Origin of the sequence: Paenibacillus xylanilyticus (assembly GCF_047246825.1) — a bacterium.
GTDB classification, from domain to species: Bacteria; Bacillota; Bacilli; order Paenibacillales; family Paenibacillaceae; genus Paenibacillus; species Paenibacillus xylanilyticus_B.
In genome coordinates, this window is the sequence record NZ_JBFOLB010000005.1 from 57,672 (window position 1) to 173,014 (window position 115,343).

Genomic DNA, 115,343 nt, shown 5'->3' on the forward strand with positions numbered 1-115,343 from the left:
TAAACTCTTTTCTTAATTTCTGTTTTTCCCTACTCCGAATTTTGATAGAATTCATTCTCTTATCCATGTCTTTCTCCTCTACTAAGCTAACTGCTAAGTCGATAGTAATAACTAGAGATGTTCCAAAATTAATTCATGTTAGCAGATCCTGAATGGTGCTGCTGACATGAATTAATTGAGCTTTGTATGATTTTCACTAAATATTAAAAGTCCGCTGATAGCGTGGGGCTCCTCGATACTTATATTCATATACGACTACTTCTGGCCACATATTTGGATTAATGCTCCGTCCAAGCTCAATGGCCAACCCAGCTGGGCCACTGTACAATAAATGTATTAATTTATATTTTTTTTCACGGTGTAAGGCTTCAACTTTATCCTTAAAAAGCTCTTGAATTTGTTGAACCTGCTCCGAATAAAGTAATCGTTTTACATGAGGATTCTCAATCAAAATATCATACCGATCCTGGTTTTCTCCCAAAATTGCATGAACATCCTCATCAGTAATAGTATCACTAATTGAAATAGTTACAACCAACTCGCTAGAACCTTTATCTGTAATTGATGTAGTAGGCTTCAAATCTTCTAGCAAAGTTATGTCCGGTACTTTGTTAACCCAGTAGCCTGCTTCTCGATCATATTGGTATACTGTCAAAGGAACAGTGTCTGATAGTAGTTTCCCTAAATGAATTAAAAGGGGAATCGGCGAAATTGCATAAACTTCAGCTACATCGTACTTTCCTTTATTGATTCGAGTGACATACTTTTCGTAAAGCTTCTCATTATCGGCTTTACCTTGTTCCCACCCCTCAGGAGTGAAATTAGAGAACTCAACTTGATTTTCAATAGCTTCAAGCATGATATTAGGAGAATGTTCAGTTATGGGCAATGACGTAAGTGGTGGTCCGAGTCTTTTATGAACAATAGCAACACTCTTTTTCTTAACATCTGTCGAACTTCTTACCCATGCTTCATGTTTTCTTTTCATTTCAAACAATTTATCCGGTGGAAAGTGATCTTTATTGTGTTCATCATCGATTAATTTAGAATGTGTATAACACATTAGCATTAAGTTAGAAACGACCTCTAAATTGTCATCAGAGTATCCAAATTCTTTTGCAAACTCGTGTCTAGCTCCCCCTTTACTGTGACCAATGATATGTGCAATAATGCCGGCATTGGTAAGTTTCCCCTTTGTGTCTACAACTAATCTTTCTGGACACCCATCAAATGTGCAAATCCCTCCACTTATCATCCATAAATGATAAGTTTCGGCAGCAGAAAGTCTTTTTCTCTTCGTAGATTTTGGTTTATCCATTTCAACAACTCCAGTTATGTTAGTTCTGAATTTCGTTTCGACAATAAGATCCAATTCTAAGGAAGGTATTTTTACTAGCTTGTCGTTGTCCATACCATACAACTAGCTCTGTAGTACCTACAATGATAAAAAACAATCGATTTTGGCCTTGTATTGTTTTGTTTAATAATTTTCTCCATTCTCTCTTGTCGATCGTAGAAGGAGTTGGATCTTTCTCAGGGTGTGTATGCCATTCACCAAGATAGAAACATCTGCCTCCACTACTTTCCCAGATCTGATTAAAAAACTCCTGGTGCCCAGCAGCTTTTCTAATAAAACTGAACCTCGTTTGTACATCAGTTTCCATAGGTCGCGAAGCATGGTCTACTACTATATGAGAATTACAATCAAGTACTCTTCCAATTAAAATACCCCCGGATTCCGGGGAATTCTTATGATCTTGAGCAAAGGAAAATAGCATTTGTAGTATCTCATTAGTTAACTTAATCTTACGATTATCCGGTAAAGGTAAAGAAAATATAGCTTTTGACATCATTAATGTGACTCCTTTTTAGAACAGACAGGACAGTTAGGATCATGATAAAGAAATCTATTATCCATCAACGTTTCCTCTGACATCTCATATCTACTACTAGCTCGAAAGCCGCGTTCTATAAAGGAGGCTGAATCCCCTTTCCAAGATAATATTGGATTTCCACTTATCTGACCACGAGAAACTTGGTGAACCGTTCGTAGTACTTTATTAGCCGTCTCTTCGCTATCAAGAAAGCTATACGGAGTAAAGTAGGTGCCACATCCACCAAGTGATTTAGTAAATGACTGGCCGGGCTTCACAAAGGAGGATAAGTTTCTTATTGGTTCTTCATTACTAAGTGGTCGGAATAGGCATTGATAGCAGCCACGCTTCTCTTTATTTAGAGTCACAAGGACATGGCCGCCTATCCCCAGGGGCTCAACCCAAGAATATATAACTGGGGGGGAGTTATCTAGTTTGTGCATGTACCTATTAATTGACATTTCTACGTTTGGCGCACCAACACATACAATTACATAATTAACCGTGCTCCAATCAATTAGATTTTCAGCTAGTACTATATTTATTCTTTTAGGGATAGTAAGTACTTCTGTAAAAGGATATTTACGTTGGAATTCCTTTTTTAAGGCTTCCACTTTAAATTGAGGGGTTAGACTTTTAGGATCTTTGTTGTCAAAAACCTGGTCAAATCCAAGTTCATGTCTGTATATGTTCTCTACATCTAAATAGTCATGGTCGATAAGGGTTATCCTTTGAAATCCAGCCTTTGCTAATCCCGTTGCAACTATACTCCCTATAGCGCCAACGCCAACAACGACGGCGGTTTTGTTAGTGAAGCTCGGATCTCCGCCAGTCCTTTCAAGCAGAAATTCTTTTTGATGTCTGTAAATATTAAATGGAAATACCTCTATTTTTACTGGGGATTGTACAAAAGGATGTAATGATTGTTTCTTTTTACGAACCATTCCTTCTGGATAATTTAATGTCATCCCGAATATTGCTTTTTTATCTGTATCAATAGGTAACCCTAAGCAAAAATAGTCATAGTTACAGTTGCTTTTTGGGGTTCTACCTAGTAATTTCAGTAGAATATTTTTGTTTTTCGAGTCAATGTTATTCATGATAAAATCTTTTGAATTCTTAAAGCTCCAAAATTGCCCACGTTTTGGTGGTAAGGTGAAAGTTCCGTTTTTCAGAGGAATATAAATGCATCTTCTTTTAACTAACTCCTCCTCACCTAGGTGAAATGTTGTTTGCATATAGTGTTCTGCATTAATATTTTTCTCGCAAATAAAGTAAGTGATTTCATCTTTGGGCATCATATATATATCTAATTCTCGCACTGCCACGTTACTTTCATTGAGAAGTGTATGCGCTTCCCGAATACAGTTCTTTGCCCAGTATACTTCGAATTCCTCTAGATAATCATGATTTTCAGATGTCGTTTCTCCGGTTTCGAGAACAGAGATAACTTTTTTTAAACAATCTAAAACGACTTTACCAGGATACCGTTCATCAATGACTAAATTTTCGTTTTGTGTAAAACAGATAAATCCATCATTCTCAAGATGGGGTATACAACCAAATTGTTGCTGAGAATCATAGAAGTGAGGCAGTGAGGAAGGAAAATCAAAAGGTAAACCGACCACAAGAGTGGCCGGCCCCTCTAATATTTCTATTTGAATTCGAAAAGCATGTTTTATATTACGACGGTACTGTTCGAGGGACGTCTCGTGAATTAAAGTTATATCTTCTACAATAGGTTGGCCATGTCTTTTGATATAATCTACAGTACTTTCAAAGATGTTCACAACATATCCCTCTTCTCTCACGCTGACTCTGTTGACGGAATTATAGCTGGAATCGCAGCCCTTTGCCCAGGATCTTTAGAAGGCACAGGAAAATCATCTCCAAATTGTCTTCGAAGTATAGTTGCCCCATCTGCGCTATCGACCTCATCTCTCGCCTCTATAAGACACGCTAGCAGCTTATCTAACTTTTCTTTGAATACCTTAATTTGTTTCAGGGTCATTCTTTCAAGCAAATTAGGATAAGGAGCAACTGGTAAGTTTACTTCTACATATGGATACTGAACAACTTCATCCTCTTCAATCTCATACCTTGTGGAGAATGTTGAAAGAAACGTAGAAATAAGATGGATAAGAGCTTCACTGTCACGATATTTTTTTTCGCCAGAAAAAATGTCTACAACTTCTGTTTTAACCTGCATATTATGATAAACCATTGAGGTTAGAGCAATACCAGTAGGTTTACCATAAGTAGTGCCAGTAAACTGAACATCTTTCCAACGTTTAAGATAACGAACGATCCTACGAAATTGCTTTCTATCATCTTGGTCCGAATATTTCTCTCTGATCTCTTTAATTAAATCCTTGGGGTTTGATTCATCCCAGCTTTGATTTTCTACCGTACTTCCTAACTTACCTTTTGCTATATACACCTTGCCATCATTATTCTCTGATGCATATGTTGTTATATCAACATGATACCCAGCAGAATATGTAACAGTTACACAGGGATTTTTCATTACGACGTTATTTGTGTGACCAACGAGGGCATCATAGACCCATTTCTTTGCCTCAAGAGGATTCTTTACATCTTCCGTTGACATTTTAAAATAAAGCCCTAAGTCAATATCGTAATTTTTTCCGTCTAAAGGTTTAATACCAGTCTTCATCGCATAACTACCTTGGTTAAAGGTTGTATAGGAATTAGCAGCTACAGGCATTTTTTCTGATAGACGTTCAATAATGATATCTCGTTTTTCTTTAAGGATGGTAGACTCGTCACTTAATTTTATTGCATTATGAAAATCTTCGAATTGACTTTGGTTATGTGGCACAAATCCTCATCCTCTCATTTATAACTAATAGAGAAAGCTATATGGGTGAATTATGTTATTTCCTAACTCTTCGTAACCTTTAATTTTAAGATTCTTTTGTACCTAATCTTCAAAAGTTGGGGAAATTTCATTTTTTATGCTAATCCATCAGTTGGAAAATGTCAACATTTTTTCACGAACACCTGATCCTGTTGTGTCCTTATATTGTGTTATGGTTAACATTAAAATACTACATGTTGAATTCCATAACTTATTAATTTCCATATAGTTTTCGTCTTGGAAAGTGTTGAGATTTAGACTGAAGATCAGAATGTTCATTGCATCATTCATTCTTCCTTCCAGTCTGGTTTTATGTCATTCTACACTTACAGGTTTAAACTAAACGATTTTCATCTAGTAGTTTAGGCAGTAAGTATGAGTTATGGATATCAAAATTTACGAATTCATTTTTATCAATTTCTTCTTTTATTGTGATTTTAGTTTTGTACTTGTCTTCTAACTGAGGGTCATGGTCATTAACAAGCAACCTAGCTTCTCCCCCATTTGTTCAAACATTGTTAAGTCAATTGAACTAGGAAAAACCCGATATATATGTGCTTTATATGTGTGCGTACACTAGCTCAGTTGCTGTTTCCCGCTCTTCTTAGCTCCTTTTCCTCCAAAGAGGATGAAACTCAATAAAGCGGGTTTAAAACAAGCATACATAAACCCATTATTCTGCTGGAATTTGAGCCATAACTTCCAAGTTGAAGAACTCAATAAAATGTTCACCAAAGTCAGTGAGAACCACTTCGTAACCAGAGGTTTCTGTGCTGTACCATTTCGTCGTTTCCTTCTTAAAGGTCAAGCCCAGAGTTGTAAGGTGATTGTCTATATATGCTTTGTAACCTGTGTTCTCATTAAGTTTCTTCATTCCTTCTTTGTCTTCAGGGTCAGGAAGTGAAACTTCTAGCTTTGGAGTTTTCCAATGCTTCTTATAATGATCCGAATACGTTATTAACTTTTTCAACTCTTGTATTCTAAGTTCACGCAAAACGTCAAAGTATACAAGAATCTTACTTACCTCTGTTATTTCTTCATTGTAAGTGTATTCCAATCCATTAACCACTAAGTCAATTTTCTCTTCTTCATGTTCCGCAAGAAGTTCATCTAATACGATTGGAAATGCTTTATCTCGTATGAACTGGTTAAGGAGCTTATTATCATTTTCGTACATGGTAATTGAGAGTGCAGATAATCTTGTCTCTATTCCATTAACTCTTCTCTTTAAATTGGCCATTTTATATGCGCTATGGATTTTACCGATCAAAGGTAACGCATCAATAGATGAATCGATCAAGCTATGTACAGTACTGCCATCCTTGATGCCCAAAATTTTAATCAATCTGACCTTATCCGTTTCTTGCATATTATCCCTCCTAACGATTATATTCGACATTATACATCTAATCGGCAATCGGACTATGTTCTTGTCCATTCCGGCAATTGGTACAAGTTCTTGTCCTTGGCTCGGGACACGAACTTGTACCGATAAAATAAAAAAGCCGCTAAAATAGCGACTTCAATGGGACCATGTTCTTGTCCCTCGACAAATATGCTGTCGGAGGACATCTTTTCTTCATTGTCGTCTGTTGAAGATAGTTTTTAATTAAAGAGTACCTCCGCAACTGCGTCTCATCCCTTCTGCTATGTTATACCCATCTGATACGCACCTTATCATTCGACAAATTACTCGACTTCACCTGCATTCCGGAGCTGAGTTTGGCATTTTGATTAGCCGCTACCTCGGAACCATCGTTTATTTACCTATATGGATGATTACTGGGTAAGACCGTTTATTGTATTTTTTGTAGACTTGTTTTACGTAGTAATTTCGGTGTCGCTCCATAATTTTTTTTAAACATTCGACTAAAATACCCAACGTTTTCAAAACCTACATGTGATGCAATTTCGGTAACATTTTTTTCTGAATTCAAGAGTAATTCTTTTGCTTTTGATAATCGATACTGTATTAAGTACTCAACTGGTGTGATATCGGCACCTAGTTTGAAGCAACGCAATGCCTCACTTTTACTTACTTTCGCTGCATCTGCAATATCGGTAAGGTGAATTTTCCTTTCATAATTTTTAAAAATAAAATCTAACATCAGTTGCAGTCGGGTTTGAAGAATATAAGAAGTTGAAGAATGCGGTAAAGTTTTACAAGATTCCTGATGCAAGTAAAGTGTTCGCCATATGGAAGACATTAATATCTGAAGATCAAGTTCTTTTGTCATATTCTTAGAATTCATTAATTCAAACACCTTGTTTAATGAATGAAGAATTTCGTCTTGCCATTTCACTTTTTTATTTAAGAAAAGTCCTGAAATCGTGGAGAACGTTATGGGTTGCACAAATTTCTGAAAGACAAGATGATTTCCACCTGATATGAATTCCGGAGAAAAAACGATATTCGGAACCAACGCCCTTTCTATGGCTTCATAACCATGAATTACTCGAGTATTGACGAAAACCCCATCCCCTGCTTCAAGCGTTCGTTTGTTCCCACCTATCCAATAATCAACTTTCCCTTCTTGAATGAGAGCAAACTCTAACTCAGGATGCCAATGACGGTTAATGGTTTGATTATGAAAATATAACGTATCGTCTAGATAATATTGAATGGGGAAATTGATTGATCCGTGAGTGGTAACTTCCCTGTATTGTTCGTTAGTTAATACGGCCCCCTGCAATCCAAACACCTCCTGAAATTCGGCGATATTGTACTACAATTTCACTTTATACTGCAAGTATGTAGCGAAAAATAGAGATAAATTAATAAAAAGGGTTTAGAGAAACAATAATTCTAATTATGAATGAAACGGAGGCTGTAACAAGGTCAAGGTATATCAGTAACCAATATCAGAATCAAAAAATACTAAAGATGAGGTACTCTTGTGAAACAAACTAATAATAAAACAATAATTCTTAATATTAACAAGTGGAAAATTTCTTTATTTATTTTCTTTGCTCTGTCTGGAATGGCTTTTTCTTCGTGGACTTCGAGAACACCTGAGGTAAGAGATATTCTTCATGCATCTACTTCAATGATGGGCTGGATCATTTTTGGAATTGCGGCGGGCGCAATTGTTGGTCTTGTCTCTGCAAGTTCGGTGATCCGTCATATAGGAGCACGAAAAGCAATTGCCTTAAGCGTTATCATTTTGTCCTTAGGATTGCTTATAGCGGGTTTTAGTATTCTATTGGCTATAAAGCTACTTGTTTTCTCAGGTCTTGTTATTTTCGGGCTTGGTTATGGAATTATAGATGTAGCTCAAAATGTGGAGGGAGCAGCACTGGAGCGAAGTACCAATAAAACATTACTTCCTGCTCTTCACGCATCATTTAGTGGAGGCACTCTTTTAGGAGTAGGCTTAGGGTCACTAGCCATAGCGGCGAAAGTTCCTGTCTTTATACACTTTATAATCATCGCTTTTGTACTTATCTTGTTTGGAGTTATCTGCATAAAGTATTTACCGACAGCGACAGGAAAAGTAGACTTAACAACTGATTATTCAGTAAGTTCTCCACAAACCAAGGTTAGCATCTTCAAAGAATTAAGACTATTTTACATTGGTGTTATTGTTATGGGGATGGCTTTGGCAGAAGGTACGGCAAATGATTGGTTACCCATTTTATTTGTGGATGCTTACCAGGTGACTCATGTTACAGGTACGATTGTATATGGCATTTTTTTATTAGCTATGCTAATTGGCCGTATGTCCGGTGGCTTCTTACTAGACCGCTTTGGCCGAGTTCCAATATTGGTATCAGCTGCAATCTTAGCCGTATTGGGATTAGCTGTTGTGATACTTAATATTAATTTCTACTTTGCTGCAGCTGGAGTTTTTTTATGGGGAATCGGTGCATCTTTAGGATTTCCGGTAGGTTTGTCCGCTGCTGGGGATAATCCCAATGGTGCAACAGAGAGAGTTGCTTTCGTTTCCACATTAGGTTATTTAGCTTTTTTGGTTGGGCCCCCTTTCATTGGACTTTTAGGTGAATCAGTAGGGCTGCTCTATGCCCTACTTGTAGTAATAATTGCTGTATTGATCGCTGGATTCTTCTCCCCAGCTGCCAAGAAAATTGAAACTAAAGCCTCTTAAAAGTTAATATCTTAAATAATTATCTAGATAAAGACAATAAAAAACTTCATAAAAGTGGTGACCTTTTCCCGGAATTCACTTGGGAAAAGGTCGCCGCTTTTGGCTTATGAAACGAAATTCTTTGTCTTTGTTAAGGCCTCATTAATCTTAATACATTTGAAACTAGTTACAGAAATTTTTTGATTATGAAATAACATTCACAATCTCATCTATGAGCTGTTTACAAGTTTTAATTTCTTTGATTCCTCCTGCCGATGGAGAGATAGAAATTGTGCCAATCTCCAGATTTCCGTCGAGTAATCCCGTTTTAAATCCGTTTTTGATATAAGTTCCAGCTTCATCGTGTTTTCCTTCTTTAATAAGTTGAAAGGCTTTCTTACCTCCAATTGTAGGGATGGTTCGTTCATTAGCTCCTTCAAGTCTGAGAAATTCATCACTAGTAACTTGAAGAATTGCTTGCTTGGCCGCATCACTGGCAGGATTCTCATGAGTCGCTACAAAACGAGTGCCCATGTATACTCCTTCTGCGCCTAAATCCATCACAGCTTTTACCCCTCTGCCATCGATAACTCCTCCTGCCGCAATAACGGGGATCTTCAAGGAATCTGTCGCTTGAGGGACAAGCGTAAACAGGCTAATTTCATACTGGCTAATGTGCCCCCCTGCTTCATTACCAGTTACAATAAGGGCATCTACTCCTGCAGTCTCAGCTTCAATTAAATTTTGAACTGTTGGGTTAATTGGGCGGTAAATTACTGTGAAACCGTGTTTTTTTAATTTTTCTATTTCGTTTCGGTGCATTATAACTCCGATTACTACAACTATCTTTACGTTCTCTTCAACTAAAACATCAAACAACGCGTTAGTGAATGAACTTGTACCATTAGCATCGAAGGGTAAAATGTAATTGACTGCAAACGGTCTATCCGTCAACTCCCTTACTTTCCTGATCTCACTTCGTACGTTCTCTACAAATTCATCTAAACTCCTCGCGGAGTTGTTTTGTCCAGCGTTGGGCCCAAGGACTCCCATTCCTCCAGCATTCGAGACTGCAGCAACAAATTTAGCCGAGGTAACCCAGCTCATAGCTGCAGATATAATGGGATACTTGATCCCCAGTAATTTGGTTACTCTATTCATAAAAAAACTCCTTTCATACCAATCCAAGATAATTACCACTAGCTCCCTACATACCATCGTTGAGTTAGTAATCGATGTTTCATATAATAAACACATCACTTTAACATAGGAAGTAGGCAAAAAAATGTGACCTAGTCACTTTTTTAGTACTAATGGAGAGAAAGGAAGATATACTATGGGCCGCATCTGTAAGGATGGTATCAACTCTGATTTAATCAATGGAGACTCAATTGTATATGGAATAATTCATACCCAACATGTACTTTCAGGAAGATGGAAGCTTATGATTCTTTGGCTTCTCTCAACACAAAAGCGACGTTTTGGGGAGATTAAGTCCATATTCACTGACATTTCACAAGGCTCCTTAACTAAACAACTAAGGGAATTAGAGAAAGATGGGTTTATTGAGCGCCATGTTTTCTCAGAGATTCCGCCCAGAGTGGAATATTCATTAACCGAAAAAGGAATAGATTTTCTTCCTATATTAAAAAGTGTAGAACAATTCGGGGAAAAGCATGGGCGAGATTCTCTTAACAAAAAACAATCTGATGATTTGACCTAACCTACCACCGTTAAGTAACAGCCTAGTAAGCACTATAAAATCAATAGGACGTATAAATTTTCGGTTACGAAAACACCAAAGAAATTCACTATCTCACTATTTAAATTGGCGACTTTCTTAAACTTTAAGATGTCCTCCCCGTTGTCTTCTTTTACGATTACAATGGGTACATTTTAACTTGAGGTTGGAAAATCGGAAATAACGTTACTGGAAAAAATCGCTAAAGTGATGAGTGGTAAAACTAAATCCGCCACTATGTAGTTAAAAAGTCTACCAACAGTTTTAGTAAACTAATGGTAGACCCTAGCTTATAATTGGCTTTGATCGGTTCAAATGATTTTCAAGTCCAACACTAACTAGTGATTCAATCTATAATAGAGATCATTCCAGCGGATTTCATTCTCCAAGGAATCCAAAGTGGTCGAAGTGTTGATAACTAGGCATTCAATTCCTGCCATGCGCGCCCAATCTTTAAGCTGCTCGCTCGTTACATGGAAAGAGAATCCAAAGTGATGTGCGCCCCCTGCAAGAATCCAAGCCTCTGCCGCTTTAGTCAATGACGGTTCGGGTTTCCAGAGCAAGCTGGCTACGGGAAGGTGAGGCATGCGTTTTTCATTCTGTACCGCATTCACTTCATTAACGATCAAACGGAAACGGTCACCCATGTCCACCACGGTTGCGTTAACCCCTTTGCCGCTTGCTCCATTAAAGATCAGACGGGCGGGGTCACCCTTACCGCCTACAAATAGAGGGTGCACTTCAATTCTCGGTCTGTCTGCTGCTAGTGTCGGGCATATTTCCAGCATATGTGAACCCAGTACCATCTCGTTACCTTTTTGCAAATGATACGTGTAATCTTCCATGAAAGAAGTACCTTTGTTATCGGCCATCATTTTCATCATCCGTACCAAGGCTGCCGTTTTCCAATCTCCTTCCCCGCCAAATCCATAACCTGCTGCCATTAGACGCTGTGCCGCCAACCCGGGCAACTGTTTTAAACCATGCAGATCCTGAAAGCTGGTCACAAACGCAGTATAACCACCTTCATTCAGGAATTCAGTCAGAGCAATTTCCATTCTTGCCTGTTCACGGATTGCCTCTCGTTCAGCTCCTTCAATACGACCGTTATCGGTGAAATCATACAATTCGGTATATTCATCCATCAGTTCCCTTACCTTGGCTTCACTCACTTCTTTAACGCGTTCGGCTAAATCACCCGCTGGATATCCGTTAATAGTCCACCCGAATTTTATTTGTCCTTCGACTTTGTCCCCTTCAGTCACAGCCACATAGCGCATGTTATCACCGAATCTGGCGATTTTCATAGTTTGACTCTCGGTGTAACCAGCGGAGGTCTTCATCCATGCACCAATTCTTGTGCGTACCTCTTCATCTTTCCAATGCCCTGCAATAATTTTTCTTGCCGTTCCGAGGCGTGCGCCAATAAAACCAAACTCCCGGTCGCCATGCGCCGCTTGATTCAAGTTCATAAACTCCATGTCGATGCTGTCCCAAGGAATGTCCACATTATACTGGGTATGCAGATGAAGCAACGGCTTGCGCAATTGATTCAATCCAGAGATCCACATTTTAGCTGGTGAGAAGGTATGCATCCATGTTAGGATGCCCGCACAGTTTTCACTGGAGTTTGCCTCAAGACAAACACGGCGAATCGCTTCAGGAGTAGTGACTACTTCTTTGAATTGAATGGAGTATGGAAGGTTAGCCTCATGATTCAATTCAGCAATCATTTTTTTGGAGTTACTCTCTACTTTGGACAATACATCATCTCCGTACAAACCTTGACTTCCTGTCACGAACCAAAATACATAAGGTTTAGCATGCAACATATCGTTATCCTCCACTTAGTTAGATTTAAAATTTAATTCAATTTCATATTGAACGGTTTCTCCTGGCTGAAGCATCCTTAACGAATCGGTCTTGCGCTCCTCCGCTCTACCTTTGGTCCAGCAATTGGACGGTTCTATTCCCAGTACATGCTCACCAGCACCTGGCATTCTCCACTGTACCAATCTGGGTAACGTTACTGGATCCCACTTCAATTCCACGGTGAGGCCCTGTGAAGTAGAATTAAAATCGTTTACAGGGAATGAAGGACTAATAATCTGGACACTGATCTTCTCTTGCTGCTCTAATGGTTCATGGTAGTAAACTTGTTCCGCAAAATGAGGATCTGGGGCCTGCCACTCGTGTAACCTGGACATATCCATTCCTGCATCACGAAGGGTAGATTTACTTTCCGGCAATACAATGATCGTATCTTCCATTAGCAGAGGAAAACCGAAGTTAAAATGATATAGCATCATGTGCGGCACTGGTTTGAAACTTACATTTTCGACCGTATCCATAATCTTCAGACGGTTCTCTCCGAGCCTGCTTTGGATTGTCCGAGTTAGTCGTAGTGTATGGCCGAAAATCGATGTTTCCTCCAATACTCCGCGAGTGAACATCTCATAATCGCTTCCATGCCATTCTGCGTGATAGGAAGTTTGACGGGCTGGAGTGTGATGAATTTGTCCGTGCAAGCCAAATGTTCCATACTCATCCTGTCCCGATGCTCCTACCTGTGATAAACCACAAGTCATCAGCAAACCGCCTGAAGCTGTGCGGAGCCAGTTATTTCCTTCTGCGTCATAGTAAGAAGAATGGGGATTTCCATTGCTTGCAGACCAGCTAACCGGGATACCACAAAATTCAGCTAACGAGATATCCATCCCTTTGCTGGGGTTAACCCAATAGGAGAGTCCGGCGCCCGTACGCACTTGAAACGCTTCTTGACCTGCCTCCGGTCCTTCCTTCATCACAAAACGCTGTACTCCTCCAAGTTGATCTATTCTGCCAACCCTTGACTCCAATTCACGCCGGGTCCATTCCTTGCCATAAAGTCTTACCATCACTGTAGCTCCTTCAAATTTTGGTTGGTCAAGTTCTAGGCTTTTCCCGCACTCCCGAAAATTCTCATTGTTCGTACAATATCCTCCTGAATGGCCTCCATGGCCCATTTAGAAAGATCATGATAGTAACTTTTTTTGTTTTGATCGCTATTTGCATTCAATTTCGACTGAATTGTATTGGCAACCTCAAATGCCATGTTTGAATAGTAGTTAAGCTTGCGAATTCCGCATTGAATGGATTTCACATAGGCTGCCTCATCCAGTCCGGATCCTCCATGCATCACCAGCGGCATGCCGGTTATATCCTTAATTAACTGCAGACGGTTAAAGTCCAGGACAGGTTCTTTGGTGTAGACGCCGTGTGCGGTTCCATAAGCGACGGCCAGAGCATCAATATTTGCATTTTCTATAAATGTCTTGGCTTCCTTTGGATTGGTGTAGATATCATCCGGATCATACTCTTCCTCTTCTTCCTCATCCCCGCCGCCCTCGGGGCGAAGTATCTTGCCAAGCTCGGCTTCAACGGAAACACCGAGAGCTTTCGCAATTTTGCTGATCTCATTCGTCTGTCTAATATTCTCTTCAAGCTGCAAATGTGCACCGTCAAACATGATAGAGGAAAAGCCAAGTTTCATCGCACGGATCAAAATCTCATGATCTTGCCCATGATCAAGATGCACAGCAACTGGAACCTTGGCTTTTCTCGCGGCTTCTAGCATAATCGGAGCAATAACCTCAAGCGGCACAAGGGGAATATGAACTTCAGCGAAGGAAAGAATTACCGGCGATTGTGAATCTTCGGCGGCAGCAATGATGCCCCGGATCAATTCCAGATTATTAACATTGTAGGCACCAACGGCGTAATTCTTGGCTTCAGCATCTTTCATCAGCTCATTTAGCGTAACTAAAGGCATTCTTATACATCTCCTGTCTACTTTTCGTTCAGTCAGAAATCTACCTTTCCATGGGTTCGTTTGACATTACTTCGTTAACCGCTTGATACAAGCGTTTATATTTGGCGTAATTCTCGTCATATTGCTTCCGATTTTTTGCTTGAGGATGAAATGTTTTATTCACTTTCACCAAACGTCGTGTAGCTTCCTCATAAGAAGAGAACTCACCAAGCGCTACTCCGCAAAGGATGATGGTGCCTAATATTCCAGCTTCATCTATATCAAGTGCAACGATCGTTTTATTCATAATGTCTGCTTTGATTTGTAACCACAGATCTGACTTGGCCCCGCCACCACAAGCTCGTAATTTATCAATCCGGATTCCCGCTTGTTCCAGGCATTCTATATTTTGCCTCATCTCATAGGTAACGCCTTCCATTAAAGCTCTAAATAAATCTGACTTCGTAGTGTTGAAATCAATCCCTAGTACAGCTCCTACTGCCAAAGGGTTCATATACGGAGTGCCTGATCCTGCGAAGTGCGGCAGCACCAGAATATTGGTGGGACTGTCACTAACGTTCTCACTCATAATGTCATATACACTTCGTCCCGTTAGATCCGCTTCCATTTTCTCTTCATAGCCAAACTGATCTCTATACCATTTGAGTAAAGAACCCCCCGTAAAATTAAAAGCGTAGGTTGCATATTTTCCTTTGATAAATGGAACCAGAGCTAGATTGCTGGATGCCATATCCTGTTGATTTATCGTCTCTTTACTAAAAACCGGTGTGATACACTCTACTGTTCCAATTCCATCAACAGCCGAGCCTTCTTCTGTTATCCCCGCTCCTATAGCAGCGCACACCTGATCATGCCCGCCTAATACCAGTTTGAAATCAGAAGGTAACCCGAAGTTTTGTGCTGCCTCCAGCGAAATCTGACCGACTACTGTTCCCAGAGCTGCAATCTCCGGAAATATCCTTTTGTGTAAGCCAGCCACCTCTATAATATGTTCATCCCACTGGAGCCTACGGACATCAAATGCCATTGTTCTGGAGGCCAAAGAATAATCCAGAATAGGGCCGGCACCCAGCTTGTAAAGAATATAGGAGCCAAAAGGAAGAAACGTATGAATCTTTGCATAAATATCCGGCTGCTCCTCCCGGTACCACATCAATTTAGAGAGCGTATACATTGAATGAGGCTTCAAGCCTGTTTTATGGATAATTTCATCCGCTTCTATTTTTTTGATAAACGCTTTTAATTGCTCATTTCCCCTGCTGTCGATATAAAGCAAGCTGTTCCCAAGCTCTCTGCCTTCCTTGTCGATGAGAACTGCAGCTTCTCCAAAGGAAGAAATTGAAATACCAGCGAGATGAGTACTCCGTTTGTTATACTCTCTTATTACAGAATGCATTATGGATTGAACTGCTTCCCAAACAATCTGAGGATTCAATTCAAAATAACCGCTTATCGGCGACTCCATACTGTATTCCTCATACGCTTGAGCCATCACATTACCATCAGAATTCGTAATTATGCACTTCGCTCCTGTCGACCCAATGTCCAATCCAATTAAATCCATTTCAGCCCTCCTTCGCCTCCCTACTACTCTATTTTAGAGAGGGAACAGATTGACTTCTTGCTATAACTTGCTGAACCATGTATTAAAAATTGTTTATTCTACCATTACCAGCCGACACAAGGCGGGAACACCCACGCAGTTACTTGACAAGCTTCATTGGGGATCTACATGTAAATGGCTATGCGGGCTATCATAAGTTGCAGCTGAAGAGAACGCAGCGGGGGAATTACCTACAGCTTGAATCAGTGGGAAAACAGGGAAACTTACAGTATTCATGAAAGAAGGACGGCTGGAAATCGACACAACGTAAAATAACCCACATCCTGGTAAATAGGTGTGGGTTATTTTACGCTTATTTTGATATTTGCACATCCTGCCAGTTGGCATTATTTAGAATCTCCGCATTTTTCCCAAGAAATGCCTTACCTGCTTCTTCATCTCCCTGCAGGTGGTACATCATCCATGCTGTCAAATATCCATCAGAGTGTACCAGCATATCTTCATGGTCAGCGTTCACCGCCCTAGCCCGGACTTTCAAAACATTATCGGTAATCAAATCGTAGTTTTTAGTAAGGGAAGATAGCGGTGCTACTCCTATTCCGTTATCCTCTCCTGTATCATTTTTGAGAGTGCCGGCTGTCATAAAATAGGGGATGGTGATTTTACTTACATCGTAGTTCCACCCCAATGCCTTCGAAAGTTCAACATTTGCAGCGCTTCCTGTAAAAATTGTTTTATAGTAATGGCCGTTTTTTTGAGCTGTTACGGCGTTGATGGCTCCAACACCACCTTGAGAATATCCTGCTATGCCAATATTATTAATGTCTATTTTCCCAAAGAATATATCATCGGCATCTGAATTTAGTTCAAGCATCAAGTCAAGGCTTTCTGCGTTAAACTTACCACTACTAGACATACGGTCTTCATTCCCCACAACTATAAATCCCCATGTCGCAAGGTGCTTAAAAAAGGGTTCGTATCTAGATGCATTCATACCACTAGCATTTGCAATCACAATCAGAGGATAAGGATGGTTGGTATTTGTTAATTCAGTCGGATACCAAATTTTAGACTGAACGCCTTCTTTATCTCTTGAATTATATTCAACAGTAGAAACATCATACGTTCCCATTTTGATATATTTTTGTTCTATTACACTTTCAGTCTTGTAACCATCAGAATATCCTTCATCTAAAAGTGGCTGCGTCGATTTCCATTTACCATAGAGCGTCATGCCAACCACCACTAGCACTAATATTCCCAAGAGGATTAACAAAACTTTCCCTAACATTTTCAATAATCTCCCTGCTTTTTTCATAAACTTCTCCTTATCTGCTTTTCATGTAGGTATAAAATTTCTGAAGACTATCAATATTCTTTTTCTAATAATTCAATTCCATAATTATGGACATCACCATTTACTGCATCTAATATCCAATCGCTTATGCTTTTGTTGCCATTTAATTTATCAAAAACATTGCTTGAAATGATTGTGTGTTGTGTCAGGTTTATCTCCTTATCATAAGACAGACCATCCCAGATGTAGATTCCCACGCCCGGTATATTGTCTTGAAGCCCTTCAACCATTGATTTCAGATTTGACTGAAAAACATCACCACTTTTATCGGTTGCCGACATTTCTCCGTGATCAAGGTAAGCTTGCCACTTTGCCAGCTCCCCATCCCGTACAGAACTATCAAATAATATTTTTACGCTATCTCCACGTTTGTCATATAATGCCGTCAGGCTGTCAAGCACGATATTGTCCGTATTGAGACGTTCAGAAATTGTTTTTGGGGATTTCCAGACATTCTCAGATATATCCTGCCAATCATCTGTGAGCAGCAAAGAACTGTCAACAGCAACTGTAACATTTGAGGTTGATGGATAATAATCAATAACATCATCTGCAAGTAGCGATGTTCCAAATCCCCCAGCAGAAAATCCAGTAACAAGGAGTGTATCCGGCGTGCCAGTATACTTTACTGCCTCCTTCATGAAAAGAGAAAAATTAGTATAGCCATAATGATATAACGTTTTTGAGTTCCCCTTGTCATCCGAATAGGCATATTCACCTGTTCCTGAATGAAAATCGCCTGTACTGTATGGAAGAACAAGGATTGTCCAATCTTTAAATGGGTTATCTTCTGTATCACTTGCAATTCCCATCTTAGCGACGAAATCTTGGTTTTTTACCACATCTGCATAAAAGTCTTTTGGATGCGCTGCAGTGTATTCATTTATACTTGCTCCACCACCAAAGAAATAAACCATAACCTTGTTTTCACTTCCTAAACGAATGAAACCATTCCATTCGCTCCCATCAGACGATTTTGCTTCTTCCGGCGTAATAGCATACCACTCTCCTACTTCCGGGCTTCCCTTCAATTCAGGAAAGCTGATGAGAACGGAGTTTTTTAGCATAACAAAAACTACAATAGCCAAAACCACAATCAATAAAAAAATGCCTATCATTATATTCCGCAGAATATTCCGTTTCTTTCCATTCGACTTTTCCATACATTACTCCCTTGACAAATTGAATTATTTATTGTAGTCTTCTTTCGATGTGACAATTGTATCAACTTAATTGACTGATCGTCAATGCAACCACCAAAAATGAGACAAAAGCAAAGGAATGTATCATCATTAATAATCAACAGAAGAACCGATATGTAAAAGAACAGATTACGACTACACTCATTCAGCTTATGCAGAAACGTACTTTGTCTGACATTTCCATCAGCGAAATAACAATGACTGCTGAGGTTGGCAGAGCATCCTTCTATCGTAATTTCACTGATAAAACAGATGTCCTCAGACAGCACATTATGTATCTGACACAAAAATGGGGAGCTGAATTTGAAAGTAACCCCAACTCCAATCCGCAAAACCTTTTTGGCAGTCTGTTTCAGCACTATAAGGACAACGACAATTTCTATCTGCTTTTGTACCGTAACCATCTGACAGAATTGATTCTTGATACCATTTTGGATATCTGCGGCCCCAAGGGTGAATCATCAAACATAGATGCCTATAGAAAGTCTTTCTTTGCCTATGGACTATATGGCTGGATTGTAGAGTGGATGATGCGGGGCATGCAAGAATCTGCTGATGAGATGAATACTTTACTTACAACTGCATTGCAATAGGCTCAAGAAATGACATAAGCCTGTGTTGCGTTCTATGGTGTGGCTTGCTTGAGTTTGAAGACGAGTCCGAGTAATACTGCTAAAATAAAGACCAACCTACAAAGTGAACTTTGGAAGTTGGTCTTACGATTTACTTCAATAAATTAAGTGCCTGTTTAATATCTTCATCAACATATTTGTGATCTTGAACTTTGTCATCGTTCTTCAATTCCAGCTTCCCATGCTTGGACTCTATTCTAAGCTGTTTTGGTGTCATTCCATATTGCTCCTTGAAGCTGGAAGCGAAAATCTGGGAATTAGCAAACCCATTCATCATTGCAACGTCAATTACTCTTTCATTGGTGTGCAAGAGCATTTCATAAGCCTTTCTTAACCGTACATATTTTAAATAGGATTGAAAACTCATCCCCATCTTATTTTTGAAGAAATGAGAGAAATAATACTTACTTAGATACTCATGATTGGATATTTCCTCCAAAGTTATCTTCCTGTTATAGTTTAGATCGATATAATCTAGGATTCGTTCTAACCTTTTCAGATTGTCATTTGATTTTTCCAGATTTTCTTCATCAATCATATTTATTTCAAATTCTCTGATAAGACTGAGGATAATTTGCTGTAGGATAATGGAAATTTCAATAATAAATCCTGTCTCTTTAGTATGAAATACTCGTAAAATATTTATTAAAAAACTTTTTAATGTAGCATATTTGTCCAGTGATTTTAGATCCGTAACACTATTACAAATAAACTCCATTTTCTCAATTTGGGGATGAAGATTCTGGAACATATTCATATCCATTTGTATGATCACGGCTAAATTTTGATAATCCGTACCCGTAAAGGAATGGACATTATTCGAGTTAATCAAGATTAGATCGCCTTTTTGCATACAATAGTCATGGGTTTCCACATGAACTTGGAGATCGCCTTTAACTAACATGATAATTTCCAACTCTTGATGCCAATGTAAAGGAACAGTTTCTATTCGACAAACGTACATTTTGATGGACAGGTTATCTGTATATTTGATTAATTCTTTTTTGTATAAGTACTTCATTTCTCTCATCCCCTAAATAGCTTTTTCGGGAATATCTGTCGTCAAACCTGATGAATGTTATTTTATTTGGCTTAAACGTTCATCCATTTGATCCAAAATATGTGTAGGCAATGAATAGAACGCTGCCAAATCCCGGAGGGAGGAATTACCGATTGAAGCGCCCAAATCATCCGGATTGACTTTAACCTGTTCAGACATCATTGTCCGTATGAGCGGTGCAGCCTCATCGTGGTGCAAAAGTTCAATTAGTGGAGTTTTCGTGCTAAATATCCTCAAATAACTCTTGGTCGGAGAATAGCTGATCGAATAGCTTCCACTGAATAATTCCAATAGGACCTCTTCCTCAAGTTGTTCTCCGGTTATGTCAGTAAACTCCCAGGTAACACCGTTAATTTCTAAATCCTTTAAATGGGCATGGGGTAATCGTATACGGGCAGATGCATTGAAAGGAATATCAAAAGTAAAATCAAGCCTTCCTTCCTTATCAATCTCCCATCCGCTACAATAGGTGCCCGATGCGGTTTCAACTGTTGCTTTCACCCACTTCAGCCGGTTATCCGGTTGCGGGACGAGCTCCACGCGCTGGAAACCCGGGGCCTCCTCAACGGGATTAATTCCCGCCATGCAACGATACATCCATTCTACGATTGCGCCGTAAGCATAATGGTTTAAGGAATTCATGCCTGTACCGCTAATCGTTCCGTCTGGTAGAACTGAATTCCACCGTTCCCAAATGGTCGTTGCACCCAGCTTCACGGCATAAAGCCAACTCGGGTAGTCGTCATTAAGCAGTAAAGTATAAGCAAGATCATTACATCCATGATTTGTCAGTACATGATTTAAGTAAGGTGTTCCGACAAACCCTGTTTTCAGGTGATTACGGTCAGCTTTTAAACGCTTCCGTAGAGCCTCAACCACTTTGTCGATATAGTCTTTTGGAACCAAATCCATAAACAGCGCAACAGCGTATGCAGTTTGTGTATCGATCGCCAACCGGCCTGTTATAGTAAAAAATTCCTCCTGAATTGCAACTTTAATTTCCTTTGAAATACGCTCATAGTATGCCGCTTCTGCTTCCTGCCCTAATACCTTCGCTGCTTTGGCCACAATGTTTGTTGAATAACAGTAGTAAGCAGAGGCGATGAAATCCTTATCGGTTCCGCCGAAAGGAGAATCCGGATTGCTGCTGTCTAGGGAAAGCCAATCTCCAAAATGGAACCCTACCGTCCATAGTCTACGTCCCCCTGAGTCCGTATCTTTTTTTATAATGTAGTCGGCCCATCCTTTCATGCTTTCAAACTGCTGCTGAAGAATGGTCACATCTCCGTAATGTAGATATACATTCCATGGAATAATTACGGACGCATCTCCCCAAGCGCTGGAACCACCCACACGAATATTAGCAGCAGGAACAACCACCGGAACCTCCCCTTGGCGTTCCTCCTGTTCACTTCCAAGGTCAAAGCAATACTTGTTGAAAAAAGCATAGGAATCCATATTAAAACAGGCGGTACCAGAGAATACCTGAGCGTCCCCCGTCCAGCCCATTCGTTCATCCCGCTGAGGGCAATCTGTTGGAACATCCAGGAAGTTCCCCTTTTGTCCCCACTTTGCATTCTGAAACAAGCGGTTGATCAGAGAATTGTCGGTCTCAAAATGCCCTGTATCATCAAGGTCCGAATAAAGAACACATCCAGTAAAATCCTCAGAATTCAATTGTCCGATCCAGCCTTCAACCTTTACATATCTGAATCCATAGTAGGTGAAGTAAGGACGAACGATCGTTTCCCGTCCATCTGCCGTAAATTGATGTTCCGCCAATGCGGTGCGCAAATTATCTCGGTAGAAATTTCCTTCCTGTAGCACTTCGCCGTATTGTAACCGAATGATACTTCCTTTGGGAGCGTTGGTCCGATATTCGATCCAGCCTACCATGTTCTGCCCCATATCCAAGACCGTCTCGCCCGCAGGAGTATGAATCACTTCGAGAGGCTTCCTTTTCTCCTTGATCACTACAGGAAGACTAAGCCTGGCCTTGAGTCGATCATAGCCAAGTTCAACTTCTCTAACGGGATAGTTTTCAGAGGCTTGAAAAGTTGCATCATAAATTTCACCGTCGTATAAATTTCCCGATATAATTTGACTTTGTTCCGCAGTCCATGAGTCATTGGAAACAATGATCTCAGTTGAGCCGTCCCTGTATGTCACAACCATTTCATATAGAAGAGCAAACGTATTACCGTAGATCTCGCTCGAATGGCCGTCAAAACCAAAACGCCCTTTGTATAAGCCATTTCCAAGCCTTACCGATATCTCATTCTGACCTGTTTGCAGAAGTTCGGTCACATCATATGTTTGATATTGCAGCCATTTATGATAATTATTGAAGTTAGGTGTCAGAAATTCGTTTCCGGCTTTTAGACCGTTAATATATATTTCGTAAAGCCCCAGTCCACATACATAGACTCGAGCCGAAGCAACGGGGCCTTTCAGCAGTAACGATTTTTTTAAAATCGGATGAATGGTCTTATTGAATTTTGGAGTGATCCATGTCCCTTTCCACGCTTCGTTCAGCTTGGCTGTCTCAAACCACGCAGTCTCACTTGTGGCGTGTTCTCCATTATCCGCCCATACCTCCACACGCCAAAAATAGCGGCATCGCGGTATCAATTCTAGCGGAAGCTCAAAGGCAAGACTGTTGATATCCTTCCTTGACCCGCTGTCAAATATGACATTTTGGAATTCATCGTCAAGCGCCACGACATACCGGGCTGCCACTTGCTTCTGGCCTTTCGTATCGGTTACAGTGTATGAAAATCTCGGTCTGCCTAAATCAAAGCCCAATGGATTCACCACACGGTTGGTTTTTAAATGAATAATTTTCATGAGAACCTCTCAGAATTAGTTTTTTTAAAATCCATCACACACATCACTTACCTAATTATAGATTGGCGCATTTAGGCGACGATATAGAGGAATACAAGCATACATATCGTATTCTTAATATGATTGGGTCAGCATAGCTAAAACAAAAAATGCTGCCGTCAATGGGTAATGGCAATTGAAACCGTCAACCTTGTATTCTTTTTAACGCTTCTATAAAAACTGTTTTCTGATCCTTAAGAAAACTGTAAAGGTTATTAAATCGTATGACAAAAAAACAGTTCCCCATCCGAATCATCTGGCGATCCAGGATGGGGAACTGTTTTTGCTTATCGCTTACACTACAGGTATTTCAATCGTTACGCTTTCTGATTTCTCAGTGGAAATAATCAGCGTAGCAGTTCCTTTTTCCACACCAGCCCGAACGACGACCTGCATTCGACCGTTGTAAGTCTCATGCATCGAATCGAAATAGTTCTCTTCCGTTCTCGCTCTTCCCGTTCCACTGCCTTGAATGACGGCTGGTCCCTCTATGGCAACTGAAACTTTCCGCTGCACCGCCGTATTAAGGATTCCGCTGGCATCAACAAGTTCAATGTTAACGTAGCAAAGATCGTTTGACCCTGCACGCAGATCTTCGCGCTCCTTGGTCACTTTCAGTTGCGGTGCTCCGGCCGACTTCAGGTTGTAACGTCCGACTTCCTTGCCTCCGATGTAAGCAACAGCTTCAACTTCCCCTGGCTCAAATGTGGTATCCCACTTGCAGTAAAATTTCTTGAAATCGTCTCCAACCGTCTTCCTGCCTTGAGATTTACCATTGATAAATAGTTCTGCTTCCTCAGCATCCGAGTATACCTCAACTACGACTCCTTTGCCCTCCCAACCGGGCCATGTCCAGCTGCTTATGGAATCCGTCCAGCCCCATAGGCTCAATTTTGCATCTCGACCATAGTACTCAGGTTTCTGCACGGCAATGTAGGGCTTGTAACCGCGTCCACCCCACACAATCTCACGCCAATAGGAAATCGGAAGCCGGTGACCCGTAATATCGAAATCCCCGGTCTGGGCGGTAATCCATGGATATGGAGCATAGACAATGATGCCTGGGTCTCCTTCATAACTGACTTTGCCGATGCCAACCTCACCCAGGTAATCCCAAGCGGTCCACGAAAAGTCTCCCAATACAAATCCGTTATTTTTCACAATTTCCCATATATGGTCCAGTGCTGCCGGATGTGACTCTGCGCCAACAAAGGTTTTATTGTTGGACTTCTCGTGTTCAATGAGGTACCGTTCAGGTGAATAATTGTAACCTTCGATGTCTAGCACTCCCAGTGCTTCCTCGATCATGTCTTGAATGATGTTACTTGATGAAAATTGACCCATAAGCGGTCCCATCGCTTGCATAACCTGATTAATCTCACCGCTATCCAGCGAACTGCTTAATTCAGAGAATCCTTGGTCAACTGCGATTTCTTTGATCCTTCCCAAGGTGGTCATGATTGGATTCACGCCATTGGTGATGTAACGGGTGTCATCCAGTGAACGAATCTTCTCAATAATTTTTCGGCCCAGAATGTTACCATGTCGAGAACCAATTTCCGCAAGTTCATTACCGATCGAATACATGATAATACTAGGATGGTTGTAATCCTTGCCAATCATGCGTTCCACGTCCTGTTCCCAATGCTCTATAAACGTTGTGGCGTAGTCATAATCGATTTTGCCGTGCGTCCAACAGTCGGTCAATTCATCCATCACAAGCATACCGTGCTTATCGCAAGCATCCAACAGCGTTCTGCCCATCGGGTGGTGGGCAGCGCGTATTGCATTGTAACCTGCTTCTTTTAGCTTACGAATCCGGCGTTCTTCGGCGTCTTTGAAGGCAGCGGTGCCAATGACTCCGTTATCATGGTGAATGCATCCTCCCTTTAACTTCAACGTCCTACCATTGATGCGCAGGCCATGAACGCTGTCCAGCTGCAGCTTGCGTATACCAAAAGTCGTGATGTCTTCGTCCACAACCTTGTCGTTCAACTTTATGACTGTAGTACAAGTGTACAGATTCGGGTTATCCGTGTCCCAGAGTTTAGGAGACGACAGTGTTATTCTCTGCCAGGCCGATATCTCACCTCGGGATGCTACTGAGAATTTCGTCGCCTCCTCGCTTACTACTTTTTCTTCAGCGTCCTTGATTGTGGTGATTGCATAACCGGTGTGCAGTCCCAGATTCTCATTTTTGATCGCGATCTCAATTTGGAGTACGGCCAGATCCGGTTCTGCATCTACTGTTGTAATCCGAACGCCGTCCATGGCAATATAAATCGGTTCCGCTTTCATTAGTTTGACATTACGGTAAATCCCTGAGCCGGTATACCAACGGCTATTGGGTTGGGAGCCGTTCTTCACCACAAGCTTCACTTCGTTCTCTTGTCCGTAGCGAAGAAAATCGTTGATCTGCACATAGAAATTCGTGTACCCGTAATCATTTTTACCTGCCAGATCACCGTTAACATAAACGAAAGTATTCATGTAAACGCCTTCAAATTCTAGAAAGACAACTTTCCCCTGATCCTCTTTTGGTAAAATGAGTTTCTTGACATACTCATAATTTCCGCCTTGAAAATATGCTCCTCCTGAACCGGCAGGGTTATCTGCGGAGCGCTCCGTCAAGATCATCGCATCATGGGGCAAATCCACATGCTGTAAATTTTTCTTAATACCCTTCGTAGAAGCTTCAATGATGCTTATATTATTTCCAAATGTCCAATCTTTGTTAAAATCCAGCTTTAACACTCGCTTCTCCTCCATTTCAATGAGAAAACTGCATCAAACTTAATTACTAAATCTGAATTTATTATAGGCATCCCCTAGAATAGATTAATATAACGGAAATGAAACTCTGATAGCGCAATTTTAACTATTTCTAGTCAAGCCTCTGCCTTGTGATTTGCTTATCTAGTACTAAGTGTTTTACCGACTTTTGTCACCACAAAAAACACCCTAAGGTGTTTTTCGGTTTAGTCAGATTAATTAAATGAATTAATTTCAGTTTAGAGATCTAGTTTTGACCGATCCTCCAGCGGCAGATACCGCAACTTTGCATCTACCATATTTTTATTTAAGAGAATTTATACCTTCCATCGTTTGTTACTTCAAACTTATTTCTCTTAATTTTGTAAGTAGAAGAAATATAAAGAATATCAGATTTTCAATACCATTGATCCGTCAGCACCAAAGCTTAAAGGTAGCGTCCGGAAACAAAGTATCTGGTGCGCTTTTCAGAAGGAGGTCCTCACTGAAATACTCTGAGCCTACTGCAACCAGATACGTGAGTGCAAGTCCGCCCTTGAACAGCAGAGTGACCATAGCGTACGCTGCTTCTATAGCGAACTCCAAATGTTGTTCTTATTTATGTAAACAGGATTAAAAAACTCCCGAGGACTCGTAGAGAGCGCCTCGGGAGACGGAATTGTGCTTCTAAAGGCATTACGCTGTCTTTGGCTAATAGGTCATTTATTAAATATACTTTGGAGCAACTCAATTTTATATTTTTCACCCGCTTCGTTATTTTCGATATCAGCTACACTAACAGTCTCGCCGTTTTCATCCTTCTTCTCTACTGTATATCCGTGATTAGTATCGAAGTATTTAATATTTGTATAAATGCCTTCCTTCTCCAATATCTTTGCATATCGTTCGCCCTGCAAATGAAGCGGGTCTTGCTTTCCAATAATAAAATAAGCAGGGGGAAGCTTCTTGAGTTCTTCCGCTGAAGCATAGGGAGGAGATACAATTGGGTCATCAGTGGGAACATCAGGAAAGAAGGTATCATGGAGCTGTCCAATAAACCCACTAAAAATTCCTAAATCATCCTCTTTGGGTGCTGTAAAGTCAAGAAAGGGCATTTCAAGGAGTTGCGCAGCAACTTTAATGTTTTCTCTTGAAAGAAGCAGCGCAGCACCGGCAGTAATGTGTCCCCCAGCACTTCCTCCGCTAATGACAATATTGTCAGGTTGAACTTTCAAGGATTCTGCATTTTCCTGCAGCCATTTTACCGTATCAGCCATTTCTTCCTGTTGGTAAGGGAATGGCTCTGTTTGAAGCAATCTGTAGTTAAGATTGACAACGATGCAGTTAGCTGAGTCTGCGATCTTTTTATTAAATTCATCTCCATCGATTGCATCAAAGCTGATCCACGCACCACCATGCGCATAGACAAACACCGGAAGATCTTCCGTACGTCCTTCTGGTTCATACCAGATGGCTTCTACTGGATCCTTACCATCTCGTTCAATAACTATTCTCTTACCCAAAGTATCCTTTTCATTCGCTTCTTTTCTGATTGTAATAGCGTTTTCCCTTATTTTCATAACGCCGAGCTTACTCACTTTCGTTCCGCCTGCGGTATTAAGCCAATAATACGCTAAAGCACCGATGCCCGCGATTGCAATAAACGCGATAAGGATAGCAACTCGGTAACGCTTGAAAAAGCTTTTTTTTTCTGAAGTATGTTCTGGAATTCCATTATTTTCACTCATGTAATAACCTCTCTTATTTTGTGAATTGACGATAACACTTATGCTTAGCTTGCAGTTCATTAACTCTCGCTTCAATCACTTTTAATTCATAGACAATCCTCCTAACCCTTTTAGTTTGATTTTTTCAATAAGGTGTTTCCGTATCTTTGTTCTTTCATATTTTATTAGTGGAACCTAAACTGAAAATAAACTGATGTAAAAGGGTGCAATTGATTCACAACTCATAGGTATAAGTAAGACGCGGAAGGCATAGGGGGATTAAGTCACCCTGACAAAAGGCAGTTCCCTTTTGAATTCAAGATAAAATCAGGATGGGCAACTGCCTCATTCATAAGTTAGCTCTTTAGTTTTAACGTCCATATTCCTTGTCATCTTTGTAAGCGACAGCTTCAAGCGTACCCGTCTATGAGATCCAATGCTACAGGATGCGGTAGCTACTTATTGCCATGTAACTCCGAAAAAATTCTATCGAGCACTCAACCGGACAGGTCCAAGAAGACCACTCGGTTCATGCTGTGCTACCCGGGAACAGAAATCCGTAATCTCTTTTGAAAGCGTATTGGTTACTTCAACAGAAATGGTATTTTCTCCTGATTGAATAAGCTTACTTACGTCAAAACGGTAGGGTGCGCTGATCCGGACACCAGCGGATGTGCCGTTTATGAACACTTCCGCTGTTTCAAATACTTTCCCAAGATCAAGAATAAGTTGTTTTCCGTTAAGCCCATCGTAGTTCAAAAATGTTTCATATCGGAACGTCCCTGAGAAGTCGGGTAGAAGACTAGGTACACTTAGATCGGTCAACTTTTGATGCTCGGCCCATGGGGTAAAGTGAGGATATTGTTCTGAGATTGCTGTCGAGATAGACCACAATGATTCAATGAGAATCTCCTCACCATCTCTTTTCAAGTCCGGCGCTGTCTCGAATAGTTCAAAGCAATCGCTTGATAGCACAACAATCGCCTCAAATGGGGACAGCTCGAGCGAGATTCGGGTAGAATCACCTTCCTGAACACTGCACGTATGGATAACCTTATTGGAATAAGCATCATAGAAGACAAGCGAACCCTTAACCGGTAGAATCACTTCCGTACATATATCCTGAATGGGGTGTTCATTGAAAAACATAAAAACATCCATATCCTGATGCCGTACATGATAGTATCGCAGAAACGGGTAGCTGGCGTCCGTGAGGATATCTGTAAACCCGGAGCTTTTTAACTTTTGTGCCAAATCTTCAAGAGCAACTACTTTTACATGTTTGCATCGTTTTAATTGCTCTACAAGTTCCCCTTTCCCACCCTCGCTCGTTCTTGCTGGTAGCCCGCCCACAAAGAAAACCGGCAAACCTTTCTCCGTTAATTCAATAAACCGCAGCAATACTTCACTCGGAAGTGCTTCACTGTAAGGAACGATTAAACAGTCATAAGTTTCGTTCGCCAACTTCAGTTTTTCGTTTTGAACTGCTGCATCCGTAATGATCGAGTCACACGGCACCACATCGCAGTCAATCTGCGCACGCATCAGTTCCTTTACCGGTTTATGAAAGTACATATATTGTCCTGACCATTCTGCCTCAGCATGGTACAAAACAGCCGCCGATGCGATGTGCAATCCGCCGGTCAGGAGATGGGACATGCGATTAGTATAATAATTTAAATGTTTGTAATAGCGATACTGCGGATTTTTCCCTCGCGCATACATATGCGGAGGACAATCCGGATCAGGGAATTCCTTTGGAGAGAACGCATGGGGGACGAAGTAATTGACCCCACGCACGAGCATGTGGTCAGTCATCCACTTCATCAGCTTCAAACCTTCGGCCCAACCGTAAGCACCAAATACTTCAGCCATGGTTCTGCCTTGCTTTTTCGGATCGAGATGGGCCAGCGATGCCGCCATCTTGGCAAGACCATAGTTGAAGAACTCGTTGTCGGCTTCACCGGCAACCCATGCCGACGGGATTTCATCAAAACCGGGATTAAGCTGCCATAGGACGACATCAAGTCCCGACATGTCCTGCCCGCCCAGCGCTCTGAAAAAATGCCCGCTGCCGACACCCAAACGTGCGTGTGTATTGTTGTCTTCGATTACATGACCAATATATTCGATTTTCCGTTCTCTACACCAATCACCGATTTGGGCGGTGAAGTGTTCGGCATATAACATGCTTACTAAGTTCATATAACAATAGCGGGTCTTCGAAGTTGCCTCCTTGCCGCCATCTTGCCACAGTAAGGGTAAGAGTGTTTTATAGTCAGAACCCAGTTCTTGCTCAAGCAACCTTCCCATCTCAGGGCACCATGGCAAGTCTGCCTTGTCTTGCCCAACGGTAATTTCATAATTGGTAATGATTGCATTCTTCCCACTGTAGAAGCCCGGCTCATCCGAAAAGAACCCTGCAAAGGTATTCCCGAAGTATTCCTGGTAACGTGAGTAAAAGGCTTCATACACGGTATCGATCAAGATTTTGGTTGAATCCTTTACAAGCGGATTCAAGTAATCACGCTTGGAGGGGTCTCCTCCGATGGCATTCTCAAAAACCGTAAATATTCTCCAGTATCCTTCGGGTACATCCCAATACAATCTGCCGTTCACCACCCGTGAAGTCAAATCAATAGCCTCGTCCAATAATTCGCCTGTAACAGAGTTCCGCTGAACCGCAATGATAGTCAGGTTGGACGAGGCGGCTTCATAAAATCCGGGAAGATTGGGAACGGCCACAGCAAATGAGGAGCCGTTCTTCGGTCCTAGAGCATCAATATGAAGTTTGGATAGAAAAACGCGGCGCAATTCTTCCGGCGCATCCTTTAACCGGCCGGCAGCATGACCTGTTGGAAAGTGATCGTCATCGAGAACCCACACCCGCATTCCGCGTGACTTGGCTTCTTCTATGATCACATCCATGTCTCTCCACCAGTTCGGTCCAAGAAAGTCGGGGTGCGGACGTGCTTCTACACAAACCGCACCAATGCCCGATTCGTGAATCCTTGCCATTTCTTCCCGAAGCACCTCTTCGTCTTCCCCATGCTGCCAAAAAAACGGCAAGATATAATTAGCTTCTCTTTCGGATAGAACATCATTTAATTTATGTGGCACTTCAGGATCCTTCCCTTCTGTCTTTAACTCATTTGATTTGAAATCTGATGCAAATAGGTATCCATCTCGTTTTGTTCTTTTTCTGAAAATCGCAGGAGTGCAAGTTTTACTGTTTTACAGACAGAACTTACTTGACAGACAATCTACTGAATTACCTCCCACAAAAATTTCAAATTCTCCTTCTTCAATAACATAGTTCATACTCTTGTCATAGTAGCCCATTGCCTGATAGGGCACTAGAAAGACGACTTCGCTTTCCTCTCCTGCCTGCAATGGAATCTTCGTAAAATCGATCAGCTGCTTTACAGGCCGGACACGCTTCGCCACGATATCGCGAATATAGCATTGAATAATCTCAGTTCCTTCGCGATCTCCGCTATTCCTTACCTTAACGGACACTCTGATTCCTTCCTGCTCTTTTCTCACCTGCAAATCCGAATATACGAATGTTGTATAGCTTAAGCCATATCCGAACGGATAAACCGGCGCAAGCGGTGTGTCTAAATATTTTGAAGTGAATTTACTCTTTCCTCCCGGGCGACCGGTACTAATATGTGCATAGTATACTGGGCATTGCCCGCTGGAATAAGGGAAGGTTGTGGTTAATTTAGCGGATGGATTTTTTATCCCGAACAGTATATTTAGAATGGCATTTCCCGCTTCTACACCCGGATGCCATGCCTCGACAATTGCATGTACGTTGTCCGCTACCCATGGAATTGCCAGAGGCCTTCCATTAAACAGAACGGCAATCACCGGTTTTCCTGTTTCTATTAATCTCTTCAATAAATCGATCTGTTCTGTGGGCAGCTCAATAGAAGCACGGCTGGCCGCCTCACCACTCTGATTTTTGAATTCTCCAATGGCAGCGACATAAACATCGCAATCTTCAGAGATCACTGTATCTTCAGCCATGTAAATAAAGTTAATCCCTTGAGCTTTACAAGCATCGACAAGGCTTACACAGTCTTCCCCGTCTGCCTTGATGGCCCAGGCTCCTGTCATTTCCTCCCGGTTATTGGCCAGCTCACCCACTAAACCGAGTTTTACTCCATTTTTTAAAGGCAGTACATTTTCGTTTTTCAGCAGAACGATGGATTTCTCGGCAGCCTCTCTTGCCAGTGAACGGTAGGCTGGCTTCAATATAGCAGCTTTCTCACGTGCTTCCGAAGTACGGTACGGTCGATCAAATAATCCCAGCTCAAACTTAATCCGCAGGATATTAGCAACAGCTCGATCCAACACTTGTTCTTCCACGTCACCGTTAGCAATCAGTTCGGCCAGCGTTTCGCTGTAAGCATTCGAGGTCATATCCATGTCAAGTCCGGCTTCAATGGCCTGCTTAGCTGCATCTGCTAGGTTCTCTGCAATTCCATGAGTGACACATTCTGCAATAGCATTCGCATCGCTAATGGTCATTCCGTCAAATCCCCAATTACCTCGAAGAATATCCGTAAGGAGCCATGAATTCACCGTGCATGGCATTCCATTAATATCATTAAAAGCGGGCATGACCGCTCTTGCTCCGGCTTTGATACAAGCCTCGAATGGCGGAAGATATTCTTCGAATAAACGCTGCATCGACATATCCACCCGGTTGTAATCTTTCCCCGCCTCCGCTGCACCATAACCGGTAAAATGTTTAACGCAGGCTACCATCGCCTCTTCCTTTGTCAAATCATCCCCTTGAAATCCTTTTACTTTTGCAGCACCGTAAATGGATGACAGTAAAACATCTTCTCCTGCCCCTTCACTGATACGGCCCCATCTGGCATCCTTTGCTACATCCACCATTGGAGCGAATGTCATATGGACACCGCCGGCCGTCGCTTCTTCTGCCGAGACCCTTGCTGTTTTTTTCCATAATTCAGGCTCCCACGCGCAGCTTTCTGCAAGCGGAATTGGTGTTACGGTGCGATACCCATGAATCACATCGTATCCGAACAAAAGTGGAATACCTAGACGCGTTTCAGTTACAGCTATTTTTTGCAGCTCATTAGCCTTTTTCGCATCATTTAGTCCATTATAAGAACCGATTTTACCTGCTCTTAAGTCTTCCTCATGAAAATCCTGTTTAGCTGTACTCATCATGTTCTGGAAATCAGCTTTGCTGATTCTTCCGTCAAACACCATATTCACCACTTCTTCAAAACTTACATCGAATGCTCCTACCAAAGAGGGGCCACACTGTTGAAGTTGCCCAACCTTTTCTTCTATGGTCATTTTAAGTAATAAGGATTGAATTTCATCTTCATAATTCTTCTTCAATTTGATTCCTCCGGAAAATATAAATTGAGTTTAGCTACCGGTCATTACTACATATACATTGAATTTTTCAGATTATTTATAAATAAAGACCATGCGTCCGTTTCCATCGCTTCCAGTACTGCTGATTTCTTTTTTTTCTTCATATGAACTTTGGCCCTCCCATTCCTGAATGTACTTACTCCTTCACAGCACCAATGACGATACCTTTTGCAAAGAATTTTTGGAGGAATGGATAGATCAGCAAGATCGGCAAAGCTCCGATGAAGATTTGTGCAGAATTCAGGGACACGGCATTGAATTTCGCGGCCTCTTCTGCATTCTTGATATCAATATTCGGCATGGATATGGCAGCTTTCAAAAACGTACTCAGCGGCACGTTCTCCGGCTTCATATAGATTTGACCGGATAACCATTCATTCCATTCCCCTACTACGGTGAACAGACCCACGGTCGCCATGACGGGCAGCGATAAGGGCACTATCACTCTCAGATACACTTTCCAGTGCCCGGCACCGTCGATAAAAGCGGCTTCTTCCAGCTCTTTCGGCAATGCCTTGAAAAAATTCATAATCAGGATGATGTTAAAGACATTGACCATCGTCGGCAGGATCAACGCCCATATCGAGTTATACAGACCGATTTTGGTCACTACCAAATACGTCGGGATCATTCCCCCGTTAAACAGCAAGGCTACAATAAAAAATCCGACAAACCATCTGTAACCTGCAATCCCGTTTCGTCCTCCGCCTTTGGAGAGCACATAGGCTGCCATACTGGTCACCAGCAGTCCCAGCGTGACACTTAACAAGGTCCGCTCTACCGAGATCCAGAGGGAACGAAGTAACTGGGTATCTTCCAGTGCCTTGCTGTAGCAACCCAAGTTAAAACCAATCGGCCAGAACGTCACTTTATTGGCGGATACGGCTGCACTGGAACTTAAAGATACAGACAACACATGCAGAAAGGGCAGGATGCACATCACGGCCAGCATGATCATGACCAGATTGTTGATGAGTTGAAATGTACTGAATTTGGCTGTTGTACGCATAGGTCCACTCCTTAGAAAATCTTGTAACCTGCAACTTTGTAAGCGATCCGGTATCCCACTAGAATCAGGATCAGACCCACCACGGACTTGAATAATCCGATGGCTGTACCGAAACTGTAGTTCCCACCGATCAAGCCAATGCGGTACACAAAGGTATCGATGATATCGCCGCTTTCGTAGACCAGCGGATTGTACAAGTTGAAGATCTGGTCAAAGCCTGCATTGAGCACGCCGCCCAGAGAGATCGTCAGCATGACACAGATGGTGGGGATCAGACTTGGGAGGGTGATATTCAACATTTGTTTCAGTTTGCCCGCTCCGTCGATTTGAGCGGCTTCATATAGAGCTGGATTAATGCCCACCAGAGCCGCCAGATAAATGATGGACCCGTAGCCGAATTCTTTCCATGCGTCCGTCAATAGCACAATGGGCACAAACCAGTGGTTGCTCCCCAGGAAGAACACAGGCTCCTGCCCCAAGGCTTTGAGCAGCTGGTTCACCAATCCATACTCCGGATTCAGCAGCTGGATGAAAATGCCCCCGAGCACCACCCAGGAAATGAAGTGAGGCAGAAACACAAAGGTCTGAACCGATGTGCGCAGAAATTTATGTTTCACTTCATTGATCAATAGCGCAAACCCAAGCGTACTGATCATGCCGATGACTAATTTGAGGAACGAAATTTTCAGTGTGTTCCAAATAACTTGGATGCTGTCGGGATACTCAAATAAAAACTTGAATTGGTCTAACCCGACCCAGGGAGATTTGGAGATCCCCAGATAAGGCTTATAATCCTGAAAGGCCATTAAGAGGCCACTCATGGGTACATAGACAAAAATCGCCGTCAGTACCACCGCAGGCAGGATCATCAAATATAATCCCCAACTACCTTTTGTTCTGGATAATTTCATTTTTTTTGCCGGTACAGCAGTATTCATGCCCATGATCTAAATCCTCCCAGCTGATTCTTATAATCCATGTTCATTTTCATTATAATTTCTGCCATTTCGGCTTGATATAAAGCAATGCAAATACCAATAACGCATTCTAAATATTGAATATGCAGAATGCTATTTAAAGGAGTAGCAGGCTCTAATCTGCGCCAATGACGCTATCTTTTAAAATCATAAAATTGCAATTTAAAACAGAATGAACAACAAAAGCTGACGTCGACTATGTGTCAGCGTCAGCCATAAAGGTTATTCCTGCTTTTTAACTTAATCCATTACGTTGAAGTAGATTTCTGCATTTTCAATTGATTTAGCATGGAATGCTTCAGCCTCTTCTGGATCATCATCTAAACCATGAATTGATTTAGGGAACGTGAATAAATCATTTTGGATAGATTTCTTATCTAGATGTTCTTTTAGAATTTTCCCATGTTTTGGATTTACTGCGGTATCTCTCTTAGAGTACCCCATCACCGTTGGGACTCCACCATACGTTTCTACGTAATACACTGGCGACATGGCTTGTATATGTTTTTCCTTTTCTTCTTCTGTCAGCTCCGGATTATTTGCTGCACCGGTCAATTTTAGTGTAATCCCTGAACCCATCAATGCTGCATGCGCCTCGTGATCCTCCCAGTCTTTATCTCCTCCGAAAGCTGAAAAATGCATATCTACTGGACCTACCAGATTTACTACAAATTTTACTGGCAAAATCTCTTCTGTTTCAAAATACGGCATATCTGTTCCTCTTGAGTATGCATAAAGCAGAGCAAGATTTCCTCCAGCTGATCCACCGTACGTAGCCATTTGAGTTATATTCCAATTATTTTCGTCAGATAGTGCTTTTAACTTTTTAACACTATTGTGAATATCATTCAACATATCAAAAACTGTCGTCTCTGTTTTTTGAGTTTCGGGATTAATGTAGGTATTATGCATATTAATGGCAATGGATATATATCCTTTGGAAGCATACATCCGAGCAGTACTCTGCGTGGATTCTTTCCCTCCAGATACCCATCCACCACCATAAAGAAGGAGGAACGCTCCATTTTTCTTACTCGTATCCAAATTATCAGGTATATACACATCCATTTGATTTCGTATATCTGACGGATTAGAACCATACGAAACATTCCTCATCACAGTATAAGCAGCTTCGTTCTCATCCGAAGGAATATCTCCTACTTGTCCGGAAGAAAAAAATACTTCATTAGCCAATATGGATTGTCTATATATTGAGTCAACTTCCATATTGTAGACATATGTCGATCCATCCCCTATATCGATGAGCCCTTTTTCATGATCAACCGAGTAGTCCAGCACCTTATTGGCCGTTTGTTTCATCATGTATTTGAACACGTCATTTTCTGCCAACGCATGATAAACTTTATCGGTAATTTTATGAGCAACTCTTACTTTTCCATTGGGATAGAACGTTAAACTGGCAATTTCATAAACCTCATATACTTTCTGAATATTATCTAATGTCTCTTTGCTGTTATCTGATAAAGATTTATAAAGACTAATTGCTAAACCTCCCAGTTCAACTGACTGGTTCATATCAAGCGTTTTAGAAAATGCTTCTGCAAAAAATCTATCTTCATTTACAGTAAACAGATTTTTTCTCATCTTCTTTTGGATGTATCCGTAATCCGATACATCCTCCCCCCTTGTCTAATTTTTGTAAAAGCAGATGTTCTTGCAACGATACGATAACTTATCTGGAGGACTCCCCGATTGTTGCTTCTTAATTTCTATAAAAAGCGAGGTTACCGTATCCAAGCCCATCTTATTCGAAAAGTATTCCGTTCTTATATCATAGATCTGAAGCATATTGGCTCCTCTCGATTACTCATGTGTTGATTTCGTCAAGAACCTTATGAATCGCTTGATAAGGATCTTCTTTCCAGCCCGATTCTTCATCGAATAGCATGGTCTTTTTGTCTTCTACGGTAAATGCCGGCCAATCCAACTTTTCTGTTGCCGGGGAACCGGTACGGGCGAAGGAGGCCAAGGCGTGCGCCATTGACTTTGAAAGTCTTTCGGCTTCTTTATGATAGACGGCACGGAAAATCAACGGTAAATCAGCTGTGTGCCAAGCGCAAGCCAGCGCCCCCATTCCTGGCATCGGAGAATCATAGGTCGTCATATAATGCCAAACCGGCGCAACCTTTTGCTCTGCCTTAGCCATGGCATTCTTATAAGCACCGCCACCAAGGAAATGACACATGGAAATAATTTGTACCAAGATTTTCCATGGTTGTTTCCGGTCTTCACATGCATCGCGAAAGGTTCGAATCACCGCATCCACATTATCTTCCGACAGGCCTTTTATCCTTTGAACCTCAGCAAAGCTCTGCTTAAGCAACTCTATTCTTACCTCTTCCCAGGTCATCATGGGATCCCTTACTTCCATAGCCAGTTCTTCCTCGGAAGCACCCACCAGAAGCGGCACTTCCGCTGAACAATCAAATGTTTGATAAACGCGATCCGGATTGAAGGGAATGTGTACACCGTCGGGTGTTGGATAAAACGGAGTGCTTTCTTCCTGCACCAATCTCATTCCGCGAATGGTACCTATCAAGGTTTCTGCCGGTACTTCCAGAAGCTTTCGCCAATTCTTTTTAGCAATGCCAAGCTGCTTCAACACCTTCAGCGTTTCAGCCGTACCCTGTTCTTTTGTTTTGGCTCCGATCTGAATCGATCCGCTAACGATGATTGCCTTTGAGTAAAGCCCTTTGGCAGCAGGCATCGACATCAGATGCCCGATTTTTATTCCGCCACCGGATTCGCCGATCAATGTAACATTTGACGGGTCGCCACTGAACTTTTCGATATTACTTCGTATCCACTGCAGGGCCATAACCAAGTCTAGCTGTCCTGCTATTCCGGACTCCGCGTATTCCTCATCAAATTCTCCAAGATACAATCCTCCGAACAGATTCAATCTATGATTAACTGTCACGATAATGATATCTTCCTCGTCCGCCAATCGGTCGCAGATTGCCGCCGTTACCGCTCCCGAGCCGGACATATAACCGCCACCATGAATATACACCATAACTGGCCGTTTTCTCTCATCAATTCCGGGAGTTACCACGTTGAGAACCAAGCAGTTCTCATCGCAATATTCTTCACGCTTGTCATAAGGAGTCCCGCCGGAAAAGTGTTTACCGTATTCCAACAGCACTTGTCTCACTGCATCAGGCAACGTATCCAGCGAGTTCTGTTCCTGCATTGCGATCGGACCAAACCGGGTACAGTCTCGTATTCCGTCCCACCTCGTAGCTGGTCGCGGTGCTTTAAAACGGTACTCTCCATCACAGCGATCACCGTAAGGAATTCCTAAAAAAACGCCGTTTCCATTTCGATTAAACCCCATGATTTTTCCGGTATTAATCTCTATGACCGGGTTAACTTCAGTTACCTGTGACCAACTTTGTTCTACAGGTTTCATATCCTATATCCTCCTGTCATTTGCTGAGAATAACCTTCGTATAGAAACCGAATCGTTTTTCTTTGAACTGTCAATTCAGGTACTTAAGAGCAGGTTTTGGCAAATTGCTGATGATATGTTTCTCTTTACTATAATGAGCGAGCTGATTGGGATCACCCGATTTGTATACAGCCATGCTCGGATAGGCATATACAGGTCTCTCATACTCGTATTCATCCAAAATAAAGCCGTTCACTATCGAACCATCTTTGAAGGCAACAGGCAGCAACCGTTCCGGAGCGATTCCTTCTTCGACCCAAGCAGAAAGCGCAGTTAGCGCATCATGTTCTCTATCCTTGGGCGTTGCCCGGATTCCGATTCCAATATCCTGAACACCTGGACCATCGAAGACATGGGCAAGCCCCGGGATGATGAAATACCGGAAGAACGATTGTGTATTTTCTAGGCCGTTCTGTGCTTCGATCACCCGCTCGTAGTACTGCAGGGAGTCCGTGTACGGGATAATCGGATCGGCCGTGCCGTGAAGCATGATAATTTTTCCGCCCGCGTTCTTATAATCCTGCAAGTCTGCGCTATTTGCATTTAGAATTGGGGCCAACTGTTCGTCAACAAAATCCACATCGCGATTAAAATCAAACTTCGCGAAGTCATAGTCTTTGCCAAAAATCCAGCGGAATAGGTAAAGAAAACCTTTAGCAAACTCATCCTTATCACTTTGAGCGGAAAGGCCCAAAGGAAAACGCTCACTGCCCGGTACAACAACCGGAGCAAAAATCCGTTCTCCCGTTACAGGGTTTACAGGACCGTTATAGATGATTTGCATTGCACGGATCTGTTCATCATTCAATAGCTTACCGTCTTTAAAAATATCCGTATTAACGGTTATCCGATCAGGCTGTGCAAAAAAATGGTCTCCTGGAATGCATCCGCCTTCAGCGCCGTAATGCACAAGGATTTGCTCCGTAACAGTTGCAGCCTGTTGTTCGTCAAACCCTGCATCCGGATTCTGCGTTAGGGCAAGCCAATTCCATATGAAAGCAATGTGTAAATGGGTACGATTATTGGCTGGTGCCATCACTAGAATCCCATTGTAATCTTCAGGATACCGTTGTGCCTCCATTAATCCTTGCTGACCACCAGTGGAGCCTCCTGTAAAGTAAGAAAATTTAGGCGCTCTGCCGTAAAATGCTTGAATGATTTCCTTTGCAACAACGGTCATAAGGTGCGTTGCCCGGTAACCGAAGTCAACCCACCTTTCCGGCTTACCGATAAGCATGTCCGGGTCCGGGGCGGTTCCCATATCTGTATTGGCTGTAGCATATCCTCGACGGATTCCATTAATCAAAGACAATCGGTTCATGGTGCCTGCGTGGCCCCCGTTTCCAGTCCCCAAGAAGTTACTGTTCCAATTGGTGAGCGGCATCCATACTTCGATCAGAATATTCGATTCGCCTTCCGGACTCATTCGTACGCAGACGCGACAGTGCTCCGGAAGCGGTTCCAATGGAAAGCCCAGACCAAAATCAGGCACGCCAGCTGTCACAAACTCGATTTGCGTAATTTCTCCATTTGTAATTTTCAGGGATTTCAGTTTTCCTCTTGCCTCATCTTCAGTACACATGTTGGTGCCCCTTTCGTCTTTTCTTGAAAAGTACAGAAGAACGAGCTGCTTATCCCATGCCAAATTAACCTCGAGTCCACGCTTGACTTAGGATAAACAGATCTCAACATCCATCTCCAGCATTTGCAGACCCTCTAGCCTGCCAAAAGTCGCGCTACTGACTGCCATCGATGATAGAGAATGTCCTCGCAGCAGGTCACAACGCGACGAGCAGGGAAATAACCGATTAAATTGGAAGCCAGGGCTGTAGCACCAAAGGCACCTGGAATGTAGCCTGTAATCAATTAGTCTAATTATAAGTTGGCGCTTCCCAAGGATGATATAAAGGAATTTAAATATGAATATCGCATTTTAAAGTTGAAAGAATAACTGGCGGAAAATGCAGGCAGTCCATTTTTGGTGAAATCAACAAGTATGTAAAAAGAGGTTCTTGATCTGCTCGAGAACCTCTCTACTTATTACTTAACCGAATCGTACCATTCATTGACTTCGTTTGTAATGGTATCTCCGCCCGAAGACTTCCACTTCTCTACAAATTTATCAAACGCATCAATCGAAGACTCTCCATAAATGATCTTCGAGAATGTCTCCATTTGCATTTTTTGCAACAGCTCATTTCTGGACGACATAGTTGGCGTTACCGGTCCCTTGTAATGTTCCTTTACGCGCGAAGATTCTCCATCCATGGACAGAAGCATCGCATCGTACACGATTCTTTGTAATGGATTCGTGTCATCTGCAATCCCAAGAGCTTGCATAAAAGTTTGATCTTTCTTTGTGAGTTCTTCTTTCTTTGCTACTTTTACTATTATTTCCTTCATCTTTGATGAAACATCCGGCATGCCCCCAAAAATGTAACTGTTCGAATCAATCTTTCCACCGGGAATTTGCTTCTCGTCGGTCACAATCTTTCCATCTTTGACAACATACTGATAGCCCTCTTGAAATCCTTTAAAATATTCAAGCGGGTTATCGGATTCGTAGACAGCATACATCGAGTTCATATAATGAAAGAAAGCTTGAAGCGCTTCATCCGAAATATCTTTATTAATCATAATTCCGCCGGACATCGTAAAATAGGTGTGCAAAGCTGGACCATTGACCCCATTAGGCAGCGGATATGGTTTAAACATCGCCGTAGGGTTGGTCGCAAGCAACATGGAACCAGGATATTGGATGAAGAAAGAGGGAGCTGCAACAATTCCAACCTTATTGGATGTGACCGCGGTGACAATTGTATTTGGGTCATGTAAGGCAATATCGCTCGCAAAATACCCTTTATCCTTCCACTCTTTCATCTTCATTAAGCCCTGTTTGACCCCCGGTAAAATCGAACCATTTTGAAGCTTGCCGTCTTCTCCTGGATACCATCTTTCCGGCATGGCCCCGTAAAGTCCAAAGATCCAGGACCCGTCTCCAAGGAGACTACTGGTCATCCTATCCTTCATGGCAAAATCCAGGGCATATGTATCCTTCTGCCCATTACCGTCGGGATCCTGATTGACGAAAGCATCCATGACCGTTTCCAACTCTTCAATTGAAGTAGGTGCTTTCAACTTGAGATTGTCCAGCCAGTCCTGACGGATCCATAAAACGTTGTTTGCTTGCCCATAATCTGTACCAGTTCCAGGAATCGCCATCTTTTTGCCGTCTCGAGTGACCGGTAACCAGGGATCCTTTATATCGGCTAACGCCTGTTTCCAAGTTGGGGAGGCGTATTTCTCGAATACTTCTTCCACTTCCATAAACTTGCCCGAATCGATGAGAAGATTGGTGTTATCGGGATTAGCCGAGCTTATAATATCCGGCAATTCGTCGTTCGCGGATAGCATGAGTTTCAATTTTGTATTATACGAACCATCCGTACCGCCTCCTGTCCATAAAGCTTTAATCTTTACGCCAAACTTGTCTTCGACCCAGCGGGTGAACACATTGTCCGTAACGGATTCCCCTTCTCTATATTTATAGCCCGGATTTTCTCCCATAACTGTGGTAAACGACGCTGTTGGCTCAATCTTGCCATTCACGATATTCAGCTTCTTCGTTGTTTCCAGATTTGCCTTTCCCTTCTCGGCCTCGCCGTTGTTATTGACATTGCTGCAACCGATTAGCGCAGTAGTAAGTAAACCAACAGAAAGAACGGTAGCTAACCATTTCATATTCATTCAACCCCCCTATTTTTTTGGTTACGCTTTCATTATAGAAACATGATGTCACCTATGAAATAACGAATAAGCAACATCCGATATCTTAATCCAAACAACAACTTGGAAGCACCAGAACTGGTATTGCTTTTGTATAATAGTTTAAACTACGAAGGGCCAAACAGCGGGATTATGTAAGGAGCAAAATATCGGTTATTTTTTATCCCTACTGATCCTTCTGCCAATGCTCGCAATGCTTTTGTGACGTAGTATCGGATTTCTTCGTAATTTACTTTTAAATATCGTGTTCACCCTTGGGAGAGTCCGCCCGCTATAAATAAATAATGAGTGTCCTTATTTGCCCACTGATAGCGCCATAATCGTCGTATTACGGTTAAAATACCTATCTCATTTTATATTTAATTGAGACAGAATGAGAACAAACAAAAAAAAGCTGACGTCGTCTGTGCGTCAACGTCAGCCATAAATGTCCTATTTTTCTGCAAATTCTCATACTTTATCTCGTTTCCTTGTAAACCATTATTACAATTGAATTATTCAAATCTACCCTTCTAGTAGGTCTAGACCAGCATTGTACACGTTACCATTCACGGCACTCCACAGCCAATCTCGCAGGCTTGTGCCATGTTTGACCGGTCGATAAAATTCGGGGTCGTGAATTAGGGTATGAACTGTACCCATAGATTCCGGGTTCATTTCCCCAATTGGGTTGTCGAACAGGAAAATTCCGATGCCGGGGATTTCAGACTTCAAGGTATCCACCATCTCCTTGAGATCCTTCTCGAATTGCAGACATTGTTCCCGCTTCACTTCTAAGGTGCCGTGATCAATATAGTGTTGATACATAGCAAAAGCTACATCTCTAATGGAGTTGATATAAAGATATCGAACGGTATTACCCTTCTCGGCATAGAGGTTACGCATCCATTCAAGACAGATATTTGGACCCTGGAGAGGCTCCCATATCCGTTTGCTTGCCTGCCAGTTGTTCTGTGCTATTGTCCTCCATTGATCATTAAGTAACAAAGCACTATCAGGGCAGCAGGTTACATCGCTGCACTCCGGAAAATAACCCATGACATCCGAAGCTAAGGCTGCAACACCGAAAGCACCCCCACTTGTTCCCGTAATCAAAAGTTTTGTCGGAGCAGACAGATGCTTCGTCGCTTGCTCCATAAGCCCACTGTAATTGGAGTACCCATGATGGTGCAGCACAGCAGGTGAGCCGTCCGTTGTTGTATAATGAAAATCACCATTTCCCACATGAAAATCCCCTGTAGCGTAGCTGACGAAGATGCAACTCCAGTTTCGAAAAGGATTATCCTGTGTGTCATCAAAGATACCGCGATTAAGTGCCATATCCATATATGGCAATGATTTGTCGTCAAAATAAAAGGTTTCTCCTTGCACACCTAACCTGGATGGCCGGGCAGCCGTGTAGGCATTTATCGATACACCTCCGCCTAAAAAAAAGACGATGAGACCAGGCTCCGTTCCTTTACGCATGTAGCCCCAGTAAGGTGAACCCCCTGCACAAATAGCTCCCGGAACCGGGACTCTGTACCACTGTCCGGAAACCGGCACTCCCTCCAACACAGGTAACTGATGTTCTTCAAGATATTTTTTATATCCCTCAACATTATCCAACATATGATTCTCTCCTTTAAAGTCTTATACATTCCATTCTTACAACGGTTAACTCTGTCGTGAGTGACCCTATAATAAGAAAGACAGCCATCTCAATCTAATCTTCATTCCTTCTCTAATCTGGTAACGCTTTCAAATAAGGCAACCATTTAATTTACTTCATTAAAATGTGGTTCATTAATGTTCTCTTACCATTTATTTCTCATTTGCCACAGCAAGCTCTTGAATATCTAAGTTTGTTTTTTTTCCATACTGTAAAAAGTCAAATCCTGCTTTCTTGAACTCCTCAACAATAATGTCTGCGTGTTTTATTTTCTGCTCTTCACTCTTGGCTTTCATTACAAAATGTGTGTAATCTCCCTTACTCGGATTCCACTTGACTAAACCTTTTCCATTGGGAGATCCTGTTTTACTGAAATTGATTAAGTAGGAGGATGCTATTTTTCCTACGTTATAATCCTTCTTCTGCCAGAAGGCTTTTCTAAAATCAGAAAAGTAATTCAGGAAATAAGGGATTTCAGACCCGTGAAATGCCCCTAAATTTACAGGTCCAGGCATAATGTGATTGAACTCTAGAACATATGTCTTTCCTTTTGAACCTCCCTTTTCCCTTGCAATAGCAACACCGTTTAATACCGTTGCCAGCACTTCACCTTCGGTCGCTTCGGGAACAGGAACCATAAATGAAGTAAACAAACCGTCACCTCTCATACTTTCATCAGTCCCGTTAATATCATTCCAAACTACTCCAGTTATTAAATCTATATCTTTTGACATGCCGGATTCCAGAGCTTCTCTGAAATTTTTGGTAACATAAGTTCCGTCAATACAAGGTGCTGCGAATAAACCTAAATTATATACTTCTTCGGTCGACATATTTCTGAGGGTTTCCAAGCCTCCTGCATTCTCTACAATTCGATCACCATTCAACTTTCTATCACTCAATTTAGGGTACGTATTGATGATATCGAGAGGATAACTCATGCTGAAAGCGTGCTTGAATAACCCTTTGGCTTTAGGGGATACCAATAATGTGTTTACCAGATTCGCTCCAGCGGAGCCCCCCATAATTGTTACATTATTCGGATCTCCGCCGAACGCACTAATATTGTCATTTACCCATTCCAATCCTTTCACCACATCCATCAGTCCGTAGTTTCCGCTAGAGTTCTCAGGATCTTCTTCAACTAAATCGGAGGACGCAAACCATCCAAATACACCCAAACGATAATTGACACTTACAAATATAACATCTTGTGATGCAAGATGTTCTCCGTCTATAATTTCGATGTCCGACCCGCCTCCGACCCAACCTCCTCCGTGAATGTAAAATACAACCGGCATATTTGCCTTTATTCCCGTTTTGCTGTTAGTCCATATATTTAGAGTCAAGCAATCCTCGGATACTTTGTCTGAAACCATATATTCAGGATAATTTGTGTAATCTTCTTTATTTATTTTTTGCATACATGAAAATCCATATTCTCTCGTCTCTTTTACACCAGACCATGCTTTTACATCCTGTGGAGCCCGCCATCTGTTTTCTCCAACAGGAGGCGCAGCATAAGGGATTCCTTTATATATTGCCACTGAACTATCATTTGGGGAAAGATAACCTCTAATTTTGCCGCCAGTGACATGTTTTGTAATCTTGTCAGGTTTGAGAGTATTATTTTCCTCCCCTTTTATAATTCTCTTGTAATTAAGATCTCGGATTGATTGCTCTTGATTGTCGTTTGTGACTGCCAGTGCGTTGTTGGGTACAAAAACAGACAGAATCAACATTGCGCTTAAGATAACTACTATCACCTTTTTCACGAGCATTACCCCTCTCTCGGATTACCTTAATCAAACAACATTCCACCGTGGTTAATACAATCCATGCGCAAAATGGGCTGCGCGGTCGTGATTCACCCTACAACAAGAACGACTACCATTTTGATCTCAACATTCCTCCCTTTATTTTTGACAGATTTTTCTTACGAGGAACTCGTAACCAACCATGAAAAACAATGTATACATGCTAAAAAAAGGTGTGTTATCACCCCTCACGATTGAGTTAACTTCATTATAATTTGATGCATCTGACCTCCGAAATAAAGGAATACAAACATAGGTATCTCATTCTAAGTGTTCTAATTATAGATTGTAATTACCAACGAAAATTAAAGCTGGCCATGAACCTTATGGACATCCAGTACAGTGTGCATTTATATCTTTAATGGGAAGTTTACATCTAGATTTCTAAGAGTACTTATTCGATTGCATCAAGCTTTCTAATAAAAAAAAGGCTCCTGAGCAATCTTTAAATTGCCACGGAGCCTTTCGATTTAATTTTCATTCCATCACAATTCAATTTTGCTTTTCAACGTTCCAACCCTATATTTAGAACACTTCCATTCACGGCATTCCACAGCCAATCACGAAGACTGACACCATCTTTGACGGGCTGAAAAAACTCGGGAGTGTGAAGAAAGGTATGCTGTGTACCCAGGAGCTCCGGATCAAGCCCCGTATCGGGGTTATCCAGCAGGAAGACACCAATGCCAGGGATTTCGCTCTTCAGCACATCGACCATATTCCTGAGATCCTTTTCGAATTGTAGACTTTGTTCCCTTGTAAGCTCCATAGTGCCGTGATCCAAAAAATGTTGGTACCTTGCCAGAGCACTATCCCTAATGGAGCAAATAAAGAGGTACCTTACGCCGTCACCCTTCTCAGCATAAAGGGCGCGAAGCCAGTCAAGGCAAATATTTGGCCCGTGCAGCGGTTTCCATATCCGTTCATTTGCCTGCCAGACATGCTGAGCAACTGCCTGCCACTCGTTATAGAGCAACAATGAGCTATCCGGACAGCAGGTCACATCCCGGCACTCCGGGAAATAATCCATGACATCCGCAGCCAAAGCCGAAGCACCGAAAGCGCCTGCACTGCCGCCGGTGATCAGCAGTTTCGTGGGAGCTGATATAAATTGAAGCGCCTGCTCCATAAGCCCCCGATAATTGCGATAGCCATGATGATGCAGCACAGCAGGCGAACCGTCTATTGCTGTATAAGGGTAGTCGCCATTCCCCACATGGAAATCACCTGTTGTATAGCTTACCAAGATGCAGCTCCAGTTCCGAAAGGGATTATCTTGGGAAGGGTCAAAAAGGCCTTGCTTTACGAATGCATCGATGTACGGCAACGCTTTGCCGTCAAAATAAAATGTCTCCGAAATCTCATTTAACTTATTGGGACGTGCCGCCATATATGCATTCAGCGATACACCTCCACCGGAGAAATAAACGATAAGGCCCGGCTCTGTTCCTTTCCGCAGAAATCCCCAGTAAGGCAAGCCATCTGCACTAATTGCTCCGGGAACCGGGAGCCTATACCATTGTCCGGCTTCAGGCTTTCCCTCTAATATCGGGAAGTGCTTCGGCAAATATCCTCTTAACTCTTCGTCATTATCAAACATATGACAGCGCTCCTTATTAGATTAATAGTCGGTTTTTGATCTCACCCAGTGCATCCGCAAGATCCGGTCTTGCAGTCATTACTGTACGAAGCGTATCGGCAAATTCCTCAGGATGAAGCTCGCCAAACTCCGACAGCTCCTCAAGAATCTCCTGACAGTTCATAGCAACCGAACCATAAACGGTATCGTCGATGCCAGCCTGTCCGGGAATCAGGAAGCCTTTTCCCGCATACCGCTCAGCCATGAGCGCCAGTTTTCCGGCGGTCAGCCAGTTTGTTTCTCTGGACGACTTCTGAAGCTGAGCCTGTATATAGGCGGTCGCGTCAATGGAACCAAGATCCATTTTTTTATAATGCCCACCCTCTGCTTCGACATTGCCTTCATCGAATACGAGTATGTTGAAGCGTTTGCTGAGATCGAAGGAGAGCTTGAAATTTTCTCCTGATGTTTGCGGGGGCGGACAAAGATTCTCAAATAAATCACCTGCAGGAAGCATTTCAGCCATTGATCGCTGCAGCTCTTCTTCGAGCGGGAACTCTGACATACGGATACGGAATCCGTCGGGAAGGGACTTGTCAAGCTCGGCATATGTGAATCGTTTGGTCAGTTGATCAATGGGTACCAGCAAGTCAGAGGTAAAATGAGAAAATAATACCGGACCGGTAAAACATCTTGCCATGCAGGATGGAGATAAAGCCTTCCAAATCTCGCCGTGTGAATTCTCCTGGATCTTTGCCAGAATTGGAGCGAACTGTCCGAATATCGCACCGATTATAGGCACTGGAATTACTTCCAGACAGCGAATGAAGTCTTTTCGTTCGTCTGCGGTTAGCGTTTCAAGAATCTCCTTGTTATGTTCGTTTGCTGACTGAAGATACTTCATGTTAAATAATATATTGGTAATTCCGCTAAAGGAAACAGAGCAGCAGATACCAAGATGCAGAACAGACAACATCTGCGTCATATAACCGCCGGCGCTTCCCCCACTGACAACGATCCGTGTCCGGTCCATGTCGGGCTGCTTCCTGACGGCTGATAATGCGGCGCTGTTGAAAATCAGGTCGTCATCGATTAGATTCCCATTATATTCAGACTGAAAATCAATCGGTGTCGATACAGCCCAGCCTTTCCTCAAATAAAGGTTCAACGTTGCGTCATTTTCGGGCATTTCATAATGCGCGATGAACACCAGCGGTTTCGGAGTCGGCCCAGTTTCCGGAACATAAATACGAAGGGGACGCCGGCGCACAGTGCCGTTTTTTGAAATGAAAGGAATTTCAATATCCCGTTTTTCAACGGAGAAAGGCAGGTCCTGTTCTTTTACATTTGCTTCCGATAATAGTGCCATCATTTTTCGGATATCACGTTTCATGCATGTTCCTCCTTCGCTCCATGATTAATCATAATCTTCAATCCGCCATTCGTCTTTCCAGTCCAGATAAGCCATCTTCCCGTCGAACCGGAACGGTAGCCAAACATAATCTGCTTTATGTGTATTCTCATTCACATTATAAGAGGAACCGATAAACGTAACTGGTTCATCTTGGCGGTCTGGATTAAAATACCGGTCATAGGCGTCAGCCAGAACGTCATATGAAATCATGCCTTCTTCATCAGTAATCCAGCGGTCAGCCAAGGCGATATACAGATCTTTCTTCTTCGGATGCTTGAATACCGAAGAGATCTGGGAACAGAAGGAAGTATTTGAGGGATCATTCACATGCGGATTACCCAGAATTTCGAATGGGCCGTGGAAGGACCGTGAACATGCAACTTCTGAAGGATTCGGATTATAGCTTGTCGTACCTGAGGTCACCAAATAATGCAAGTTTCTTCTTGTAAAATATGCCGGGGCCTCGCGGACGTAAGGCGGATAAAAATTGGGGAAATGAGTTGAATAAAATCCCGTTACACCTGTATAATCCGCGGTCAAATCAGCACAAATCAATTCACTGTGAACCCGTTCGAAGTAATAATACGCTTTCCCGTCCCGTGCAACTGCCAGGTCGAAATCACCGGCACTCATATTTAAAGGGCGGAACTTGGTTTTAATCATCATATAAGGCCCTAGTAATTGATCTGCGGACATGATGGTCAGAGTCTGGGTGCTATCCTTTTCCATAATCTTGAGGAAGCAAATATATTTCCCGGTATTCTTGTTGAAAATAATGTGTGGACGATCCATATAACTGGCTGGATGAAGAGAAGAAGCAGGATCATTTTCCACTGGGGGAATAATCAACCCCTCATCTTGCCAATTGTAAAGGTCCTTGGACGAATAACAACGGACTCCCCAGTGCCAGATTCCGCTGCCCGGTGTTGTCTTCTCCTTATTCTCACCGTACCAATAGAACGTATCATTCTCGTAAAAGATAGAACCTGCGTGAGCTTGAATTCGTTTGCCTTCCGTATCCAGCCAGATTTGCCCCGGTCTAATTGATGTTTGCATAGATAATTTGGATCCTTTCTTGGTAATAGATTTTAGTCATGTGTTGACAAATTCTATACTTTCCTCACAGCTTAATTATAGGTTCCTGTATTTAGCTGTTGATATATAGGAATCCAAACATAAATATCTCATTTCTAATCTAAGACGGAATTCCAGTCTATAGACATTGCCAGCCGACTAACAGATTCATATAATGAGGTTACCTCAAGCAGAAATGGGAGATTAGCAACCAACCGGAGGAATAAAATTATGTACCAACTACTTATTGTTGATGATGAGACCTCTGTCGTAGATAGTCTGGCTATGACTGTACAATGGAAAGATTATGGAATAGAAGAGGTACATTGTGCATACTCTGCGCAAGAAGCACTGCACATTGCGGCCAAGTATTCGATTGACATTATGATTACGGACATTCAGATGCCAGAAATGTCCGGATTGGAGTTAATCGAAGTGATGCAGCATTATTCACGCAAAATCCGCTGTATCATCCTTTCGGGACATGACGAGTTTGAATACGCCAAAAAAGCCTTAGCTTTTCAGACACAGGATTACTTGCTTAAGCCAGTCGATTATAATGAGTTAATTAACTCGGTTAAGAAAGCAATTCATAATGTTGAAGAGGAATGGAAGGAAGTCATATCCTTCCAGCGTATTAAGCAAACCCTAGAGGCTAATCTCCCACTGATGCGGTCACAGCTGCTTAACGACCTGCTTAAGAACAAGATCATCCGCCATGAAGTTTTGGATGAGAGACTTGCTCTGGTAGGCGTTCCCTTTCGGTTCGATGACCCCTATATGATGATGGTTGTTCGCATGGAGGAGGACTTCTCGGGGTACGACCTCCAATCCTTATCACTCCTTGAATATGCCGTTACCAATATTGCAGATGAAGTGTTCCAAAAATTGTTCACTTTATGGCACTGCGTCACCGAGCAGGGATACTTAGTTTTTCTCATCAAAGGCAACCAGTCAGACGATTTGCACTTGGTGGATTCATTTGCAGTGAAGCTGCAGAACCATGTCCAAAAATTCCTGAAGGGCTCGCTCTCGATCTGCCTAAGCAACATCGCCAAGTTTCCAGACGACCTGCAAAACTTATATTTGGACGCAATAAACGCCATTAACCGGAATATTGGAAATAATAAAAGTTTCTTCCTAACCATTAATGAAAAAAGTGAGCAGCCTCAGAGCTCCATCGTCAAAAAATTATATGCTCCGCCTGCACTTTCAACACTGCTGGATTCAGGCAGCTGGGACGAGGCGATTGCCAAGATTGATGAATTGCTCATTGTTGGCAGTAGTGCAGACGAACAATCTTACGATCTTTCACAGGATCAATTATTTACAGTGCTGCTTTATCTCTCATCCTCATTCACCATCTGTTTCCAGCCGAATGGATCCAGCTTATATGATCAGATGGGACCAGAATTCGATTTGTTGCTCCGCAAGAAGGGGCATCTCTCAAGACAACGAATTTACGACTGGGCAAGTAAAATTATAATTGCATTAAAGGCTAAGACGTCGACCCAAATGGAGAATGCACAACAGCAGGTTGCCACCAAAGTCCGAACATTTATTCATGAACATTTGTCTGAGGGGATTTCATTGCAAATCATTGCCGACCATGTGGGTCTGCATCCGGTGTATCTCTCCAAGATTTACAAGACTGTTATGAATGAAACGATTGGTGATTATATTTATCATTTCCGAATGGAAAGAGCGGTTCATCTCCTGCGAAATACGGACTTGAAAATATCTGAAATCAGCGACCAGCTGGGCTTTCAGGCAACCCCTCATTTCATCAAAATCTTCAAGGAACATTTCGGCAAGACGCCGCAGGATTATCGGAACCGGTAAAACTTATTTATCGATCACACGACAAAAGGCTCCCAGGTAATTGATTACTGGAAGCCTTTTTTGCTAAATTTTACCCAGTTACTAAATTTGACCGCCGGGGACTGATAGTGCCTGCTGAATACGTTCCTCCAAAGAGCTGGTCATAATGATTCTAAACTCCTTGATTTCCATTCCACTTTGACCAAAAACGAACTTAAAGTGTGTGGTTTTTTGCAAAATCGGCTGCCGGATATCAACCGTGTAGGTTTTCCATTCAGAATCTGCACCTGTCAGCGTTATTGTTTGCAAGATTTCAGCATCATGGAAAATGCTCACTGGAATTTGGGCAAGTTCACTGTTCTCAGCGGTGGCGCGGCACGTTAACTCGACCCGGTATACACCGCGTTCCTTCAGGTCAGCTCGTATAAAAGTACTCCGTCCCCGAGAGATATCAAATATCTCTCCTGACACAACAGACTCCTTTTCTACTGGTACCGAAAGTATATCCAAGACCACATCGCCTTCCTCTTCCCTGAAAGCGGCCAGTGCCTTGTCCAGCTCTGTTTCCATTCCAATCATCCGGTTAAAGGCTGTTGTTCCCATCAAATAGTTGCAAATGTTCATTGCTGAGCGCTGATATTCACCCCGTGTCACGGTTCCCATCCGCAGGGCTTCTGCGGAGTTATCCCCTCTGGTGTTCTGCTGGGAGTCACTTACTACCATGAACAAATCGTTCTGTGCCCGTATCATTGCTGCCACATTCTGGACACTTCCCTCTTCTCCTTCGTCATTTCCCTTTGCCCACCAATCGGTCATTACAATCCCTCTGAAGCCCCACTCCCCCCGCAGGATTGTAGTTGTAAGATCATAGTTGCTGGCAGACCAAAACCCATTGATCGGGTTATACGAGGTCATAACTGATATCGCATTGCCCTCTTTGACCGCCATTTCAAACCCGCGCAGATAAATCTCCCGCAGGGCCCTTTCCGATACCACAGCCTCCACCGTGTTGCGGTGCGCCTCCTGACTATTGCAAGCAAAATGTTTAATGGTACCCGTCACATCATATGGATTCATACCATGTAGTTGTGCAACCACCATCCGACCCGTCAGGAACGGGTCCTCACTGAAATATTCAAAATTCCGGCCATTGAGAGGATTGCGATGGATGTTCATTCCGGGTCCAAGCAGAGTGTCTACATGGTTTTTCCGAAGTTCCAAACCTGCGTACGCATACAGTTCTGTCAGCAATGCTTCATTAAAAGTACAGCCCAGGCAGGTTCCATTGGGCATGGAAAATGCTGTATTTCCACAGTCCATACGTATACCACTTGGACCATCTGCTGAGCAAGCAAGAGGGATTCCGAAAGCTTCCAACCTCTTTGTCACACCGCCAAATGCGCCGGCTGTGCCCGGTGTAACCTTTGGACTGCTCATGCCTTCACCGCGCACAATACAGCATAAATCTTCATCCGAAAGCTGAGCAATATAATCTTCCATGCTGACCATATTCGATTTGACATCTGTAAGCTTATATCCTTTATCTCCAGTGTAAGGAATTTCATCTGGAAGAGTTTTCGCGCGGCGCGCCTTTGGTTCTATAGTCCTTAATGGAACCGGTTCATAAATTAGACTTTCGTCAGAGGCACAACGCATTCGCTCGAATGCAACATCCGGTGCCATGGCCTCCTGTAATTGTTCCAATACCTGCAGCTTGTCTATGGCAATGCTGCCGCAGGATTTCGCATCTCTCACATGATCCCCCACATGGAAGATGTAGCTCCCAGCTTCCATTACCCAAGCCGATCTGCACCCTGTGATGCCGGAATCATCATAGGATGCTATTGCTTTAAAAGCAATTTTGATTTCAATGAATTGTTTCCCACCCGGAAGCAGTTCTTTGGTTTTCGCAAACCCAGCGAGCACGCGGGCTGGTTTACCCAGTTTGCCTTGCGGAGCTTCACAGTAAACCTGAACGACCTGTTTCCCTGGTCTATCTCCGGTATTGGTAACAGTAACATAAATCCGGACACCATCGTTCAAACGCTCTATCCGTTCTGTCCGTGTTTCAAATGTGGTGTAGGACAGGCCGAAGCCAAATGGATACAGGACACGGTCTTTGGCAAAAGTCTCAAAGTAGCGGTATCCAACATAGATATCCTCCTGGTACAAGTTGCGTATTGAACCCCCATGATTCGCCGTGGACGGATAATCCTCAATGTCTCTTGCTATGGTGTCTGTCATTCGTCCGCTCGGACTTATCCTTCCGGTCAAAACATCGAGAACACCATTGCCGCCCTCCTGTCCACCTTGCCAAACATACAGCACAGCCGAAGGTTTATAAATCTCCACCCATTTCATATCTATAATATTGCCCACATTTAACAACACCACGGTCCGTTCAAATTCTTTACAAACCCTTTCTAACATAGCTTCCTCTGCTTCTGTCAGTAAATAGCTTCCAGCTTCAGGTTTGTTATCCTGGTCTTCCCCAGCTGTGCGGCCAAGGACTATGATTGCAACTTCTGACTCCTTAGCTGCTTGCTTAACCCGATCAGCATCAAGGAACATTTCTTCCTGGAACCACGGTTCCTTACCCCAACCAGCACCTTTATCAAACGGATGTTCCTGTAACCAATCAAGATAAGACTGCTTGACCGCCTGATTGATCTCATAGCCGTCTTTACTTTCCAAAGCCTCTGCAATGCCAACAACATATTTGGTATTGACCAACCCCCCGGATCCGGTACCGCTTTTGTAATAGTTAAACTGTGAACGGCCAAACAGAGCGACCTTACTCCCTGGTGCAAGCGGCAAAACATTGCAATCATTTTTCAGCAGTACAACACCTTCTGCTGCGGCCTGCCGCGCTTTTGCAGCGTAGCGCTGCAAGTCAAAGTTTGTCTCATTCATCCCTTGCACCCCCCTATCACATCTTGGTCAGTTCGTTCACAATTTCAATTGCACACGCTTCTCCTGCCGGAAAATGACCGAAGTAAGCCAGTGAATCGTGATTAGTTCCACTGTAGCGGCAAGCTTTAACAGGAACTCCGGCTTTTTTCAATTGGCCTGCATAATGTTCCGCTTCCAGCCGCAGGCCATCCAGCTCGGCAGTAACGACCAGCGCAGGCGGCAGCCCGCTAAGATCATCCGCCAACATGGGAGAAAAGTATATATTACTTAGCGGTTCTTTGCCCATATAGTTTTGGGCCATTAAGCGCAAGGCCCAATCCGTGGCGCGATCCGTTTGTTTTCCAAAAAAGGATTCTCCCCCTTCAGTAACAGGAAACTGATCTATAGACCAAATAAATCCATCGGGATGGTCATCTGTCCACAAAAGTGGCGGATTAATTAAAATTTGAAGAGCGATGAGCTCATTCCGCCCTTCGTGTTTAGCCCGCAGTGTCAACCCAGCCGTCAGGTTCGCTCCGGCGCTGCCGCCGCCAACTGCTATTCGCTTCGGATCAATACGAAACTGCTGTGCATGATCATAGATGTATTTAATGACTTCATAACATTCATTAAAGGCTTCCGGGAAACGGTGTTCTGGCGCAAGCGAGTAATCGAAATCAAATATGACCGCGTCCGATTTTTCTGCAATGTACTTCAACATGTTATCTCTCCCTTGGGGAGAACCGGTAAACCACCCACCACCGTGAAAATGAATGTAGCATGGATGAGCCTTTTGAGTGTCCATATTTGTCCTCTGATAGCGCCATAAGCGATTGGTGTTGCGGTAAAATACCCGGTCCTCATATGTAACCTCAATTTCTCCTTCGCAGAGGTTGATGCTGTCTTCGTTATCAGCGTTCAAGTTAACTTTTTCTTGTAAATGACGCAGGACCAACATCAGTTGAGCCGGGTCTTCCTCACCGGAAATTAATTTCCCGATATCTACACCTGTTAATGCTGCAATGTCTACACCAGGTGAATCACCCTTTTCATCCAGCTTGTTTTTCCGCTTCAATATTTCCATTAACCAGGGATCAAGCTTGCCCTCAGGATAGTCTGCACCCTTGCAAACCTTCACCTCTGCACCGTTGACGATTGCAATACCTTCGCCTGCCAAAGTTCTAGTGACTGCTTCTTTGCTATAACTCATTCTTCATCTCTCTCCTTTAAAGATAAATGTCTTTTAATTAAGATTGTCTTACTCCTTCACTGCACCAATGACGATACCTTTTGCAAAGAATTTTTGGAGGAACGGATAGATCAGCAAGATCGGTAAAGCTCCGATGAAGATTTGCGCAGAATTCAGGGATAGGGCATTAAATTTCGCGGCCTCTTCTGCATTCTTGATATCGATATTCGGCATGGATATGGCAGCTTTCAAAAACGTACTCAGCGGCACGTTCTCCGGCTTCATATAAATTTGACCAGATAACCATTCATTCCATTCCCCTACCACGGTGAACAGACCCACGGTCGCCATGACGGGCAGCGATAAGGGCATCATTACTCTCAGATACACTTTCCAGTGCCCGGCACCGTCGATATAAGCGGCTTCTTCCAGCTCTTTCGGCAATGCCTTGAAAAAATTCATAATCAGGATGATGTTGAAGACATTGACCATCGTCGGCAGGATCAGCGCCCATATCGAGTTATACAGACCGATTTTGGTCACTACCAAATACGTCGGGATCATCCCCCCGTTAAACAGCAAGGCTACAATAAAAAATCCGACAAACCATTTGTAGCCTGCAATCCCGTTTCGTCCTCCGCCTTTGGAGAGCACATAGGCTGCCATACTGGTCACCAGCAACCCCAGCGTGACACTTAACAAGGTCCGCTCCACCGAGATCCAGAGGGAACGAAGTAATTGGGTATCTTCCAGTGCCTTGCTGTAGGAACCCAAGTTCAAACCAATCGGCCAGAACGTCACTTGATTAGCGGATACGGCTGCACTGGAACTTAAAGAAACAGACAACACATGCAGAAAGGGCAGGATGCACACCGCGGCCAGCATGATCATGACCAGATTGTTGATGAGTTGAAATGCACTGAATTTGGCTGTTGTACGCATAGGTCCACTCCTTAGAAAATCTTGTAACCTGCAACTTTGTAAGCGATCCGGTATCCCACTAGAATCAGGATCAGACCCACCACGGACTTGAATAATCCGATGGCTGTACCGAAACTGTAGTTCCCACCGATCAAGCCAATGCGGTACACAAAGGTATCGATGATATCGCCGCTTTCGTAGACCAGCGGATTGTACAAGTTGAAGATCTGGTCAAAGCCTGCATTGAGCACGCCGCCCAGAGAGATCGTCAGCATGACACAGATGGTGGGGATTAGACTTGGGAGGGTGATATTCAACATTTGTTTCAGTTTGCCCGCTCCGTCGATTTGAGCGGCTTCATATAGAGCCGGATTAATACCCACCAGAGCCGCCAGATAAATGATGGACCCGTAGCCGAATTCTTTCCATGCGTCCGTCAAGAGCACAATGGGCACAAACCAGTGGTTGCTCCCCAGGAAGAACACAGGCTCCTGCCCCAAGGCTTGGAGCAGCTGGTTCACCAATCCATACTCCGGATTCAGCAGCTGGATGAAAATGCCGCCGAGGACCACCCAAGAAATGAAGTGAGGCAGAAACACAAAGGTCTGAACCGATGTGCGCAGAAATTTATGTTTCACTTCATTGATCAACAGTGCAAACCCAAGCGTACTGATCATGCCGATGACTAATTTGAGGAACGAAATTTTCAGTGTGTTCCAAATGACTTGGATGCTGTCGGGATACTCAAACAAAAACTTGAATTGGTCTAACCCGACCCAGGGAGATTTGGAGATCCCCAGATAAGGCTTATAATCCTGAAAGGCCATTAAGAGACCACTCATGGGTACATAGACAAAAATCGCGGTCAGTACCACCGCAGGCAGGATCATCAGGTATAATCCCCAGCTACCTTTTGTTCTGGATAATTTCATTTTTTTTGCCGGTACAGCAGGTACAGCAGTATTCATGCCCATGATCTAAATCCTCCCAGCTAATTCTTATCATCTATCTTCATTATAATTTCAGCCATTTCGGCTTGATATAAAGCAATGCAAATACCAATAACGCATTCTAAATATTAAAATTGTCAAAGATCTGCAACTCAAAAAATAGGGGGCTTGATGCAGTTACCTGCATCAAGCCCCCTATTAATCAACATTTATTTGACAGAATCATACCATTCATTTACTTCGCTTGTAATGGTATCTCCACCCATAGATTTCCACTTCTCTACAAATTGATCAAACGTATTCACAGCAGCTTCACCGTAAATGATTTTCGTGAAGGCCTCCATCTGCATTTTTTGCAGTAACTCGTTTCGGGACGACATCGTGGAGGTCGTAGGCCCCATATAATATTGCTTCACATTCGCCGAAGCTTGCTTCTTACTTACCAGGTATGCATCGTAGACCGATCTTTGTATTGGGGTGATACCAGCATTCGTCCCTGTACTGATCATCAAGGCACGGTCTTCGTCCGTTAGCTCTTCTCGGTTGGCGATTTTATCAAACAGTTCTTTATTACGTTTTGGACTTACACCCGAAGTTATAAAGACATAAACACTCGTGTCAATCTTTCCACCTGGAATTTCTTTTTCCTCTGTTACAATTTTTCCGTCTTTGACGATATAATCATATCCTTCCTGATATCCTCGGAAGTAGAACGGGTCCCCTGATTCAGAACCCTCATACATCGAGTTTATATAATGAAAAAAGGCTTGCAGCGCTTCATCTGAAATATCCTTGTTAATTAACGTTGCTCCCACGAGATTCAAATTGGTGCGCATATTTTGTCCGTCAACCCCTACAGGAAGCGGATACGGAACATATAGTGCATTTGGATGGCTTGCTTGCAGAAGGGAACCTGGATATCCCATAAAAAATGCAGGAGCAGCAACAATGCCAACCTTATCCGATGTGACCGCTTGCACAATCGTATTCGTATCATGTAAGGCGATATCGCTGGCAATATACCCTTTGCTCTTCCACTCGTTCAGCTTTGCCAACCCTTGCTTGACCCCAGGTTGAGTAGATCCATATTGGAGCTTTCCGTCTTCTCCCGGATACCATCTTTCCGGTACCGCTCCGAATAGCCCGAAGATCCAGGAGGCATCTCCAATGGCTGCTCCGCTCAACCTTTCCTTCATGGCAAAATCTAGGGCAAACGTGTCCTTGATTCCATTACCATTTGGGTCCTGGTAGACGAACGCATCCATCACGGTTTCCAGTTCACCTATTGTAGTAGGTGCTTTCAAATTCAGCTTGTCCAACCAATCTTGGCGAATCCATAACACCGATTGTGCTTGCCCAAAATCTTCATCTGCGGAGGGAATTGCCATTTTTTTACCATCTCGAATGAACGGAAGCCAAGCATCTTCCTTTTCCGCTACTGCAGCTTTGTAAGCCGGGGATGCGTATTTTTCGAAAACGTCGCCCACATCCATAAACTTGCCTGAATCCATCAAAAGATTAAAATTATTTGGATCGCCTACATTAACGATATCCGGCATTTTTTCTCCTGAGGAAAGCATTAGTTTCATTTTTGTGGTAAAAGAACCGTCCGTAGCTCCGCCCGTCCACAAGGTTTTAATTTTCACCCCAAGCTTGTTCTCCACCCAACGGGTAAACGTATTGTCTGAAATCGATTCCCCATCTCTAAACTTAACGACTGGATTATCCATCCTAATTGTAGTAAACGTAGCGGTCGGTTCAATTTTTCCGTTCACAATATTCAACTTTTTGGTTTCTTTGTTGATCTTGTCACTCTCACTGACCTGATTATTGGTATTGCTGCAACCGAGCACTCCTATTGTCAGCATTACAGTAGCAAGTGCAACGGTCAGCACTCTGGTTTTCATGGTCATACAGACCCCCCCTGATGATGTTTTTGAATACGTCTTTAATTATAGAAATATGCATCCAGCCGTTAAATAACTTATTCTCAACATTCCATATCTCATTCTAAACAGATCTGGTGTAGTAATATAAACATAGATATCGCATTTCAAAGATTTATTCTGTTCTCGAACGATACGCATTGCCAGGCATCGCACGAATTCTTATAATGGGGTTACCTCTTTGTAAAGGATTGTTGTCATGTTAAAGCAATACCGAACCTTTCTCAGTGTGGTAATTATTATTTTACTTTCAACAATAGTAGTCTTGATGATGTATTCTTACACCGTGGAGACCAGTTTAAGTACAGTGAAAAAGGATATACAAACGAATAATCTGAACCGATTGCGTATCCTGGTTAATTCTTTAGATTTCAATGTTGAGCAGCTTAACATGCTGTCTGTTGCTCTAAATGCGGAATCTAAAGTGGGATTGCTTAAATCTGTGGACATGATGGATAATTACGAACAGGATCAGCTCATACTGGATCTCTCGGAAAAAATGAAACTCCAGAGTTTTACACAGGGTTGGAATGTTCAAATTGACATTTTCTCTACTCTGCTGAATAAATGGGTGGGTTCGTCTCAAAACCAGACACCCCCTCCAGTTGACATGGTAGAAGGGCGATGGGTATTGGAATCTCCTCAAAAGTTATTTTCTATGTACAGGAAATACGAACAAAATGTGGTCCGAGTTACATTTCCGAAAGCTAATTTGGAAAATATGCTGGACTCAGCCAAATTAGAGAATAATGATCCTTTTTTCTATTACTCTGATTCCATCTTCATTTCAAACCGTACCTTACATACCAATCTGGTCCAAGAACTGGTCTCCAAAATGTCATTAAAAATGCAGGATACAAATGAAGGAACAGAGTTAATATCAGTCGGCAATATGGATTATATGGTCAGTTTTTTGAAAGCGCAGACATTAGGTTGGTACATGGTGGATTATGTACCTCTGGACAAAGCTCTTCAACCCATTGTAAAGACGCAATTCTTTTTTTACATCACCTGTATTCTGTTATTTTTGTCCGGAATACTAACCCTGATATTTTTCTATAGGAAAGTGCAAGTCCCGATTCTTACATTGTTGAAAGGTGTTCGTCAACTTCAAAAAGGAGACTTCTCGCACCGGATTAGCAGAACGTCCAATACCGAGTTTGCTATTCTATATCACAATTTTAATAATATGGCACAGCAAATCGAGGATTTGATTGAAAATGTATACAAAGAAAAAATCATTTCAAGAGAAGCATTGGTTAAACAACTCCAGGCGCAAATTAACCCACATTTTTTGTACAATTGTCTGTTCTTTATCAACAATATGAACCGTATGGGAAATGACGAAGCAGTGAATGCGATGACTCAGAATCTGGCTGAATATTTCCGTTACACAACCCGGATCAACGATCCGCTAACCACACTTGAGAAAGAAATTGGTGTTGTCCGTAATTATCTTAATATCCAGAGTTTACGTATCAACCGCCTGCATGCGCAAATTAATATTCCGGACTCTATGATGTCCCTGATTGTTCCCAAGCTGCTTATTCAACCCTTGGTAGAGAACAGCATAATTCACGGAATTGAAAAAAAGCAAAGTGCCAGTATCATACACATATCAGGAAGTGATGATGGAGATCGGTATTCTCTGGTAGTAGAAGACGACGGGAAAGGAATGACTCCGGAAGAGATTTGGAGCCTACTGCACCGCATTGAACAACCACTGGATGATACGATGGGCTGTGCGTTATGGAACATACGACAACGAATGCTTATTCAGCTTGGCTCCCAAGCGAGCTTAAATATCACCCAGAGTCAACACGGCGGAATCCGCATGGAGCTGATCTGGGATAAAAGCAGCGAAATGGAAGAATAAAGATCTCATTTCAACGAAGTCTTCTAAGAAATCATTGTCTTGAACAAGCTTAAGATAGCTATATAAATTGAAACTAACCAAAAACACAAAGTTATCAACTTGTTTTGATATTAAACGAAGTTCCCGGAAGGGGGGGTGACTTTTTTTGGCATCACTATTCTTTTTCAAAGAATATAAGGGAAAAGGCAAGTAGACGATCTGGAATGTTTGGTGATCCAGATCGTCTACTGCCTTTCTATCTTCGAATCGCATGCTGTAAAACTTTGCTCATAGGGGAACCCCTTTAACGTTTCCAACTGCTTGGTAGCGTTTAGGTCCTTAAGATTCCTCCATATTTAAAAGCTCCAGACCCACATCGTAAATGTTTCCATTCACACCACTCCATATCCAGTCTCTAAGACTTATACCTTGTATGACAGAAAGAGGAAAATTGAAGTCTAGAATCCTCGTATGCTGAGTACCTGGAATTTCCGGATCTATCCCTGCTGCCGGACTGTCGGTCAGGAAAAGGCCAATGCCGGGGATTTCTGCCTTCAGCACATCGATCATCCCCTTAAGATCTTTCTCAAATTGCAGACACTGCTCCCGAGTCAGCTCTAGTGTATCGTAATCAATATAGTGTTGATACTGGGCCAACAAAGCATCCCGAATGGAGCAAGTATAAAGATATTTTATATTATTGCCCTTCTCGGCGTAGAGGTTGCGCATCCAGTCAAGACAGATATCGGGGCTATGCAAGGATTGCCATATCCGTTCCTCCGCCTGCCATACGTTCTGAGCGACTGCCTGCCATTGATCGTAGAGGAGTAATGAACTGTCCGGACAGCATGTCACATCATGGCAATCCGGAAAATAACTCGTGACATCCGAAGCCAACGCCGAAGCACCGAAGGCACCTGCACTCGCGCCGGTAATCAACAGCTTTGCCTGTGGAGATAGGTATTTGACCGCCTGATCCATTAACCCCCGATAGTTACGGTAACCATGATGGTGAAGCACAGCAGGAGATCCGTCGGGGGATGTATAGTGGTAATCTCCATTCCCTACATGAAAATCACCCGTAGAATAGCTGACAAAGATATGGCTCCAATTCCGAAATGGATTATCCGGTTCATCATTGAATATACCGATGTCCAAGATCAGGTCGTTGAAAGGCATGGTATCTTCGGCAGAGTAAAAGGTCTCCCCTTTTACACCTAAACGGTTAGGCCTAGCCGCAGTATACTCGTTAATGGATACTCCGCCACCAGAAAAGCAGACAATAAGGTTCGGTTCAGTACCTTTACGCAGGTAGCCCCAGTAAGGCGACCCTCCTGCGCAAACCGCGTTAAGAACTGGAATCCTATACCATTGTCCCTCCTCTGGTTCTCCATCTAAAACAGGGGCTTGACGTTCTTTGGCTAACTTAATCCATTCTTCTAAACTTTTTGTCATGATACCCACACTCCTGAGAATTGTTAAAGGAACACACATACTGACAGATTTGTCATGCCTCTTGATACTTGAGGACGACCTTGATTAGATCAACCAGGTTCTTTTGCACCCGTGTCCGCGGCAGTTCCCCAGACCTCAGGGCAGCTTCGATTGGGGTGACTAGAGTATCATCGGGATTTCCCGGTGCAAGCCAGCATACTCCGGCGGCCAGTGGAGCTGCCATTCCTTCATCACCATAGCCGTTCCAATCTGTCATGACATAACCCGTAAAGCCAAATTCCTCCCGCAGAATGCCGCGGAGCAGCTCCTCATCATTTGAACAATAAACACCATTTGCCGCGTTGTAACCAGTCATCACCGTGTCCGGCTTGTTTACTTCAAAAGCGGTTTCAAATGCTGCCAGATACAACTCCCGTGCAGTGCGTTCACTCATAATACTGTGGTTGGTGTTGCGCATGGTCTCTGCGTTGTTAGCAAAGAAATGTTTCATGCAGCTGGAGACACCGGATTCTTCGAAGCCACGGCTTTCCTGGCCAGCCATACGACCAGCGAGGAACGGATCTTCACTGAAGTACTCCGTATGCCGTCCGCAAAGTGGATTCCGCTGCAGATTGAGAGCCGGAGCCAGCAGACAGTGCAGGTTCATGTCTTTGGCTTCACGGGCAATGGCTTTACCCTCAGCATAAGATAGCTCCTCGTTGAAGCTGGCGCATACCGTAGTGGAGACGGGGAAGCCAATGTTGACCTCAAACATGTTGAGACCATTGTTTCCGTCTGCGAAAAAATAGTCCGGGATCTCATATTTATCCAAGGCTTTTTCATTAAAAAGAGTTCCCGCATACCCGTTGTCCTCAATGCCCCATCCAGTGTGTCCGCCTACACTCATCCGGGCTAACTCATAGTCGGTCATCTGGGCCACGAACTGTTCCACCAGCGCAGGATTCTTCACCAGATCTGGAAAGCGGATTAGACGGTCTGTGGTATGTTCAAGGGGAACATCATCGTTGCCAACAGCGGTACGGCTGTTTTTAAAAGGAAGCTTTCCCTCGCACTCCTCCGCAGTATAAGCTTTGGTCATTTCACCTTGAGGATAGGTCCCAGCAAGGTCCTTGGCGGACAGCTCCTTGACCAGGAATGGAGGTGCCACCCTATTCTTTACCTGAGCTACAACGATCTTGTCGGCAACGTCCACGGACCAGACCTTTTTCGCCCTATTGGGCGCACCTCCAAGAAGAAAGCTAATTTTTCCCGGTTCGATGATCCATGCTGCCTCAGCTTCGCTGTAGGATTTCAAACGCTTATCGCTGACCTCCAGAGATAAAATCTGGACCTCGCCGGGGAGCAATTCCTTAGTCTTGGCGAAGGCCACCAGACGCTTGTCCGGTTGCTCCAGTTCTCCGCCGTCAAAGTGAGCATAGAGCAAAACGACTTCCTTACCCGCTCTGGTTCCGGTATTTCTGACTTCAACGTCCATCTGCGTACTACATACATCCGTTTTGACGACTGACTTCAGCTCGGTATCAAAGGTCGTATAACTAAGACCATGACCAAACAGGTAGGCTGCAGGTTTTTGGAAGGTATCGAAGTAGCGGTACCCGACATACAGCCCTTCTTCATATACTGTGGCTGCGTATTGAAATGGGGCTTTTCCGGATTTATTGGCGATCTGATCCTTGGTCAGAAAGTTAGGAGCACTTGGATAATCGTCATAGTCGTAGGCCCAGGTGTTGGGCAGCTTGCCGGAGGGATTGACGGTGCCTTCAAGAATTTCGGCCAGGGCGCGACCGCCAGCCATGCCGGAAAGCCCAGTCAGCAGAACGGCATTCACACCATATTCCTCAATCCATGTAGTTTCAATAGGATGGGCCACATTCAGAATGGCAACCGTTTTATCAAAAGCAGTGGTGACTCTCTGAATTAGCCCCCGCTCTTCATCGGTCAGGTAATATCCACCCTTGTCCTTCGGAGCGTCATGGGCTTCACTGCTGCCGCGGGTGATAAATACAACAGCGGTGCCGCTGCGGTCCTTGGCGCGTGCAACCACATCCTCCGGCGGAAAGACATTCTTCTCTTCGGTATAAAATTCATACAGCTCCTGGTTAAGCTCTAGAGATGAGTACTTCTCAATGCCCTCCTTAACTCGGATGCCATAACGGGGATTAATTTTACCAGCACCCAGACAGCCCAGTCGGAAGACCACGGCGGCAGCGCCAAAGACGTTCACATAGCTACCTGATGACAGGGGAAGCGTATTATCATTTTTCAGCAATACTGCGCCTTCACGGGCTGCCTGCAGCACGATGGCGTCGTGCTCCGGATATTTGACCCCGGGCTCGATCCGGGGCAGAGTCTTCAGATTGAAGATGAACTCCGGAATCTCGAGACCATCGGTGTCATAGGCACCCGCATAACGAACCTTATATTCCTTGTTGTATTCCAACAGGTATTTCCGGACAATGATACCTACCAGTTGACCAAACATCGCCGTAGGCTTTTCGATCAATGGGGCTTCCGTGGCCTTGCCATCGATATAGACCATTCCGGGCTGCTGGGGATCGATGTGCTTGGAAGATTTGATACAGAAGCAGCCAGAATAGACTAAGGAGATCATAGACTCCCGGCGATCCATTTCGTCAAGATTGTACACAGGCTTTTGGAGAAAAGACATAGCTGCCTGGTTGTCGTCATGCAATCCAGCAAGTAACTCAAATGTTCCGTCGTTTGGCATAAAATTCCCTCTTTTCTTAGTCATGGTGCATCCGGCTTTCGCCGGACTATGATTTAAAAGTGCATCATTAGTGCTCTCCTGTGCGCTTTGCAACTTAATTATAGGTTCTCGTAATTAGTCGATGATATAAAGGAATATAAACATACATATCGCATTTCAAGTTCTTTGCATGCATGAGCCGCTCATTGCCTTGGTCTAAGGCATTCTATCCAAAGTAATGTAATCCGTTGTTAATTTTCTCTTTTTGGATCATTGATTACAGTAAGCAGTTTAGGATAACTAACTAAGTAACTGAATATCAACGATTGTCAAACAAACGATTCGTTGCTCATTTCTTTTAGTATAAAGGTCGCGGCGGTAGTCTATTATGTATATAATTTTATATTTATTTATTGATTGCCATACATTTCGTGCTGTTGACTGTCGTTATAATGAACTGTTCGACCAGCAGATCATATAACGAAAAAATGGATAAATTCTGAAGCCAAATATCCATGGAACCGGAAGCTGAAGCGTTGTTCTGCCTCCGGTTATCCCTCCAACACCGATAACTGGGTGCTATAAAAAGAAATCTGTATATTTCCCACTATGCACGAGCGATTTTCAGTACTCTTTTCGACAAAAATCTATTTCAGTTCACTGTAAATCAGGCACATTGGAGAATTGCTTGAGTGCTGCATCTATCTGTTCAATGGCGTTTTCCGGCTGGCCAATCATTGTCATCAGATCCCGAAGCTTGATCATCTTAAAAAACGGGGTCATATTCGACCCTTTTCCGGTTTTCTGTGCTACAATCGCGTCCAGAACCTCAATGACCTCTGCAAGCAGCTGTTGCACTGCTACCGGCTGCTTCCGCAAATGCGCCATGGTACAGTCTGCAGACAGCATTTCGTCCCAGTCTCCGCTGACTCTACCGGTATAAGCAGGGGCACTGAGGCCCTCCGGTTGCAGCGTGCCGAATACATCTGCCAGCCACTCGATGCTGTCCTGTACCCAATGGGAAACACGACTGCAGTTTTTATTGGGATTCAGATAGCTTTCGCCGGTACTAAATCCATGCATACCATAAGAGTAGATGTGAGACTCAAACATGATGCCGTTAGCAAGCAGCGCCTTCTCAAAGTCCACCGTGTCCTGAACAGGCACGATATTGTCATTTCGGGTAGCAAACAAGAAAACCGAACAAGTATCTTTGTCGACATCATTAATCGGCGAAGGCATACCTGGTTGGCACATATCGGCCGTTTCCTGCGACAAAGCCGCATAGCCAAGGATCGCCGCATTAGGTCTGTGTTTTCCTTTAGTAGCTGCACAAGCGGCCAGATGTCCACCGGCCGAAAACCCGAGAACCGCAATTTTGTCCGTCTGCACATGCCATTCATCCGCCTTGTTCAGGATTAGATCCATGGCCTGCTCGTAATCATTCAGTGGATTAGGCCAATCTTTGTGCTCCCCTGTTGAATAACGGAGAATGAAGGCCTGAAACCCAGCCTTCAGATAAGGAGCAGCGACAACCTCTGCTTCCCGGTCGGAGCAGAAGCTGTATCCACCGCCTGGCAGAATCAGAATGGCGGGGCGTTTCTCCAGCTTGCCGAATTCACCGCCCACGTTTTGTATCCAAGCCGAAAACTTCACATTTCTTGTTTCATTTAAAATTATTTCATGTGTCTTCATATGTTCTCAGACTCCCTTTTCTATAATAATAGATGGTCGTGTCTTGACCCCCGCCAGTCTAAGTACTATATGGATAATACGTGCGGCACTGCCCTGGACTTCATCCCGCGTCAATGTGACAGCTTTGTTGGTACCGGCAAGGGCCGTCAGCACATCCGTGTGATCCGCTTCGCCGCCGGGCATCATCACATCGTTGCCAGCCTTAATGCTCTTTGCTGCCGTGGCATAAGGATACTTTTTTATCCCATGCTGAACACCGTTAACGACCCAGTCTGACATGACTATGCCGTCAAAGCCCCATTCCTCGCGCAAAATACCGGTGATAATGTCCTTACGCTCTGAGGTGTGCACCCCGTTAAGCAGATTGTAGGAGGTCATCAAGGCGTAGGGCTGCGATTCTTCAATACAGATTTTGAACCCGCGCAGATAAATGTCCCGTAGGGCTCGCTCGCTGACGACACTGTTGGAGCGGAAACGGTTGGTTTCCTGATTGTTAGCTACGTAATGCTTGATAGTTACGCCACATCCGGGATGACTCTGCACACCACGCGTAATGGCTGCGGCCACTCTGCCGCTGATGAGCGGATCTTCGGAGAAGTATTCATAATTCCGGCCGCACAGCGGGCTACGATGAATATTAAATGCAGGGGCAAGCCACAGATGCACACCGAATCGCTCCATCTCATCACCTACGATATCGCCGCAAGCCCAGCAGAAATCCAGATTCCAGCTTTGAGCCAGAGCCGTGCCGATTGGCAGCGCGGTACAATACTGGTCAAAAATCCTGCCGCTGCGCTCCACTCCTCCCGATTTCTGAAATCCAAGAGTCGCCATCACCTTATCATCCATAAAGTCAACAAGCGTCGGTGTAATGGATTCTCCCACGGCGTAAACACCCAACTCATCAACACCGTACTGGCGGCTGAGCCGCAGACCGGCTGGTCCGTCTGACATGACCAAAAAAGGAAGGCCCTTTTCTTTTAGCCGCGTAGTGGTCTCACCGGCCGCGCCGACCACCGTGAAGGCTGCGTTGCCGATAACGCTGCCGCTTTCATTGCCGGAGCGGTAATTCCCTACACAGAGCCAGGCCAATTCACTGTCTGACAGACCTTCGACCATATTGCTTACAGCAGAGTCGATTTCCGGTATCGCAGGATTCACCCCTGCAACAAAGTCATCGGCACTAAGAATCAATACCGGAGCATTGGCTCTTTTATCGGATTCCCCGGCATAAGTCCATTGCTGAGCTTCCGGCTTCCAGTCCTCGAAATCCGGCGTGCCGCCTGCGTGGGATAGCTGCCGCGTAATTACCTCCTGGTTCATGCGAACGATGCCGCAAATGCGGGTGTCCCGGCTGCTATTGCCCACACGCAGCAGATAATCTCCTGCTTCAAGCACATCAACCGTCCGCTCTGTGTCGTAAGAAGTGAGTTCTTCCATTGCAAAGCTCAGCATTAATTGTTGTCCCTGTCCTGCGTCTAACTCTTCGGTCTTGGCAAATGCTGCGAGCGTCTGGAACGGTTGATCCAGATTCCCGGAGGGAACCGAGACGTACAACTGAACAACTTCCTTGCCAGAAGTAGAGCCCACGTTTTTCACAGTTACGTTCACGTTGACACGGGTACCATCCAGTGAGGCAACAGACTCAACAATACTGAATTTTGTATAGCTAAGGCCGAAACCGAAGGGGAACAGCGGAGTTTGGGATACACTGTCAAAATAGCGGTAACCGACATAGATTCCTTCTCGGTAGCGGGTATCGTCCTCGAGGCCAAAGTCTCCGATTGGGGAATAATCTTCCCAGGCCGCCCAAGTGGTCGTCAGCTTGCCGGAAGGACAGCTTTTGCCCAGAAGCACGTCAGCTAATGCATCGCCGGTGACCACACCAAGCTGGGACAAAATCAGGATGTTCGGTACTTCCATTACCGGGGTAAGGTCAACCACACCGCCAACATTCAGGACCAGCATGAACTGTTTGTAGGTATTGGCAATTGCCCTAATGTCGCGGATTTCGGTTTCTGTCAGCAACAGGTCACCGCCTACGACATTACGGTCAGATCCTTCTCCCGAATTACGAGAAAGCACGTAGATCGCAGTATCGCCCGCTCCTTCAATCGGCAGTTCATATTCCGGTTCAGGCATCACCGCGCCCATTCCCAGCATGATCGCTGGAACGCCGGTGGCTTGAGCTTTGAACTTGATGCCAGCGACAAACTCCTGATGAGCCAGCTCCTGCACACGATCGTAACGATCCATCCAGTCCTTGGTGGTGATTGTAAACCCAGCATTCTCCAAGCCTTGCTCTACTGTGACATAGAACCGAGAGTTCACGTCACCTGAGCCGGTACCGCCTTTGATCGTCTGGCGTGAGCCACTGCCGTACAGAGCGATCTCGCCGTTTTTGCTAAGTGGGAAATCGCCATTTGCCTTCAACAGAACCATACATTCTGATGCATGACGCCGCAAGGTCTCAATATGCTCCAATTCATAGGGATATAACTCCAATATCATCGTTCTCCTTTATTTGGTGATCTGTTTAACTTTGTCACTATATACTGCTAATTTAGGCTGAAGCACACCACTCAATGATCAGGAATCATTTATGGTGGCTACACTCTTAATTATAGGTGAGCGCATTTTGACGAATATATAGAGGAATTCAATCATATGTATCGCATTCTTAATGTGACTTAAGTGATTGGCTCAACCCAGTAGCCTATTACGAATATGAGGAGAATACAGCTGGAAATGTCAAATGCAAAAAAACAGCTGACGCCGGAATTGTCCGGTTACCAGCTGTTTTTACGTTAAATACATCCAGTTTATCTATAGAAGACTACGCTAAATTTACTGCCTCTTCCCTGCTCGCTTTGTACGATAATATCGCCATTGCACAGTTCTATTATACGTTTTACAAGAGGAAGTCCAAGCCCGTATCCTTTTTTAGCATGAGAAGAATCACCCTGAAAGAACTTGTCAAACAGATGAGCTTGCGTATGTTCATCCATGCCTAATCCGTGATCCTGAATACTAAAATGAATCTTATCATTAACTATGACAAGGGTGATTTCAATCAAACCATCTGTGTTGGAAAATTTAATTGCATTATCTAAAAGATTGATCCAAATCTGCTGTATCATTTCTTCATTGCCACTGTAAACCACTTCGTCTAATTTCAAATTAATGGTTATGGCCTTAACTGACCACTTAGGTTCCATTAATATAATGGTTCTTCTGATCTGCTCGTCCAACCTAAACAGATTTTTATCCATTAGAATTTCAAGATTCTCATATTTCGCCAAAGTAAGCACATTAGTGGAGAGCGTAGCTAAACGCTCGGATTCTTTAATGATAATGTCAAGATATTCTTGTCTTTCTTCCTCAGATAAAGGATTCTCCTTTAGAACTTTGGCAAAACCACGAACCGAAACAATAGGTGTTTTAAATTCATGGGAAAAGTTGTTGATAAAATCACTTCTCAGTGTCTCAATACCTGCCAGTTCTTTCGTCATTTTATTGAAGCTCTCCGACAATTCTTCCAACTCTCCGATACCTTTCAAATTGACCTTAACGTTAAAATCACCAGCTGCAACCCTGTGGATGGAGTCAATGACCTTGCGTATGGGATTTAATGCTTTTTTGCTGAGAAAGGCAGTAAGTGAAGTTCCTATCAATACGCATAGGCCAAAAAGAAAAAGAATGGAGAGCAGACGTTCCCCGAATCCTTGATTCGGGGACGGAGCAAGTGAAATAACACCGAGATACTGAAGGAGAATGCTACTGCCAATTAGCAGTAGAAATGTAGCGACCAACACACCGAAAACAAACATTACTAACGTAATAGTAAGACTTATTCGTTTGCGAAAAAAATCTTTCATTTGGCTTGGAGCACCGCCTTATAACCGAGTCCTCTAACCGCGATAATCTCAAACTCATTCCATTCTCTGAAACGGTTCCGCAAACGATTAATATGAACTGTAAGTGTGTGGTCATCTGTTGAAGATTCCATACCCCAGATTTCATCCATTAGCTGTAAACGCGTGAATATCATGTTTGGATATGAAAGTAATTTAAATAACAGGTGAAATTCCTTCGCTGGAAGGACGTTAACTTCATCTGCGCGTGATACTGCCAGCTTATCGTAGTCGAGTACAACGTTCCCGATGGTTAGCTTTTGTTCACTGGCAATCCGCGCTCTTCGAAGGAGCGCTTTAATCCGGAGAACGAGCTCCTCTTCATCTACTGGTTTTATCATATAATCATCAGTACCAGCAATAAATCCTTGCCTCTTATCTTTCGGCTCCTGTTTGGCTGTAACCATCAGAATCGGGAGGTGTTCCGAGAATATCCGAAGTTGCCGTGTCAATTCATAGCCGTCCATATTCGGCATCATTAAATCAAGCACCACTAAATCAATATGCTGACTCTCAATAATCTCAAGTGCTTGTATCCCGTCTTCGGCCCAGTATGTTTTAAATCCTCTCGTTTGCAAAATCACACACATTAACTTTCTGGTACTTTCGTCATCCTCTACCACTAATATATTTAACATAGAAATATCTCCTTCTATTACTAATATGATGTCTCATTTTACCGTTGAAAAGTAAATTGAACATAAACAACATCGTCCAAATCAGTTGATTTTCAGTTTATTTTATACAGTTATACTTAGGGCATGCAAAAGATGGTTCAAGTGTATCACAAATAATCATGATTTTAGACGCACAGAATATGCCTCAAAAAAACATCTGCTAACAAGTAACAGGAGGAATCAGCATGAAAAATCCAATTGATAACGTATCAGACGAAATGAACGGAAAGATGCTTAAACCTAAAAAAACTAAAAGGAAGAAATTACTTAAGATAACCGGCATAACTTTACTCGCTATAGTTGTTCTATTTGGCTCTTTGTTTCTGTATGTTAGTTTTCGTCCAGGAATTATAGTTGGCGGCATACAGAAATTAATGTATGGGGATTCACCAATTAATTCTTTTGAACCTTTGCAGGAACCTATTAAAACAACGAAGGAAAATGGAGTGCATTATGTAAGTGACTTGAGATATGCTGATGAATATCCAAATAGTTTTCTGGATATATCTTATCCAGATGACGATATGACCATAGATCGACCAACCCTTATTTATTTCCACGGTGGAGGATATTTTGCAGGCTCAAAATCAATGGGAGATCCATTGGCAGCGAATAACGATTCAAATTATCTATATGATAGGCTTGTATTAGAAGGATATAATTTGGTGAACGTAGATTATGCACTAGTTCCAGATCACCATTTTCCTGTACCAGTCATTCAAATGAATCAGGCAGTCAATTATCTAGTTGGCCATGCCAAAGAATTAGGACTCAATATGCATAATGTTGTTATCATGGGAGGTTCTGCTGGGGCAATTATGACAGCACAGTATGGTGCCATCTTATCTAATCCTGACTATGCAGAAACTTTTAACTTCGCAGAATCGCCAAAATTAACTACAGATGATGTTAAAGCACTTGTTGTTGATGATGCACCACTTGATATTCCCTCTTTTGATAATTTTTCAATTAAAGTACTTGTATCAAATTATTTAGATGATTCTGTGTTCTTTAATAATAAAGAGAAAGCGAATCAGTATAATGCAATTAACTATATTAACAGCGATTATCCAGCGACATTTCTTACGGCTGGGACTGATGATGGATTCCCTAAGGATATGCAGCATATGTCTGATAAACTGACAGAAGCTGGAGTTGATAATCTTTACTTTTATCCAGACATTAATAAATACGGAAAAACAAAACATGGTTATATGTCAAACTTGAAGAACGATCCTAAAGCTGCGAAGGATAGCTATGAAGCGATGGTGGAATTTATAAACAAATACACCAATAGTAAATGAGTCTGAAATATTTAAAGATCAAATCCAGCAAAACATTTTGACTTTGATGAATAAAAATTAATATTAAACTAAAAGTCCAGCAGAATTATTGCTGGACTTTGTTATAGATACAGGGCTATATGATTTCAATAATGAAACTAAACAACCGTTCCCTGATGGAGGATCAGGAAACGGTCTTAGAGCAAAATCACCCTTGTGTTAAGATCGTTCAAGTGCTGCTTAAGCCACCTGCTCAAATTCCCACAATTAATGCAGTATTGTAGTAAACCTTATTTTTCTCTAAGTTCAATCGAAGAGTCTACCGTATGATTTGTGTTTGAGGGCATCATTAGCATTTTAAAGTTTATATCCATTAAAATAATTTCATGAGACTCACTAATTAACTGGCAGACTTACCGATAGTGAATTGGTATTATTAAACATCTTTATATACTGAGTGAGTATCCCAACTTTAATGGACTTCGTAATAATAAGAGTAAGAATGACTATTCCAACGATGAGCAAGCAAACTTTCAGGATTTTCAACATACACTCCTCCCCTATAGAGTTAGCAGCTTAATTCAAATCAGCTAACATCTTCAACAGATAACAAAGAAGAATTCAAGAAATCCTTTTGAATAGAATAACATCAATACGGCATATCACTATTCAATACGTGACGCTTTATCCGTATCTAATACCAACTGTTCGCCACTTCCCTTTAACCACTGCATCGGTTCAACAGATACATATTACTTCATATAGATAAACTGAAAATCAACGAATCGAAATACTTGGAAGAGCACGTTTTGCTGATATAATCCAGACTTTCAGCCTCACGTACATGAGGATGGCCCTTAGAATGTAGTTACCTCTTAATTTCTTTTGTACTCTAGGAAAGTAGGGAACTTCATGTCAAATTCCAGTCTGGTAGGGAACTTTATGTCACTAAAAATTGACACAAAGTTCCCTACCAAAAATTAAAAACTCCTTATTTTATAAGGGTTTCTTGGTTGGCAACTTTATGTTGTTCTACATCTTTAAGCAAGTAAATATTATATCAGAATATATTCTGTTTTTTTGTAAATGTTAGGAGTGGTAGATTCTGAATGCTCCATCCTCTGAGGTGAGGTTTTTTATGGACGCGCCATCACATTTTTATTCAAGTAATTCTTGGGCCGAGTCTCACCTAAATTGATTACCTTCAATTAAAATCAATTTAATATATTTCGAGTTCGGAGCATTGTTATGCTCCCGGCCGTTAAAAAAAGCAGTTGATATCGATAGTCAGCTGCTTTCTTGGGGATATTTAAACTGTCGTTTCCCGTTAATTTTATAGTTCATTTAAAACCTTGATGATTTTCCATAGTTTGTGGCAAGCGGTCTTCAGCACCATCGGTTGACGCCAGTAAAAACCATCGCCTTCGTATTCCAATTAGTGTTTTTAGGAATAATCAGTGTGCGCCCTTCATGAATTGGACAGTTTAATGAGATCATGTGTTTTCAACGAAGATTAACGGTTCCGATTAGTTGTATTATCAACATTTTACGTAACTATTTTCTGCATTATTATGATTCCGCTATAAGCTCCTTTATCATTGATTCAAAATGCTCCCAATAAAACCCTTTCCCATAGGTCCACCCGCTTGAACGGAGTTTCTCGCCTAAATAAATTTATGATATTTTATGTAAATAAGTAGAATTAATTTACTTTTTTTCGAAAAAGTATATACAAATACCGCTAAATATTACATAAAATAAGTATCTATGAAATAAATAGGTTATAATCCAAATATTTAAATTAAAGTGATATGGAGGAACTTTTCTGTGAAATTTAAAAAAACCATTGCATTTGCTCTAGCTGCGGGAATTTTGATGGGAGCTTTATCTGTTCCAGTAACAGTTATGGCTAGTCCAGCTCCTGTGAAAACCGTTTCTGTTTCCAGTTCCACACTAAATGGAAGTAGTATTTCAACAATACCTTCCAACAAACTCTCAAACACAGTTATTGTGACTCCAACTGCTCAAAAGAACGGAGATGTAAACACTCAAAATCTCATTTCTAACGTTATAAAAAAAGCTATACCCTCTGCATTACGTTACGGTGGAGATTATTTAGGTAAACTTCTTTCAAAGCTCAGCCCTTCAGCGGGTAACTATGTCACAAAATATTCTGGCAAGATCGCTGACTTCTTAGACTCTAATACAAATTGGCAAGAAAATATTATTGCAACCGGCCTTGTAGGTATCGGGGTTCCACCAGCAGAAGCGTATGAAATTACAAAATACATCGTGTGGTTAGCGGGACTCTAAAACTAAAAATGAGTAAAAATATACTTTACTTCTGATGAAGTAAAGTATATTTTTATTTAAATAAGGAATTACCACTAAAAAATGGGATATGAATGGGAGGGATTATGAATTCAACACATTGGCTTGTCATATGCATACTGCTTATTATTCTGTTACTGGGGCTAAATTTGATAATCAATTACATGAGTCGTAAAGATAAGGAAACCCCACCTTCTATTATGGTGAAGATATGGCTAATTCCTTTACTAGCTTCTTTGATCATCTTGCCGATGGTTATTTTCACAACATTGTATGGTTTGTATTTCTATAATTTCGGAAAAGTGAGTAACTTTATAAATTTCAACCAAATAGGAGATATCATTGTTTTTTCTGTACTTATCATTATTGGATTTCTAATTTTTGAAACCCTGGTCCATCCCATTATTGTTACTATTTTAAATTACGGATTGAAGAAACAGGTTTCTATTTATACTCGGAGTGCTATTACGCTTATTACGGATAGCTTCATAATTTACATTTTAGCTTCTAGCTTTAATGGCATATATATTTTAGATTATTGGTCTGCTCTCTCTATAGCCGTTTTTTATCATATTATCGACTGGGGATTAGTACTGATCTTTAAAGTTGTAAAAAAATAAAACAAAACAATACAAATGACCTAGATGTCTAATGAATTATCTCCCGAGGAAATACTTTTCATATATATATTTATGTTCTCCCTACTGGCTAGTTACATGATATTTAGAGACTACATAATCTCTTCCTCCGTATCATTGGAACGCAGAAGAAGACTAACCGATCAAAAAAGTGGTTAGTCTTCTTCAATGATTTTATTATTAAGTACATTTGTCTCTGTAACAGAAGACATCCTTTGAAGTTCCGGTTCACCGCAACTAACCTACCATAAGCTTTGAATCTCTCTCTATTTGAATATGAAAGTTTTGCATCATATGATGTAGGAAACCAGTTTTCTTCAGGTGGGGGTGCTTATTTGAACAAGAATACTAAATGGGGCCTGTTAGTCTTCGTTCTTACTGTTTAATGATTTAATAACGATTAGATAAACGCCTAATCGACAATGAGAACATGTTCTTGTCCTCAGTAGCTAGTTCTAGTGCCAATATTTCTTTTTTTTAATACGTATCCGTTTATTTTTATCGAGCTGTTTATTCCATAAAAAATTGAAAACTGTGCTACAGTATGCTGAGATTTAAATCACATCGTTTTCTATTTTGATGCTCATCTAATCGGCAATCGGACTATGTTCTTGTCCTCAACCAATAGTTCCATTACCGATATTTCGTATTTTTAATACCTAAACACTTGTGTTTACCTTTTAAGCGTATCAGTTGTCCCATAACAATTTGAATATTTTCATGTATTAAGGTGCTTAATGAGGTTTTAAGTACATATGGTCATTGTTTAGAGATATATCTAATCGGAAATAGGAACATGTTCTTGTCCCTCTCGGCAATCGGTAGAAGTTCTTGTCCTCAACTGACAGTTTCAGTCTGATATTTCGCTTTTTTAATGTCTAGCCGATCGTGTTTAACCTCTCAGCGTGTCAGTTTTCCTTAAACAATTTGAACATTGTTATGTATCATGGTACTTAATGAAGTTTGAAGTGCATGTGCTTAATGTTTAGATATACACCTAATCGGCAATCGGACTATGTTCTTGTCCATTCCGGTAATCGGTACAAGTTCTTGTCCCTCGACACAAAATGATCCTCCAATCAAAGAAGCAACGTGACTAACATAACCTCTTTCTTCATGGATATCCCACATCTTCCTCAGATCTGAAACCCCTGCCAAACTTATTACGCTTTGTATAGGTACAAGGAGAGTAATACCGATCTCGTCCGTTTGAACATTGTTAATTCGGGATGCCAACCAAAGAGCCAAGTGTCCCCCTGCTGAATGCCCAAGGATAATCACTTGAGAAAGATCGAGCTGAAAGCGTTCCTCAAGCTGGGTCAGGTGATTTACAGCTTCTATAACATCATTAAATGTTCCTGTCCAACCTCCGCCATCTTCTCCGACTCTACGATACTCAATATTCCAAGTAGCATATCCTCGACGAGTCAAATCTTCATCAAGTGGGTCATTTTCTTCAAGTCCATATTTCGATTGCCAAAAACCACCATGAATCGTAACAATTACTGGAATACGTCCAGACAACTTTGGCACACGCAATACACCGAATTGGGATGGGTGATCACCATATGGTATATGAATAACTTCTGTCATGTAAGAGCCCCTTTCATTATATAATTAATATATTTTCTTCGAGACCATGCTGCTTCTTTACTTCAATAAGAACCACAACTTTTCCTTTTTGAATTATGGTACTCGTTAGCTTTGTAAGTCTTTATATTATGTTGAACTATCCTGCCCTTTAGCTTAATAAATGCATCAATCCAGCAACTGCAAACGAGCAAACACCTGCTAAAGCAAACCATGTAGCAACTTTCTTCTTTATTTCACGGTCTTCCTTAGACTCTGAATAAAAATTACCTCTTTGTTGGTAACCAGTCGTCCATGCTCCAATGCAAAGTCCAGAAACAAAAAGGAGAATGATCCCTAGAAAAATAAAAAAATTCATATTTCATCTTCCTTCCCAATCGCCCTAGTTTTTAATAAAACGTTTATTACAGGGAAAGGTTGCAAGCGAAGAAGTGAAGTTCTATTTACATTAATCTGCCCGTTGGCTTAATGAAATACGGTAAAATACCGATTAGATATACGCCTAATCGGTAATCGGACTATGTTCTTGTCCATTCCGGCAATCGGTACAAGTTCTTGTCCTTGGCTCGGGACACGAACTTGTACCGATAAAATAAAAAAGCCGCTAAAATAGCGACTTCAATGGGACTATGTTCTTGTCCCTCGACATTTCAAAATATAAACAACGTTTTACTTTTAAACAATGTCATATCATAATAGAGGTATGTAGGATAAAGAGTACGTACTTCCTTTGAGATTCCCATCTTCCAGATAAAATCCCAGGTTGTTTAGTCATCACCATATTTCTCAACATGAAATGCCAATATTTCTTCATGCATCTTTAGGTTATTCTCTAGAGCCTTCTTTACGCCGAACTTAAAACTTAACAAAAAATCATCCAGTTTGTAGGCACTTATCCATTCCTTTAATCATTGAACTAACCTGCCCATTAGTTTAATGATTAAGAACAAAATAGCGATTAGATAAACACCTAATCGGCTTAAGAACATCTTCTTGTCCACACGGTAATCGGTTCAAGTTCTTGTCTTTTTTACAACTACTACGATCTAGGCAATGTGTTCGTCCCTTGTTACAAGGGTATATTCCCCTTTCCATTAAGGCTATAGTTCCGGTTGAAATACTTTTGAGCATTGAAGCTGGTCTCTTGATCGTTATCCAGTCATTAGTGCGTTAATTACTCAATAGAGACCACCACTTCCACTTAGATAGTTTCTAACCGGAAATGGGAACATGTTCTTGTCCATTTCGGCAATCGGTAGAAGTTCTTGTCCTCAGCAGCTATTTTCAGTCCATATTTCGCCTTATTAATACCTAGCAACCGTTTTTAACCTCTCATCTTGTCAGTTGTCTTATAACATTGTGAACATTTTCATGTATTATGGCACTTAATAAAGCTTTAAGTGCATGTTATCAATGATTAGATATTCATCTAATCGATAATCGGACTATGTTCTTGTCCATTCCGGCAATCGGTACAAGTTCTTGTCCTTGGCTCGAGACAAGAACTTGTACCGATAAAATAAAAAAGCCGCTAAAATAGCGACTTCAATGGGACCAAGTTCTTGTCCCTCGACATCATCATCATTTGACCTTGAACGAACTATCCTACATGTTAGTTGAAAAACAAAAGCAGACGTTTCTACGTTAGCTTAACCTTGGAAGTATAATTTGATGATATTCAAATAACTTCTTTACACCTTAGGGTAATAAGACCTGCTACCCGAAAAAGCGTACTAATCTGGACTCGGTGCATAATCGGGAAGTACACAAATTAACTTGAGTTGGAAAAGACCGTTTCGACTGCACGATTCAGGCGCTCATCTGTCCTCCGAGGTCGGGCGGTTTGCCAAGCAATTGCAGAACCTGTGTGGCCTATCAATGCTCTATGATATTGATATTATGGATCTCTACGGACGAAGACTTCATTTGGGACTACAATCAAGCCTAAAGACCTGAACATGAGCCTGTCTTCCTTCATACCTTCTTTTCTCTTCTTGTGAATGCTATAATACTTGTATCAATTACCAAATATCGTATATAAGGAGGCTATCCGTTCATGAACGCGAACCAAATTCTCGAAACGTTGCCGCATCGCTATCCATTCCTGCTTGTCGATCGAATTGAATCGGTTGAGGAAGCTCAAAAGGCGATCGGGATCAAGAATGTCAGTATCAACGAACCGTTTTTCCGAGGGCATTTCCCAGGATTTCCGGTGATGCCAGGGGTGCTGATCATCGAGACAATGGCACAGGTTGGAGGCGTCGCGATGTTGAGCGTGCCGGACTTCAAAGGCAAGATCGCCTTACTCGCCGGGATTGACGATGCTCGCTTCCGCCGCCAAGTCTTTCCGGGCGACCAACTGCGCATCGAAGTCTCGATCACGAAACTCAAAGGCGTCATCGGCAAAGGACAGGCCGTTGCTTATGTTGATGGCGAACTGGCCGCTGAAGCACAGCTGACCTTTGCAATCAAAAAAGACTAATTTTGAAGACAAAAAAAGGGATTCTCACGACCAGCGTGAGAATCCCTTTTTTTGCGTTATGAGGTTGTACCGATGAGACTGCGATGTTCGTAGGCAAACGTTTCAAGGAACGTCGGATCCAGGCTGAATGCGGAGTAGAGCTCTTGGCAGAAGGTACGGATCGACGCAGCTGCCTTTGGTTCCGAGAGCAGCATCATGTGGTTGGACGAGTCGATGTCGAACAGGTGGAAATCGTCGATCTGACGTTCAAATTCAGTCCAATAATCCCCTTGGTCGAATACGGGGCTCGTCTTGACTTTGAAGTACGGTTCCAGCGCCCCGAGGAACGAGCCGCTTTTGTTGCGGAAGAAATACGCGCTAACCTCTTGCGGATGGGGTAACGGCAAGATGGTAAATCCGCTGCGGTCGAACGCTTCCTGCACGTCAGAACTACTCTGAATCATGGTGTTCAGGTAGTCTTCCGTGCGCTTGTAGCCGCGCTCGTGTGCCAGGGTCAGCAACTGCTTGGAATAATCCTCATCCGAGAGCGTCGGGTCCAGATCATCACGGTGAATCAATGTGGTCGGAATCTTCTCCGGCTCGTGCTGAATCTCAGTGAGCAGGGTCATGTTGACCGATTGCAGGATCGCGGTTTTTCTATTGAACATCGCCTCCGGCAACATGGTCTTGGTGTAAATTTTGTCCGAATACAAAGTGTCGAGGAACACGATGGAGTCGACTTTTTGCCCCAGTTCCTGCAACTGACGGGCCACTTCGTAGGCCAGGATGCCGCCGAGCGAATATCCGCCGAGATCATACGGCCCTTCTGGCTGCACGGTCTGAATGATGTGCACGTAATAGGCGGCCATCGCGTAAATGCCTCGTATCGGGGTGCGGTTGCTCATCCAGCCACGCGCTTTGATGCCGTAGAAGGGTCGGTTGCTCACTTTGGCGATCATTGAGTAGATGCCGACACCGCCTGCCGCCCCATGCATCCAGAAGATCGGACGTCCTTCCGTCACTTGGTTCAGCAGGACCAGTTCCGGAAACTGCGACAAGCTGGTCTGCACGGGCTTGTGGGCCTGCGTCGCTTGCGGCGGTGCGGGAGTCTGGCTCATGATCTCTGCTTTCGGTTTCGCCTTAGTTGCCCCATCGGGAACTAGCTCTCGAATCAGGTCTTCCATCGATCGGCATTCGCTCAGTTTGGCGAAGGAGAAGGACGGGTCGATATGCGTTTGTATCTGCTGTAATAGCTGCATGAACAGAATCGAGTCAAACCCGTAGTGGTCGAGCGGTTTGTTCACCTTCAGCTCCGCAGGCGTGAGGCCCACTAGTTCGGAGATGATGCCGATGACTCGCTCCTGAAGATCCTCCGGGATGGCAAGGTCCTGTTCCTCACAGACCGGAACCGCCTCGTAAGCAGAAGCTGCAGAAACTCCTGGCAGGATCTGCGCTGTCAGCTCTCGTCTTGCGATTGTCGGAGCGGTCAGCCAGCAGCTGCGTCGCTCAAACGGATAGGTCGGCAAGGAGATGGGACGGGCGGACGTTCCGCCTTGTAGCGCTATCCAAGGAATCTTGCCGCCTTTTGCCCAGTAGAGTGCTAATTTCCCAAGATTGCCCTCTGCCAGTAAGGCTTGAAGAACAGTCTCTCCGGTGATCCCAACCAGAAGATCGAGGATCTCAGAATGAGACTCGTTCAGGTCGCCGAGATAAAGCACGATGGACGAGTCACCTTTTTTCAAATAGTCTCGCAGACCTTGCATCAGCTCGTCGCGGCTTTGTACCACCATCGCAAGTCTAGCCTCCATCTCGTCACGGCCGACTTGTAGGGTGTGTGCGATGTCAGGCAGCTTCAAGCTCTCGTCTGCTTCGAGGAACGATAGCAGCTGTGCTACAACCTCATCCAGACGCTCACGATTCTTCGCGGAGAGGACGATGATCTGCGGTGCATTCGTCGGTTTGTGATCGACTGCTTCTTGCTGCGCAGGGATGTATTCTTCTACCACAAGATGCGCGTTCGTGCCGCTGATGCCGGTCGTGCTGACTGCACCGAGGCGCGGGTTCTTATTGTTCGTGGTCCATGACTTGTTCTTGGTTTGAATCACGAACGGACTGTCTGTCAGGTTGATATAGTCGTTGCTCGACTCATAATTGTGCAGAGCCGGAATTGTCCTCTCTTTCATCGCCATCAACATTGAGATCAAGCTGACGACGCCGGATGCAGCGAATGTATGCCCGATCAACGGCTTGATCGACCCGAGCGCGCAGTATTGCTTCCGGTCGGTGTGTCGGCGGAAGGCGTTAGTGAGCGCCTGCACCTCGATCGGGTCTCCCAATCTGGAACCGACGCTGTGGGAAAGCACATACTGAATGTCGGCTGGGTTGATGCCGAAGCGCTTATAGACTTGATGAAACAGGTCTGCTTGGCTCGCAGGGCTCGGTGCCGTGATCCCGTTAGTCTGACCGTCGTAGTTGACGGCGCTGCCCTTGATGCAGCCGTAGATCTGATCACCATCCTCCAGCGCTTTGCTAAGTGGCTTAAGCACGACTACAGCTACTGCTTCGCTCGGCACCAAGCCATTTGCACGACTATCGAACACAAAGCAGGTGCCATCCGGGGATAGCATATCGAGATTGCTCATGCCGTTGTGGATCATCGGCGAGATCAACAGGCTGACACCCCCGGCCAGCGCCATGTCACATTCTCCTTGCCGCAGAGCTTGGCAGGCTTGGTGAACCGCGACAAGACCGGACGAACAGGCAGCGGTAATCGCCATGTTCGGACCCTTGAGGTTTAATACATAAGAGATGCGGGCCGCAAGTGTGGCGTTCTGGTTGCTGTTCGGCGGACTGTCCTCTCCGGCCAAGAAACCGTACTCCCCCTCTTCCACCCCAACATAGACGCCGCATGCGGTTCCACGAATGCGCTCACCCATATATCCAGCATCTTCCAGCGCGTGCCATGCTTCCTGCAGGAACAGGCGTTGTTTCGGATCGATGTATTCCGCTTCTTTGGGCGAAATCTTAAAGAACAAGGGATCGAAGCGATCGACATCCGAGACAAATCCGCCCCATTTGCCCGTGCCCTTTTCTTCCCGCCAGTTCCAGCGGTCAGACGGGACGACCGTGATCGCTTCCTTCCCATTTCGGATGTTTTTCCATAGTTCCTGCACGTTACTCGCCTGCGGGAATCTGCCGCTGATCCCGACAATGGCAATCGGCTCCTGCTCACTGCGCATCACTCCGCTGGCTGCCAATCGCGCCTTGCCGGTCTTTTTGCGCAAAGAGCCCTTGGACGTGGTACTGACGAGTGGTCCGACAGACGCTGCCGCGATCGCTGGTGGAGATGCCGCTTGCTCTTGGTAGAAGTCATGCATTGCCTCCCCATGTGTGACGGCGTAAAACTGGGTCAGATCTCTGATCGTGGAATGCTCAAAGAACAAGGCTGGCGTCACGGCAATCCTGTAGTGTTTCGACAGGAAACCTGCAAACTCGGCCAAGCTGATCGAATCAAACCCGAAATCGGCCAAGTTCTCCTCGACGTCCAGCTTGGTGCGCGGAATCTTAAGAACGGAGCTGATCTGCTCTTTGAGATCCCACTCCACGCACTGTTCGAGCGTGAATGCTTTCATCTCCGGACGTCTTCCCTTTCCGTAAGAAGTGTTACTGCCGGAATGCACTGGTACGGGGGGGGATCCTGCCGACTTCGCAAGGCCCAGCATACGTTCGATGCGGCTCGGCTGGCCGACCATAACAAGATGTTGAGTGTGGTTCTGCGACAAGATTCGGTCAAAGATTGCAAGGCCCTCTTCAACTTCCAAGAAGCGTTGCCCGCTGGTCTTAAAGTAGGCTTCCGTGTTCTCTTTCTTCTCAAAATGCATACCCCCGGCTTTCCAAAGTGGCCAGTTGATGACGAATGTTTTCCCGTTGCGCAGCTCCCCATAGGCCATTTGGAAGCGATTGGCAACCGCGTAGTCGCACGAGCCGAAGTCCCCGAGGATTGCTGACGAAGAGGAGAAGTAGCAGGTAAAATCAAGTTCCGGCTCCCCTTTCAGCAGTTCGTCGAGCAACAACGTTCCTTTGACCTTCGGATCGAGCACTTGCTGGAACCGAAGATCATCCTTGTCGAAAATGCTCTCGGCTCCGACGAGGCCAGCTACGTGCAGGACGCCGTTAACTCGGCCGAAGTGCGACCGGGCTTCTGCAAGCCCCGTCTCCATACGCGTGCGGTCACAGACGTCCGCTTGCAAATAGAAGACGCGGTTGTCTCGTTCTACAAGGGCTTCAATCTTCGCCTGTTTGTCAGCATCGAGCGCCGAGCGCCCGGTCAAGATCAGGTTGACTGGATGTTTACTAGCCAGATGCTCGGCAAACAGGTAGCCTAAACCGCCGAGACCACCGGTGATCAGGTAAGTGCCGCCCGGTTTCAGCAAGCTTAAAGAGCCGGCTTGGATGCGGGTTGACTGTACCTTGCAGACGTGGCGCTTGCCATTTTGGTAGAGGACGCTTTCGATTTTAGAAGCATTGAGCTCTTCCAGAAGGACATGCATGTTCTCCTGCAAGGAAACGGCCCCCGCTTCTTGCATCACGACAGCCACTCGGGTATCAGGGAGCACCAACCCTAAGGAGCGCTCAAAGCCGATCCATGATTCAAGAAACGCACGTTCAGTCGCATTTCGGTGCTGGCCGACGAGTATCAGGCTCTTTGCTTTAAGCTTGGTCGTGGCAAGTGCTTGTACGATGTCGAGGATTGGTTTCGTGTCCTCCACAAACGAAGCGTTTTCCAGCGGCCAGAGGTAGAGCAAGGCATCAACTTCCCCCTGTTGTTTTTGGACGCTGCGGAACGCCTGTTGGAAGGATTCCCCTTGGGCGACGAAAAGGACCTCCGTCTGCGGGCTTCGCGCCTGCACCGCTTCCACGACTGTACGCTGAGCCTCCGCATTCGAGAGGAAGCAGAGCAGCGTGTTCAAATTGGATTGCGTGTAGTTGTTTGGAGCTTGTTCTTGCCAGATCTCCTCAAAGGTCATCAAAGCAAATGGTTCGGCGGACGGAGAGACCGCTTGCGAATGGTTCTTCTGCGTTTGCATGACGCTAATTTGCAGACAAACCTTGCCTTGTTCGTCGCAAAACGTGAAGTTGCCGTCGTCTATCACAACCCACATCGAGGAAAAGCAAGGGGCATAGATCGTGACCTCTTGTAAGGTCGCAGGTACACTCCCTTTCAGCACGATATCCATCAAGTGCGGATGTAGCAGAAACTGCGAAGGCACCATCGGCAGCATAACGCGCGCGCCCCGCTCCTGCAAAGTAGACACATCGAGAAGTGGCGCTTCGTCCTCTGTCACCATGACACTTCCTGATGCGTGCAGGACTTCCTCGTCGTTGTAGATCTCAAAAGAGATCTTACCATTAGCGGCCAGGAACAGTGCGATGTGCACCTGCGCCCCGTCAGCACCCACTGTGAGTGGCGACTCCCAAATGATATTTTGCAAACGGAGACGGGTTAGCCCTTCTTTCGGAGCGTCGGATGCCTGTTCCACAGCCGCACGCGCCATCTCCAAAAGGGCAAATTCCGGCACCGTCCGATTGCAAAGGAAAGTCTCCTCGCCGGTAAAGATGGTGCTGTAACGAATTTCGTTCAGGTCTGACGTGTTGCGATGGAGCAGCGGATGTAAGACGTTGACGTCAGATTCCCCCCGTGTCCTGAAGCCTGTGTGCACGATTTCAAACGCAGGCAACGGGTAGCGCTCTTGTGCAAATGAATAGGTCGGTAGTCCGGTCAGTCGCTTGATTGTCCCTGCCGGATAGAGCCCTTCCCAGTCGACCCGATTGCCGTTGACCCACAGTTCTGCAACCATCTTGAGCTTGCGGTTATGCAGTAGGCTCAGGAGGAACGTTTGTCCCTCTTCGGTGTCGGCCAAGTTGATCCCGTTGATGCTGCCGTTTTTGCCGACGGTGCCCATGAAAACTTCTCCAGACTTGCCGGCCCCATCTAGGTAGAGTTCAAGCTGGTCGATCAGCTGGTCCCGGTCTTGGACAACGATGGCAAGCCGCTGTGCCATGCTCTCTCTGGCCACTTGGTAGGTATACAGGAAGTCTGGGAGCGAGACATCCGGTTGAGAACGGAGGTAGCGGAGCGCGGCATCGGCATTGGCTTGCAGCGACTCTGTACTCTGGGCCGACAACACGAACAGACCTGGCATCGATTCGTTGATCGGCGCTGCAACCGACCGCGACGGATCGGGGTAGTCTTCGATCACCACATGGGCATTCGTACCGCTGTAACCGAACGAGTTGACGGCAGCGAGACGCTTGCCATTTCGATTAGGCGTCCACTCGCAACGAGCTGTGTTGACATAGACCGTACTGTTAGCAAAGTCGATGTGCTTGTTGCCTTGTGCATACTGGATGGAAGGCGGAATCTCTCCATGCTTCATGCTCATCAAGACTTTGATTACGCCCAGTACGCCTGCTGCAGCCGTCGTGTGACCAATGTTCGCCTTGAGCGAGCCAATCCCACAGAAGCCTTTCTTAGTCGTGAACTTGCTGAAGGTGTTGTTAAGGGCATGAATCTCGATCGGATCACCAAGCTTGGTGCCCGTGCCGTGCGCTTCAATGTATTGAATGTCTTCCACGTCAATCGCGTACTTGCGGTAGATCGATTCTTGAAGCTGGCTCTGCGCGAGGAAGCTCGGCGCGGTGATGCCAGAGGTCTGGCCGTCTTGGTTGGTGCCGCTGCCTCGGATAATGCCATAGATATGGTCGTTGTCCCGCTCGGCATCGCAAAGGCGCTTGAGAACCAAGACCCCGACGCCGTCGCCGACGACGATGCCGTTCGCTCCATTGTCAAACGGACGGCACTCACCATTGGGAGACAGCATCCCGGCATTGTGCATGGAGATGAACGAGCCCGGATGGCTGTAGACCGTGATTCCGCCTGCGATGGCCAGATTGATCTCTCCGCTTTTCAACTGCTGGCAGGCCAAGTCGATCGCCACCATCGACGAAGAGCAGGCCGTATTCACCGCAAGCGCCGGTCCTTTCAGATCCAGATAGTATGCCATGCGAGCTGCGAGGATACTGATGTCATATCCAAGCATGGAATAATGGGAAAAATCTTGAGCGAGCGCCGAGGAACCGGCGGTGCCGATAAAGGTCCCGACAGATTGCCCGCGCAGCTGCGTCGGAGTGTAGCCGGCATCTTCTAAAGACTTGTACGTTTCTTCCAGCAAAATACGTTGGGTGACATCCATCTTCTCAGCTTCAATGGTCGAGATGTTAAAAAAGAGCGGGTCAAATCTGTCGATGTCGTCCATCTTGCCATAGTTGATCGGAAACGGATTGGACGAATGGGCTTGGATGTATTCCAGCCACTTCGGATCGCTCACTTCACTAATGCATTTTTTCCCGTCTCGAATCAGGTTCCAAAATTCTTCTTGATTGCTCGCCCCGGCACTCCGAACGGAGAGACCGATGATGGCAATTTCATCGGTCTCGACCCGTACATGGCGAGGCGGAGTGGGTTTCGGTGTTAGTGCTGGTTTAGGTGTCGGCGTTGGTGCCGATCCTGTCGAATGGGCTTGTTTTTCAGGTTGTACAAGGGTATGGAACTGCTTTTCCATGTAGACCGCCAGAGACTCAAGGTCTGCACATTCAAATACGATACTGGTCGGCAGGTTCATATTGAACCGGACGTTGATCGCTTCCAGCAGTTCAACTGCATTAAGTGATCCGATTCCCAGTTCCTTGAAAGTATCCGATTGCTCCAGTTCGGTACGTTCCAAACCCATGGTCTGTTCGAAGATCTCGAACAAGATCTCTTTGATCTCAGTTCTGGTAATCTCGTAACTCATGCTCTCTCACTCCTTAGATTTGTTGCAACATGTTGCGCCGCGCTTCCGGATAGGGCGTCCTGTTAGACATCTGCTTTGCGTTGTGCTCTCGCAGTCCTGCCGGGCTGAGAGCTGAATTTTTGCTGATGACGAACAGACAGTAACTTATCCAGCATTTCTCAAGCGAAATCGAGCTATTGGCAAAATTCCGAATAGAATTTTGCACGACTTCCGGCAGACCTTTCGTATTCTCCGCGTGCTCAGGATCATGCAGAGAGTTAGCGATCTGCTTGGAGACATCAATCACTTCGTCAAGAACGAGGTGATGCTCCACCAACAAGTCGATCCAGGTTTGTACAGTTGGGATGTAGATGTCAATGCTCGGATCGTCAATGGCTCCGCGCAGATTCGAGATAAAGTCCATCATCAGCACCTGTCCCCCTTCGTTGAGGGCCATGGACATGTTCTGGAACAGCCCTTGCTTGTCCGGGATGTGGCAGCTGACTTCGATCCCGATCATCATGTCGTAGCGACCTGGGAATCGGTCTTTGGAGCTGTCTCCATGGAAGATTGCAGCTTGTGCTCCCAAGTTCAGTTCTAGAATTCTCCGGTTACCAAGATCCGCTTGCGCCTCCGTGATCGTAAAGCCCTGCGTTTTCAGGTGCGGGTAGCGTTTGGCCAGCTGAATTACGTCTGTTCCATGACCGCATCCTATGTCAAGCAAAGCCTGTGCACGCTGAAAATCACCTCGGCTGAACAGCACGCGGCGCATCTCAATTTGTTTGCTACGTACCATCTCAAGTTCAGCTGGATATTGTTCCGGGTTCAAGTACACACGGCTGATCGAGAAGCCAGGGATTTTTTCCTCAAACGGACAGAAGGTCAAGTACTCTTCTTGAAACCCGGAGTCTCCGCTTTCGACGACGCGCGTATAGAACTCGGCCGCCTTGTTGGAGATGACAAATTCTTTTTCTTGTGATTTGGGCCCCTCTACCCAGCATCTACGCTTCACAAATGGATAAGTCGGTAGCGAGACGCGCTGTATGTTCTTGCCGTCATGTAGTCGCTGCCATACCACTTTGCTACCGGAGAGCCAGAGGGCGGCCAGCTGCTCAAGATTACGCTCTTGCAGCGCGGTTTCAACGAGTGCTCTGGCTTGGTGGCGATCCAATGCAGGACGGGTCTCGTCCACAGTAGGCGAGGAGATGTATTCTTGCAAGCACTGCAACAGTTCTTCTTTGGAAGTGACAATGAAGGCTGCACGTTTTTTCATTGGCTCACGACCGACTTGCAGCGTATAGGCAATCTGGGCAATCGTCAGGGATCGGCTCACTTCGCTCGCGAGATGCTCAGACAGACGAGCCGCCATGTCCTGCAGTCGGTCGTGGTTTCGGGCCGAGAGAATTACCAGTTGCTGTGCTGCAACCGGTCGTTCTATTTGCACAGACATCGCAGTCGGAATGTATTCTTCGATGACAGCATGTGCATTCGTACCGCTGATCCCTGTTGTACTGATCGCGCCGACTCGCGGTTGGCCTTCCTGCGTCGTCCATGCCCGGTTCTCGGTGCTAACGACGAACGGACTCTCCTCAAATCGGATGTACTCGTTGCTGGATTCAAATCCGTGCAAGCCTAACAGGGTGCGTTCGCGCATCGCCATCAGCATGCTGATTAGGCTGACAATGCCCGAAGCGGCAAACGTGTGCCCGATGAGCGGCTTGATCGAGGAGAGCGCACAGTTCTGCGTTTGGGCACCAGGCTTGCGGAAGGCGCTGGTCAGCGCTTGGATTTCCATCGGATCGCCTAGCTTCGACCCGGTGCTGTGCGACATGACGAACTGGATATCAGACGAATCGATTCCATAACGGTCATACACGCTGTGGATCAGATCAGCTTGAGCGTCCGGGTTCGGCGATGTAATACCATTCGATTGGCCGTTGTAGTTGACTCCGGTTGCTGTGATGCAGCCATAGATCTGGTCGCCGTCTGCGATCGCTTTGGACAAAGGCTTGAGCACGACGACGGCAACGGCTTCACTTGGCACCAATCCGTTCGCACGTGAATCAAACACATACGAGTTTCCGTCCGGGGACAGCATGTCAGTCTTGCTCATCCCTCTGTAGATCATCGGGGAGATCAAAAGATTAACTCCGCCGGCAAGAGCCAGGTCGCAGTCCCCTGCTCGCAAAGCTTGGCAGGCTTGATGGAGCGCAACCAGCCCGGAGGAGCAAGCAGCGGTCAATGCCAGATTCGGCCCCTTCAAGTCGAGAGCGTAGGCGATGCGGGCGGCTAACGTCGCATTTTGATTGCCGTTGAGCGGGCCTCCCTCCCCTGTTAGGAAGCCATATTCACCCTCTTCAACACCGACGTAGACGCCGCACAACTTGCCGCGAATTTGATCGCCCATGTAGCCGGCATCTTCGAGCGCATGCCATGCTTCCTCTAAGAACAGGCGTTGTTTCGGGTCCATGTACTCTGCTTCTTTCGGCGAAATCTCAAAGAACAGCGGATCGAAGCAGTCGATGTCTTTTATGAATCCGCCCCATTTGGTCGAGATTTTGCCTTCTTCAAAGTCACTTTGCCAGTCCCAGCGATCAGAAGGAATCTCGGTGATCGCGTTCTTGCCTGCTTTGAGGTTCTGCCAGAAGTCCTGCACGCTGTCCGCTTGTGGGAAGCGTCCGCTCATCCCAATCACGGCGATCGGTTCGTGAACGCCGGATGTCTGCGGCGACACGTGAGTCTTCTTTGTCACCACGACTTCTTGCCGGGCTGGGGCAACAACCGGGACGGGTGTCGGTTCATGGGCTGGTTCAGCAGTCGCTTCAAGGTAGTGCTGCGTCATCAACGCCTCGTGTTCGCGCAGGAAGTGCAAAATCAATTTTTCCAACGTGGAGTAGCTGAAGAACAAGGCCGGTGTCACCTCGAGGCCATCATAATGCTTGGAAAGACGGTTTCCAAGTTCGGCCAAGCTGATCGAGTCAAACCCGAAATCGACTAGATTTTCCTCGACATCGAGTTCGTCTCGGGAAATTTTCAGGATCTGGCTGACCTGTTCCTTGAGATCCCACTCAATGCATTGCTCAAGCGAGAATCCTTGCAACTCCGGACGTATCGCTGTGTACGACGGGACGCTGACAGTCGTCGGCGACGAAGTGGGTTGAACCGCTGACGGAGCTTGTGCAGCCACTCCGAGGAAGCGTTCGATGCGGCTTGGCTGCCCAACGAGGACCAACTGCTGAACTTCGTTCTGCGAGAGGATCAAGTCAAATAGCTCCAATCCTTCTTCCGCTTCCAAAAAACGCTGACCGCTCGACTTCAGGTAGTTCGCCGTGATCTCTCCTTCATCAAGACCCATTCCGCCTTCTCTCCAGAGCGGCCAGTTGATCACCAGCGTCTGGCCCGGCAGCTGCTGTTTGTGTCGGTGATGGGCATAAGCCATCTGGAAGCGGTTTCCGATCGCGTAGTCGCAGGAACCGAAATCGCCCAACACGGCGGATGACGAGGAAAAGTAGCATACAAAATCAAGTTCGGTCTCATCCGCCAGCAATTCGTCGAGTAGCAGGGTCCCTGCGATCTTCGGGCTCAGAACTCGCTTAAATGACTTAATTTCCTTAGAGAAAAGGCTTTCATCTCCGGACAACCCTGCTGTATGGAGTACGCCGTGTAGAGGTCCGAAGCGATCGCGTGCACGAACCAGCCCGGCCTGCATCTGCTCTTCGTCACATACGTCCGCTTGAATATAGAAGACTTGGCTGCCCAGCGCCTCCAGATCGCTCAGCTTACTGCGCTTCTCTTCGTCGAGCTTGGAGCGGCCGGTGAGGATAAGGTTCACAGGCTGTTTTTGGGCCAGATGCTCCGCAAACAAATAACCGAGTGCACCGAGACCGCCGGTGATTAGGTAGGTGCCGCCTGCACGCACCGCGCGTTGGCCAGCTTCGAGGCGAGTCGTTTGGACAGTGCAGATGTGGCGCTTGCCTGCTTCGTACAAGACGCTTTGTGCTTGTGAGGCATGGAGTTCACGCCAGAGCAGCTGCATCCAATCTTGAAGTGTGGAAGAGCCCGCCTGCAAAACCGCCGTCACCTTCGTGTTAGGCAGCACTAGGCCCAGAGATCTTTCAAATCCGATCCACGATTCGAAGTAGCTTCGCTCCACTCCGCTCTCGAATTGCCCAGCCAACAGTAACCGTTCGGGCTTCAGACCGGATGCGTCGATGGACTTCAAGATGTTCACGATACTGGAATGCTCTCGGATCATAGACTTATCTTCAAGCGGCCACAGGTACAGCATACCGAAGATGTCTCGACGCTCCTCTTGCATGCGTTGGAAGGTCTCTTGAATCGTGCTTCCCTGTGTGATGAACTCGACTTGCAGGCTCGGACTCAGGGACTTTAGCGAATCCCGCACTGTTTGTTGAAGTGCTTGATCGGAGAGGAAGCAGACGAGCGTTCCAGCGTTCCGAGCAGTGACAGAAGTCAGGGATTGCTCTTGCCAGATTTCTCGGAATGTCATCAACTCGAAGGATTCCGGCTGCTTGTTGTCCTGTGCAGATTCAGCCTGCAGTCCAGTCAGGCGAACGCAGATATTCCCTAGAGAGTCGTACAGTTCGATGTTGACCGTGCCATCTCTTCCCTCTTGGACCCTTCCTTGCAGGGTCGTCGAAACCGGGGCCAGCACTTCAAGATTTTCCACGATGCTCGAAGACATCAGGGTGCGTGCCGATCCCGCCGTTCCTTCCGGTACCCAGTAGCGCTGTTTCGCAAACGGATATGTAGGCAGGCTGATGCGGCGCGGCTTGTGTTCGCCGTAGAGCTTGTTCCAGTCCAATTCCAATCCTTTGACCCACAGTTCGACGAGCTTGACGTGCTTGCGGTGCTGAATCCATTTTTCAATCACTTCCTGTAGCTCTTCATCAGCGAGGAAGAGCGAGAGAGTGTCTCGGTTGGCTTTAACATGGCCGCGATAGAGGGTTGGGACATCCACTTGTCTGGACACGCAGGCGCGCAACTTGGTCGAAAGGTCTTGAAGCGAGTCGACGAGCAGCGCCATGCGCGCATCGTGCCCTTCTCGACCGATCTGCAAGGTGTAAGCGATGTCAGCGAGGTCCATATCTGTGAACGGCTGCGTCTCAATGGCTTGAAGCAGGCTCGCGGCCAGCTCCTCCAACCGTTCTTCGTTTTTGGCCGACAACACAATCACGGCCGGATTCTGCGGCGACACCTCAACAGGCGTGCGCAGCGACTCTGCGGGAACGTACTCCTCGATGATCACATGCGCGTTGGAACCACCCGCCCCGAACGAAGAGATGCCAGCGATGCGGGGCACTTCACGAACCTGACCGTCAATCTCCACCAACGGGCGTTTCCACTCCGCCAGCTCCTGCTGAACGACGAATGGGGTCGCGTCAAAGTCGATGTTCGGGTTGAGCACCTTGGCATGCAGCGAAGGCGCGAGTTGACGGTGCTTCAGTTGCAGCAGCACCTTCGTAACGCCGGCAATACCCGCCGCACTCTCACAGTGCCCGATGTTCGACTTGGCCGAGCCGATAGCACAGGATTGCAGTTTGGCGTTTGTGTTGGCCTGGAAAGCCTTGGTCAAGCCTGCGATCTCGATCGGATCGCCAAGCGAGGTACCTGTTCCGTGTGCTTCGATGTAGGAGACCATACTAGGGTCAAGCCCTGCCTGCCGCAGCGCCTGCTCGATCACATTCGCCTGCGCATTCGGGTTCGGGACGGTATACCCGTTGGTTTTTCCCCCGTGGTTGATCGCCGTCGCCTTAATCACACCGTAGATCTGATCGCCGTCTTCCATCGCTTTAGACAACGGCTTAAGCAACACCGCGCCAACGCCTTCGCCCGGCACGTACCCGTCGCCCCCTTCGCCAAAACTCTCGCATCGTCCTTTGCTCGACGCGAACTTGCCTTGGCCGAGCAAAATGTACTTATTCGGGTGAATCGAGATGTTGACACCGCCGGCGATTGCCAACTCGCAACCACCTTGTTGCAAGCTCTGGCAGGCCAGATGAATCGAGGTCAGCGAGGACGAGCACATCGTATCGACAGCTAGACTCGGCCCATGCAGGTTTAAGAAGTACGACACCCGGTTCGCGATCGACGAGGGGTTGCCAGACAGGGCAAGCGGTCGGCCGAGGATCGTCTCCTCTGCGCCGTACAGTTGATACTCTTCGTACATCACGCCGACATAGACCCCGACATTGCCATCAAGCCCCAGCAGACGATGTTTGGCGAGCGTCTCGCGCGTATACCCCGCATCTTCCAGAGCCTCGTAGACGGTCTGCAGGAACAGTCGCTCCTGCGGGTCCATAATCTCCGCCTCGCGCGGGGAGATGTTGAAAAACTTCGGATCGAATTGATCCACGCCGTCAATAAATCCGCCCCATTTGCTGTTCGTCTTGCCCGGCTTGCTTTTGTCCGGGTCAAAAAAGAGGCTGTGGTCCCATCGGTCTTTTGGAATCTCCGTGATGCAGTCCTTGCCATCCCGCAGATTTTGCCAAAACTCCTGAAGGTTTCGCGCCCCCGGATAGCGTCCGGAGACACCGATGATCGCGATGTCCTGTTCTTCCTTTGCCTCCTTCGCAGCTCGCGCGTCTGGCACTGCATGCACAGCCATCGAACTCGGCGCCAACCTCGAACGTCTGCGGCTACTGAAAGCCGACGGTTCAGGAGTGGACGCGGCAGCCTCCGAAGCGGATTTAAAGACCTGCTCCTGCTCCCCGATGCCCAAGAGCTGATGCAAGAGAACACGATGGGCATCCAAGAAGTATCCGGTCAGCTCGCGGAGATTTTGATATTCAAAAAACAGCGTTTTCGGCAAGGAGCCAAACGTCTTTTCCAGTTGGTTGGTCAGCTGCATGACCACAATCGAATCGATTCCGTATTTTTCAAAAGGCGCATTGGCTTCAATCCGGCCGGCTGGCATCTTCAGGACGGAAGAAAGCAACCTCTTAAAGTACTCGATCGCTCTCTCTTCAAAATCGCTTGAAATGAGAACCAGCTCTTCTTCCAGCCTAGACACGGGCACAGCTGCAGCTGTAGACGGTGTTTTGGCAAAAACCGCGCGGATACGACCCAGATCGCCTTCGACGAAAAGAATCTGATCTTGCATGGAAGCCATGCTTTGGTACAAGGCGCGTATCCCTGTAGCCGTCTGCATCGGGATCATGCCGAGAGTCTCTCGCAACGCATGCTCCGTCTCCAGCTCCACCTGCATCCCACCGTCTTTCCAGAGCGGCCAGTTGATCGACAGCGTCCGACCGGAGCGTTTTCCGTTTGTGACCTGCTCGTTCCGATACCCCGCAAAAGCATCAAGGAACGCATTGGCCGTTGCGTAGTCGGCTTGTCCAGGGTTGCCGATGGCTCCTGCAACCGAGGAGAAAGTCACGAAGAAGTCGAGCGGCAGATGTTGCGTCGCCTCATCGAGATGCACGGTACCAGCCACCTTGGGAGCCAGCACGTCCTGAAACTCTACTGTCGTCTTCTTAAGAATCAAGTTGTCGCGAATCACGCCTGCGCTGTGCAGGATTCCGTGTAGGGTGCCATACTCAGCTTGAATGCTCTGGATCAGCTTCATGACCCCCGCGAAGTCTGTCACGTCCACTTGCCTGTACACAACATTTGCGTCCAAGAACTGAAGTTCTGCCTGTATCTCAGCGCTCAGCGGCCCCCTTCCCGTCAGGACGAGCGTCGACCCTTTCACTTGCCGTGCGATTTCGCCAGCAAAAATGCGGCCTAGGCCCCCTGTGCCCCCAGTGAGCAGGTAGACGCCTTGATCCTTCCACGGAATGTGTAACGCCTCTTCCCCTGGATCGACTTCGCTCCATCCTGTTCCCCATCGTTTGCCTCCCTGGTAGCGGGTGTGTGCGTCGCCTGCGCAGCGAGCATTTTCTCGCAAGGTTTCAGCAAGGTTGCTCGGATCATCAACTTCGATCAGCTGACCGACAAGATTCGGATTCTCCAGCTGAGCAGTCTTCAGCAGTGTAGAAAGGCCTGCGTAGACCTGCCCTTCCCCTTGCGCCGGAACGACGATCTGCACGAGCGCTTTCCCTTTGCGTCTTTCTTGTAAAATCGACTTAATCGCCTCAAACGCCTGGGCTGCATAGCCCTCGAAGCGTCGGGCAAGTCCTTTTTCCTCTGTCTGCAAGCTCAGGCTCCGTATCCCGCTCTGTTTGATCTCAGCGTCCACTTCGCACAGCATAACCAGATGGTCTTCATACACTGTCTGCTCAGCCTGCAGATTGACCGGACGTTCTGTCCAGTCCGGTCTGAGCATTAGCATCCCCTCCTCTGTTCCCCGTTCGCGGTCGAGTATTCGGGAGGAATAGCCCTTCATCCGCACGCGGACGCTTCCGCTCTCGTCGGACAGATCGAGGTCGAGCTTGTGTACCTTGTCACCTGGCTTGTTACCTTCACTTCGGCGCACGAAGACCCACATCGAAGTGGTGCAAGGCCCGAAGATCTCCAACTCCTCCAGCGCGAACGGCAGGACCGGCTGGAGCATCGTTTCGTCAGTCAGGAAGCCAATGGCCGTCTGCAGAGCCGAGTCTAGCAGGCTCGGGTGTAGGACGAACTGACGCGCAGTGCTCGCGACGGCAGTAGGTAGCGACAAGCGGGCCAAGATCATCTCCTGTCCGACATAAAGGTGCTCTATCCCTTGGAAAGCAGGTCCGTACTCCAAGCCAGCTCGGTGGTACAAGTCATAGCATTCCGCCGCGCCTCGTTCACACTGTTCACACTGCGCTTGCAAAGAAGCAAGGTCGAGCACGGGAGCCTCGACGTCCAACAGAGCCGGTACTGCGCTCCCTTGGCTGTGTACGATCTCGCCGTCCAAGCCGCTGTACACTTCAAATCCGATCTCGCCGTTCTCCTCCGGAAACAGCCCGATCTGCACCGAAACCGCGTCTTCTTCTGCAATGATCGGACGCGTCCAGACTACATTTTTCAAAGAGATCGACGGCATGTCGGCAGCCTGCTCCAGTGCGACGCGCGCCATTTCCAGATAAGCGACACCTGGCAGCACCTTCCGCCCCTGTACCTTATGATCGGATAGGAAAAATTCTTGCCCAGTAAACGTCGAAGAGAAGCGTTGCTCCTTTAGTTTGGAGGTATTGCTGTGCAGCAACGGATGCAGGGCGGCTGTAAGCGTCGAAACCTCCCCCTCCTCCATCTCCGGCACCCAGAAGCGCTCTCTAGCAAATGGATAGGTCGGTAAATGAGTACGGCGAGGTCTTGAATCGACATAGAGTTCCGACCAGTCGAGTCGGACGCCCTTCACCCAGAGCTCGGCAATCTCTTGCAGAGGCTTGTTTGCTATGCTCTGCGCCTCCTCCTGCCCCGTTCCCGACTGCGACGTCAAGAGACCGGGGATTGTCCGTCCCTCTGCATAGGTTTTCAAATTCTGACGCGCTTCGTCTCTCGAACGGGCCACAAACGCCAGCCGTACCTCCCTTTCATCGCGTCCCGTCTGCAGGGTGTACGCGATGCTCGCAAGGCTAAGGTCGTGCTCCCGGTCGAGAAAGTCGGACATCGATGCTGCATACGCCCGTAGCTGTTCCTTGGTCATGGCAGACAACACAAAGAGCAACGGCGCATTCGCTTCTCCCGTTGCCAAAACCAGACTCTCTTTTTCCAAATGTTCTTCGATGACGACATGCGCATTCGTCCCGCTGAATCCGAAAGAGCTCACTCCGGCACGGCGCGGCGTTCCGGCTGGCACTTCCCATGGAATCAGGTCGGTATTGATATAAAAAGGACTCTTCGCGAGCCGAATGTGCTCGTTCAATTGGTTAAAATGTACCGTCGGTGGCACCTGTCGATGCTTCATGGCGAGCAGCACCTTGATCACCCCGGCCACTCCGGCTGCCGTTAACAGGTGTCCGATGTTGCTTTTCACCGAACCGAGAGCGCAATAGCTGGTTTTCTCCGTGAAGTGCCGGAAGGACTCGGTCAGCGCCTCGACTTCAATCGGGTCGCCAAGCTTCGTGCCCGTCCCATGCGCTTCGATCAGGGAGATCGTCTCGGGGTCGATACCAAATCGTTCGTATACGTCCTGCTCCAGCTGGATCTGCGAATTAACACTCGGCGCGGTGATCCCGTTCGTCTTGCCGTCCTGGTTGACACCCCAGCCGCGAATCACGCCATAGATCGGGTCTTCGTCCCGCACAGCATCTTCAAGGCGCTTGAGCACCAAGACGCCCACTCCCTCCCCCGGCACAAAGCCATTGGCGCGTGTATCAAACGAATAGCAGCGTCCATCGGGTGACAACATGCCCGCCTTGCTCGTCATGATGTGTAATGAAGGCCCGGCCACTGCGTACACCCCTCCGGTCAATGCCAAGTCACTCATTCCGAGCAGCAGGCTGTTGCAGGCTTCAGCCATCGCCACCAGCGAGGAGGAGCAGGCGGTGTCGATCGCAAGGCAAGGGCCTTTAAGGTTGAGCAGATACGAGATCCGAGCACTGAGGATGGAGGAGGCCGCCCCCATCAGTCCTTGTGCGTTCAAGCCTTGATGGTTTAGTTCCTGCCCGTAGTCGTTCGTGCCGCAGCCGACGAACACACCAGTTCGACTGCCGGACAGAGAGGACGGCGCGATGCCGGCGTCTTCAATGGCCTGCCATGCACTCTCCAAGAATAGCCTCTGCTGTGGGTCCATTAACTCAGCTTCGGCAGGCGAGATGTTGAAGAACAGCGGATCGAACTTATCCGCATCTTCCAGCACGCCCATCCACTTGGAGTAGGTTTTTCCCGGTACACTTGGGTCCGGCGAGTAGTGCTCGTCGAGCGACCAACGCGTCGAAGGAATCTCAGAGATGCAGTCACGTCCTTGTGCAAGGTTGTTCCAGAATTGGTCTGCATTCTTGGACTCCGGGAATTGTCCACTCAGCCCGATAATCGCAATCGCCGCCCCTTCAAAACTCGGCACCGCTTCTGCGCCGACTGCCGAAACGGACGTGGACTGACAAGATTCCAGATGTTCACACGCCTTGCGCATCAGCAGCTCTGCCACCGTGTTCACGTGGCGTTGCTGCCAAGACTCATACTGCGTGCCTTGTACCCACCTATTGAACGCCCCCATCGCCGGGCCGCAGAAGATCTGAAAATTATCTCGCTCCTGCTCATCCCCTCGCAGGGTTGCCTGTGCGGAATGGCCAAAATACCATTTGAAGATTAGCCCCATCTTGAAACGTGGGTTCTCTGCCGCCTCTTCTAGCTGCTCTGGATGTTTCGCACGCTTGTAGGCGCAGACGAGGCTCCAGATCTCCTCAAATGTCTTCTTAAAATATTTCGTTTCGATCTCATGACGGATCGACAGCGGAATCTCGTCAATCGAGTTGTATTGGTGGAACAGCTGGTGCAGCTTGTTGGCGCGGGTAGCGAACTGGGTGTTTTTTTTCACCACCTGCACCTTCGCACCGATCTCAAACATATCGCCTGCAACCGTCATCGCCATGTCGTGGATCGAAACAGACTGCAGCAGGTCCTTGACGACCGGATGGGCCCCACTCTCCACCGTGCATTGATTGATCGATCCTGTGAAAATAAAATCAGCTCCGAGCATAAAGGCCGACGCGACCGCTTCTGGCGTTCCGATCCCTCCGCCGCAGCCGATGAGAATCTCCTCGTTGTAGCAGTACTGCCGCTGGTACTGGTCTTTAAGCGCGCGGATGGCGGGCAGGAGTGAGAACGACACGCCTTGGTTCGTATGACCTCCCGAGTCCGCTTCAATTGCGAGGTCGTCAACCAGCGGAATCGTTTGTGACAGGGCAGCTTCTTCCTCGCTGATCAGACCGTAGTCCAGCAGTTGCTGGACGAGCGGAGAAGGCGGCGGCGAGAGAAACACGCGCGCCGTGTCCAGATGCGAGCATTTGGCAATCAGACGCCGTGGGAAGATCAGACGGCCATTTTGACGGGATAAGCCCTTGAGGCGCAGATAGACGAGCGGGAGCGTCGGAACGGAGAAGGCGGACACTTCGATCGCCTTCACGCCGTACTCGACGTACAGTTCCGCTGTGCGCCGCTCTTCGTCAGGTTCGTTAAGGTTGGCAATCAGGCACATGCCATACGGCTTGTCCGAACCCAGCCGCGCCTGAATGCGCTGCAGGACCCGCTCCAGTTCATGCACTTGAAAACCGGCGCTTCCAAAAAAGGCCAGTAGACCGGCCTGCCCCATGCGCATCAACATCTCCTCAGATGCGATCCCTCGATACATCGAGCCGGCAAAGTAACTCCAAATGGTGCTGTATCTCGTTTGGAACAGCGGATGGCCTAGCGATTCTGGCTGCAAGCGAACCGCCGGATTAAAGGACAGTTCACGCACAGCATTCGCAAGGGGGGCGGACATTTGCAACTCGTGGGATCGAGCCCGTGCAAGGGCCATTTTGGCCTCTTCAGGGCCGATCTCTTTAGCTTCAAGCCTACGTAAGATCTCTTGTATCTTCATCTGAACCCCTCTTTTACAGCAAAATTTATGGTCGTAAGCACGGCGAGTGCTTGTTAATTTCCGAACAGGGAGATGATTCTGTCTTTCACTTCTGGTTCATGGAATGTCTTTTCATGCATGGCCATCTCATGCTTAATCACGCGAGGCAATTCCTCGCGGATCGATCGGACCAGATGGTCCTTCAAGGTGATTAGCGACAATCTCGGTTTTTCTGCCAGTTGGCGCGCCAGCTGTAACGCCTGGTTTATCACGTCTTCACGCTGAACGACACGGAACGACACGCCCCTTTTTTCTAAATCGTCGCCTCTATAATTGTTGGCGCTCATCAGCATCTCTTCTCCAAGTGAGAAGCCCATCTTCTTCGGGACGATGTAAGTAGCCCCCATGCCAGGTGTAAATCCAAATCGCATAAAGTTGGTCGTGTACACGCTCTCACGACTCAAGATCACAAAGTCGGCAAACAGCCCCATGACAAACCCGCCGCCGATCGCGTGCCCTTGCATCGCAGCGATCACTGGAACCTTGCACTCCAAGGCGAGTGCGTATACGTTCGCATCGGTGAACCTGCCTCTTCCTTCATGAATGGCCAGTAACCCTTCCTTCGTTCCGCCAGAGCAAAAATAATTGTCATAGCCGGTTAGGATGACCGCCTTACAGCGATCGTTCGCGGCGATCTCTTCGAATGCTTCGATCAGTCCGCGCACCAGCCTTTCGGTAAACGTATTCTTCTGTTCCCGATCCTGCAAGGTCACTTGTACGATCCCTGTCTCGATCTCTCTGCACTCCACCACTGGATTCGTCATTTTCTCCTCCATTCTCCGTGAATTAGCTCTCCCACGGGAAACGCCCCGTTTCGATATAACGGAAAATCAGCCCTTGGTTGTGGGGATCTGCAAACACTTCCTGATTCGCTTTGAGTGCCAATGGCTTGGCCCGGTACAAACCGTCCTGCAAGTTGTTCATCAATCGCTTGTATCGCTCGATGCCGCGCTTGGGTACATAGCGCAGCCGCATGAGATGCTTACGAAGCAAAGTCTGGCTCTCTGCATCGCAAGCATCGACAAGCCCCCACTCCACGGCTTGTCGGACGTTGACCGGCTGCGTCATCAGCGTCAGATAGTTCGCCTTCTGAATACCGATCCGCCGTATCAAAAACGGCAGCACGCATGCCGGCAGAAGTCCAAAGAGCAATTCGGATAAGGAGAATTCCGCGGTTTCATCTGCCAGCACGATATCGCAGGCGGCGACAAACCCGACACCGCCTGCGTTGACCTTACCGCGAACGTGCGAGATAGTGATAAACGGACCAGTCGCCAGATCGAGCCACAGGTTGTAAAGTGGCTCGGGTGACGGGTCGAAGCTCTGCCCACTCGCTTTTTTCTCATACAGCTCTTGAAAATCGGCCCCGAAGCAGAACATGTCCGGCAACCCCTCCAACACAAGGATCGAAGCCTCTTCCCGGCAGTGATTAATCACCTGGCGACACTCGTACACCAAACGCTCGTTGATCGTATTCTTCGCCTCGGGACGGTTGAACTGCAAAAAACATACCGAGCCTTGCATCCGAACCTGGATCGTCTCATAGGCTGCAGTGTTCATCAGCACCACCGGTATTCTCGATAGAATTCGGAGATCCCTTCCAGATACAGACGCTGTCCTGCATGCCCAGAAGCGAGGGCGCCTGGGATCAGGTTCAAGTCCAGCTTGACATTGCGGGTGCCGAATTTGACGGCGCTGCTGTTGCGGAGAACATTTTCATATTCATCCATCGACAGTTGGTAGCGGTTGTTCAGTTGCTCTTGCAGCTTAAAGACACGCAGGACTTCTTGACTGCGAGGAGTGACGACGCCGCTGTAAAATTCGGAGCAACATCCCGAGCCATAGGAAAAGATCCCAATGCGCTTGTTTCCTTCAATTTGCCCGTTGTCGATCGTACTTGCCAAGGAGAGCAGAACAGTAGCCCCCATGATGTTGCCCACACGCTGACAGTAGGTCAGGCCCGGCATCACACGCTGTTGAAAATCAACTTCAATCTCCGGACCTTTGACCTTGGCGATCTTGCGCATCATCGTGCGGTGTGCGCCTTTGACCATGCCGCCAAACGGCGTGTGGAAGGACAGGTACTGAAACGTCTCGCGGTAGTCGACATCGGCGACGCGGCGCTGATATTCCAAGAAAGCATTCTCGCAGCAATCCAGATACGAAAGTAGGGAGAGGTCCGCGTCGCCCGCCTCACTGTCGGCCACTGGGCGGCAGGTGTCCATCACCTCGTAACCGTAATATCCGTTGGCTCCAACATCGACTTGGAACACGTGCGGTTTGTCGCTGACCAGAATCGCCACCGCGCCTGCACCACCGCTCGGTTCGGCGAACGACCAGTCTTCGCTGAGCGTATCTCCGCCTTCGACGGCCAGGAACCGGGAGATGTCCGTTGCAACGACGAGCGCTTTTGCTCCGGGCGAGACTTGGGAGAGGATAAAGTTGATCGCCATCTGGAATCCGGCTGTGCCCGAATAGCAGGCTTGCTTGATCTCGAACAGGCGGCAGGTACGGCTCAGTCCCAAATGATGATGCACGTAGGTGCTGAGCGACTTACCGAAGTCGATTCCGGATTCAGTGCAGGTGATTAGCAGTTCGATGCAGTTTTTTTCCTCCTCGGTCAGCGCATCGACCACCGGCTTGGCCGCGTTGACGGCAAATGTCACCGGGTCTTCAAACGGCAAGGCAACTGCCTTTTGCTTCATCAGCAAATTTTCAAATCTGGGGATGTCCAGGTTTCGATGTCTGGCCAAATCCATGACATCGAGATACGCGGTCCCCCCGAACACATTCATCGCTTCAATACCGACGGCAATCATAGTTGTCCTCCTCATACTCGTTGTAAACAGATGGCGGTGTTCACGCCGCCAAATCCCATGCTCAGGCTGAGGGCTCTGTATATGTCATGTGGCTCCGCTTCTCCAAGCACCCAGTTGAACTCGACGTCCATCGGGTCCTCCAAGTTGCGGGTGGGATGCAGTTGAGACGCTCTCATCTGCAGCAACGTGGCGATGATCTCCACAGCCCCGGCAGCCGTCAGCCCGTGGCCCGTAATCGACTTGGTAGCGTTGATGCGCGCCGCAAACAGCCCGCATTCGCGCAGAGCCTGCAATTCAGTCTCATCGCCGATTCCCGATCCCGTTCCATGAGGGTTGATGTAGTCGATCTCCTCAGGTGACAGGCCCGCTCGTTCAAGCGTTTGTCGGATCACTCGAACTTCTCCCTCGCACGAGGGATTCGGGTTCCGGTTGGCATCCATCGCCTGGCCCCAGCCGATCACGCTCGCGTATGGCCTTACCTGCCGTTGAATCGCATGTTCCTCACGTTCGATCACGATGAATCCGCATCCTTCTCCGTAAATGAAACCGTCGCGTCCTTTATCAAACGGACGGCATGCCCGAGCTGGTTCGTCGGCATAACGGTCGCTTCCCATCGCGCCGAGTGCCCGTAATCCCTGAAGCTCCATATAGGACAGATCCATCAATCCTCCCATCGCGAGACAGACATCAACTTGTCCCGAACGAACCGCCTCACAGGCCTGCAAGACTGCCAACTGCCCACTGGCCGAAGCTCCTCCGAGCGTGTAACCGAACCCGCGTATGCCAAACTGTTCAGTACACAATCCCGTGAGGTCGCTGTCTAAAAAAGAGAGTCCGTAGGTCGGACGCAGAAAATCAAGCTGGTCTCCGTAGGAATGATACGTCTGCAGCAGTTCCCGCTGCTGTAGGTTGGAACCGCCTACCACAAGGCCGATACGGTACGGATCGACCGTGCTAAGCTTCGCTTCGTCCCACGCCTCTTGCAAGGTGGCCAGTGCCACTTGCCCAGAAAAAGAGAGCGTGCGCAACAGACGTTTGGTAAAACGCTCCGGAAGAGACAAAGAAGGAACCTCCGCTCCGATGAAGGAGGTTCCTTTTTGTCTGCCCGGGCGTTGCATCACAGCGAACGCATGCCGGCCTGCCAGCAGAGCAGAGGTAAAATCCGACTTACCCTGCCCGATGGCCGAGGTGATGCCAAGACCTGTGATGAGCAACTCAGGCGGTCTGGAGCTTGCCATAGAGGACCTCGACCAGTTCACCGATGTTTTTCGCCGTGGACAGCTCGACGCGCGGGATCTTCAGGTCCAGCTCTTCGATGGTCATCATGACAATCTCCGCCCTATCTACTGAATTCGCTCCAAGATTGGCCAGTTGGTCCGTCGGTTGGAAGGTATGACCTTCTAGCTCCGGGAGCACTTCACACGTATTACGAACGACGACTTCAAATATCTCTTGTTTGGTCATTTTACTTCCTCCTTGATTTTGAACTGCTGAAGCAATTGATCGGCTTGTTCACTGTCGAGATTCCCTTCATACACTTTCAAGAGCAGTTCATCTATGGAAAGATCCGTTGCCGGCTGTTCCTCGATAGGATGCTCGTGCAGCTGTTTACTCAAATAGGCGGCGAATTCGCGAAGAGTTGGATAGTCGTAGACTTTCGTTGCCGAGATGTCTGTGCCATGTTGCTGGTTAATTATGCGAATCCATTCCACACCCACGATGGAATCAAGCCCCATGTCCACGAACTTCCTGTCGAGGTCAATGTCGCTTGGCTGCAGGAACAACGCTTCTGCTAGACTCGTGCGCAGTTCTTCTTGCAACTCCTCTATGGACGGGACATTGAGGATCTCGCTCGCATTTTTAATTTCACGCTGGATTGATTCGCTCGGCTGTACCTTCCGGGATTTTGACAGATAGGTGACCAATTCACGGATGGTCGGGTAGTCATAGACTTTGGTCGCCGGAATGTCCGTGCCGTACTGTTGATTAATCACTCGAATCCATTCCACACCCACGATGGAGTCAAGCCCCATGTCCACGAATTTCCTGTCGAGGTCAATGTCGCTTGGCTGTAGGAACAGCGCTTCTGCTAGACTGTTGCGCAATTCTTCTTGCAACGTCTTTGCGGATGGGTCACAGGGGATCTGTATCGCATTTTTAATCTCTGGCTGAATTGGTTCGCTCGGCTGCGCCTTCAAGAATTTCGACAGATAGGTGGCCAATTTTTGGACGGTCGGGTAGTCATAGACTTTGGTCGCCGAAATGTCCGTGCCGTACTGCTGGTTGATTACGCGAACCCATTCCACACCGACGATGGAATCAAGCCCCATGTCCACGAATGCCTTGTTCACGTCCACGTCACTCGGCTGCAAGAACAGTGCTTCGGCCAGGGTTGCTTGCAGCTCTTTTTGCAAAGAATCCACAGGGAGACAGGCCGGAACAGACAGTGCAGGCATCATTTTGATGTCCACAGGGGCCGGAGTCATCGTCGCTTGACCTACAGGTGACAGTTGGATCGGTCGACGGGGTGTTGATCGTTCCGAAGATGTCTTTCGGACAGCTGAAAGTGGCTGCAGTGCGATCCCGCTCGTTCGGACGGAACGGTTCGATCTCCCGGAACGATTCGACGACGCTTTATCCGGCCCAATCGGGTTGAGTTCGCTATCCGATCCTAATGATGCTGCCGATGCTACACGGATCGACGGAAGCCAGATGCGTTGTTTGGCGAACGGGTATGACGGGAGACTGATCAGGCGTGGCCTGTGTGCACCGTGCAGCTTTTTCCAATCTAAGGTCAATCCCTTGACCCACAAGGAAAGGAGTTTGCCGAACTTGCGCTTTGCAATCCACGCTTCAATCGTCAGCGCCATATCTTCATCGGTGGCAAATAACATCAGATCCTCATTGTTACGTCTGAATTGCCCGCGATACAGGTCTTCTACGCCTGTCTCGCCAGCTGCATAGAGCTTCAGCTTGTCAATCATCTCTTGTAGAGAGCCAACGACCAGCGCTAGTCTCTCTTCCATCGGTTCTCGTCCCACCTGCAGCGTGTATGCCGCATCGGATAAATTGTCCTCCGTGATTTGTCCGTCCTCGACGGCTGCCAGCAGTTGTAGAGCCTGTTGGCGAAGCTGCTCTTCCTGCCGAGCCGACAGTATGATCACAGCCGGGTTCTGCGGAGTGACCCGTGCTTGCGTCCCAGACGCTTGCTCAGGTCTATACTCTTCGATAAGGATGTGTGCATTGGCACCCCCTGCACCAAAAGAGGACAGACCTGCGATGCGTGGACCTTCCTGTACTTTGTCATCGATCTCTGCCGCCGAAGGTTCCCAGTCGGTCAGCTCCTGCTGCACTACAAACGGCGTTTTTCCAAACTGAATGTTCGGGTTCAACTCTTGCGCATGCAGGCTCGGCACAAGCTGGCCATGCTTCATCTGCATGACGATCTTCGCCAGTCCTGCGATGCCAGCTGCAGCTTCCAAATGTCCGATATTCGACTTCACCGAACCGATCGCGCAGAATCCAGTGTCCTTCGTATGACGTTGGAAAGCTTGTGTCAGCCCGGTCATCTCGATCGGATCGCCGAGCTCTGTGCCCGTGCCATGAGCTTCAATGTAGCTGACTTGCCGCGCGTTGAGCCCAGCCTGCTCCAAGGTCTCGAAGATCAGGTCACCTTGCGCAGTCGGGTTGGGCACGGTGTACCCGTTAGTCTTTCCGCCGTGGTTCACACGGGAAGCTCGGATCAGCGCATGAATCTGATCGCCATCCGCAAGCGCTTGCGACAACGGCTTGAGCAATACTGCACCCACACCTTCGCCCGGCACAAATCCGTTGCCGTTCAGCCCGAAACTCTTGCACTGTCCATCCGTCGAGAGCATGCGCTGCGCACTGAGAAAAACGTAGGTGGAAGGATGCAGGTACAGATTCACTCCGCCCGCGATCGCCATCTCGCAGTCCCCACGATACAAGTGCTCGCAAGCTTCGTGAATCGCACTCAGCGAAGAGGAACACATCGTATCCACCGGCATGCTCGGCCCGTTGAGGTTGAGGAAATACGACACGCGGTTCGCAACTGAAGCAAAAGAAGTGCGTGGAAAGATCTTCTCCCCTTGCTTCCACAGTTCCGGTCCATACAGCTCAAAACCAGTTTTGGTCACGCCGACAAACACCCCGACGCGGCCTTCGTGCTGGTCCGCGATTCGCTGCTTGGAATATCCGGCATCCTCCAGCACCTTCCAGCTCTCTTCCAAGAAGAGGCGCTCCTGCGGATCGATGTTAATCGTCTCTCGGGGCGACAGGTTGAAGAACTGCGGGTCGAAGTCTGCGAATCCGTCTACAAAACCGCCCCATTTGCTGTAACTTTTGCCTTGTCTCATTGCTTCGTCTTGATTTGGAAGATAAAAATCATCCAGCGACCAGCGCTCACTCGGAACCTCGGAGACGCAGTCTCGGCCCGCTTTTAGATTCTCCCAAAAGTGCTGAAGTGAAGGAGACTTGGGATACCGGCCGGAGATCCCAATGATCGCAATGGGTTCGCGCTCGTTTGGTTTCGTCGACGTTACAGACGCGATCCGTTCGACTGGTCTTGCCGGTGGCTGTGCAACAGATGCATCTAATACGACGGATGGTTCATACCCCGTCCACCGCTGGCAGGCCATCTGTTCTTCCTCGACAAAATAGTCGGCCAGCGCGCCCAGCGTGCGGTATTCGAAAAAGAGCGTCTTGGACAGATCGCCAAAGATCACAGCGAGCTTCTGATTGAGTTTAGAGATCATCAGCGAATCGATCCCGTAGCTCTCCAGAGGTTCTTCGGCATCCAACTGGTTAGCGCTGATGTCGGTGGTCTTGCTGAAAAGAACTTTCAGCGCATGCAAGGTTTTGGCCCGCAGTGCAGCGTCTTGCTCCTTGGCAGGAGTGACGACCTCTGCGGCTACATTTTTGTCTACGCGTGCTTCGATGCGTTCTGTTACTTGACGAAGCGTGGTCTCATAGAGCGAAGCGGGCGTGAGTACTAGTCCGTATTGACGGTTGATCTTCTGCGCCAGTTCGCTGAACAGGTACGGATCGAAGCCGTATTCCATCAGTTGGGCATCCGGATCGATCTCGTTTTCCTTCACGTTGAGCAACTCGGAAACCATGCGCAGCAGGGCTGCTTCGAGCGGCGGCAGAACCAACGTCAAGGAAACGGACGCTGCATCAATCGGTTCCGAGTGCAAGGTCTGATTAATTTGTGCACGTTTGCCTTCCAATACCATCACCTGATCCTTGCCGATTGCCAGACCGCGGTACAAGGCCTGCAACCCAGTTTGAGTTCGCATAGGGATCATCCCCATGCGTTGCAGCAGCAGCCTTTCCGCCTCTTCATCAACGCGCATTCCGCCCTCTTGCCACAGAGGCCAGTTAATGGACAAGAAGCGTCCGCCGCGAGAGTTCGCAAAGGCATCAAGGAATGCGTTTGCAGTCGCGTAGTCGACCTGTCCGAGATTGCCGAAGACAGCTGCGACGGAGGAGAAGAGCACGAAGAAGTCAAGGTTCAGGCCTCTGGTGGCCGCATCTAAATGCACAAGACCTGCAACCTTGGGAGCCAACACTTCGGCCAGCTCCTCTTGTGTTTTCTTGAAAATGAACTGATCCCGTTTTACACCCGCACCATGCAAGATGCCGTGAATGTGGCCATATTTTTCACAGATGCCTTCTATCAGGAGTAACACCTCAGGAGCAGAGCTCACGTCGACTTGTCGATATTCCACGCACGCGCCCATACCTCGTAGTTTCCGCAGTCGGGCCTGACCAATCTCCGACAGTGGGGATCGGCCCGCGAGAATCAAGGTCGGGTTGGCGGCCTGCTGTGCGATCTCCTCGGCGACGATCATCCCAATCCCACCAGCGCCGCCCGTAAGCAGGTAGATGCCTCCTGAACGCCACGGAACCGGGACGCACTCTTGGTCGATCTCCACTTCTCGCCACTCAGCAACAAATCGCTTGCCGTTTTGATAGCGGATATGGTCCTCTTTTAAAGCGTGCAGGTTCTCTTGCAGTCTCCCTTCAAGCCCTGCACCAGATTCCACTTCGATCACTTGCCCGATGAAGTTCGGATTCTCCAACTGTGTCGTTCGCAACATGCCGGACAGCGCAGTGAATAGCTGCGAATCAGTCTGTGACGGTACAACAATCTGTATCAGCACCTTGCCCTTCGGCTTATCTTGCAGAAGGGACTGAATCTCCTTGAAGACCTGGGCCGCATACCCTTGGAATCGTTCTGCAAGCGCAGCGGATCCAGCTTGTAGGACGCGATACTGCAACGAATCGAGCTTCGCCTCGACCTCGCACAGCAGCACATGATGCTGCGTGAGAGACGGTAGTGAAGATTGCAGGACCACAGACTGTTCGGTCCAGATCGGTTCAAACATTTGCCCTTCATAAGGATCCTGCCCTTGCGAAATCCAGTGACGATCCTTTGCGAACGGATAGGTCGGCAGGCTGAGACGGCGCGGTCGGTTCTCGCCGTAAAGTCGGTTCCAGTCAGAAAACTGGCCCTTCACCCAGTGTTCGGCGATCTGCTCTCGTGATTCCGGATGAGCGGCCGCTTCGGCCGAGTGCGCATTGCCGCGTTTGACCTTTCCTCGCCAGACATCGTTCAGCCCGGTTTGCCCTTGCAAGAACGCCTGCAATTTGCGCCCCATCTCTTCAACCGACGTGACGACCATCGCCAGGCGCTCTTCCATTGCATCGCGCCCAATTTGCAGCGTGTAAGCGATGGATGTGAGGTCTTTGTCAGCAAAGTCCTGCGCGACCATAACGTTGCAAAGTTGTCGCACCTGTTCATGCAGGCGCTGTTCATTTTTGGCTGACAGCACGATGACAACCGGGTGCTCGTTGGAAGCATCCGTCTTCGATTTCGACTGCTCCTTCGGCTGATACTCCTCGATTACGACATGCGCGTTGACGCCGCCGAATCCGAAGGAACTGACGCCCGCACGTCGCGGCAGCTCATAGCCTGCTTCGTTCTGCAGTGCCTCCCATCGCTTCGCCTCCCGGACGAGATAGAACGGGCTGTCCTCCAGTCGGATATAGGGATTGACCGTTTCGCAATGTAACGTAGGTGCCAGCGTCCGGTGACGGAGCTGCAGCAGCACTTTGATCACGCCTGCAATGCCGGCCGCAAGTTCAAGGTGGCCGATGTTCGTTTTAACTGAACCCAACCCACAGTGAACGCTCTCTATATCTTCTGTCCCTGTTCTTCTATATAACTCTTGGAACGCGCTCTTTAATCCGTTGATCTCAATCGGATCGCCCAATTCCGTGCCTGTTCCGTGCGCCTCGATGTAGGTGACGGTCCGCGGGTCGATGCCAGCTTTGTCGTACGCGTTGATCAGCAGGTCCGCTTGGGCCTTCGGGTTGGGAGCTGTCAGCGAGTTCGCGCGCCCCCCATGATTGACCGCAGTCGAGCGAATTAAGCCGTAGATATGATCCCCGTCCCGCTCGGCAAACGATAGCTTTTTCAAAACGAGCATGCCGACCCCTTCGCCGCGCACATAGCCGTTCGCCGCATCCGAGAACGTCTTACAGCGACCGTCTTCAGATAGCATACCGGCCTTGTTGAAGCTGATGTGCGCCTCCGGGGTTACGATCGTGTTCACACCGCCGACGACAGCCATGTCGCAGTCGCCGTTCTGCATCGCGCTGACGGCGCGGTGGATGGCGACAAGCGAACTTGAACATGCGGTCTCCACTGGTTCGCTCGGGCCGTGAAAGTTCAGGGCATAGCTCATGCGGTTCGGTCCGACCGAGGGCACGACGCCTGTGGACGAGTACCCTTCAATTGGGAAGTTCGCCTGAGCGATCAGTCCGCTGTACCCACTGCTCCCCGTTCCGACGAAAATCCCCGTCTTGCTGCCCGACAGGCTCTGTGCCGAATAGCCCGCATCCTCGATCGCCTTCCAGACATAGGTCATCAAAAGACGCTGCTGAGGGTCCATTAGCTTGGCTTCAAGCGGCGAAATGCCAAAGAAGAGCGAATCAAACTTATCGGTTTCGTCGAGAAAACCGCCCCTCTTGATGTTCGTTTTATTGTCTTCCTTCTTCGGGTCGCCAAAATAGGCTCTCCAATCCCAGCGTTCCGGAGGAATCTCGGTGATGCAGTCGATGCCTTCCACGAGGTTATGCCAGAACTCCTGCATATCGCGGGATTGCGGGAAGGCCCCGCTCATCCCCACAATGGCGATCGGCTCTGTTACCGCTGATTGTGCCTGGTGCACCACAGCGGCACGCGGACGACGCTTTTGTCTCGTCGCCCGAGTCGGTGTCGCTTCTTGCAACAGGTGCGCTGCGTCTTCCGACAGTACAGTTTCCGTTTGCACATGAGCAGACTGGGAGGAAGGAGTCGTCAAGCGCGAGGCGAATACATCTCGGAATTTATCGGCCAAATAACCGGCAAACTCATGTAGAGTTGGATGCTCGAAAAAGATCGTCGGCATCAGGTCCAACTTATACACCTCGTTTAGATCGTTGGCAAACTCGGTTAGCGTGATCGAATCAAAACCATAATCGCTCAGCTCTGCATCTGCATCCAGCTCTTCTGCGTCGACCTTGAGCAGACGGGAAACCGTCTGAGCCAGCAGTCCCAACACGTGCTCTCGCAGGTTCATGCTATCCAGATTGTCATCGACAGCAACAGCGATAGAGGACGGCAAGGCAAAGAAAGATGTAGGCAGCAGTTTCTTCTTGATTCGCTCCGTTTTTCCTTCGATCACCAGCAATTGGTTCTGACCCGATGCCAAGCCTTCATAGAGGGCGCGAAGTCCGCTCTTGGTGCGCAACGGGATCATGCCGAGGTTCTGCATCATCATCTTCTCGGTTTCCGAATCCACATGCATGCCACCCTCTTTCCAGAGCGGCCAGTTGATCGACAGCGTTCGGCCAAGACGATCCCCGGCGGCCACCCGTCTGTTGCGATGCGCCGCGTACTGATCCATGAACGCATTTGCCGCCGCATAGTCGGCTTGCCCCGGATTGCCAAGGGCCCCGGACAGCGAAGAGAACAAAACAAAGAAGTCCAAGGCTATGTCTTGACTTGCGACATCAAGGTTTACAACCCCGCGAACCTTCGGTGCCAGTACTTGCGTCAGTTCCGTCGCTATTTTTTTGATGATGAAGCTGTCTCGGATCACCCCGGCGCTGTGCAGGATGCCGTTCAGGATACCATGATTCGCCCGCACCTCGGCAAACAGATTCTCGACTGCAGCTCGATCGGTCACATCCACCCGCTTGTACACCACGCGTGCCCCCAGAGACTCCAGTTCGGACAGCGTATCCCGTTGAGATTCGTTCAGCACGGATCGACCTGTGAGCACTAGCGTTGCACCCGGAGCCTGTGTGGCGATCTCCTTAGCGAACACCAGTCCAAGACCACCCGCACCCCCGGTGATGAGATAAATGCCACCCTCTTTCCATGGTGATGGGGCATCTGCGGATAAACGGACTTCGCACCAGCCCGCCACTTGTCGCGAGCTTCCCTGATATCGAATGCGATCTTCTTTTCTGCTGTTGCGATCTGCCAGCAGCTTCTGCTCAACGGCCTCGAGCTCATCGACTTCGATCAACTGTCCAATCAAGTTCGGATTTTCCATCTGGGCGGTTTTCAACAAACCTGACAGCCCGGCGAGAAGAAGTTGTTCCGCATGAGCCGGCACGAGGATCTGAACCAGCACCTTGCCCTTAGGCTTGCCTTGTAAGATGCGCTGAATCTCCTCCAACGCCTGCAACGAATAAGCTTCAAAACGTACCTCGATGTCCCTCTCATCCGCTTGCAACATTATGCAGCGCGCGCCCTGCACGTCAACTTCGCACTCGCAGGACAGCACAAGATGATCCGCATAGACCGTCTCCTCTTGCTGTTCGTGCGCCTGTTCCGTCCAATGCGGTGCCAGCATGAGCGTTTCAAACGCGTCCGTGTCGTCCTGATTCTCCAGCACGCGAGAGGAAAAGCCCTTCATGTGCACACACACGTTGCCCTGCTCATCACAAAGGCGAATGTCGAGCTTCTGTATGCTATCCCCTGGCTTGCACCCCTCGCTGTAGCGAACTTGCGCCCACATCGAAATCGAGCAAGGAGCATAGATGTCAAGCTCCTGTAACGCAAACGGAAGCGCTGGCTTCAGCGGTGCCACGCCGAGCTGGAACCCTATCGCCGCCTGCAAAGCTGCATCCATCAGGCTCGGGTGCAGAACGTATTGCGAATCGGTACCCGTCAAACTAGACGGTAGTGTCAAACGAGCCAGTAACTGCCCGTCGCCGACCTGCAACTGATTAAGCGCACGCTGCCCTGGACCATACTCCAAGCCCATCGCGGCAAAGTTCTCATAGCATTCTGACACGCTAATCTCACGCATGCTGCATGCTGCCTTCAACTCCTCAACAGGCAACTGGTCCACCTGTTTCTTGCTCTTCACAACAGCACGCCCTTGGCTGTGTATGTTCGATTCAACGCCGCTGAAGATCTCGTAGGATATCATGCCATCTTCCTCTTCGCACAGTCCGATGTGTAGCTCGACAGGCTGCTCACCAACTTTGACAGGGTGCGTCCAGACCACATTTTGTAGTCGAAGGAATTCCGTCTCCTCGTCGAGAGCTCCGGCCGCCAGTTCGACGGCGGCGCGCGCCATCTCCAGATAGGCAACGCCCGGCAGAACACGCTGTCCCTTCACCACATGATCGGCGAGGAAAAACTCCTCCCCCGTCAAGCTCGTGCTGTATCTCTGTTCGGAAAAATCGGATGTGTTCCGATGTAAAAGCGGATGAAGCGCATCCGTCGTCAAGTCTGCTCGAACGACAGATGGACGTTCTAGCTGCGGTGCCCAACAACGCTGTTTGGCAAACGGATAGGTCGGCAAGCTGATACGCCGTGGCAATTCATCGCCCCACAACTTGCTCCAATCGAGCGCCAGGCCCTTGACCCACAGGTCGGCCAGCTTGGACAGTTTGCGGCGCTGAATCCATTTATCAATCGCTTCCTGTAGCTCTTCATCTGCGGCGAAGAGCGAGAAGGTGTCTCGGTTGCCCTTTACCTGCCCTCGGAATAGTTTACTGATCTCTTCCTGTCCAGTGATAAGTGCCTCCAGTTTGCGAACCAGCTGCTCTACCGATCCTGCAACTACGGCGAGACGCTCTTCCATCGCTTCTCGTCCCACCTGCAAAGTATAGGCCATGTCCGCGAGATCTTTGTCTGCGAATCGTCCCTCCTGCAGTGCGGCGAGCAGGTTCTCCGCCTGTTGACGCAGGCGGTGTTCATTTTTGGCCGACAGCACAAGCAGCACGGGATTCTGTGGCGACACCTCAACAGGCGTGCGCAGCGACTCTGCGGGAACGTACTCCTCGATGATCACATGCGCGTTGGAACCACCCGCCCCGAACGAAGAGATGCCAGCGATGCGGGGCACTTCACGAACCTGACCGTCAATCTCCACCAACGGGCGTTTCCACTCCGCCAGCTCCTGCTGAACGACGAATGGGGTCGCGTCAAAGTCGATGTTCGGGTTGAGCACCTTGGCATGCAGCGAAGGCGCGAGTTGACGGTGCTTCAGTTGCAGCAGCACCTTCGTAACGCCGGCAATACCCGCCGCACTCTCACAGTGCCCGATGTTCGACTTGGCCGAGCCGATAGCACAGGATTGCAGTTTGGCGTTTGTGTTGGCCTGGAAAGCCTTGGTCAAGCCTGCGATCTCGATCGGATCGCCAAGCGAGGTACCTGTTCCGTGTGCTTCGATGTAGGAGACCATGCTCGGGTCAAGCCCTGCCTGCCGCAGCGCCTGCTCGATCACATTCGCTTGCGCATTCGGGTTCGGGACGGTATACCCGTTGGTTTTTCCCCCGTGGTTGATCGCCGTCGCCTTGATCACACCGTAGATCTGATCGCCGTCTTCCATCGCTTTGGACAACGGCTTGAGCAACACCGCGCCAACGCCTTCGCCCGGCACGTACCCGTCGCCCCCTTCGCCAAAACTCTCGCATCGCCCTTTGCTCGACGCGAACTTGCCTTGGCCGAGCAAAATGTACTTATTCGGGTGAATCGAGATGTTGACACCGCCTGCAATTGCCA

The 115,343-nt window shown here is 46.5% G+C and carries 61 protein-coding genes (2 of these 61 cut by a window edge); 9 read left to right on the top strand and 52 right to left on the bottom strand.

The annotated features are described in order from the left end of the window. The 7 genes from AB3N00_RS24520 to AB3N00_RS24550 all read right to left on the bottom strand — a co-directional run. Positions 1-67: the 5' end (the start) of a hypothetical protein gene (locus AB3N00_RS24520; protein ID WP_413036903.1), read on the bottom strand. The gene continues 437 nt to the left of window position 1, outside the view; only the first 67 of its 504 coding nucleotides appear in the window; the start codon lies at positions 65-67; its stop codon lies beyond the left edge, outside the window. Between the two features lie 129 nt (positions 68-196). Beyond that, positions 197-1,318 (bottom strand): SAVED domain-containing protein, encoded by a 1,122-nt coding sequence (locus AB3N00_RS24525; RefSeq protein ID WP_402872760.1) that lies wholly within the window; start codon positions 1,316-1,318, stop codon positions 197-199. Positions 1,319-1,337: 19 nt separating this feature from the next. Beyond that, positions 1,338-1,850: a Mov34/MPN/PAD-1 family protein gene (locus AB3N00_RS24530; RefSeq protein WP_413036904.1), complete on the bottom strand. Its 513-nt coding sequence runs from the start codon at positions 1,848-1,850 to the stop codon at positions 1,338-1,340. 2 nt (positions 1,851-1,852) lie between these two features. After that, positions 1,853-3,664, bottom strand: coding sequence for a ThiF family adenylyltransferase (locus AB3N00_RS24535; RefSeq protein ID WP_413036905.1), 1,812 nt, complete (start codon positions 3,662-3,664; stop codon positions 1,853-1,855). Between the two features lie 17 nt (positions 3,665-3,681). Further along, positions 3,682-4,716, bottom strand: coding sequence for a nucleotidyltransferase (locus AB3N00_RS24540; protein WP_413036906.1), 1,035 nt, complete (start codon positions 4,714-4,716; stop codon positions 3,682-3,684). Between the two features lie 712 nt (positions 4,717-5,428). Further along, positions 5,429-6,124, bottom strand: a complete 696-nt coding sequence (locus tag AB3N00_RS24545; RefSeq protein WP_402872771.1) for a hypothetical protein — start codon at positions 6,122-6,124, stop codon at positions 5,429-5,431. A 427-nt stretch (positions 6,125-6,551) separates the two neighbouring features. Next, complete coding sequence (locus tag AB3N00_RS24550) at positions 6,552-7,448, bottom strand: AraC family transcriptional regulator (RefSeq protein WP_413036907.1); 897 nt, start codon at positions 7,446-7,448, stop codon at positions 6,552-6,554. Positions 7,449-7,652: 204 nt separating this feature from the next. Between AB3N00_RS24550 and AB3N00_RS24555 the strand changes: the two genes are divergently transcribed. Next, positions 7,653-8,861: an MFS transporter gene (locus tag AB3N00_RS24555; protein WP_413036908.1), complete on the top strand. Its 1,209-nt coding sequence runs from the start codon at positions 7,653-7,655 to the stop codon at positions 8,859-8,861. A 183-nt stretch (positions 8,862-9,044) separates the two neighbouring features. Here the strand turns inward: AB3N00_RS24555 and AB3N00_RS24560 are convergent, their stop codons facing one another. Continuing rightward, positions 9,045-10,001, bottom strand: a complete 957-nt coding sequence (locus tag AB3N00_RS24560) for an NAD(P)H-dependent flavin oxidoreductase (RefSeq protein WP_413036909.1) — start codon at positions 9,999-10,001, stop codon at positions 9,045-9,047. Positions 10,002-10,176: 175 nt separating this feature from the next. Between AB3N00_RS24560 and AB3N00_RS24565 the strand changes: the two genes are divergently transcribed. Beyond that, on the top strand, positions 10,177-10,563 hold the full coding sequence (locus AB3N00_RS24565) for a winged helix-turn-helix transcriptional regulator (RefSeq protein WP_413036910.1): 387 nt from the start codon (positions 10,177-10,179) through the stop codon (positions 10,561-10,563). A gap of 356 nt (positions 10,564-10,919) precedes the next feature. Here the strand turns inward: AB3N00_RS24565 and araA are convergent, their stop codons facing one another. The 6 genes from araA to AB3N00_RS24595 form a co-directional block, all read right to left on the bottom strand. Next, positions 10,920-12,413: an L-arabinose isomerase gene (gene araA, locus AB3N00_RS24570; RefSeq protein ID WP_413036911.1), complete on the bottom strand. Its 1,494-nt coding sequence runs from the start codon at positions 12,411-12,413 to the stop codon at positions 10,920-10,922. Between the two features lie 15 nt (positions 12,414-12,428). Then, on the bottom strand, positions 12,429-13,478 hold the full coding sequence (locus tag AB3N00_RS24575) for an aldose 1-epimerase family protein (protein WP_413036912.1): 1,050 nt from the start codon (positions 13,476-13,478) through the stop codon (positions 12,429-12,431). A 35-nt stretch (positions 13,479-13,513) separates the two neighbouring features. Continuing rightward, on the bottom strand, positions 13,514-14,392 hold the full coding sequence (locus AB3N00_RS24580; protein WP_413036913.1) for a class II fructose-bisphosphate aldolase: 879 nt from the start codon (positions 14,390-14,392) through the stop codon (positions 13,514-13,516). Between the two features lie 40 nt (positions 14,393-14,432). Then, entirely contained in the window at positions 14,433-15,956 is a 1,524-nt protein-coding gene (locus AB3N00_RS24585; RefSeq protein WP_413036914.1) for an FGGY-family carbohydrate kinase, read from the bottom strand. Between the two features lie 352 nt (positions 15,957-16,308). Then, positions 16,309-17,274 carry an alpha/beta hydrolase gene (locus AB3N00_RS24590; protein ID WP_413036915.1) on the bottom strand — a complete coding sequence of 322 codons (966 nt, stop codon included), beginning with the start codon at positions 17,272-17,274 and terminating at the stop codon, positions 16,309-16,311. 50 nt (positions 17,275-17,324) lie between these two features. After that, entirely contained in the window at positions 17,325-18,476 is a 1,152-nt protein-coding gene (locus tag AB3N00_RS24595; protein WP_413036916.1) for a pectin acetylesterase-family hydrolase, read from the bottom strand. 191 nt (positions 18,477-18,667) lie between these two features. On the opposite strand from AB3N00_RS24595, the gene AB3N00_RS24600 reads away from it, so the two are divergent. Beyond that, complete coding sequence (locus AB3N00_RS24600) at positions 18,668-19,108, top strand: TetR-like C-terminal domain-containing protein (protein WP_218832033.1); 441 nt, start codon at positions 18,668-18,670, stop codon at positions 19,106-19,108. A 130-nt stretch (positions 19,109-19,238) separates the two neighbouring features. On the opposite strand, the gene AB3N00_RS24605 is transcribed toward AB3N00_RS24600, so the two are convergent. The 17 genes from AB3N00_RS24605 to AB3N00_RS24685 all read right to left on the bottom strand — a co-directional run bounded on the left by AB3N00_RS24605 (position 19,239) and on the right by AB3N00_RS24685 (position 49,759). Further along, on the bottom strand, positions 19,239-20,168 hold the full coding sequence (locus tag AB3N00_RS24605) for an AraC family transcriptional regulator (RefSeq protein WP_413036917.1): 930 nt from the start codon (positions 20,166-20,168) through the stop codon (positions 19,239-19,241). Between the two features lie 57 nt (positions 20,169-20,225). Then, a complete protein-coding gene (locus AB3N00_RS24610) occupies positions 20,226-23,054 on the bottom strand; it encodes a family 78 glycoside hydrolase catalytic domain (RefSeq protein ID WP_413036918.1) in 2,829 nt (942 codons plus the stop codon). Between the two features lie 333 nt (positions 23,055-23,387). Next, entirely contained in the window at positions 23,388-25,847 is a 2,460-nt protein-coding gene (locus AB3N00_RS24615; protein ID WP_413036919.1) for a glycoside hydrolase family 2 TIM barrel-domain containing protein, read from the bottom strand. Positions 25,848-26,563: 716 nt separating this feature from the next. Further along, positions 26,564-27,592 (bottom strand): alpha/beta hydrolase, encoded by a 1,029-nt coding sequence (locus AB3N00_RS24620; protein ID WP_413036920.1) that lies wholly within the window; start codon positions 27,590-27,592, stop codon positions 26,564-26,566. Between the two features lie 465 nt (positions 27,593-28,057). Beyond that, on the bottom strand, positions 28,058-30,691 hold the full coding sequence (locus AB3N00_RS24625; RefSeq protein WP_413036921.1) for a glycosylhydrolase-like jelly roll fold domain-containing protein: 2,634 nt from the start codon (positions 30,689-30,691) through the stop codon (positions 28,058-28,060). A gap of 114 nt (positions 30,692-30,805) precedes the next feature. Then, positions 30,806-32,959 carry a glycoside hydrolase family 3 N-terminal domain-containing protein gene (locus AB3N00_RS24630; RefSeq protein ID WP_413036922.1) on the bottom strand — a complete coding sequence of 718 codons (2,154 nt, stop codon included), beginning with the start codon at positions 32,957-32,959 and terminating at the stop codon, positions 30,806-30,808. A gap of 175 nt (positions 32,960-33,134) precedes the next feature. Continuing rightward, positions 33,135-34,007, bottom strand: a complete 873-nt coding sequence (locus tag AB3N00_RS24635) for a carbohydrate ABC transporter permease (protein WP_413036923.1) — start codon at positions 34,005-34,007, stop codon at positions 33,135-33,137. An 11-nt stretch (positions 34,008-34,018) separates the two neighbouring features. Then, positions 34,019-34,951, bottom strand: coding sequence for an ABC transporter permease (locus tag AB3N00_RS24640; protein ID WP_249912586.1), 933 nt, complete (start codon positions 34,949-34,951; stop codon positions 34,019-34,021). Between the two features lie 273 nt (positions 34,952-35,224). After that, positions 35,225-36,589, bottom strand: a complete 1,365-nt coding sequence (locus AB3N00_RS24645) for a hypothetical protein (RefSeq protein WP_413036924.1) — start codon at positions 36,587-36,589, stop codon at positions 35,225-35,227. 223 nt (positions 36,590-36,812) lie between these two features. Next, positions 36,813-38,417 (bottom strand): carboxylesterase/lipase family protein, encoded by a 1,605-nt coding sequence (locus AB3N00_RS24650; protein ID WP_413036925.1) that lies wholly within the window; start codon positions 38,415-38,417, stop codon positions 36,813-36,815. Positions 38,418-38,487: 70 nt separating this feature from the next. Continuing rightward, positions 38,488-40,038 (bottom strand): tannase/feruloyl esterase family alpha/beta hydrolase, encoded by a 1,551-nt coding sequence (locus AB3N00_RS24655; RefSeq protein ID WP_413036926.1) that lies wholly within the window; start codon positions 40,036-40,038, stop codon positions 38,488-38,490. A 458-nt stretch (positions 40,039-40,496) separates the two neighbouring features. After that, positions 40,497-42,065 carry a hypothetical protein gene (locus AB3N00_RS24660; RefSeq protein ID WP_413036927.1) on the bottom strand — a complete coding sequence of 523 codons (1,569 nt, stop codon included), beginning with the start codon at positions 42,063-42,065 and terminating at the stop codon, positions 40,497-40,499. Positions 42,066-42,746: 681 nt separating this feature from the next. Beyond that, the gene (locus AB3N00_RS24665; protein ID WP_413036928.1) at positions 42,747-43,853 is read right to left on the bottom strand and encodes a pectin acetylesterase-family hydrolase; all 1,107 of its coding nucleotides are present in this window, start codon (positions 43,851-43,853) and stop codon (positions 42,747-42,749) included. Between the two features lie 192 nt (positions 43,854-44,045). Then, on the bottom strand, positions 44,046-45,668 hold the full coding sequence (locus AB3N00_RS24670; RefSeq protein WP_413036929.1) for a carboxylesterase/lipase family protein: 1,623 nt from the start codon (positions 45,666-45,668) through the stop codon (positions 44,046-44,048). Between the two features lie 547 nt (positions 45,669-46,215). Further along, positions 46,216-47,310, bottom strand: a complete 1,095-nt coding sequence (locus AB3N00_RS24675) for a pectin acetylesterase-family hydrolase (protein ID WP_413036930.1) — start codon at positions 47,308-47,310, stop codon at positions 46,216-46,218. A gap of 16 nt (positions 47,311-47,326) precedes the next feature. Next, complete coding sequence (locus AB3N00_RS24680) at positions 47,327-48,682, bottom strand: alpha/beta hydrolase family protein (RefSeq protein WP_413036931.1); 1,356 nt, start codon at positions 48,680-48,682, stop codon at positions 47,327-47,329. 24 nt (positions 48,683-48,706) lie between these two features. Next, complete coding sequence (locus AB3N00_RS24685; protein ID WP_413036932.1) at positions 48,707-49,759, bottom strand: family 43 glycosylhydrolase; 1,053 nt, start codon at positions 49,757-49,759, stop codon at positions 48,707-48,709. A 249-nt stretch (positions 49,760-50,008) separates the two neighbouring features. Here AB3N00_RS24685 and AB3N00_RS24690 point away from each other — a divergent pair, with 249 nt between their 5' ends. Continuing rightward, complete coding sequence (locus AB3N00_RS24690) at positions 50,009-51,619, top strand: response regulator (protein ID WP_413036933.1); 1,611 nt, start codon at positions 50,009-50,011, stop codon at positions 51,617-51,619. An 81-nt stretch (positions 51,620-51,700) separates the two neighbouring features. Here the strand turns inward: AB3N00_RS24690 and AB3N00_RS24695 are convergent, their stop codons facing one another. The 5 genes from AB3N00_RS24695 to AB3N00_RS24715 form a co-directional block, all read right to left on the bottom strand. Further along, entirely contained in the window at positions 51,701-54,511 is a 2,811-nt protein-coding gene (locus AB3N00_RS24695; protein WP_413036934.1) for a glycoside hydrolase family 3 protein, read from the bottom strand. Positions 54,512-54,527: 16 nt separating this feature from the next. Beyond that, positions 54,528-55,700: an alpha/beta hydrolase gene (locus AB3N00_RS24700; protein ID WP_413036935.1), complete on the bottom strand. Its 1,173-nt coding sequence runs from the start codon at positions 55,698-55,700 to the stop codon at positions 54,528-54,530. Between the two features lie 48 nt (positions 55,701-55,748). After that, positions 55,749-56,621, bottom strand: a complete 873-nt coding sequence (locus AB3N00_RS24705) for a carbohydrate ABC transporter permease (protein WP_402872811.1) — start codon at positions 56,619-56,621, stop codon at positions 55,749-55,751. A gap of 11 nt (positions 56,622-56,632) precedes the next feature. Next, complete coding sequence (locus AB3N00_RS24710) at positions 56,633-57,574, bottom strand: ABC transporter permease (RefSeq protein WP_402872845.1); 942 nt, start codon at positions 57,572-57,574, stop codon at positions 56,633-56,635. Between the two features lie 185 nt (positions 57,575-57,759). After that, on the bottom strand, positions 57,760-59,463 hold the full coding sequence (locus tag AB3N00_RS24715) for an extracellular solute-binding protein (RefSeq protein ID WP_095266477.1): 1,704 nt from the start codon (positions 59,461-59,463) through the stop codon (positions 57,760-57,762). A 232-nt stretch (positions 59,464-59,695) separates the two neighbouring features. Between AB3N00_RS24715 and AB3N00_RS24720 the strand changes: the two genes are divergently transcribed. Continuing rightward, a complete protein-coding gene (locus AB3N00_RS24720; RefSeq protein ID WP_413036936.1) occupies positions 59,696-61,372 on the top strand; it encodes a sensor histidine kinase in 1,677 nt (558 codons plus the stop codon). A 318-nt stretch (positions 61,373-61,690) separates the two neighbouring features. On the opposite strand, the gene AB3N00_RS24725 is transcribed toward AB3N00_RS24720, so the two are convergent. The 6 genes from AB3N00_RS24725 to AB3N00_RS24750 all read right to left on the bottom strand — a co-directional run bounded on the left by AB3N00_RS24725 (position 61,691) and on the right by AB3N00_RS24750 (position 71,760). Further along, positions 61,691-62,806 (bottom strand): pectin acetylesterase-family hydrolase, encoded by a 1,116-nt coding sequence (locus AB3N00_RS24725; RefSeq protein ID WP_413036937.1) that lies wholly within the window; start codon positions 62,804-62,806, stop codon positions 61,691-61,693. 52 nt (positions 62,807-62,858) lie between these two features. After that, positions 62,859-65,534 carry a glycoside hydrolase family 3 protein gene (locus AB3N00_RS24730; protein WP_413036938.1) on the bottom strand — a complete coding sequence of 892 codons (2,676 nt, stop codon included), beginning with the start codon at positions 65,532-65,534 and terminating at the stop codon, positions 62,859-62,861. Between the two features lie 636 nt (positions 65,535-66,170). After that, the gene (locus AB3N00_RS24735; protein WP_413036939.1) at positions 66,171-67,208 is read right to left on the bottom strand and encodes an alpha/beta hydrolase; all 1,038 of its coding nucleotides are present in this window, start codon (positions 67,206-67,208) and stop codon (positions 66,171-66,173) included. Between the two features lie 6 nt (positions 67,209-67,214). Then, positions 67,215-69,713 carry a glycoside hydrolase family 3 protein gene (locus tag AB3N00_RS24740; protein ID WP_413036940.1) on the bottom strand — a complete coding sequence of 833 codons (2,499 nt, stop codon included), beginning with the start codon at positions 69,711-69,713 and terminating at the stop codon, positions 67,215-67,217. A 317-nt stretch (positions 69,714-70,030) separates the two neighbouring features. Continuing rightward, positions 70,031-71,086, bottom strand: coding sequence for an ATP-binding protein (locus AB3N00_RS24745; protein WP_413036941.1), 1,056 nt, complete (start codon positions 71,084-71,086; stop codon positions 70,031-70,033). Next, complete coding sequence (locus tag AB3N00_RS24750) at positions 71,083-71,760, bottom strand: response regulator transcription factor (RefSeq protein WP_413036942.1); 678 nt, start codon at positions 71,758-71,760, stop codon at positions 71,083-71,085. The genes AB3N00_RS24745 and AB3N00_RS24750 overlap by 4 nt, the downstream gene beginning before the upstream one ends. Positions 71,761-71,984: 224 nt before the next feature. On the opposite strand from AB3N00_RS24750, the gene AB3N00_RS24755 reads away from it, so the two are divergent. The 3 genes from AB3N00_RS24755 to AB3N00_RS24765 all read left to right on the top strand — a co-directional run bounded on the left by AB3N00_RS24755 (position 71,985) and on the right by AB3N00_RS24765 (position 76,033). After that, entirely contained in the window at positions 71,985-73,103 is a 1,119-nt protein-coding gene (locus AB3N00_RS24755; protein ID WP_413036943.1) for an alpha/beta hydrolase, read from the top strand. Positions 73,104-74,909: 1,806 nt separating this feature from the next. Further along, entirely contained in the window at positions 74,910-75,395 is a 486-nt protein-coding gene (locus tag AB3N00_RS24760) for a hypothetical protein (protein ID WP_413036944.1), read from the top strand. A 182-nt stretch (positions 75,396-75,577) separates the two neighbouring features. After that, the gene (locus AB3N00_RS24765) at positions 75,578-76,033 is read left to right on the top strand and encodes a hypothetical protein (protein ID WP_413036945.1); all 456 of its coding nucleotides are present in this window, start codon (positions 75,578-75,580) and stop codon (positions 76,031-76,033) included. A 996-nt stretch (positions 76,034-77,029) separates the two neighbouring features. On the opposite strand, the gene AB3N00_RS24770 is transcribed toward AB3N00_RS24765, so the two are convergent. Then, positions 77,030-77,644: an alpha/beta hydrolase gene (locus AB3N00_RS24770; RefSeq protein ID WP_413036946.1), complete on the bottom strand. Its 615-nt coding sequence runs from the start codon at positions 77,642-77,644 to the stop codon at positions 77,030-77,032. A gap of 148 nt (positions 77,645-77,792) precedes the next feature. Then, positions 77,793-77,999 carry a DUF5316 family protein gene (locus tag AB3N00_RS24775; protein WP_413036947.1) on the bottom strand — a complete coding sequence of 69 codons (207 nt, stop codon included), beginning with the start codon at positions 77,997-77,999 and terminating at the stop codon, positions 77,793-77,795. 1,698 nt (positions 78,000-79,697) lie between these two features. Between AB3N00_RS24775 and fabZ the strand changes: the two genes are divergently transcribed. Beyond that, on the top strand, positions 79,698-80,123 hold the full coding sequence (fabZ, locus tag AB3N00_RS24780) for a 3-hydroxyacyl-ACP dehydratase FabZ (RefSeq protein WP_413036948.1): 426 nt from the start codon (positions 79,698-79,700) through the stop codon (positions 80,121-80,123). Positions 80,124-80,179: 56 nt separating this feature from the next. On the opposite strand, the gene AB3N00_RS24785 is transcribed toward fabZ, so the two are convergent. The 8 genes in view from AB3N00_RS24785 to AB3N00_RS24820 are tightly spaced (at most 53 nt apart) and all read right to left on the bottom strand, a layout consistent with a single transcriptional unit that may run on beyond the window. After that, positions 80,180-87,955, bottom strand: coding sequence for an SDR family NAD(P)-dependent oxidoreductase (locus AB3N00_RS24785; RefSeq protein WP_413036949.1), 7,776 nt, complete (start codon positions 87,953-87,955; stop codon positions 80,180-80,182). 13 nt (positions 87,956-87,968) lie between these two features. Continuing rightward, positions 87,969-100,388 (bottom strand): PfaD family polyunsaturated fatty acid/polyketide biosynthesis protein, encoded by a 12,420-nt coding sequence (locus AB3N00_RS24790; protein WP_413036950.1) that lies wholly within the window; start codon positions 100,386-100,388, stop codon positions 87,969-87,971. A 53-nt stretch (positions 100,389-100,441) separates the two neighbouring features. Then, a complete protein-coding gene (locus tag AB3N00_RS24795; RefSeq protein WP_413037009.1) occupies positions 100,442-101,191 on the bottom strand; it encodes a polyketide synthase in 750 nt (249 codons plus the stop codon). Between the two features lie 22 nt (positions 101,192-101,213). Next, complete coding sequence (locus tag AB3N00_RS24800) at positions 101,214-101,987, bottom strand: enoyl-CoA hydratase/isomerase (protein ID WP_413037010.1); 774 nt, start codon at positions 101,985-101,987, stop codon at positions 101,214-101,216. Beyond that, positions 101,987-103,246, bottom strand: a complete 1,260-nt coding sequence (locus AB3N00_RS24805) for a hydroxymethylglutaryl-CoA synthase family protein (RefSeq protein WP_413036951.1) — start codon at positions 103,244-103,246, stop codon at positions 101,987-101,989. The genes AB3N00_RS24800 and AB3N00_RS24805 overlap by 1 nt, the downstream gene beginning before the upstream one ends. A gap of 11 nt (positions 103,247-103,257) precedes the next feature. Then, positions 103,258-104,484, bottom strand: coding sequence for a beta-ketoacyl synthase N-terminal-like domain-containing protein (locus AB3N00_RS24810; protein WP_413036952.1), 1,227 nt, complete (start codon positions 104,482-104,484; stop codon positions 103,258-103,260). Continuing rightward, the gene (locus AB3N00_RS24815; protein WP_413036953.1) at positions 104,462-104,710 is read right to left on the bottom strand and encodes an acyl carrier protein; all 249 of its coding nucleotides are present in this window, start codon (positions 104,708-104,710) and stop codon (positions 104,462-104,464) included. Before AB3N00_RS24815 ends, AB3N00_RS24810 begins: the two co-directional genes overlap by 23 nt. After that, positions 104,707-115,343: the 3' portion of an SDR family NAD(P)-dependent oxidoreductase gene (locus tag AB3N00_RS24820; protein WP_413036954.1), read on the bottom strand. The gene runs 5,608 nt beyond the window's last position; only the last 10,637 of its 16,245 coding nucleotides appear in the window; its start codon lies beyond the right edge, outside the window; it ends in the stop codon at positions 104,707-104,709. The genes AB3N00_RS24815 and AB3N00_RS24820 overlap by 4 nt, the downstream gene beginning before the upstream one ends.

Excerpts from the sequence above, each read along its gene's own strand:
- AB3N00_RS24605 (WP_413036917.1), bottom strand. The coding sequence starts at position 20,168 with ATGAAGTACTTATACAAAAAAGAATTAATCAAATATACAGATAACCTG.
- AB3N00_RS24790 (WP_413036950.1), bottom strand. The coding sequence starts at position 100,388 with ATGAAGATACAAGAGATCTTACGTAGGCTTGAAGCTAAAGAGATCGGC.
- fabZ (WP_413036948.1), top strand. The coding sequence starts at position 79,698 with ATGAACGCGAACCAAATTCTCGAAACGTTGCCGCATCGCTATCCATTC.
- AB3N00_RS24545 (WP_402872771.1), bottom strand. The coding sequence starts at position 6,124 with ATGCAAGAAACGGATAAGGTCAGATTGATTAAAATTTTGGGCATCAAG.
- AB3N00_RS24770 (WP_413036946.1), bottom strand. The coding sequence starts at position 77,644 with ATGACAGAAGTTATTCATATACCATATGGTGATCACCCATCCCAATTC.
- AB3N00_RS24685 (WP_413036932.1), bottom strand. The coding sequence starts at position 49,759 with ATGCAAACATCAATTAGACCGGGGCAAATCTGGCTGGATACGGAAGGC.
- AB3N00_RS24675 (WP_413036930.1), bottom strand. The coding sequence starts at position 47,310 with ATGTTTGATAATGACGAAGAGTTAAGAGGATATTTGCCGAAGCACTTC.
- AB3N00_RS24650 (WP_413036925.1), bottom strand. The coding sequence starts at position 38,417 with ATGAAACCTGTAGAACAAAGTTGGTCACAGGTAACTGAAGTTAACCCG.
- AB3N00_RS24655 (WP_413036926.1), bottom strand. The coding sequence starts at position 40,038 with ATGTGTACTGAAGATGAGGCAAGAGGAAAACTGAAATCCCTGAAAATT.
- AB3N00_RS24785 (WP_413036949.1), bottom strand. The coding sequence starts at position 87,955 with ATGAGTTACGAGATTACCAGAACTGAGATCAAAGAGATCTTGTTCGAG.
- AB3N00_RS24595 (WP_413036916.1), bottom strand. The coding sequence starts at position 18,476 with ATGGAAAAGTCGAATGGAAAGAAACGGAATATTCTGCGGAATATAATG.
- AB3N00_RS24795 (WP_413037009.1), bottom strand. The coding sequence starts at position 101,191 with ATGACGAATCCAGTGGTGGAGTGCAGAGAGATCGAGACAGGGATCGTA.
- AB3N00_RS24560 (WP_413036909.1), bottom strand. The coding sequence starts at position 10,001 with ATGAATAGAGTAACCAAATTACTGGGGATCAAGTATCCCATTATATCT.
- AB3N00_RS24750 (WP_413036942.1), bottom strand. The coding sequence starts at position 71,760 with ATGTTAAATATATTAGTGGTAGAGGATGACGAAAGTACCAGAAAGTTA.
- AB3N00_RS24715 (WP_095266477.1), bottom strand. The coding sequence starts at position 59,463 with ATGACCATGAAAACCAGAGTGCTGACCGTTGCACTTGCTACTGTAATG.
- AB3N00_RS24775 (WP_413036947.1), bottom strand. The coding sequence starts at position 77,999 with ATGAATTTTTTTATTTTTCTAGGGATCATTCTCCTTTTTGTTTCTGGA.
- AB3N00_RS24600 (WP_218832033.1), top strand. The coding sequence starts at position 18,668 with ATGCAGAAACGTACTTTGTCTGACATTTCCATCAGCGAAATAACAATG.
- AB3N00_RS24720 (WP_413036936.1), top strand. The coding sequence starts at position 59,696 with ATGTTAAAGCAATACCGAACCTTTCTCAGTGTGGTAATTATTATTTTA.
- AB3N00_RS24645 (WP_413036924.1), bottom strand. The coding sequence starts at position 36,589 with ATGAGAAAAAATCTGTTTACTGTAAATGAAGATAGATTTTTTGCAGAA.
- AB3N00_RS24695 (WP_413036934.1), bottom strand. The coding sequence starts at position 54,511 with ATGAATGAGACAAACTTTGACTTGCAGCGCTACGCTGCAAAAGCGCGG.
- AB3N00_RS24665 (WP_413036928.1), bottom strand. The coding sequence starts at position 43,853 with ATGTTGGATAATGTTGAGGGATATAAAAAATATCTTGAAGAACATCAG.
- AB3N00_RS24575 (WP_413036912.1), bottom strand. The coding sequence starts at position 13,478 with ATGGTAAGACTTTATGGCAAGGAATGGACCCGGCGTGAATTGGAGTCA.
- AB3N00_RS24565 (WP_413036910.1), top strand. The coding sequence starts at position 10,177 with ATGGGCCGCATCTGTAAGGATGGTATCAACTCTGATTTAATCAATGGA.
- AB3N00_RS24725 (WP_413036937.1), bottom strand. The coding sequence starts at position 62,806 with ATGACAAAAAGTTTAGAAGAATGGATTAAGTTAGCCAAAGAACGTCAA.
- AB3N00_RS24735 (WP_413036939.1), bottom strand. The coding sequence starts at position 67,208 with ATGAAGACACATGAAATAATTTTAAATGAAACAAGAAATGTGAAGTTT.
- AB3N00_RS24815 (WP_413036953.1), bottom strand. The coding sequence starts at position 104,710 with ATGACCAAACAAGAGATATTTGAAGTCGTCGTTCGTAATACGTGTGAA.
- AB3N00_RS24810 (WP_413036952.1), bottom strand. The coding sequence starts at position 104,484 with ATGGCAAGCTCCAGACCGCCTGAGTTGCTCATCACAGGTCTTGGCATC.
- AB3N00_RS24620 (WP_413036920.1), bottom strand. The coding sequence starts at position 27,592 with ATGAGTGAAAATAATGGAATTCCAGAACATACTTCAGAAAAAAAAAGC.
- AB3N00_RS24525 (WP_402872760.1), bottom strand. The coding sequence starts at position 1,318 with ATGGATAAACCAAAATCTACGAAGAGAAAAAGACTTTCTGCTGCCGAA.
- AB3N00_RS24700 (WP_413036935.1), bottom strand. The coding sequence starts at position 55,700 with ATGAGTTATAGCAAAGAAGCAGTCACTAGAACTTTGGCAGGCGAAGGT.
- AB3N00_RS24745 (WP_413036941.1), bottom strand. The coding sequence starts at position 71,086 with ATGAAAGATTTTTTTCGCAAACGAATAAGTCTTACTATTACGTTAGTA.
- AB3N00_RS24585 (WP_413036914.1), bottom strand. The coding sequence starts at position 15,956 with ATGGATTTAATTGGATTGGACATTGGGTCGACAGGAGCGAAGTGCATA.
- AB3N00_RS24730 (WP_413036938.1), bottom strand. The coding sequence starts at position 65,534 with ATGCCAAACGACGGAACATTTGAGTTACTTGCTGGATTGCATGACGAC.
- araA (WP_413036911.1), bottom strand. The coding sequence starts at position 12,413 with ATGTTGCATGCTAAACCTTATGTATTTTGGTTCGTGACAGGAAGTCAA.
- AB3N00_RS24690 (WP_413036933.1), top strand. The coding sequence starts at position 50,009 with ATGTACCAACTACTTATTGTTGATGATGAGACCTCTGTCGTAGATAGT.
- AB3N00_RS24710 (WP_402872845.1), bottom strand. The coding sequence starts at position 57,574 with ATGGGCATGAATACTGCTGTACCTGCTGTACCGGCAAAAAAAATGAAA.
- AB3N00_RS24635 (WP_413036923.1), bottom strand. The coding sequence starts at position 34,007 with ATGCGTACAACAGCCAAATTCAGTACATTTCAACTCATCAACAATCTG.
- AB3N00_RS24705 (WP_402872811.1), bottom strand. The coding sequence starts at position 56,621 with ATGCGTACAACAGCCAAATTCAGTGCATTTCAACTCATCAACAATCTG.
- AB3N00_RS24680 (WP_413036931.1), bottom strand. The coding sequence starts at position 48,682 with ATGAAACGTGATATCCGAAAAATGATGGCACTATTATCGGAAGCAAAT.
- AB3N00_RS24805 (WP_413036951.1), bottom strand. The coding sequence starts at position 103,246 with ATGATTGCCGTCGGTATTGAAGCGATGAATGTGTTCGGGGGGACCGCG.
- AB3N00_RS24755 (WP_413036943.1), top strand. The coding sequence starts at position 71,985 with ATGAAAAATCCAATTGATAACGTATCAGACGAAATGAACGGAAAGATG.
- AB3N00_RS24580 (WP_413036913.1), bottom strand. The coding sequence starts at position 14,392 with ATGCCTTTAGTTACGCTAAATGAGCTGATGAAAGATGCTGAAGCCAAG.
- AB3N00_RS24610 (WP_413036918.1), bottom strand. The coding sequence starts at position 23,054 with ATGAAAATTATTCATTTAAAAACCAACCGTGTGGTGAATCCATTGGGC.
- AB3N00_RS24765 (WP_413036945.1), top strand. The coding sequence starts at position 75,578 with ATGAGTCGTAAAGATAAGGAAACCCCACCTTCTATTATGGTGAAGATA.
- AB3N00_RS24530 (WP_413036904.1), bottom strand. The coding sequence starts at position 1,850 with ATGTCAAAAGCTATATTTTCTTTACCTTTACCGGATAATCGTAAGATT.
- AB3N00_RS24800 (WP_413037010.1), bottom strand. The coding sequence starts at position 101,987 with ATGAACACTGCAGCCTATGAGACGATCCAGGTTCGGATGCAAGGCTCG.
- AB3N00_RS24590 (WP_413036915.1), bottom strand. The coding sequence starts at position 17,274 with ATGAAAAAAGCAGGGAGATTATTGAAAATGTTAGGGAAAGTTTTGTTA.
- AB3N00_RS24640 (WP_249912586.1), bottom strand. The coding sequence starts at position 34,951 with ATGGGCATGAATACTGCTGTACCGGCAAAAAAAATGAAATTATCCAGA.